Origin of the sequence: Haloferax prahovense DSM 18310 (genome assembly GCF_000336815.1) — an archaeon.
Classification (GTDB): domain Archaea; phylum Halobacteriota; class Halobacteria; order Halobacteriales; family Haloferacaceae; genus Haloferax; species Haloferax prahovense.
In genome coordinates this window covers 1-108,443 of record NZ_AOLG01000009.1, presented here as the reverse complement: position 1 = coordinate 108,443, position 108,443 = coordinate 1, and the positions used below count along the sequence as shown (strand labels likewise).

Genomic DNA, 108,443 nt, shown 5'->3' with positions numbered 1-108,443 from the left:
TTCGGCGTCCATCTCTCGAATCGACTCGACTTCGAATCTCAGCCCGTGTTCGGCCGCGAAGTCGTGTGTCCGCGCGAAGTCGTCGCGAGCCGGGTAGAGTACGCGGAACTGCCACTCGTCGCCCCAGCCGTACGCGTCGAGAATCGTCGCGTGAGAGTTCGTGATCATCTGCAGGAGCAGGTGAACGTGGTCGACCCACGCCATCCGGTAGAGGAACTCGTCGTCGAACTCCGAGAGACAGGTGACTTCGTCGACCGACGGGTCTTCTCGAAGGGCGTCGTCGATGTCCGAGCGGTCGGCGTGACGAATCCACACCAGAGGCATCACGGTTTGGTCACCGCTCTCGATGATACGCTCGCACTCGATTTCGACGTCCGGGAGCGCGGAGAGCGTGTGACCTAACGCGAATTCTTCGGACGGAATCGCGCCCCGTACGATAGTTGCCATAGCGGTGGGTAGGCGAGCGTGGTACATTTGTCTGCGGGCGGCCATCGCCCGCGGAGGTCCCGAGGCACACGCAAGCCGGCCGGTCACATTGCTTCGGATACTCGTTCAGAACGTGATTGGACGCCAACTGCTCGGCTCGAAGTGGACGAGAACGCTGAGCGCGGTACCCTCGGTCGTCGCGGGAGCCAGCGCGCTGGCGAAGGGGCGAACCAAACAGGGAGCTCTGTTGGTGGCTGGCGGTGTGTTCTCGCTCCGGTGGAGTAGCGCCGGATTCGCGGTGCAACTCGCCGCCGAAGCGGTGAACCGTCGCTAAGTCGGAGTCGGCGTCGGCGAAGCACGCCCCCGAGGTGGGCCGAACCTTGCCAATGCAGGGACCGGTCTCATTGTGTGCGGGAGGAAATCACGACCGCGATGAGAGACACAGTTCACGCCGATGAGACCGGAGCCGGAGACGCTCGCGCTCCGAAGCCGCCGAAACCCGTCGCACACGTACGGGAGGTGAAACGCGGGGGCGCGTGGCCCACCGCCGGACGATGACGCTCTCGGGGCTCGGAGTCGCCGTGCTCACGCCGCTGCAGGGTGGCGGCGGGTTCCTCCACTACGCGGTCGTGTTCCTCGTCTTGGCACTGGTCGCCGGGCTCGCCGGCTTCCGTGGAATCGCGGGGCTCTCGATGAAAGTCGCGCGTATCCTCGTCGTCATCTTCCTCGTGCTGGCTGTCGTCACGTTCCTCCTGTAGGACGACTGAACGCTTTTTCGGACGGCGCGCCCCCGTTAGCGTCGCTCGTCACCCGTCGCCTCGTCGCCGGGATACCAGTCAGCGTCGGCATCGACCCGGTTCGCCAGCACCGCGTTGACGACGACGCCGACGAGCAGGGCCAGCGAGCCGACGTACAGCCACGTCAGGATGAGCAAGACCCCGCCCGCGGCACCGTAGAGTTCGATGCTCTGAGAGACGCCGAAGTAGAGGCGAAGCGCCTGGAGCGACGCCGTCCACCCGAGCGCCGCGAGCGCCGCCCCCGGAACCGGTTCCAGCGGAGAGACGTCGACGCCCGGAAACAGCGCGTACATCGGAACGAACAGCACGGTGAGCAACGCCCATAGGACGACCGGCGCGACGACCGACCACAGCAGTTGTGTCACGCGGAAGGAGACGACGAGACCGGCGGCGGCGATGACGCCGACGCCGACCGCGACCGTCGCCATGACGAGGACGCTGTTGAGGAATCGCCTGAGCGCCGATACCGCTTTCCGCGTGCCGTACACCTCGCTGAAGACGCTGTCCATCCCGCGAAACAGCCGGAGCGAGCTCCAGAGAAAGATACCGAGGGCGAGCACCGCAGCGCGTAATCGCCCGGCAGAGTTCCCACTCACCGCCCTGAGCGTCGATTCGAACTGCGAGAGGTCGACGCCGACGAGCAGTTCGAACGTGGGGAGCAGGGCTTCGACCCGACCGGACGTCGTGACGAGGACGAAAAGCAGGAGCGTCAGCGGGACGAGCGAGTTGAACGCGTAGTACGCGAGACTCGCGGCCGTCACCGTGACGTTCTTCTCGCGGATGACGGCGAGCGTCCGCGCGGCGAGGCGGCGGGCTCCGTCGCGGTCCATGGGCGTCCAACGAGAGACCCACGTAATAGTTCGGTGGCGGGCCTGCGAACGTCCCACATGGCCGCCGATGTGGGCGGTCTCGGAAGAACAGGAACGGACTCGGGGAGGCTACTCGACCGCCGTGAACTCGACGGCGTCGGCCTCGAAGTCTTCGACGAACGCGCCCTGTCCGCCGATGCTGTAGGTCCCCTCGTCCGTCTCGACGACGAAGGCGTTCTCGACCGGGAAGGAGTTGTTCGCGGGTTCGAGGAGGCCCTGTCGGATATCGACCACGCGGCCGTGGAGTTCGGTCGGGCCGTCGGTGTGGACCATCCGCCCGCTGACGCTCACGTCGAGGTCGATGCCCGCGCGGTCGCAGAGCGCCGCTTGGAGGACGGCGTGACGGAAGTTGTGGTACATCGCCGGGAGCGGGTCGGGTTCGGTCGTGTACGCCTCGGCCGCCATCGGCCAGTAGTTCCCGAAGAAAGAGCCGACGATGACCGGGCCGAGGTGCGGTTGGGCGAAGACGATGGCCTGCGACTCGGAGTTCGACCGGGCGACCATCTCACCGGGGGAGATGAGCCCCGCTCGCGAGTCGACGGTGAGCATCGTGGGCATGAGTTCGTGCCAGACGCGCACCAGCGAGGCCACGCCGTCGAGCGCGAGGTCGTCGTGCGGTTCGACCCCGCTGACGACGAGCGAGACGAGCACGCCGCGCTCGCGGGCGGCCCGAAGTTCGTCTTCGACCTCGTCGAGCACGTCGTAGGGGAGCGACAGCGTGATTTCGGACTCGGCGCGGCCGACGAGTTCGCCGATGCGCTTGAGCACCGTCACGCGGGACTTGATGACCTCGAAGCGCTCTTGGTCGCGGGCGGTGGCCGTGTAGCGCTCCTCCAGCGCGGGGCGCATGGACTCGACGCTCTCGGAGAGCGACTCGATGACCTCCATCGGCGGCAGCGGCCGAATCGTGGTCGGCACGACGTGGTCGTTGACCTCCACGAACCCACGCGATTCCAGTTCCTTGCTCACGCTGTAGACGTAGCGCTTGGAGACGCCCGCCGCGTCGGCGATCTGGCTCGCCTTCGCCTCCCCGAGTTCGAGCAGCGTCAGGTACGTGTCGACGACCTTCTCTGAGAGCCCGAACTGCTCGAGGAGGTCGGCGAGTTCCCGGTCGTCCATGCTCGGACTGTCATCGACCATGATACTTAATGGCTCGAATCGCCGGCGGCGCGGAGGACGACTGCGTCGGCGACGGTGACGCGAGCGCCCCCGTCGCCCCCGGCCGCGCCGCCAGCGTCGACTCGCTCGCCCGTCAGGAGGTCGGTCCCCTCGACTTCCGCGCCGAGTTCGACGGTCGTCGGCGCTCCGGCGAAGTTCAGGACGACGACGAGTCGGTCGGTACCGTCGTCGCGGGCGAACGCGACCACGCGGTCGGACTCGACGCCGCCGTTTCCGGCGGGAGCAACGCTGGCGGGGACGGGTTCGACGTCGCCGACGCGGAGCACTTCGTGGGCGTCGCGGAGACGGGAGAGCCGCCGGTGGAACTCCACGAGGTCGGTGTCGGCGTCGTACCAGCGCATCGTCCCGCGCTGGGCTTCGACGCCGGTCTCCTGCCCGTAGTACATCATCGGCGCGCCGGGGAGTGTGAACGTCGCGGCCGCGGCCGCCCGGAGCGCGTCCTCACCGACTTCGCTCCGGTAGCGCTCCTCGTCGTGATTCTCGATGTACCGGAGTTGCACGGCGTCGTCGGGGAAGCCGTGCCAGCGGGCGTCGGCGACGGCGTCGAGGACGGCCGTCGCCGGCTTCTCGCCCGCGCCGACGTCGCGGAGCGCCCCGTACAACGTCGTGTCGTAGTGGGCGTCGAACTCGGTCTCGTGGTACGCGGGGTCCCGCGGGATGGTCTCGTCGAGGAGCAGGAAGTCGGGGTCGTCGGCTTTCACCCGGTCGCGGACCTCCTTCCAGAAGCCGTGGGGGACGCCCCACGCGACGTCGCAGCGGAAGCCGTCGACGACGGCGGCCCACTCGGAAACCACGTCGAGCATCCACGACCGGACCGCGGGCGAGTCGTAGTCGAGGTTCGGGATGCGCGTCCAGTTGAAGTAGTGTTCCGCCGCGCCGGGGCCGCCCCAGTCGACCTCGGAGGGGTCCTCGCGCTCGGGGACGCGGGCGTAGTGGTCCTCGTAGCCGGGGACGCCGGTCGAGTGGAACTGGAACGCCGGGTGGTCCCGCGACGTGTGGTTGATGACGAGGTCGAAGACGACGCGGATGCCGGCGTCGTGACAGCGGTCGACGAGCGCCTCGAAGTCGCCGCGCGTGCCGAGGTCCGAGGCGGTCTCGAAGTAGTCGGTGACGTGGTAGCCGTGGGTCGTGTGGCTCTCCAGTATCGGCGTGAGCCACAGGCAGTCGACGCCGAGCGATTCGAGGTAGGGAACTCGCCGGGCGAGCTCGTCGAACGTCGGGTCGGGCGTCTCGCCGACGAACGACCGGACGAACACCTCGTAGACGGTCGCGTGGTGCGCCCATTCGGGCGCGCCGCCGGGGCGCGAGACGGCGAGGCCAGCGAGGCCGGAACCGGTTTCGTCGCCCGCACCCCCGGGGTTCACGACCAGCGTGTCGAGAACCGAGTGCCGGACGGACGACTCTCCCGACTCGGTCGTCGTCTGAACCGCGACGGCGTGGACGCGGACCGGCTCCGACGAGTCGAACTCGCGGAGCGTTTCGACCGGGACGCGCAGGCTGTCGCCATCGACCTCGCAGTCGCCCGGTTCGAGCGGGTCGCGGCCGTCGAACAAGAACTCGACGGCGAGCGTCGCCGACCCGGCGTCGGGCGCGGGTTCCGCGTCCGCGACGACGACCAGTTCGTCGCTGCCCGCCTGTTCGGCCCGCGTGTCGAGTCGAACCCTCGGGCGGCCCGGTCCGGGGACTTCGACGTCGCCGCGGACCTGCTCCGCGAGGTTATCGTGCGGGGCGAATCCGAACGGGTGTGTGCCCGGCGGGAGCGCCACGTCGAGGGCGTAGTCGTCGCCGACGCGGCGCGGGCGGTCGCGGCCGACGAGGCGGTCGTTGAACGGGCCGATGACGGACACCTCGTCGGGTGACGCGGGTTCGAGGTCGGCCGCGGGGACCGCCATCGTCGCCGGGCGGCGGTCGTCGGGGAAGGCGCGAACGGTCTGTTCGTGGCGGCCGTCGGGCGCGTCGAGTTCGAGACGGTACGTGCCGGGAACGTCGGGGGCGAGGTGGACGACCGGCCCGGAGCCGACCGCGACGGCGCTCTCTTCGGGCGCGTCGAGAACGCGCCAGCGGTACGTTTCGCCGCCGTTCGGGGCTCTCGGGGCAAGTTCGACGGGGCGGCCGATCGTCGTGACTCGCGGCGGACCGGGGTGATGCATACCACCTCTCCGGGGAGGGGGGCCCTTACCGTTTCGAAACGGCATGAAAGTTTGAAGGAACATTACACCAAGATTATTATCTGCGGGGGTCCCACGACTCAGCAATGCAACTACGCGACGCGCTGGCCGACTACAAGCGGCACGCAGACCACCCGACTCGGTTCCCGGGCGAGCGACGGACGACGAGCGGCCTGTTTTCGGGTCTCGAAAGCCGATTAGTCCACGTCGAGACCGACGGCTCGCTCCGCGACTTCGGCTACCCGCTGTCCGGGCTCTGGGGCGTCGAGCGCTCCCGGTTCGGCGTCCGCCCCGTCGGCGACGAGACCGGCGTCCACTGGTTCGACGAGGGCGCGAGCCAGTCGTACGCGGGCGACGGCGCGCTCGTCGTCACCGAACACGAGACGCCCCACGGCGGCGTGACGCAGTACGACCTGGGGGTCGGCGACGGCCACGTCAGCCGGTTCGAGACCGACGCCGACGTGGAGCTCGTCGCCTTCGTCCACTTCCAGCCGGACGGTCGCGACACGCTCGTCGGGCAACTGACCCACGGCGACGCCGTCGAGGCCTACCACGCCGAGGAACACGACTTCCTCGCGTCGTCGCCGGGGTTCGAACACGTCGAGGGGCGCGTGCCCGAGGGCTTCGACGAACTGCTCTCGGAGGGCGAGGTCGAACTGCCGCGACCCCGCACCGACGACTGCTACGAGGAGGGCCAACTGAGCGGCGCGGTCGTCGGGACGGTCCCGTTCGAGGCGGGCGCGGCCGCCGTCGGCCACCTGCTCACCGACGACACCGAGACGGACCGCGAGAACGCGCTGGACCGCGTCCGCGACCTCGTCGCCCGCGACCTCGACGACCTCCGCGAGCGCACCGCAGGACAGGTCGAAGGCGCGGTCCCCGACCACCCCGAATCGGCGGCGATGCACGACGACATTCGCGTGCTCTCGCTGCTTTCGGGCGCACTCGGTCTCCGTATCGCCGGCCCCGACTTCGACCCCTACTACGCCTACTCGGGCGGCTACGGCTACACGTGGTTCCGCGACGACGCCGAAATCTCGACGTTCCTCTTCGAGTCCGACGAGCGGCTCGACCTCGGCCTCGGCGCGTGGCACGAGCGGAGCGCCCGCGCCTACTGCCGCACCCAGCGCGAGGACGGCTCGTGGCCCCACCGCGTCTGGCCCTTCGACGGCTCGCTCGCGCCCGGCTGGGCGAACGCGCGCCTCGAATCCGGCGACGACGCGGACTATCAGGCCGACCAGACCGGGAGCGTCATCGCCTTCCTCGCGGCCTACCACGACCGCTGTGCCGACGACGACCTCCGCGCCGACATCGAAGAGACGCTCGCGAGCGCCCTCGACAGCCTCGACGACACCCTCGGCGACGACGGCCTCCCGGTCGACTGCCAGAACGCGTGGGAGAACATGACCGGCCGGTTCAGCCACACCGCGGCGACGTTTCTCGAAGCCTACGCCGAACTCGCGCTGTCTGACCTCGACTCGGCGCTGACCGACCGCGCCGCAGCGCGCGCCCGGGAGGTGTACGAGGGCATCGACCACCTCTGGAGCGAGGGCCGCGGCTGTTACGCCCTCCGCGTCGCCGACGGCGAACTCGACGACCGCTACGACTCCGCCGCGCTCGCGCTCGCGTCGGCCCACCGGACCTACGACCGACTCGAAACTGTCGACGACGACCGGCTGGACCGGCTCGTCCGCCACGTCGAGTCCGTCTTCGACGGGCTCTGGCACGACCCCGACGACAGCGACGTGAAGGGACTCGTCCGCTTCGAGGGCGACGACTGGCGGATGCGCGAGCAGTCCTCCGAGAAGATTTGGACCGTCTCGACCGCGTGGGGCGCGAACGCCGGCGTCGAACTCGCCGCCCTGCTGGCCGAACACGGCGACGACCGGGCTGAGGAGTTCGCCGACGAGGGCCGGGCACTTCTCGCCCTCGTCCTCCCCGACGGCCCGCTGTGCACCGACGAGGGCTACCTCGCGGAGCAGTTCTTCGACGACGGCACGCCCGACAGCGCGACGCCGCTCGGCTGGCCGCACGCGCTCCGGCTGGCGACGCTGGCGACGCTCCGCGCCGACGACGCCTTCGACGGGGAGTAAGTCGGCGGCGACGCGGCTGTCGAACAGCGCGGGATCGCCGCGAGAAAACAGCGAACTACTTCTTCACGCCTGCTGCGTCGGGGCCGCGCGCCGCTTAGACTCGCGGTAGAGGAGCGACTCGCCGGTCCGCGGGTGGAAGACGTGGAGGTCCGACTCGTCGAAGGTGACGCCGACCGTCTCGCCCGTCTCGGGTTCGATGTCCGAGTCGACGCGGGCGATGAAGTCGGGGCCGATGTCAAGGTGGAGGTAGTTGTCCGAGCCGATGGGCTCGACGACGCCGACGGTCGAGTCGACGACGTTCTCGCCGGACGAGGCCGTCACCACGTCCTCCGGGCGGACGCCGACGCGGAGGTCGGCCGCGTCGGTGGCCTCGCGGAGCGTCGCCGAGAACGACTCGGACAGGCGGTAGGAGAAGGGACCGTCGCCGACGAGGACGAGGCGGTCGCCCTCGCGTTCGACCGACACGTCGAGAAAGTTCATCGAGGGCGAACCGACGAAGCCGCCGACGAACTCGTTGGCGGGGTTCTCGTACACGTCCTTCGGGCGGCCGACCTGCTGGAGCTTTCCGTCGTTGAGGATGACGATTTTGTCGCCCATCGTCATCGCCTCCTCCTGGTCGTGCGTGACGTACAGCGAGGTGATGCCGAGCTCGTTCTGGAGGCGCTGAATCTCGGTCCGCATCGTGGTGCGGAGCTTCGCGTCGAGGTTCGAAAGCGGCTCGTCGAAGAGGAACACGTCGGGTTCGCGGACGATGGCGCGGCCGAGCGCGACCCGCTGTTTCTGCCCGCCGGACAGCTCGTCGGGCTTGTCGTCGAGGAGGTTCTCGATGCCCATCATCGCCGCCGTCTCGCGGACGCGCTCGCGGCGCTCGTCCTTCGAGAGGTCGGTGCTCATCCGCAGGCCGAACGCCATGTTCTGCATGACGGTCTTGTGCGGGTACAGCGCGTAGTTCTGGAACACCATCGCCACGTCGCGCTTGCGGGCGTGCTGGTCCGTGACGTCCTCGCCGCCGATTCGAATCGTGCCGCCGGAGGGCGATTCCAGCCCCGCGACCATGCGGAGCGTCGTCGACTTCCCGCAGCCTGACGGGCCGACGACGGTGATGAACTCGCCGTCCTCGACGTCGAGCGAGAGGTCCTCGACGGCGACGACGCGACCCCGGTCGTACTCCTTGCGAAGCGCTTCGAGCGTGAGACGTGCCATTACTCTCTGTCTAGCCCCATCGTCCATAATCGTTTTCCTATTTTCTGAATTTGTGATGCAATAGTTCGTATTATATTTTATCACTTGTTTTTGGCATTCAGAGGGCCTCTCTACCCGATATGGTGAATCGCACCCGACCACTGGAGTGGCAATTTTCTCCGCGAATGCGGCCGTCATTCCGAACTATTAAATATATGAACACATAGTTCATCATAGATTCGTTATGCCAATGAACCGCCGCACAATCCTGAAGCAACTGGCAGGCACGACGGCCGTCGGCGCACTCGCAGGGTGCGTGGGCGTGTCGGAGACCGATTCGACGCAGACGCCCGAACAGAGCGGTGCGGAGGGCGACGACGGTGGCGAAGAGACCACCGCGGGAGCGGAGACCGAGTCTGCGGGCCCGAGCGGGACGTTCACGCTCTGGCACCAGCGCGCGGAAGCCGAGAAGAAGGCGCTCGAAGCCAACGCCGAGACGTTCACCTCGGAGACGGCCCACACGGCCAACCCCGCCGAAATCGCCGACCTCCGGAAGAAGACGACCTCCGCCATCCCCGCCGGGCAGGGCGCGGGCATGTTCGACTGGGCCCACGACTGGACCGGCGAGTACTACCAGAACGGCTTCCTCTCGGACCAGAGCGACCAGCTGGACGTTGACCTCTCGGTCTACACCCGCCCCGCACAGGAGGCGGTCCAGTTCGACGGCGCGACCGTCGCGCTCCCCTACGCGGCCGAGACCGTCGGCCTCATCTACAACAAGGAGATGGTGGACGAAGCGCCCGAGACCATCGCCGACATGAAAGCCATCATGGAGGAGTACCACGACCCCGAAAACGGGATGTACGGCGTCAGCTACCCGCTGAACGCCTACTTCATGAGCGCGTGGGCGCACGCCTTCGGCGGCTACTACTTCGACGAGTCGAACGTCGAACTCGGCCTGTCGAACGAGGCGACCCTCGACGGGTTCCAGTTCATCCTCGACAACTTCGTCCCGTACCAGCCGAAGGACACGGGCTACGACCCGCAGGCGGCCGTCTTCCTCGAGGGCAACGTGCCCTTCGCCATCAACGGGCCGTGGTTCCTCGGCGACGTTCGCTCCAACGACATCGACGCCGGCATCGCCCGGCTCCCCTCGCCCGAGGGCGACGCCGAGCCCAAGCCGTACACGACGGTCAAGCAGCTCTATTTCACCTCGACGCTGGAGGGCGACGAGGCGACGGCGGCGGCGTCCCGCGCGTTCGCCGAGTGGTACACGACGAACACCGACGTGCTCTCGGCGAACGCCGAGGAGTTCGGCTACATCCCGGTCCACAAGGAACTCGCCACGAGCAGCGACCTCCCCGAGGCCGTCCAGGGCTTCTCGGAGTCCGTCTCGCTCGGCACGCCCATCCCGACGCACCCGAACATGGGCGACGTGTGGGGGCCGCTCGAAGACGCCTTCAACAGCGTGAAAAACGGCGACGCGGAACTCGAACCCGCGTTCACGAAGGCCGAAGAAAACATCCGGTCTAACTGGGAGTAAGGACGATGAGCGTCGTCGACAGCGCCGTCGAGCGCGTCGCGGACAGCCCGGTCGTGAGCAAGGACGACCTGCCCTTGCTGTTGGTACTGCCGGGGCTGTTCGTCTTCCTCGCGTTCATGCTCTTTCCCGTCCTGTACCTGGTGTATCTCTCGTTCACCAACGCGGAGCCGGCCACGCTGTTCCAGGGCAAAGAGCAGTGGGTCGGCCTCGCCAACTACGTGACGGTCCTCTCGGACGGTCAGTTCTGGAATTCGATGGGCGTGACGTGGCTGTTCGTCGCCACGTCGGTCGCGCTCAAGGTGCTCGTCGGCCTCGGCATCGGTCTCGTGGTGACCGGCGAGCGCGTCCGCGGCAAGCGGTTCATGCGCGCGCTCATCATCATCCCCCTCGGCCTGCCGGGCATCTTCACCATCACCATCTGGCGCGGCATCTTCAGTTCGGCCGAGTTCGGCCTCGCCAACCAGTTCCTCCGGATGGCCGGCCTCGACTCCATCGCCTGGCTCTCCGAGCGCTGGATGGCTTTCCTCGCCTACAACGTCACCGAGGCGTGGCTGGCGTACCCATTCATGGTCATCATCACCGTGAGCGCCCTGCAGGACGTTTCCGAGGAGCTCCACGAGGCGGCGATGATAGACGGCGCGGGCTTCTTCGCCCGCTTCCTGCACGTGACGCTTCCCTCTATCAAGCGCCCCGTGCTGTTCGCCTCGATTCTCACGGCCGCGGCGTCGTTCCAGCAGTTCCTCATCCCGTACGTGTTCAATCAGGGCGGGCCGTCGCGGACGAACGAACTGCTCATCGTCTACGGCTACCGCGAGGCGTTCCGCTTCCAGAAGTACGGTGAGGGCGCGGCGATCATGCTCGTCGCCGTGGCCGTCATCGGCGTCTTCATGATGCTGAACGTCAAGAAGGGACAGCTCGCCGACGGGGTGGACGACGCATGAGCGTCATCTCCGACATCGCGGCCGAGCTCGCCGACGACGCGCGGACCGCCGCGATGGCTCCCGTCGAGTCGGTCAAGGACGCCAAGTACACCCTCGAAGGCATCCGCGAGGGGCGCGTCAGCCCCGCGACGGTGCTGAAGACCGCCGGCATCACCCTCGGTGCCGCGGTCGTCGTCGCGCTCCTGTTGTTCCCGCTGTACTGGGTCGCCGTCGGGGCCTTCTCGGGCACCGGCGCGTCGCTGTACTCGTCGAGCGGGATTCGCCTGTGGCCGGCCGACCCGACCATCGAGCCGTTCCTGTGGGTCATCGGCGACCTCATCGTCCCGAGCTACCGCATCAGCCTCGGCCTCGGCGGCTACGAGGTGTTCCTGCAGACGCCCGAACTGACGTTCCTCGACGTGTCGCAGTACGGGGTCACCGAGACCTCCGAGTTCAAACGGTTCTTCGCGAACAGCCTCACCGTGGCGATTCCGACGGTGATACTGGCGATGTGTCTCATCGTCCCCAGCGCGTACGCGCTGTCGCGCCGGCAGTTCATCGGGCGCTCGAAGGTGCTGTACGGCTACGTGCTGTTCACCCAAATCGGCGGCGGGCTTGGCGTCGCGCTCCTCATCGCGCTGTACGCCCTGTTCGTCCAGTTCGGGTTCAACGACAGCAAGCTCGCGCTGTCGGCGTACTACGCCGCCACCGCGGTCCCGTTCAACACGTGGCTGCTGAAGACGTACATGGACGGGATTCCCGTCTCCTACGAGGAGGCCGCGATGATGGACGGCGCGCCGTCGTGGAAAATCGTCACCGAAATCATCCTCCCCCTGTCGAAGGCGGGGCTGGCGACGGTGTTCATCTTCACCTTCCTCACCGGATGGACCGAGTTCGTCGTCGCCCAGACGCTGCTTTCGACGGACAACTACACCCTTCCCGTCGGACTGTACTCGCTCGTCGGCCGGTACTCCATCCCGTGGGCCCGGTTCTCGGCGTTCGCGCTGACGTTCGCCGCTCCGATTATGCTCATCTACCTATTCGCACAGCGCTACATCGAAGGTGGCCTGTCGTTCGGTGGGATGGAAGGCTAAACGCGGCGACTCGCTCGGATTTTTTTCACCGGTCGTCGATTCGGCTGGTACCAACGCGCCGTGAGAGCGACCGGTCTCACAGCCCGCCGCGGAGCTTTCCGGCGACGAGCCTCGGTACCTGTCGAATCACCGTGGGGAACGTCAGTCCGAGTTGTTCCGCCACTTCTCGCATGTCGAAGTACGCGCGGTGTTCGCTGATGTAGTCCCCGTCGAGACGGAGCACCGAGACGACCCGAATGTCAATCGTCCGGCCGGTCGGCGGGAGACCGTCGAGGGGGCCGTCGTGCGTTCCCGTCAACCGGGCTTCGTACATCACGACGCCGTCGCCGGCGAGCAGTTCGAGGACCGTAATCTCGAAATCTGGATAGCCGGTCGTCACTCCCTCGACGAACTGTCGGAGACCGTCGCGCCCGTGGACCTCGCGCTTCGGTCCGGGAATTCCCTCCGCCGGGGCGGCCGGGTCGTACATCACGAACGACTCCGAGACCAGCCGCGGAATTGCGGCGTAGTTCCGGGTGTTCCACAGTTCGACGTATGCGTCCGCGAACTCGGTGGCACTCCCGCCGGGGAGCATCGGTCCCGCGTCTATCGTCTCCATCCCCCGCGTATCTGCGTCGGTCATGACCCTTCTCCACCGCGAATATTGATGTGTGGTAGCATATGTGTTCCTGTGAGGGTCGCCACGACGCCTCGACGGTATGGAAGGGCAACAGCTGATTCCCCTTCAACAGCCACGAGAACCGCGTGTGTCACTACCGCATGCCAGTTCCCAATCCGAAGTCCTTAACCCTCCCCTGTTGGTAGTTCCGCCAACTCGCTGGCAATGCGGGCACGCCAGAGGGCACCCGTCACGAACGGGACGAAATGTGGTCTCAGGGGAGTTCCCCGACGGACTGAATCGCAAGCGCCCGCGGTGATATACAATGGCACGAAGCTTCTATTCCCACATCAAGGAAGCGTGGAAGACCCCGAAGGAAGGCAAGCTGGCCGAACTCCAGTGGCAGCGAAAACAGGAGTGGCGCGAGCAGGGCGCTATCGAGCGCATCGAGCGCCCCACCCGCCTCGACAAGGCCCGTGAGCTCGGCTACAAAGCCAAGCAGGGCATCGTCGTGGTCCGCGTCTCCGTCCGCAAGGGCGGCGCGCGCAAACAGCGCCACAAGGCCGGCCGCCGCACGAAGCGCCAGGGCGTCAACCGCATCGGCCGCCGCAAGTCCATCCCGCGCATCGCGGAGGAGCGTGCCTCTCGCAAGCACCCCAACCTGCGCGTGCTGAACTCCTACGGCGTCGGACAGGACGGCTCCCAGAAGTGGCAGGAAGTCATCCTCGTCGACCCCGAGCACCCGGCCATCCAGAACGACGACGACCTCAACTGGATCTGCGACAACACCCACGACGGCCGCGCCTTCCGCGGTCTCACCAACGCGGGCAAGAAGAACCGCGGTCTCCAGAACCGCGGCAAGGGCACGGAGCACATCCGTCCGTCCATCCGCGCCGGCAACGGCCGCGGCAAGTAACGCCCCGCGCACCGCGCCAATCTTCTCTCTTTATCCACCGCCGAGCAGCGGCTTCGTCTCCGTCGGAATCGACGGCCCGTACGCTTATTTCGGTCGGTCAGAACTACTGACGCGACTGCATGGTCAGTATCGAAATCAGCGGGCCGCTGCTCCTCGCCGCCGCGGTCCTCGGGGCGGCGTGGATATACCGGGACGCGAAGCGCCGCGCGATGGACACGGCGGACATGTGGGCCGTCGGGTTCTTCGTCGCGTTCGTCCTCCTGCCGGTGCTCGGCGGTCTCGCCGTCTTCGTCTTCTACCTCCAAAACCGGAACCGGCGGCGGGGGTCGCCCGTCACGGTTCCCGGGGCGTAGATTCGGGCGTCGCTCTGCGAGTCGAGATGAGCCGTCGTGAAAATCCGTCGGCGACTCAGAACGGCGACGTGGGTCCGAGGTCCGCCTCGCCCTCGGACCCGTCTTCGACCGCGCCGTCCCACGCGTCGAAGCCGCCGCGGAGGCTGGACACGTCGGCGTCGACGTTGTCGTCCAGCACCGAGGCGACCTGCTTCGAACTCTTGCCGACGTAACACGAGACGACGACCTCGGCGGGCCACTCGCGGTCGAACACCTCGGGCCCGAGCGTCGCCGCCGGGAGGTTCTCCGAATCGGGGATGTGTCCGGACGCGTACGACGAGGGGTCTCGGATGTCGACGACGGCGATGTCTTCGTCGTCGGCCAGTCTCTCGCGTAGTTCGTCGGGCGTCGTCTCGGCGACCATACCCGACGTGACGGGCGGAGCGTCAAAGGCGCGTCGCTTCCGGCGATGCCGTCGTCGGAGACGGCGGTCTGAGCGTCGAGGAACGGGGCGCGCCCGTGCCGCGGCTTTATTCGGGGTCGACGCCAACCTCGGGATATGACGCTCTCACTCGACGCCACCCAGTTGGACCGCTACTCGCGGCACATCATCATGGACGAGGTCGGCCCGGAGGGCCAAGAGCGACTGCTCTCGGCGCGGGTCGTCGTCGTCGGCGCGGGCGGGTTGGGCGCGCCGGCCATCGAGTACCTCGCGGCGGTCGGCGTCGGCGAACTCGTCGTCGTCGACGACGACGTGGTCGAGCGGAGCAACCTCCAGCGACAGGTCATCCACCGCGACGACGACGTAGGGGTGGCCAAAGCCGAGAGCGCCGCCGCGTTCGTCCGCGGGCTCAACCCCGACGTGTCGGTCGAGCCGGTCGAGGCCCGCGTGGACAAGTCGAACGTCCACGAGGTCGTCGCGAGCGCGGACGTGGTGGTCGACGCCTCGGACAACTTCCCGACGCGCTACCTCCTCAACGACGTCTGTCGCTTCGAGGGAATCCCGCTGGTCCACGGCGCGATATACAAGTTCGAGGGGCAGGCGACGACGCTCGTCCCCGAGGGGCCGTGTTACCGATGTCTGTTCGCCGAAGCGCCCGAACCGGGGACCGTCCCCGACTGCGCGACGACCGGCGTCCTCGGTGTTCTCCCCGGCACGGTCGGCTGTATTCAGGCGACGGAAGCGATGAAAATCCTCCTCGACGAGGGCGAGGTGCTCGACGGCCGGCTCCTGTTTTACGACGCCATGGATATGACGTTCGAGACGGTCCCGTACCGGAAGAACCCGGACTGCCCCGTCTGCGGCGAGGGCGGCGTCGACTCCATCGAGGACATCGATTACGTCGAGAGCTGCGCAATCAGTCTCGACTGAGAAGAGAACTCCAACGCGGCGTCGTCGAACGCCCCGAGTCGGTCGCGCTACCGGTCGAACTGGAACCCGCCGAACTCGTCCGCAGAGCCGCCGTCGGTCGCCGCGCGAATCGAGTCGGCGTCCGCGCCGTCGACCACTTCGTCGAAGTCCATCGCGTCCAGTTCCTCGACCGCCGCCGCGTCGCCGCCGACGAGGGCGTCCACCCGGTCGGCGAGCGCGTCGAGCGCGACCGTCTGGTCGGCCGTCGCGTCGGTGATGTCGGTCGTCGACGCCTCGGCGGCGGTCGCGTGCTCTTGGGCCACCTGAATCGTGGTCGTGACCTCCTCGATGTTCGTCGCCTGCGAGTCGGTCGCGCGGGCGACCTCGGTGACGCCGTTGGCAGCGGAGTCCGCGGCGTCCGCGATTTCGGAGAGCGAGGCGAGCACGTCCTCGATTTCGCCGGAGGCGACCTGAATCTGCTCGTGGGACTGCTCGGAGGCCAGCACCGTCTCGTCGGCCTGCTCTTGAATCTCGGCGATGCTGTCGGCGATTTCCTCCGTGTGCTCGTGGGTCTGGTTCGCGAGCTGTTTGACCTCGTCGGCGACGACCGAGAAGCCCTCGCCCGCTTCGCCCGCGCGGGCGGCCTCGATGTTCGCGTTGAGCGCGAGCAGGTTCGTCCGGTCTGCGACCTCCGCGATGACCTCGACGACCTCCTCGATGACGACCATGCGCTGTTGGAGTTCGGTCACGCTGTCGAGCAGTTCGTCGGAGATGTCGATGACCTGGTCGGTCGCGCTCCGGATGCTCTGGCCGGCCTCCTGCCCGTTTTCGGCGGCCGCGCGGGCCTGGTTCGCCGCCGACGCGACCTCGTCGGAGGTGGCCGCTATCTCCTCCATGCTGGCCGATAGCTCCTGCATCTCCTCGGACCCCGTCGAGAGGAGGTCCGCCTGCTCCGTGACCTGCGACTCGATGTCGGTCGCGGCGGTCGCGGCCCGCTGAATCGCGCCGCCGAGGTCGGCGGTCGTGGCGTCGACTTCGCTGGCGAGGCGGTCGAACCGGGTCGCCATCTCGTTGAGGTCCGAGACGACCGCCAGCGTCTCGTCGTTGAGGACGCCACGGTCGTCCGCGAAGGACGCGCGGGCCGAGAGGTCGCCTGCCGTGAGGCTCCCGATGGTGGTCGAGACCTCGTCGACGAGCGCCTCGGACGCCCGCTGTTTCTCCACGGCGTCGGTCCGGTCGTGGACCGCCTCGACGACGCCGACCAGTTCGTCGCCCTCGAACAGCGGTTGGGCGGTGAAAGCGATGTGGCGGTCCGCGCCGTGTCGGTCGGTCATGGTACTGGTGTCGCGGTAGAGCCGGCTACCCTCGTCGACCACGTCGAGCCCGTGGACCACGTCGGCGCTCCGCGGGTCGTCGAGCACCTTGTCGGCGAGCGTCTTCGCCCGCCGGCCGTCCGGGTAGAACAGTTCGCTCACGTGTTCCGACCCGAGCGCCTCCGCGGCGGGGACGCCCGTGAGCTTCGTAATCGGGTCGTTCCACGAGATGACGTGGCCGTCGGCGTCGAGGACGAACACCGGCATCCCCACGCCGTCGAGCAGAGCACCCGTGTCCAGTCGCTCCGCCGCCAGCGCGACCGTCCCTCGTTCGTCCGCCTGTGCGCCACCGTCGGTCCGCGTCCGAGCCCCGACCCCCGGGACCAGCGCCGCGAGTCGCGAAAGCAGGTCCATACGTCCACCTCACGCGGATTGCCGGTATAACGCTACGCTCTGAATTATCATATCTGAGATTCGACTGGTACAAAAGCGGTATCTCCTGGTGGACCCGGGTGTGGAAAACGGAACGGTCGAAGAAAGCGGTCGGTGCGTGGGAGAGCCGAACGGGGGAACCAAAGAGGGCCGAACGGGGAATCGGGAAGGGCCGAGTGGGGGACTGGAGAGGACCGAACGGGGACTAGCGGTTCAGACCGCCGCGAAACCGCGCTCCAGCGGGGCGGTCGTGGCGGTCACGTCGTCAGTCGAGGTCGCCGGGGCGGTCGCCGTCGAGGCCGCCGTCGGTCGCCGGGGCGTCGAGTTCGGCGGTCGACGCGGCGTCGGAGTCGGCGAACGCGCCGTCGCGGTCCGCAGCGTCGTAGTCGACGGTGAACTCGGAGACGAGCGACATCAGCTGCTCGGACTGGGTAGCGAGACGGTCCGCGCCGTCGGAGACCTCGCTGAGCGAGGCGGTCTGTTCTTCGGCCGCGGCCGCGACCGACTCGGCGCGCTCGGCGGTCTCGTCGCTGATATCGGAGACGCGGTCCATCATCGACGCGACCTCCTCGGTCGAGGCGGCCTGCTCGTCCGTGGTCCGGCTGATTTCGTCGACGCCGTCGGTCGTCTCGCGGACGTTCTCGACGATAGTGTCGAGCGAGTCGCGGGCGGTCTGGACCGCGTCGACGCCGGAGTCGACGGCGTCGCGCGTCTCGCGCATCTCGGAGACGGACGCCGCGGACTTCGCTTGGACCTCCTCGATGGTCGCCTCGATTTCCTCGGCCGAGGCCTTGGTCTCGCCGGCGAGTTCCTTGACCTCGTTTGCAACGACCGAGAAGCCCTCGCCGGCCTCGCCGGCGCGGGCGGCCTCGATGTTCGCGTTGAGCGCGAGGATGTTCGTCTGCTCCGCGATGTCGGTGATGAGTTCGACGATGTCGCCGATTTCGGCCATGTCGCCTTCGAGGTCCTCGATGCGGTCGACCGTCCGGCGGGTCTGCGTCTCGACGGTCTCGATGGTGTCGATGGCGTTGGCGGCCGCCTCGTGGCCGTCCTCGCTCGCTTCGAGGGTGTGCTGGGCGGTCCGTTCGAGCTCGCTCGCCGAGGAGGCGACCTCCTCGATGGTCGCAGAGAGGTTGCTCGTCTCGCTCGTCGTCTGCCGGAGGTTCTCGCGCTGTTCGTGCGCGCCCTCGGCCATGACCTGCGTGGACTCGCTGACCTGTCGGCTCGCGCGCTCTATCTCCTGGGAGCTCGCGGTGACCTCCTGGCTGGCCGCGGCGACGGTCTCGGCGAACGCGACGACCTCCGCGACGGTCGCTTCGAGCTCGTCGGCCATGTCGTTGAACGACCGCGCCATCTCGTTCATCGCGTCGTTGTCGGCGTCCTCCGACATCCGGCGCGTGAGATTGCCGTCGGCGGCGTCCGCCATCGTCTCGCTGAACTCGGCGGCCTTCGCTTCGAGTTCGGTGATGAGGGCTTCGAGTTCCGTGTGCGTCTGGCCCATCGACTCGCCGAACGACCCCGGGATGTCCTCGTCGAGGACGGGGTCGTCGAAGCGCTTGTCGGCGAGCGCCTCGGCCTGCCCGGCGACGGTCGTGAGGTACGACTGCATCGACTCGAAGGAGTCGTACAGCCGCCCCATCTCGTCGATTCGGACGGTGTTCGGGAGGTCGCCGTCGACCTCGCCGTTGGCGATGTCGTCGGCGTTGCGAGCGACGACCGAGAGGGACCGCGCGGTGCCGCGGCCCATGGTCGCGCCGACGAGGAACAGCGCGCCGACGCCGAACGCGACGAGGAGCATCACGTTCGTCGTCACCTGCGACTGGAGCGCGAACGCCCGGTCGGCCGGCACGTGGTAGGTGAGCACCCAGTCGGTTCCGGTGATGGGCGCGTACGCCATCGCGTACTCGCCGGACTCCATGCCCGTGCGGGCGGAGACGACCTCGTAGCCGGTCTGCCCGGACAGCGCCGCGTCGATGGCCTCGATGGACGAGCCGTCGGCGGCCGCGTACTGGTCGAGGATAGACGCCTTCCGGTTGTCGAAGAGGATGGTTCCCGACTCGGAGACGACCTTGGTGTCACCGGTCGCGTAGGGCGATTCGAACTGGTGGGGGCCCGCTTGGAGCGACGCCGTCAGGACGATTGCGCCGTTGGCCCCGGAGACGGGCGCGGCGAACGCGACGACCGGCTCGCCGCCGGACTCGTACGGCTCGGTGACGGTCACGGACTGGCCCGACGACAGCGACGCGGCGTCGTCGGCCCACGGCGCGGACAGCGAGTCGAGCGACTGCCCGGTCGCGCTGTCGGTCGTGCTCGCGACGACCGCGCCGGTGTCGGCGTCGACGTAGTGGAGCGAACGGACGTCACCGGAGAGTTGGATGAGCTTCCCTTCGAGCCACCGCTGGTGGTCGGCGGGCGGAGTACCAGCCGGTTGGTCCGCGAGCGACTCGGCGAGGAACGAGACGGTGGACTCCTTCGAGGTCACCCAGTCGGAGACCGACTTGGCCTCCGTCGCCGCCGCGCCGCGAATCTGCGACTCGGTCTGCGACTCGACGACCGACTTGGTGTCGAAGTGGATGTACGCGCCCGCGCCGCCCATGACGAGCGCGATGAGGAGGAGCACGACCCCGAACTTCGCCGCGTAGCGGCGGCGAATCACGTTCGGAAGCGCCCGTTCGAGGAGGCTCGTCAGCCGCGAAAACGGGTTCATTGGTCACCTCCGGACTCGAAGAACTGGCGCTGGAGGAGTTCGACCTGCTCGACCGAGCCGTTGTGGACCCGCTCGACGAGGTACGAACTCAGCGGTTCGAGCGCCTCCGTGAGGTCGACCCCGCTCGACGCGCCCTGATAGTTCAGTTCGCGGCCGGCGTCGACGAGCGTTCGAACCCGGTCGAACTCGCCGACCGAGACGGTGTGTCCGGTTCCGCCCGAGACGGTCTGCAGGGCGTCTGCGATGGCCGGACCCGACGCCTCGCCCGCGTACTCCGCCGCGGTCGCCATGAGGAACAGGGCGTCGTAGGCGTTCGCCGCGTAGGGTTGCAGCGGCGCGATGTCGGAGAGCCGCTGGGAGAGGTGAAAGTAGCCGTCAGTCCGAACCGACGACAGCGAGGCGCTGTAGAAGCCCTCGTAATAGGGCGGAATCTCGCCGTCGAACAGGCCCGCCGAGAAGACCCACGGGGCCTCGTAGTCGGACGCGCCGTAGGCGTCGAGGACGCCCCCCTCCTGCCCGGGGACGCTGACGAAGCCGACCGCGTCGGGCGAGTCGGCGAACACCTCGTCGACGACGCCGCCGAAGTCGTCCGCGGTCGGGTCGTAGCTGACCTCGGTGACGACCTCCGCGTCGAGTTGGTCGCCGAGTGCGGTGCCGAGGTCGGAACCGAAGGCCCCGTCGACGGTGAGTACGGCGACCCGGTCGGCGTCGGCGTACTGCGGCGCGTCGAGAATCTTCGCCATCGCGGTCGCCTGCAGGCTGTCGCTCGGGACGGTGCGGCCGAAGAACTTCCGACCGTCGGCGCGCCCGGCCTCCGAGAGCCGCGGGTTCGTGCTCGCCGGGCTCATCTCCATGACGGCGTCGTCGGCCGCCTCGGGGGCGAGCGCGAGCGACACGTCGCTGACGAGGCCGCCGACGAAGCCGACGACGCCCGCGTCGGCCAGCGAGGCGTAGCCGTCGGTTGCGACCGACGCGGACCCCTCCGTGTCCACGGTGGTCAGTTCGACCGGCCGCCCGAGCACGCCGCCCGCGCGGTTGATGTCTTCGACCGCCTGCTCGGCGGCGCGCTTGCCGTGCGTTCCCACCTGCTCCAGCGACCCGCTGACGGGCAACATCGCCCCGAATCGAACGGGCTCCCCGGACTCCGTTCCGAACGTCCCCACGCACCCGGACAGCGAGCCGAGCCCCACCGCGCCGGCGGCGGTGCGGAGAAACGTCCGTCTGTCGTACCTTGCTGTCACAGATTTTCCGAGACAACTCCCGTATATAATTTTGGGCCGCCGATTATCATACGCTGTATTTTTGGGACGGCTGTCCAACATCGAACACGAAATATGGATGTGCTACCACGCAACATCCGAGCGAGTCGTCGCGACGAGGGGTCAGTTTCGGGACGCTCGCACTCCCTCACGACTGGGGCATCGTAGCGTTTTATCCGCCGGCCCACCCACGTGCGGACATGACTACTCAGGGAATCGTCGGACAGTTCCTCTCGCTGAAAGAGGAGACCGACGCCGACCTGCTCGCCATGCAGTGCGGCGACTTCTACGAGTTCTTCGCCGACGACGCCGAGACGGTCGGCCGCGAACTCGACCTCAAGGTCTCCCAGAAGTCCTCGCACGGGTCGTCGTACCCGATGGCGGGCGTGCCGCTGAACGACCTGACGCCCTACCTCAAGGCGCTCGTCGAGCGCGGCTACCGGGTCGCCGTCGCCGACCAGTACGAGACCGAGTCCGGCGACCTTCGCCGAGAAATCAAGCGCGTTGTCACGCCGGGGACGCTTCTCGAAACCTCCCGCGCCGACGCGCAGTTCCTCGCGGCCGTCGTGACCGACGGCGACGGCGTCGGCCTCGCGTTCGCCGACATCACCACCGGCCAGTTCCTCGTCACCGAGGCCGCGACCGTCGACGACGCCGCGGCCGAACTCTACCGCTTCGCCCCCGTCGAAGTCCTCCCCGGCCCGGAACTGCGCGGCGACGACGAGACGCTCTCTCGCCTGCGCGAGGCCACGGACGCCTCCTTCTCGCTTTTCTCCACCGAGGCGTTCGCGCCGGGTCGCGCCCGCCACGCCGTCCGCGAGCAGTTCGGCGCGTCCACGGTCGACAGCGTCGGTCTCGACTCCGACCTCGCGACCCGCGCCGCCGGCGGCGTCCTCGCCTACGTCGAGGAGACGGGCGCGGGCGTCCTCCGGTCGATGACGCGCCTGCAGGTCTACCACCCTTCGGACCTACTCGAACTCGACGCGACCACCCAGCGCAACCTCGAACTCACCGAGACGATGCACGGCGACCGCTCGGGGTCGCTGTTCGACACGATAGACCACACCGTCACCTCTCCCGGCGGCCGCCTCCTCCGCGAGTGGCTGACCCGCCCGCGGCGCGACCGCGACGAACTCGCCCGCCGACTCGACGCCGTGCAGTCGCTCGCCTCGGCCGCCCTCGCCCGCGAGCGCGTTCGCGAGGTACTCGACGGGGCGTACGACCTCGAACGACTCGCCTCCCGGTCGGCGTCCGGGAGCGCCGGCGCGTCCGACTTGCTCTCGGTTCGGGACACCCTCTCTGTGCTTCCCGCGCTCGCCGACGCCATCGAGGGGACCGAACTCGCGGACTCCCCGCTCGCGGAAGTCGTCTCGCGGCCGGACCGGGACGCCGCGGCCGACCTCCGAGCCGACCTCGCCGACGCGCTCGCCGAGGACCCGCCGAAGACGGTCACGCAGGGCGGGCTGTTCCAGCAGGGCTACGACGACGAACTCGACGACCTCATCGAGCGCCACGAGTCGGCGAAGTCGTGGCTCGACACGCTCGCCGACCGCGAAAAGCGGGACCACGGCCTCTCGCACGTCACCGTCGACCGCAACAAGACCGACGGCTACTACATCCAGGTCGGCAAGTCGGTCGCCGACCAGGTCCCCGACCACTACCGGCAGATAAAGACGCTCAAGAACTCGAAGCGCTTCGTCACCGAGGAGTTAGAGGAGAAAGAACGCGAGATTCTCCGGCTCGAAGAGGCCCGCGGCGACCTCGAGTACGAACTGTTCGAAGAACTCCGCGAGCGCGTGGCCCGGCGCGCCGAACTCCTGCAGGACGTGGGTCGAACCATCGCCGAGGTGGACGCGCTGGCGTCGCTTGCGACCCACGCCGCCGGCAACGGGTGGACCCGACCCGAACTCACGGACGCCGGGGCGCTCGACATCGAGGCCGGTCGCCACCCGGTCGTGGAGACGACGACCGACTTCGTCCCGAACGACCTCCGCATGGACGACGAGCGCGGCTTCCTCATCGTCACCGGGCCGAACATGTCGGGCAAATCGACGTACATGCGGCAGGCGGCGCTCATCACGCTCCTCGCGCAGGTGGGGAGCTTCGTGCCCGCGCGCTCGGCGACCGTCGGCGTCGTCGACGGCATCTACACCCGCGTCGGCGCGCTGGACGAACTCGCGCAGGGTCGCTCGACGTTCATGGTCGAGATGCAGGAACTCTCGAACATCCTCCACTCGGCCACCGAGGACTCGCTCGTCATCCTCGACGAGGTGGGCCGCGGAACCGCCACCTACGACGGCATCTCCATCGCGTGGGCGGCCACCGAGTACCTGCATAATGAGATACGGGCCAAGACGCTCTTCGCCACGCACTACCACGAGCTGACGACCCTCGCGGACCACCTCGACCGCGTCGCCAACGTCCACGTCGCGGCCGACGAGCGCGACGGCGACGTGACCTTCCTCAGGACCGTCGTCGACGGCCCGACCGACCGGAGCTACGGGATTCACGTCGCCGATTTGGCGGGGGTTCCGCGCCCGGTCGTCGACCGCGCCGCCGACGTGCTCGACCGGCTCCGCGAGGAGAAGGCCATCGAGGCGAGGGGGTCCGGAACCTCGGAACCCGTACAGGCCGTCTTCGACGTGGGAAGCGGACAGATGAAAGTCGCGGAGGGCGGCGACTCCGCCGACGATTCGACGGGCTCCGGTGCGCCCGCGAACGGCGCAACGGGCAACGGGTCGGCCGGGGCGCTCGCCGGGGCGAGCGCCGAGGCGGCCGACGCCGAGACAGAGACCGAGTCCGGGGCCGCGCCGGACCCGGAAACCGAAGCCGTCCTCGACGAACTCCGGGCGACCGACGTGAACGACACGTCGCCGCTGGACCTGATGGCGAAGGTGCAGGCGTGGCAGTCGAAGCTGGACGGCGGTGACGGCGAATGAGCGACATCAAACAGCTCGACGAGAAGACCATCCAGCGCATCGCCGCCGGCGAGGTGGTCGAACGGCCCGCCTCGGTCGTCAAGGAGTTGTTCGAAAACAGCCTCGACGCGGACGCGACGCGCATCTCCGTGGCCGTCGACGCCGGCGGCGTGGAGGGCGTCCGCATCCGCGACGACGGCGTCGGCATGAGCGAGGAGGACCTCGAACTCGCCGTCCGCGAGCACACGACGAGCAAAATCGGCGATATCGAGGACCTCGAAGCCGGCGTCGGCACCCTCGGCTTCCGCGGCGAGGCGCTCCACACCATCGGCGCGGTGTCGCGGCTGACCATCCGGTCGAAGCCCCGCGGCGGCGACGTGGGCACGGAGCTGAAGTACGAGGGCGGCGAGGTCGAGTCGATTCGGCCGGCCGGCTGTCCCGAGGGGACGGTCGTCGAGGTCGACGACCTGTTTTACAACACGCCCGCGCGACGGAAGTTCCTCAAGACGACGGCGACCGAGTTCGACCACGTCAACGCGGTCGTCACCCACTACGCCCTCGCCAACCCCGACGTGGCCGTCTCGCTCGAACACGACGACCGCGAGGTGTTCGCCACCGAGGGCCGCGGCGACCTCCAGTCGACCGTGCTCTCGGTGTACGGCCGCGAGGTCGCGGAGTCGATGGTTCCGGTCGACCGCGACGCCCCCGGCGTCTCCGTCTCGGGGCTCGTGAGCCACCCCGAGACAACCCGAAGCACCCGCGACTACCTCTCGACGTTCGTCAACGACCGCTACGTCACCGACCGCGTGCTCCGCGAGGCCGTCCTCGACGCCTACGGCGGCCAACTCGACGCCGACCGCTACCCCTTCGCGGTGCTGTTCGTCGAGGTCGCGCCCGACGCCGTGGACGTGAACGTCCACCCGCGGAAGATGGAGGTCCGCTGGGACGACGAGGCCGGCGTCAAGCGCGACGTGACCGATGCGGTCGAAGACGCCCTGCTGAATCACGGCCTCGTCCGGTCGTCGGCCCCGCGAGGCCGGTCGAAAGCCGACGAGGCGGCCATCCAACCCGGTTCGACGGACGACGACGCGGCGTCGATGGACCCCCACGACGCCCGGGAATCGGAGACGGGCGGCGAAACAGACGACGACGCGGACCCCCCGTCCGCGCGGGACGTGCAGTCGGCGCGGGAGGCCCGCGAGTCGGATGCACAGTCGAACCCGGACGCGGTCGCGGCCGACGATGCCGGACCAGACACCACGACTGCAACTGAACGAGGGTCGGGCGTCGACGCCGAGAATCCGGCTGACGGCGACGCCGATGCGTCCGCCGAGACGCCCGAGGGTTCGGGGGGTTCGTCCGGTTCGACTTCGGCCTCGACGCCGGCGTCTGCGCCGCCGACGCCGCCCCGCGAATACGACCTCGCGCCGGGACCGGAGACGACCGAGCAGTCGTCGCTTTCGACCGACGAGACTGAACCGGAGGCGACACAGGCAACGAGGCCGTCCGACGACCCCGAATCGGAGTCCGAGTCGGACAGCGAAACCCCGCCACGTCGCCCCTCGCGAATCGCCGCGCCGACGACCCAGCGCGACCTCTCCGGGGAGGAGGCGGACCTCTCACCCGAGTTCGACTCGCTCCCGTCGATGCGAATCATCGGCCAACTCGCGGACACCTACATCGTCGCCGAGACCGACGAGGGGTTGGTGCTCGTCGACCAGCACGCCGCCGACGAGCGCGTGAACTACGAGCGCCTGAAGGGCGAGGTCGAAGGCGATACGCCGACGCAGGCGCTGGCCGAACCGGTCGAACTCGAACTCACGGCGCGCGAGGCGGCGCTGTTCGAGGAGTACCGCGAGGCGCTGGCGCAGGTGGGATTCCACGCCGGGCGGACCGGCGAGCGGACCGTCTCGGTCCGCACCGTGCCGGCGGTGTTCGACGCCGCGCTCGACCCCGGACTGCTCCGCGACGCGCTGACGGCGTTCGTCCGCGAGGAGGCCGACGGCGGCCGGAAGACCGTCGACGCCGTCGCCGACGAACTGCTGTCGGACCTCGCGTGTTACCCCTCGATTACGGGCAACACGTCGCTCCGGGAGGGCTCCGTGCTCGACCTGCTCGCCGCGCTCGACGACTGCGAGAACCCCTACGCCTGCCCCCACGGTCGCCCGGTCATCATCGAGTTCGACCGCGACGAAATCACCTCGCGCTTCGAGCGCGACTACCCCGGCCACGGCGGGCGACGACGCGAGGAGTAGCCGGCGCGGGTCGGTCGCGTTGCCCGCCGCTATCCGCGACCCGACCTCCGATTCTCGGAACCGATAGCATCGGCGAGGATTCAAGTCGGGGCACCGAGACGGTGGAGGCGATGAATCCGCTGGTCTTTCTGGGCATCTGCTTCGGGCCGCTGGCGCTCGTCGTCTCGTATCTCTTCACGGCGGCGACGGGGCCGAGCGTGCCGCCGTGGGCCGACGCGGCCGGGCAGGCGATTCGGCTCTACGGGACGGCGGCCGCCGTGGTCGTCGGCCCGCTGGCGCTCCACGTCGACCGGCTGGACCTCGCCCGCGAGAGCGACTGGGTTCCCTCCCCCGTGTACTACCTCGTGGCGATTCCGTTTCTGAGCATCCCCATCGCGTTCATCTACCTCGTCCGGCGATTGACCGCCGCGTGAGCCGGCACGCGGGGGCGAACGAATCGACCGCAGGCGTGTCATTCGACGGCAACGCCGGAGGTTTATATCGCGCCCGCGAACGGCCTTCCATGACAGCACTCGTGACCTTCGGCGAGACGATGCTTCGGCTGTCGCCGCCGCGTGGCGAGCGACTCGAGACCACCCGCGAACTCGAAGTGCAGGCGGGCGGCGCGGAGTCGAACGTCGCCGTCGCCGCCACCCGACTCGGAGGGGACGCAGCGTGGTTCTCGAAGCTCCCGGACTCGCCGCTCGGCCGGCGAATCGTCGGCGAACTCCGGAGCCACGGCGTCGACACCGACGGCGTCGTCTGGACCGACGACGCCCGACAGGGCGTCTACTACCTCGAACACGGGGCGTCGCCGCGCCCGACGAACGTCGTCTACGACCGCGCCGACGCGGCCGTGACGACGCTGGAGACGGGCGAAACCGACCTCGACGCCGTCCGCGACGCCGAGGTGTGCTACACGAGCGGCATCACCCCCGCGCTCTCCGAGACGCTCCGCGAGACCACGGCCGACGTGCTCGATGCGGCGCAGGACGCCGGGACGACGACCGCCTTCGACCTGAACTACCGGACGAAGCTCTGGTCGCCCGAGGAGGCGGCCGAGGGCTACCGAGACCTGCTCGGCTCCGTCGACCTGCTGTTCGCCGCCGAGCGCGACGCGGCGACCGTCCTCGGGCGCGACGGCGACGCCGAGTCCGTCGCCCGCGGGCTCGCCGAGGACTACGGTATCGAGACCGTCGTCGTCACTCGCGGCGAGAAGGGGTCGCTCGCCGTCTCCGGCGGAGCGGTGTCCGAACAGGGCGTCTACGAGGCTGAGACCCGCGACGCCATCGGGACCGGCGACGCCTTCGTCGGCGGCTATCTCGCCAAGCACCTCGACGGCGGGAGCGTGGCCGAGTCGCTGCGGTGGGCGTCGGCGACGGCGTCGCTCAAGCGGACCGTCGACGGCGACATCGCGGTCGTCAACCCCGAAGACGTCGAGCGCGTCGTCGCCGACGAGGGCGACGGCATCTCGCGGTAGGGTCGCCCGGCGACCGGCAGGCGTATTTCCGTCCGTCCAGTAGCCGCCGACATGGAGGTCACGACGACCGGCCGGTTCCGGGTCTATCGCAGTCCGCGCGACGGAGACGAACTCCTCTTGCTCGAACTCCCCGAGGAGCGCGTCGACTGGGCCGACCCGGCCGTCGAGACCGACGCCGACGACGCCTACTCACCGACCTACGTGCCACAGACCGGCTACAACGGCGACCTCGCAGAGCGCGTCTCGGCGCTCGAACCCGGAAACGAAATCGAGGCGACGCTGACGTGGGACGACGGCGACCCGCACTTTGCAGACGTGTCGGTCCGCGACCGGACCCGCTTTCGGTTCGTCGGTGCCGCGACGGGGCTGTTCGAGGCCGCCCGCGAGACGTGGCACGCGACCGGCGACGGCGAGGCCATCGGCTCGCGCGTCACCTACGGCACCGACGGCGACCCGAACGCCGTGCTCTACGTCTTCGCGAAACAGCCCGGCGCGCGTGACCTGTTCGACGAGTTCGGCGACGGGGTCGTCCCCGTAGACCCGCTTTTGGACCGCCTCGACGACGAGACCGACGTGCCCGACGCGCCCCGCGAGGTGTTCGTCTTGCGCCCCCTCGACGAGGAGTTCGTCCTCGTCGCCATCGCGCTCGACCGAGACGGACTGTTCGCGCGGACGATGCGCGACACCTACTGCTGACGCGCCGCGGGTCGTCGCCGGCCGCTCCCGAGTCGCACTCGGTCACTCGGGGTCGGCGTCGCTCGGCGCGCGGGAACCACACTCCGAACATCGGTAGACGGTTCGCCAGCCGCCGCCGGTGACGAACCGCCGCCGAAACGAGTGTCTCGCGCCGCACTCGTCGCAGACCGTCGGCGGTCCGTTCGGGTCGGACGGGTCGCGCATACGCCGAGTCGTGGCGGAACGGACTAAATGCCACCGTCGTCAGTCGTCGCCGACGCCGTCGTGTCCGGGCGGCGAGCGGCCGGCGTGCGGCCGGCGGCGAGTTCGACTGAACTGACTGACTCGACAGAAGAGCGGGGCGACGAAGCGTTAGTTCTCTTGGGTCCAGCGCTGGTAGACCGCGGAGCCGCCGAGAACGGCGAAGACGAGCGAGCCGAGACCGGGCGCGCCGACGCCCGAGATGACCGGGACGCCGACAGCAACGGCGATCATGAGGACGATGCCGAGCGCGGCGAGCGCGGCGTAGTACTCGCTCCACGAGAGTTCGCCCTCGGGGACGACCTCCATGTAAACCGTCACGTCGCCCGCCTCGGCCAGCGAGACGACCTTCGACTCGTCGTCGTAGTTCACGATGTCCAGTTCGGCGAGTTTGGGGATGTGAGTCTGTTGCAGCGAGACGTAGGCGCTCTGGCGGATGTTCCGCGGCGGCGGCGACTCCCCGGTCTCCGCTTCCGCGATGCGCTCCGAGAGTTCGCGGAGGGTCAGGTCACCGTCTTGGAGGAACTCGATGGCCATCCGACGGCGGTCGTTACTCAGTACCTCGTGAATTCGCGTCTCGGAGAGTCCGGGTTCGGATGTTGTCGCCATACGAGGATTCGATCGATTTGTGACTGGTCGCTTCTTCTATATTAACAGTTCGCCTCCGGAATCGCCGTCCGGAATAACGAGTATCGGCAGAAAGCAAGGCCGTTATCTCCCTCTAACGCCCGAATTGCGGCTCTATTTCGACTGCCAATCGGCCAAAAGGTACATCAGTGACATGTTCTGCGCCCGACGCGAATCGAGGAGTCGTGGGTCGGAGACACGAATTTCTCGCACGCATCACCGGGGATTACGATGCGGTCGCCGCCAACGGCCCCGCGCCTGCGGGTCGTCAGGAACCGCTCGGCTCGTTCGCCAGCGAAGAGGCGTCCGGCGAAGCGAGGCCTGTCAGAACGACGGTTCGGAGCCTCCTCGGCGAGTTCACGAGTCGTCGAGGGCGATTGCTCGGAACAGATGCATGCCACACAGAACGAGCCCGACGAGAAGACTCAACAGGCCGCGGCGACGACATCGGGCGATGAGCGACCCCGTTCCCGTCGTCATCTACACGCGCACGGAGTGTGACCTCTGCGACGAGGCCGAAGCGACCGTCCGCGAGGTCGCAGACGAGACGGACGTTCCGGTCGATATCGACCTCGTGAACGTCGATACCGACGACGAACTCAGCGAGAAGTACGGGGAGCGAGTGCCGTACGTCTACGTGGACGACCGACCGGCGTTCAAGTTCCGCGTCGACGCCGGCCGGCTCAGGGAGAAACTGACCGCGGCGCGGGAGTGAGCGCCGTCACTCGGCGTCGGCGGGGTGCACCCACTCGACGCCGCGGAACTCGAAGCGCGCGCCGCCGTCGGTGCCGTCGGTGAGCGTGACCGACCAGCCGTGGGCCTCGGCGATGTTTTCGACGATAGCCAACCCGAACCCCGTCCCGGTTCGGTCGGTCGTGTACCCGTGTTCGAACACCCGCTCGCGGAGCGACTCGGGGATGCCGTCGCCGTCGTCTTCGACGTAGAAGCCCGCATCGTCGTCGAGTCGGCCGACGGTCACGGTCGCGGCCGCGCCGCCGTGCTCGACGGCATCACCGGACGAACTCCGGTTGCCTGTAGAACCATGTTCTACAGCATTGCGAAACAGGTTCTCGAACAGTTGGAGGAGCCTGCCCGTGTCGGCGCGGACCACGCCGAGGTCGAGCGGTTCGAGACGGGCGTCCTCGGTGGCGACGAAGCTCCACGCGTGGGTGACCTTCGACCGGAGGTCGACCGCCTCGAACTCCGTGACCGGCGAGCCCTGTCGAGCGAGCGTAAGCAGGTCGCTGATGAGGGCGTTCATCCGTTCGAGCGCCGTCTCTATCTTTTCGAAGTGCTCCGGGTCGCCGGTGTCGGCCGCGATTTCGAGGTAGCCCTTGGCGACCGAAAGCGGGTTTCGGAGGTCGTGTGCGACCACGGAGACGAACTCGTCGAGGCGCTCGTTCGCCGCCGCGAGTTCGGCCTCGCGGTCGCGGAGCGTCTGTTCGCGCTTCGCCCGTTCGACGGCCGACGAGACGGTGGACGCGAGCAGTTGGAGGAGTTCGACGTCGACGTCGGTGAACGCCCCCTGACGGGTGTCGCCGGTGAGGAGGACGCCGTACTCGCCGAGCGGGACGTGGACCTCCGACTCGATGGACGAGTCGGGGTGCTGCACCTCCGACCCGCCGACGGTTCGCTCGTACACCCGCACCTCGTTGGCGTCGAACGCCTCCCAGATGAGCGTCTCCTCGCCGTCCCGGTGGAGAGTGGGCGACTCGCCGAACACCTGCCGGGCGGCGTCGGACTGCGCGACCGGGACGAGCGCGTCGTCGTCGGGGTCGTGGAACCACACGCCCGAGATGGGCCAGCCGACCACGTCGCGGACGGCGTCGACGGCGACGGCCGCGACCGCCTCGCTCGTCTCGACGCGGAGGAGTTCGCGGGCGACTGACTGAAGGTCGCGAAGCGCCCGTTCGAGCCGCTCGCGCTCGGCGGCGTCTCTCCCCGGGAGACGCGTCCTCGCGCTCGGTCCGGCTCCGGAGTCGCACTGGTCCGCGACTTCCCCGGCGTCGAGGCTCGCATCGTCGGTGCCGGCTCTGTCCGCCGCGGCTGCGGCATCGGAGGCGACCTCGCGGATGAAGACGCTCACCCCGCTGTCGTCGGGGTAGATTCGCGCCGAGACGCGAACGTCGAAGGCGTCGATTCGGGTGTCGAGTCGCGTCGTGGCTCCCGACGCCATCGCGGCTTCGAGCGCCCCGTGAATCTCGGAGCCGACCTCGGGGAAGAGCTCGCGGAAGTCTCGGTTGAGGGCCTCCGCGGCCGGAACGCCGGTTCGCTCGGCCATCGCGTCGTTCCAGTAGCTGACGGTCCAGTCGTCGTCTAACGCGAAGATGCCGTCGGTGACGCGGCCGTAGACGGTCGCGAGGTGCGCGTCGGACTCGGTGAGTCGCTCCTGGACGCGGTACTGCGACACCGCGTTGAACACGCGGCTCGCGAGGAGGTGGAAGTCCTCGTCGCCGGCGGTCCGCCGGACGTAGTCGCTAACGCCGAGCGAAATCGCGCGGCTCGCCACCGCCTCGTCGCCGTGGGCGGTGTAGAGGATGAACGGCAGGTCGGACGAGCGGGCGCGAACGGCGGTGAGGAGGTCGAGGCCGTCGCCGTCCCGGAGGTGGTACTCCGAGACGACGCAGTCGACGCCGTCGTCCTCGACGACGGAGATACCGTCGATGACGGCGGTCTCGCCCCGGACATCGAGCCGGTCGGACTCGCGTTCGAGCGCCGTCGCGACGAGGGCGACGAACTCCGGGTCCCGGCCGACGTAGAGGACGGAGATGGGGTCGTCACCGCCGTTCCCGGTGCTGTCGTCGGGGGTGGACATACTCGTTCGAGAGCCGTGAGTTCAATAGGTGTTTCGTCAGCAGCAGCGACCGACGGCCACGGGTTCAGCGACGAGGGCGAGCCGTACGGTTCGCGCTCCGGTCGCTCGGACGGGGCGGGCGTACGCCTATGGCCTCGGCGCCCCTTTGGAGACTCATGGAAGCTGACAGACGACTCCTCCGACAGGCGCGCGAGCGACTCGACGGGTGGACCTACACGGCCCGCGACCGGGCCTACCGCGAGCTGTTCGCCGGCGACGACGCTGCCGTCACCGCCGAGGAGCGGCAGCTTCTCGACGAGGTGGACGCGGAGCTCGCGGGCGACGGCGGCGACGGACTCTGGGGGACGGACGAGTACGCGGTCGTCATGGGACATCCGAAGAATCACCCGATTTCGGTCGTCTGCACCCGCCACCCGGAGATTCCCTCGTCGTGGTCGCGGGGCGGGGAGAGCCTGACCGAACCGGAGCGCGAGCAGTTCAACGACCTCCTGTGGGACTACTGCGAACGCGTCCGCCGGTACGTCCAAGACGAGGTCAACGAGTTCGTCGGGGTCGCCGGCGTCCCCGAGGAGTAATCCGAGGCCGATGCGCGTCATCCACCCGGCGGACCACCGGCCCTGTTATCGCTGCGGCGAGCGCGCCGACGTGGTCGTCGCCCGCGGCCACGACCTGCGGTACTGCTGCTGGGACTGTTCGTACTCGCTTCTCGAACACGGCGGCGTCATCGTCGCGGGCGAACTGGGGAAGTCGCGACCCAGACCCCCGTGAGCCGGTGGCAGGCCGCCAGAGCCCCGGATATCGCCGCTCTGGAGCTCCGTTCGCCTCGATTCCGACGCCGTGAGAACGAGTCCCGCATTCAAGCCCGCGGAGACCCTACCGGTCGACTATGAGCGACGCAGATACGCTGGACGCCGTCCGTGAGTTCGAACACGACGGAACCACGTACAAGATGGCGGACCTGACCGTTCTGGAAGAACAGGGGCTCTGCGAACTCGACCGACTGCCGGTGAGCATCCGCATCCTGCTTGAGTCCGTGCTGCGAAACGTCGACGGCGACATCGTCACCGAGGAGGACGTGCGGAACGCCGCCTCGTGGGAGCCGGACGTGCCGAACGTCGAAGTCCCGTTCACGCCGTCTCGCGTGGTGCTACAGGACCTGACGGGCGTGCCCGCGGTCGTCGATCTCGCGGCGCTCCGGTCGGCCGCCGACCGCGCCGGGAAGGACCCGAAACTCGTCGAACCCGAAGTCCCCTGTGACCTCGTCATCGACCACAGCGTGCAGGTGGACTTCTTCGGCTCGCCCGACGCCTACGAGAAGAACGTCGAACTGGAGTACGAGCGCAACGCCGAGCGCTACAAGGCGCTCAAGTGGGCGCAGAACGCCTTCGACAACTTCAGCGTCGTCCCGCCGGGGACGGGCATCGTCCACCAGGTGAACCTCGAACACCTCGGGCGCGTCGTCCACGACCGCGAGTGGCGCGGCGACCGCTGGCTCCTCCCCGACACGCTCGTCGGCACCGACAGCCACACGCCGATGATAGGCGGCATCGGCGTCGTCGGCTGGGGCGTCGGCGGCATCGAGGCCGAGGCGGCGATGCTCGGCCAGCCCATCACGATGAAGCTCCCCGAGGTCGTCGGAGTCAAACTCGAGGGCGAACTCCCCGAAGGCGCGACCGCGACCGACCTCGTGTTGCACGTCACCGAACAGCTCCGCGAGGTCGGCGTCGTCGACCGGTTCGTCGAGTTCTTCGGCCCCGGCGTGGGGAACCTCTCGGTCCCCGACCGGGCGACCATCTCCAACATGGCCCCCGAACAGGGGTCGACCATCAGCGTCTTCCCGGTCGACGAGGCGACGCTGGACTACCTCGAACTCACGGGCCGCGAGCCCGAACACATCGAACTCGTCCGCGAGTACCTCGACGCGCAGGGCCTCTTCGGCGAGCAACACCCCGAGTACACGGAGACGGTCGACGTGGACCTCTCCGCCGTCGAGCCGAGTCTCGCCGGGCCGAAGCGCCCGCAGGACCGCGTCGCCATGGGCGACATGAAGGCCCACTTCCGCGAACTCCTCTACGGCGAGTTCGAAGACACCGTCGACGACGTGGACGAGGAGGCCATCGTCCGCTGGCTCGGCGAGGGCGGGGGCGGGGGCGACCCCGACGGCGAACTCGCGGGCGACGGCGGGACGCTGACCGAGACGCCAGAGACGGCCCCCGAAGAGCCCGACCTCGGGGAACTGACCAAACGCGTCGAAGTCGACCTCGGCGGCGAGACGGTCGAAATCGGCCACGGGAGCGTCGTCGTCAGCGCCATCACGTCCTGTACGAACACCTCGAACCCGTCTGTCATGGTCGCCGCGGGCCTCCTCGCGCGCAACGCGCTGGAGAGGGGTCTCGACGTGCCCGAGTACGTCAAGACGAGCCTCGCGCCGGGGAGCCGCGTCGTCACGGAGTACCTGAAGAAAGCCGACCTGCTCCCGCACCTCGAAGCGCTCGGCTACGACGTGGTCGGCTACGGCTGTACGACCTGCATCGGCAACGCCGGCCCGCTTCCGGAACCCATCGAGAACGCCATCGACGAACACGGGCTGTGGACGACGAGCGTCCTCAGCGGCAACCGCAACTTCGAGGCGCGCATCCACCCGAAGATTCGCGCGAACTACCTCGCCAGCCCGCCGCTCGTCGTCGCCTACGGCCTCGCCGGCCGGATGGACATCGACCTCGAGACCGACCCGCTCGGTACCGACGACGAGGGCAACGCCGTCTACCTCGCCGACATCTGGCCGGACGCCGACGAGATTCGAGAGACCATCCACGACAGCGTCGACCCGTCGATGTTCCGCGAGAAGTACGCCGAGGTGTTCGAGGGCGACGAGCGCTGGGAGGCGCTCGAAGCGCCGACCGGGGACGTGTACGACTGGGACGACGAGTCGACCTACATCCGCGAGCCGCCGTTCTTCACGGACTTCCCGCTGGAGAAACCCGGCGTCTCCGACATCGAGGACGCCCGCTGTCTCCTGACGCTCGGCGACACGGTGACGACCGACCACATCAGCCCCGCCGGGCCGTTCGGGTCGAAGCTCCCGGCCGGCCAGTGGCTCATGGACCACGGCGTCGACCCCGTGGACTTCAACACCTACGGCTCCCGCCGCGGGAACCACGAGGTGATGATGCGCGGGACGTTCGCCAACGTCCGCATCGAGAACCAGATGCTCGACGACGTGGAGGGCGGCTACACGGTTCACCACCCGACGGGCGAGGAGACGACCGTCTTCGAGGCGAGCCAGCGCTACCGCGGGGAGGAAACCCCGCTCGTCGTCCTCTCGGGCGTCGAGTTCGGGACCGGTTCCAGCCGCGACTGGGCGGCGAAGGGCACGGACCTCCTCGGCGTGCGCGCGACCATCGCCGAGAGCTACGAGCGTATCTACCGGGACAACCTCGTCGGCATGGGCGTCCTCCCGCTCCAGTTCGAAGACGGCGACTCGTGGGAGTCGCTCGGCCTCGACGGCTCCGAACAGTTCGACATCCGCGGCCTCGACGACGGCCTCGAAGTCAACGACGAACTGACCGTGGTCGCCACGAAGAACGACGGAACCGAAATCGAGTTCGACGTGACCGCGCAGGTCGGCACGCCCGCCGCGGTGACGTACGTCGAAAACGGCGGTATCCTCCACTACGTACTCCGTCGGCTCCTGACCGAGAACTGAATCAGGACGCTGCGCCGGTGAACTGAGTCGGGGCGGCGACCGGCCGCCTTCGACCCACGCGTCGGACTCGCCGAGAATCACGAACCGCCGAAGACGCGTAGATTCATCAGCCGTGGAGTGCTATGTTGTGGCATGGCAACCGTGACACCGGCGGTCCGCCCGACGTGGACAGACCTCATGCGTCGCGGAGCGGCGACCGCGGCGGTCGCGACCGTCACGAACGCGCTCCTCTTGACGCTCGTCCTCGAAACGGGCCTCGTCGAACCGTTCGCGCCGCTTTCGTACCCGCCGGTCGTGTTCCTCTCGGCCGCCGGCGCGGTCGCGGCGACGCTCGTCTACGGGCTGCTCGCGGGCCGTGTCGCGGACACGGACCGGACGTTCTTCAGGGTCGCCGTAGCGGTGCTCGTGGTGTCTTTCGCACCCGACCTCGGACTCCTGTACGTCGACCCCGGAGCGACGGTACCGGGCGTTCTCGTGCTGATGCTGATGCACGTCGTGGTCGCGGCGGTCTGCGTGGCGTCGCTCACCGAACTCGGCTGGGGCGTTCCGGAGGGTAAACGGCCGGACGCGACCGACGAGTGACCGCCTGACGCTCGACGCGCGGGCGCTCCCGTGTTACCCTCATTTAGGACAGCCTAAAAACCGAAGACACTATGTTGTTTTAGGTTGCCCTAAATGATATGACCAGAGCGGATTCCGAGGCAACCGCGTCGACGGCGCCCTCGCAGGGAGACTGAGATGAACGCTGAGCGCACCGCGGGCGTCAGGGACGCGCTGGACCGCGTCGAACGCGAGCGCGAACAGGTGCTGGCGAAGCGGCGGGCAGTCGAGCGGTTCGAGCGGCGCGTTCGAAAGCTCGCCGCACGGCCGGAGCGTCCACCGAGCGGGACCGCCCGAGCGACCGCCTGCGGGACCACATCGATACCCGCGACGACGCGACGAGACGCCGGCGCTGGCCCGGGGCGACGGCGGGTCCGCGAGCTATTCGCGGAGACGATACGACCACACAGCGTCTCCGACGTGAACGGGTCCGAACCGCTCGCGGTGACGATTCGCGAGGAGTTCGGCCCGGAGGTCGCGACGGCGCTCTCCCCCGACGCCGGGGGGCGGTTCACACCGGCGGTCAAGGAGGCGGTCGTGTCGGCGGCGACGGACCGGCAACGGGGACTCGACGGGATGCGCCGGGCGCTCGACGCCGAGGAACGGTCACTCCGGGCTGCGCTCGCCGTGCTGGACGAGTGCGAGAACTGGCTGGGGCGGGCGGACGCGACGCCGCTTTCGGAACTGGGGTTCGAGGGACTCCAGCGGCGTCACGAGACGCTCGCCGACCACCGGGAAGCGTGTGACCGGCTCGTTCACGAGCGACAGCGGCATCTCGACGGGGCGACCCGCCACACCGCGTCGGTCGAAATCGACCACCGGTTTCTCGCTGAGTATCTCTACGAGGACCGCGCGACCGACTACCCGGTCTTGACGGCCGCGACCCGCGCGGCGGGCGTCTGCGTGGATTGCCAGCGGGCCGTTCGCGACCACCTCGTCCGGCGCGTATGATCGGCGCGCCGCAGTACCTCCTCACGCTGTACATCGCCGAGCGGGAGGACGACGAGGAGACGCCGATTTCGCCGGGCTACGTCGCCGACGCGCTCGACCGCTCGCCGCCCGCGGCGACGGAGCGCCTCCAGAACCTCGACGCGAAGGGGCTCGTTCGCTACGAGCCCTACGAGGGCGCGACGCTCACCGACGAGGGCCGCGACGCCGCCGGAGAGCTCTACGACACCTACCGAATCCTCTCGCGGTTCTGTCGGGACGTGCTCGGCGTCGACGACCACGAAGACGAGGCGATGCAACTGGTCGGAAACGTCAGTCCGACGGTTGCCGAACGGCTCGCAGCGACGCTGCTCCGCGGGGGCGACAACCGCGGCGAAGCGACCGAGGCGGGCGAGGCGGCCGAATCGGCGTCGCAACCCTCTCCCGACAGCCCCGCGAGCTGAACACGTCGCGGTAAAGTCGCCCGATACTGACAATTGACAACAAATGCCACGCAAATACCGCCGCAGAACCGCACCCTTTTTGTTTTAGGTTTCCCTAAACCCTCGTAATGGCCGCTGGTACGCAGTCGAACGCTGAATCCGCGTCGGAACCGGACCGACCCGACTCCCCCGAGATATCCGTCTGCAAGGGCGGGCCGGGGAAGTCGGTGTTCATGGAGTCGGGCAACAGCGATGGCTGGATTTCGAGCGACGTGACCGTCGACGTGACGCGGTAACTCCGTTCGACCTGGGTTGCGCGGAGTGTGGACCTGACGAGCGCAGTAGCTGAACAGCGCTGGCAGCTGTCGCAACAAAAAGCGTCGAACGTCGGAAACGTCGGAACGGGGGCGTCGTCCTCCGACGCGTCGGCGGCGGTGCCTACTGGACGAGCGTGTCGTCTTCGAGGTAGTGGTCGATGACGTGGGCGTGTTCTTCGATTTCGATGAGCTGCTCGCGGAGCATGTGCGCCGTCGCGTGGTCGCCGAGACCCGCGGCGAGTTCGATGTGTTCGCGGTAGCTCTCGATGATGTCGCCGTACATCTCGAGGTCGTTCGAGAGCGACGTGCGGATGTCGTAGACGTCCTCGTCTTCGGGTTCGACGGTCGCGGCCTCGCTCAGCGCGGGCATGCTGGCGTGGGGGACGCCGCCGATGGACTGGAGGCGCTCTGCGATTTCGTCCGCGGCCGCCTCGACTTCCTCGTAGGCCTCCTGGAGGAACTCGTGGATGCGGAGGTGCTCAGCTCCCTCGACGTTCCAGTGGTGCTTGTGGAGCTGGTGGTAGAGGACGTAGGCGTCCGCGAGGTCGGTGTTCAGCGCTTCGATTATCTGTTCGGCCTTTTCGGTGTCGAGCCGAACGGGGTTGTCGCCGACGCTGCCTGCTTCCTTGAGGACTGACTTCTGCGTGCTCATTACAATCAGTAGTTGGGGCTGAGGCCACTTAATACTTATCCGAGAACAAACAATTTTTCGTGTGGCCTAAAACATCGTTTTCCGGAATCGCCTGATTGCTTCTAAAACGACGAATGATGCGTGTGAGATGGACGCACGGGACGGGGCGTGGAGTCCGGTCGTTGGAGAGGACCGCCCACGAGCTATCATATTCGTTATGATTGTTCTGAGCGGTCGGCGCGGTGTCTCGTGGGGGTCGGAACGCGCGTTCCAACCGTCGGCGCTACCGACTGCGAGACTGCGGTAGAGTCCATCAAGAAACGTGTTCGAATCCAATCTGTCGGGTCGAACGCTCGCGTCTCGAATACCCGACTGAGCGCCGATATCGCACAGCAACGGAGGATACACTATGGGCTCGATTCCGTATGAAGAACGTATGGGCCCTATGGGGTTCGAACCCATGACCACCCGGTTATGAGCCGAGCGCTCTGACCAGACTGAGCTAAGGGCCCTCGGTCGATTCTTTCCCGTCGTCCCTCTTATGTCTTATCAGAAGCCGCCGCCGGCGAATCGGAGACGAACCGCTCACCGGCGCGAGAAACGGAGAAGCGCCACCGCCAGGACTCGAACCTGGGACAACCTCGTTAACAGCGAGGTGCTCTACCAACTGAGCTACGGCGGCTTTCGTCTGCACTCTCTCGTATTCGATGTTTCTTGATAGGGCTTTCGTTTTTACCCGACGGCTGGCGGATGCCACCGCCTGACGCGGTCGGGGGAGCACCGTCACGCTTTCGCCCGCCCGCGGGAAACCAGCGGGCATGACGAACTCGGACCTCGACGCGGTCGTCGCCGCGGTCCGCGAGCGCATCGACCCCGACGAGGCGGAGCGTCGGGCGCTCGCGGAGGCCGCGTCGGCCCTCGAATCCCGCGTCCACGACGCCCTCGCGGACCTGCCGGTGGACGCCGACGCGCTCCAAGTCGGCAGCACCGCCCGCGGCACGTGGCTCTCGGGCGACCGCGACATCGACCTGTTCGTGCGCTTCCCGGCCGACCTCGACCGCGAAGAGCTCGAAACGTACGGCCTCGAAGTCGGCCACGCCGTCCTCCCCGACGGCCACGAGGAGTACGCCGAACACCCCTACGTGAAAGGCGACTACGACGGCTTCGACGTGGACCTCGTCCCCTGTTACGACGTACCCACCGCCTCCGACATCCGCTCGGCGGTCGACCGGACACCCTTTCACAACGCCTACCTGACCGAACGCCTCGACGACGACCTCGCGGCCGACGTGCGCGTCTTCAAACGGTTCCTGAAGGGAATCGGCGCGTACGGGAGCGACCTCCGCACCGAGGGCTTCTCCGGCTATCTCGCCGAACTCCTCGTGGTCGAACACGGCGGCTTCGAGCCGCTGCTTCGGGCGGCCGCCGACTGGAGCCCGCAAGTCGATTTCGACCCGGAAAACCACGGAACGCGGCGTTTCTCGGACCCGCTCGTCGTCATCGACCCGACCGACCACGAGCGGAACGTCGCCGCGGTCTGCTCGGCTGAGAACGTCGCCCGGCTTCAGCACTACGCCCGCGACCTGCTCGCTGAGCCGCGCGAATCGCTGTTCTTCCGGCCCGACCCGCCGGCGCTCGACGCCGACGGCGTTCGGGGTCACCTCGACCGCCGCGGGACCACGGCCGTCGCCGTCGTCTTCGACTGCCCGGACCTCGTGGACGACCAGCTCTACCCGCAGCTGAGAAAGTCGCTGACCGGCGTCGCCGACGGCCTCGACAGGCGCGGCTTCGACGTGTTCCGGCGCGCGACGTTCGCCGCCGACGCCGACGAGGGCGACGCCGTCCTCTTCGCGGAACTCTCCGTGGCCGAGCGTCCCGCGGTCGAGCGCCACGAGGGGCCGCCGGTCCACGTCCGCCGCCACGCCGAGGGGTTTTACGGCGCGTACGAGGACGGCGACGACCACTACGGACCGTTCCTCGACGGCGACCGCTACGTGGTCGAGCGGGAGCGGGAGTTCACCTCGGCGACCGACTTCCTCGAAAGCGACGCGCTGTTCGACGTGGCGCTCGGAAAACACGTGAAATCGACGCTCGGGGAGGACGGCTACGACGTGCTCGTCGGCGACGACGTGGCCGCGCTCGCCGAGTCGTTCGGCGCCGAGTTGGGTCGTTACTTCGCGCCGAGACCGTGAGCGGCGCGCACGTCGTCGACTAGCTCGACGTTCTTCTCGTCGGGGTCTTCCTCGGGGTCCATCGCGATGCGACCGTCGAACGTCTCGTGGACGGTCGCGACGCCCTCGGAGAGCGTGTCGAGGCCGTAGCCGCCTTCGAGGACGAAGGCGATGGCGGCGTCGGTCGCCTCACAGAGGTCCTGGACGCACTCGGTGAGCATCGCGTAGCCCTCGGTCGAGACGCGCATCCGCGAGATGGGGTCGTGGCGGTGGGCGTCGAAGCCGGCGCTCACGATGAACAGGTCGGGGTCGAACCGCTCGACTGCGGGGGCGACCGCCTCGTCGAACGAGTAGACGTAGTCGGCGTCGCCCGCGCCGGCGTGGAGCGGCACGTTGAGAGTCGTCTCCTCGCCGTCACCCTCGCCGGTCTCTTCGACCTCGCCCGTGCCGGGGTAGAGGCCGTCCTCGTGGATGGACGTGTAGAACACGTCGCCGCGGTCGTAGAAGATGTCCTGCGTACCGTTGCCGTGGTGGACGTCCCAGTCGAAGATGGCGACGCGCTCGGCGAGGCCGTCGTCGATGACCGCCTGCGCGGCGACGGCGGCGTTGTTGAAGAAACAAAAGCCCATGGCGTCGTCCTCGACGGCGTGGTGGCCCGGGGGGCGGCCGAGCGAGAACGGCGTGTCGCGGCCGTCGTCGCCGTCGAGGGCGGCCCGGGCGGCCCACTCCGCGAGACCGGCGGAGGTGAGCGCGGCGTCCCACGACGCCTCGACGGCGACGGTGTCGGGGTCCCAGTTACCGCCGCCGTCGCGACAGAAGTCGTGGAACTCGTCGACGTAGCCGTCTTCGTGGACGGCCGCGACGGTCGATTTCTCGGCGGGGGGCGCATCGACGTACTCGACGCCGTGGCGCTTCGCCAGCCCGCGTCGTATCGCGCGGAGTCGGTCGGCCGTCTCGGGGTGCCGCGGCCCGGTGTCGTGGTCGAGACACGTTTCGCTGTAGCCGAATTGCATTATTCGAAGAGGGAGAAGTAGGTCTCGATGTCCTCGGATTGGACTGTCCGTCGGTCGGCGTGGTGGGCGAGTTTGACGGCGGCGCCCGCCACGTTGACGGCGTAGTCTTCGAGGATATCGGCCAGGGCGATTCGAGCGTCCATCGCGACGCGGTAGCGGTCGTCGATTCGGAGGCGGGCGATGCGGTCGATGGGGGCGATAGGGAGGAGGAGTTCGTCGCGGTTGACGACCTGCTGGACGCCGAAGTCCTCGGCCATCAACGTCTTGCGACCGTCCGCCGTCGCCCGGTCGGCGGCGTCTATCGCGAGTTCGGCGCCGTGGTCCTGAATCCGGCGGGCGAGCGCCTCGGCGGCGCCGGCGCTCACTCGCAACTCACCTGCGTTCTGCCGGATAATCGCGTCTACCGGGGCGAACGGTAGCTCGACACTCATACCCACATATCGGGTCCGTGCGGCGTATAATCCTTTCCGTCGCGGCCCCTTCTGTATTTTATCGCACGCAGCGCTCCCGAGCGGTGAAATTTCGCTGTGAGAACCCGCAAAACCGGACGAACGATGAGTGGGATTCGATGGCCCGCCGACGGCGGGGCGGTGTGCGACTGCCGTCGATTCGCCGCTTCGCAGCGCCGTCGTTTCGTCGCGTCCTCGTCGTTACCGCTGTGCGCCGGTGTGGACCTCGACCGTCTCGGCGCTGATGCGGCCGTCGGTCTCCGTGCCGGAGACCGTCACCTCGTCGCCGAGGCCGAGGTCGGCGTCGGTGTCGACGGTCTTGGTCTCCGTGCCGTCGTCGAGGATGACCGGCGTCCCGGCCTGCACGACCGTCCCGGTGAACTCGACCGACTCGCCGGCGGACCCCGTCGCAGCCGCGTCCGAGGAGGTCCCGCCGTCCGCGGCGGACGTGTCGTCGGACGACCCGGACGATCCACCGGACGAACCGTCACCGGAGAACGCGCCGAGGCCCTGATCGCTCGGCGGCGTCGGTGCCGAACCGCCGGCGTCGGTGCCGGCCGCACCCTCGGGGGCCTCGTCCATCACGGTGACGGACGACCGCCAGCCCGCGGAGGCTTCGAGGTCCTCCTGCCAGCCCTCTTTTATCTCCACGTCGGTGATGACGACGTAGTCCGCGAGGTCGACGTCGGCGTCGGCCTTCTCGCCCCAGAGGGCGACCCGGATGTCGCCGGTGCCGTCCTTGACGCGGATGTTGCGGACCTGTCCCTCGGAACCGTCGTCGCGGTCGAAGGTGCGCTTGCCGTCCGCCTCGATGACGCCGCCGGCGATGTCGACCGTCTGGCCGAGTTCGAGCGTGCCGATGTCGGTCGTCTCGGGGACGTACTCGATGTCCTCGTCGATGACTTCGACCGCGCCGCGGGAGCCGACGTGGAGTTCGAGCGAGCCGTCGCGCTCGCGGACGTAGCCGTCGACGACCTCGACCGACTGGCCGGTCTCGAGTTCCTCGGCGAGGTCCGCCCGCTCGTCCCAGAGCGTGACGCGGACGCGACCGGTCGGGTCGCCGACGGAGAGGTTCGAGACGCGGCCCTCGGTGCCGTCGTCGCGGTCGAACGTCCGGACGGTTCCGGTGTCGAGAATCTTGCCCTCGAGGTTCACGTCCGAGAGGCCGAGCGCGAGGTCTTCGACGCGGTAGGTGTCGAGCACCTGCACGTCGACCTCGGCGTCGAGGTCCTCTTCGACCTTGCTCGCGCTGACCTCGACGCCGTTGTAGCCGTCTTTCGGGCGACCGCCGATGCGGAGGACGGTTCCGACTTCGAGGTTCTCCTTCGCGCCGGCGGCCATCTCGTCCCACAGCGAGACGCGGATGCGGCCGGTCTCGTCGGCGACCTCGATGTTGACGACCCGCCCGTCTTCGTCCTCGCCGTCGCGTTCGAACGTCCGGACCTCGCCGATGCTGACGACCTTGGCGAGGAATTTCACGTCCTCCATGCCCGGTTCGATGTCGGCGATGCCGTTGACCTCCTCGTCGCGCAGTTCGTGGGCGATGAGCATCGCCGCCGTCTCCTCGTCGGCGAGGCCGCCCATCTGTTCGACCTTGTCGTTGACCGCCGCCTCGAACTTCTCGAACTCGACATCGGTGTCGAGGTCGTCGTAGACCTCCCGAATGACGCCCATCAGGCGTCACCTCCCGGAACGAAGCGCGCGCGTCGCGGCAGACCAAACGTCGTACTCATACTATGGACGAACAGGGAAGGGCGGCGCTTAAGCGTTGTTTTCCTCCGGATTGGACCGCCGAACCGGCCGCGCGAATCGAACGACATAGCGGGGGTGGCCGCGGCCTCGGATTTGAACCTTCGGACCGTCAGGCGTCCGCGTCGACGCGGGCGACCTCGCGGCGACCGTCGGCGTCGTCGTGGACGACGACCGCCCGACCGGGGAGGCCGCTTTCGAACCTGAGCGTCGCCTCGTAGCCGCGGGCGACCGGCGATTCGGCGCAGTTCTTCACGTCGGTCCGCTCGACGGCCTCGACGACGAGCGTGGCCGTGTCCGCGTCGGCGTCGTAGTCGGCCCGCGCGAGTCGGGCGATGGTACACTCGGTCGCCCCCGAGACACAGCCGACGACCGAGAACCCGGTCTCGGTCTCGGTCGCGAGCGCCCCGTCGGCCGGACAGGCGTCGGCGCGGACGGGCGTGAACGAGCGCCCGACGAGTCGCGGACGGCGGGGGGCCTCCGTCGGCGTCGGCGACGCGGTTCCGGTCTCGGTGCTCGCCGCCGACTGCTCCGCCGCGTCGTCGCCGCTCGCGCACCCCGCGAGCGAGGCACACAGTCCGGCGGTTCCGAGGAGGAGCGCGCGTCGATTCACACACGAGGCTAGGCTCGCCGGCGAAAAAGTCCTTTGCGTGCGGTACGCACGGTCGCCGCGGCGGCGGAAACGCGCCGGAGACGGCGTGAGAAACGGTCGTCGTTCACGCCGGAGACCGGGTTCCGTGCCCGGCGTTCGACGCCAGCCTCGTGCCGTGGTCCCGCGGTTCACTGGGAGTTCACATCGTAACCGTCTTAAGTAACCGTCGAGTACCGAAGAATGCAGCAAGACAGTCCTGATAGGGTAGTGGACTATCCTCCTGGCTTGCGGAGCCAGGGACCGGAGTTCAAATCTCCGTCAGGACGTTTCTCTCTGGGAACTAACCTTCGAGAGCCTTCTGTTCTCTCGGGTCAGTCCACGTTCTCCGTACGGAAACCTGAACGGGGAATGACTTCGCCGCGACCGGGTTCAGCGCACGTCAGAACTCGACGTGGGCGGCCAGTCCGAGGTCCACTTCTTCGACCCCGTCGAGCACTAGGTCGGCCATGCGGCGCGCTCCGTGTTCGCTGAAGTGCGTGTCGTCGGCGATTCCATCGGGATAGTTCGGGTGTTCGCCCGGCTCCAGATGGTTGTAGAGCGCCGTCGAATCCGCGGGGCCGAGTTCCTCTAAGAGCGACCGCGTTCGCTCGTCCATGTCGATAAACGGCACGTCGCGGTCGCGCGCGACGGCTCTCGTCAGGTCGGCGTACTCGTGGTGGGTGTCCTTCGGGACGCCGTCGTCGTCGAAGTGACGGCGCGCGATGGAGGTGAGCAACACGGGCGTCGCCCCCTGCTCGCGCGTCTCGCCGACGAACTTCCGGAGGTTGTCGACGAACGCCTCCTCGGTCGTGTGCTGTTCCTTCGACGGCACCTCGTCGTTGTGGCCGAACTGGACGAACACGTAGTCGGTCTCGGTCAACTGCCGGACGACGGGACGCCAGCGACCCTCCTCCAGAAACGTGCGGGTGCTCCGGCCGTTTCGGGCGTGATTCGCCACCGCGACGGCGTCGTCGAAGCGGTCGGCGAAGGGCATTCCCCAGCCGGTTTCGGGACGCTCGTTCACATCCTTATCGGCCATGGTAGAGTCCCCGACGAGATGGACGGTAATCGACTCGGACGACATTTCGATAGCGCTCGTCCGGGCGGCGTATAGAGTCACCGGTCGGGTCAATCCGCGGGGCGAACGCGTCCCCTAACCGTCGCTAACGGGAGCCTACCCGTCGCGGGTACGAACGTAGCGGTTGACGAAACCGAACCCGGACCCCCGAGCGCACTCGGCAGTCTGGCCGGAAAAACGAGCTTACGCCTCGTCGTAGGGCGGTTCGAGGCCGGGCGACCGCTCGTCGTCCTCGCGGCGGCGGACCGACGAGGTCGTGCGCGGCCGCTGTGGACGGGGGCGAGGCGTCTCCTCGGACCGGGGCTTGGTGGCCCACGACCCGTGGCAGTCCCGACAGTAGTTGCCTTTGTACGCCCGCGTGAACAGGTACTGCTCACCGCAGCGGATACAAACCGGGGACTGGGTCATCGTACGACACCTCGGACGAGGGTTTCGAGGGCATTCATATGCTATCATACCACATATGTTCTCGAGAGGCATAAGTATGCAAGGCCTGCGGCGGGAGAGCCCGCTCTTCGCGAAATCTTTACTCGTGGACGGCGAACGGTTCGCATGGACGATTCGCTTCGCGCAGGCGTCGCCATCTACAACGCGGGCGCGTACCGGGCGGCCCACGGCGCGTGGGAGGCGACGTGGCTCTCGCTCGACCGCGGGGGCGACGACGAGCGGTTCCTCCACGGCCTCATCCAGTTCACCGCGGCGGTCCATCACGCCCGCGACGGCAACGACTCGGGCGCGGTCGGCCTCGCCCGGAGCGCGCGGGAGTACCTCGACGGCCTCGGCGACGACTACCGCGGCGTCGACCTCGCCGGCGTTCGGACGTTTCTCGCACGACTCGAAGCCGACCCCGCCGTCGCCGCCGACCCGCTCGCGCTCCGACTCGACGGGGGAGTCGTCACCTACGACGACCTCGATTTCGACGCGGTCGCCGTCGCGGCCGAGACGCTCGCGGAAGAACTCGACGGCTACGACGAGGATGTCGTCGCCGACGCGGTCGCGTACGCCCGCGACGAGGTCGCCGACGGGACGCAGACGCAGTTCACCGCGATGGTGTTCGACTTCGTGCGAAACGAGGCCCAGCGCGGGTTGGTGTTTCAGCGATTGGGTGAGCACGTCCGCCGTCGGCGGCGGCGCGAAGACGACGTGAGCGGCCTGTTCGAGTGAGAAAAAGAGAGGTCTGTCGAACGTCGTTGGTGACGATATCGTTTCAGAAATACGCCTCTCGAATGACGAGCAGTAGCCAGACGACCGGGGCGAGGGCGATGAGCAAGCCGACGATACCTAGCAGATAGTCCCCTTCGACGAGTCCCCGCGCCCATCCCCTCCCGAGGTGAAAGACGAACAGGGAGCAGAGGAGTAAAACCGCGTTGCGGAGCGAAACTCCTGCTCCCTCCGCATTGGAACCGGGTGACGACATTACGCACACCATCGTGTCGAATTTCTATAAATATTCTCCCGTCACGTTCGCACGCCTCCTGACCGGCTGTTTCACACGACGACTCATCTGAAGAATCGGCGTTCAACGGGGCCGAAAATCGGGGTTCCGACGACGCAATCAGGCCTCGTCCAGCGGTTCGCCCTTGAAGGTGAACTCGGCGGAGTTGTCCTGCGGGTCGTAGCCGAGCACCGCGCGGGCGCGGTCGATGGAGTAGTACTTCCGGTCGTTGTCGGAGATACCGTAGACGATTTCGTAGTCGTAGTCGGCCTCGATACAGCACTCGAAGAGGTGCGCACAGTCGCGGTACGACAGCCACATCGCCTGGCCGCGCTCGTACTCCTTCGGCGGGTGGTGCTGGGTGAGGTTGCCGATGCGGACGTTCACGACCGAGATGTCGTGGTGGTCGTGGTAGTACCGGCCGAGCGTCTCGCCGGCCGCCTTGCTCACGCCGTAGAGGTTACTCGGACGCGGGAGTTCGGTCCCGTCGAGTCGGAACTCGTGGTGCGGACGGTACATGTCCGGGGTCCGGTCCATCGTCTCGTACGCGCCGACGGCGTGGTTCGAGGAGGCGAACGCGAACTTCTCGACGCCCGCGTCGACGGCGGCGTCGAACATCTGTTGGGTGCCGTCGATGTTGTTCCGCAGGACGCTGTCCCACGGCGCTTCGGGACGCGGGTCGCCCGCGAGGTGGATGACGGCCTCGGCGCCGTCCATGGCGTTTCGCACGGCGGTCTCGTCGGTGACGTCGGCGACGTACACCTCCGTGGGGTCGACCGAGTCGGGTATCTTCTCGTCGGAGAGTGGCTCGCGGTCCAGCAGCCGCCAGTCGTAGGCGTCGCCGATGTGCCCTAGTATCGCCTGGCCGACGCGCCCGCCAGCCCCCGTCAGCAAAACCGGCTGGTCCATTCGGTGTAAGTTCTAACAAGAGAGGCTAAGTAAGGACCGGTTCGCGCTCGCGCGACCCCTCAAACCGCCGAACTTTACCCGAGGGCGACGGAGTTCCGGGCATGGTCACAGACCCGCAGACGGCCTGCTTCGAGGCGGGCATCAAGTTCGGAACGCTCTACCACCAGTTCGCCGGGACGCCGGTCTCGCCCGACAGCGCCCGGAGCCTCGAACGGGCCATGGCCGAGGCCATCGAGAACCAACCGTACTGCGAGTCGGTCTCCGTGCACATCCTCGACGGGGCGCTGGAAGCCGAACTCGCCGAGTCGGCCGCCGACTACACGGAACTCACGGGCCGGTTCATGGAGGTCGAGATGGAAATCGACTACGAGGGCGTTCGCGTCCGGACGCGCATGGAGATGGAAGACGGCTACCCGCTGATGGAGCTCGTGTCGGTCGAATGAGCCGGCCGCGAAGCGCCGCCCGCGGACTCGTCGTCCGCGACGGCGAACTCCTCACGATTCGGTACCGTACCGACGGCGAGGACTGGTACGTCGCACCCGGCGGCGGCCAACAGCGCGGTGAGTCGCTCGCGGAGACGGTCCGCCGGGAAGTGTACGAGGAGACAGGCTACGAAGTCGCCGTCGGGTCGCTCGCGTTCGTCAGGGACTTCGTTCCCTCGACGCACTACGACGACAGAGGCGACGACGGCCACCAAGTGGACCACTTCTTCTGGTGCGAACGAGTGAGCGAGGACCCGGACGACCCGACAGAGCGAGATTCGGTTCAGGTGGGCGTGCGGTGGCTCCCCCTCGACGAACTCGGCGAGGTCCGGTTCTTCCCCGGCCCGCTCGGCGACCGACTTCGGGACGTCGGCCCCGACGAGATGGGCGACGGACACGACGCGGTCTACCTCGGCGACGTGGACTGAGAATCCACCCGCGACGAGCGCGGAGTCGTTCGATTTCACTTTCACTTTCGGGGTCGTTTTTAAACCCCCGCGCGCCGAACGTGTGGGCATGAGTCAAAGCACGCTCGACGACGACGACCTGTTCGGAGAGGCGGCGGCGGAGATGCGCACCGACGTCGAGGAACACCTCGGCGAGGCCCGGTCGGTGCTTCCCGACCCGGACGACGTGTGGGAGGCCGACGCCGACAACGTCCTCGGCGTCCTCAACGGCCTTCGCTCCTCGCTCAACGTCGAGGGTGCGGCCGAACACGTCCGACAGGCCAAGAAGTGGTACGTCATCGGCCAGCGCGCCGAGGCGTTCGACGACCCCGAGGACCTCGAAGAAGCCATCGAAGAGCTCGAAGAACTCATCGAGATGGTCGAGGAGGCCCACGAACTCGTCGGGGAACTCACCAACACGATGCCGCAGCTCCGCGGCGCGCTCACCGACGCGGCGGAGGCGGCAGCGGCCGACGACGAGGACGAAGAAGACGGGGAGTAACCCGCCAAACGTCAGCCGGTTCGCGGGCCGTTCAGTCGAGTTGCCGGCGCTCGACCGCGTCGAGGAGCGACGCGAGCGCCTCGGCCGCGAGCGATTCCAGTTCCGCGCCGCGTTCGGCGTCGCCCTCGGCTGGGTCGCCGACGACCCCGTTGTCGGTGAACTCGTCGGAGTCGTGGGCCAGGTTGACGCCCGAGACCCACTCGCCCCAGCGGTCGGCACCTCCATCGCGGGCCTCGTCGATTCGGTCCTCACGGACCAGTTCGGGGTGCGTGTGGCGGAGTAAGGCGGTTTCTAGCGGGCCGCCGTGGCCCATGTCCGAGGAGTGGTCGCCGACGGCGTCGAACCACGTGAAAGCGACCGCGTAGACGTCGCCCGTCCGCGAGACGCGCCGGCAGAGCTCCGCGAGCGCGTCGATGTTACCGCCGTGGCCGTTGACGACGACGACGCGGTCGAAGCCGTGGTGGGCGAGCGATTCGATAGTCTCGCGGACGTACGCGCGGAAGGTGTCCGGCGAGACCCAGAGCGTGCCGTCGAAGGCGCGGTGTTCCTCGGCGACGCCGACCGGGATAGTCGGGCCGACGACGACCTCGCCGTCGAACGCGTCGGCACCGACCTCGGCGACCGATTCGGCGTTGAGCGCGTCGGTGCCGAGCGGCGCGTGCGGGCCGTGCTGTTCCGTGCTTCCGACCGGGAGGAGCGCGAGGTCGCCGTCGAGGTCAGCGACCTCGGTCCAAGTAGCTTCGGAGAGTCGCATGCCGAAAGAAGTGTTTGCCCCCTCCTTAGTGGTACGCGAAGCCTCAGTCGTCGCCGGCGTCGACCTCGGCCTGCCGGCGGGCGGCGCGCTCGACGAACTCGTCGGGGAGTTGGTCGATTTCGCCCGCCTGAACCCCCCAGAGATGGGCGTAGAGACCGTCTTCGGATAGGAGGTCGTCGTGCGCCCCGCGCTCGACGATGCGCCCGTCTTCGAGGACGACGATTTGCTCCGCGTCCTTGATAGTCGACAGGCGGTGGGCGATACTGAACGTCGTCCGGTCGGCCGTGAGTTCGTCCAGCGAGCGCTGGATGAGCATCTCCGTCTCGGTGTCAACGTCCGAGGTCGCCTCGTCGAGGACGAGGATGTCCGGGTCCTTCAGGATGGCGCGGGCGATGGAGACGCGCTGGCGCTGGCCGCCGGAGAGCTTCACGCCGCGCTCGCCGACCTTGGTGTCGTACCCCTCGGGGAGGTTCGAGATGAACTCGTGAGCCTCGGCGGCTTTCGCGGCCGCGACGACCGCCTCGTCGTCGGCGTCGAACGTGCCGTAGGTGATGTTGTCGCGGACGGTCCCGTAGAACAGGAACGTCTCCTGGCTGACGTAGGCGATGGACTCCCGGAGACTGGAGATGGTCACGTCGCGCACGTCTTGGCCGTCGATGTTGACGTGCCCCTCGTCGGGGTCGTACATGCGCATCAGGAGCTTGAGAATCGTCGATTTCCCGGCGCCCGTGGGGCCGACGAGCGCGAGCGTCTCGCCGCCGTCGACCTCGAAGGATATGTCCTCGACGATGGTCTCGCCGTCGCCGTAGCCGAAGGTCACGTCGTCGTACTCGACGCGGCCTTCGGAGACGGCGAGGTCGGGCGCGTCGGGCTGTTCGGCCAGCCGCGCGGGCTCGTCCATCAGGCCGAAGATACGGGCGCTGGAGGCGTGGGCACGCTGGTACATGTTGATAATCTGCCCGAACTGGGCGAGCGGCCAGACGAACTGCTGGGTGAGCAGGATGAAAGTGACGAACTCGCCGACCGCGAGGTCGCCGGTGAAGGGACCGGGACCCTGTCCGTTGATGACCCACAGGCCGCCGACGACGAAGGTGAGGGTGAAGCCGATGCCCGCGAGGATTCGGAGCGCGGGGAAGAACTTGATGCGGGTGTTGATGGCGTCCCAGTTGGCGTCGAAGTAGTCCATCGAGACGCCGTCGACGCGGTCGGACTCGTGGGGTTCGGCGTTGAACGTCTTGATGACTTGGATGCCGCCGAGGTTGTTCTCCAACCGGGAGTTGAGTTTGCCGACCGACGAGCGCACGTCGGCGTACTTCGGCTGGATGATATCGACGAACTTCCACGTGAACAGCGCGATGAGCGGGACCGGCAACAGGGCGACGAGGGCGAGCTGCCAGTTGTACGACATGAGAACCACCGCGATGGCGACGACCATCACGGAGAGGCGGAAAAACGAGTTCATCCCGTCGTTGAGGAACCGTTCGAGCCGGTTCACGTCGTTCGAGAGGATGGACATCATCTCGCCGGTCTGCTTGTCGGCGAAGAAGTCCATGTTGAGCAGTTGCATCCGGTCGTAGGTGTCGGTCCGGACGTCGTGTTGAATCTGCTGGGCGTAGGCGTTCCAGCCCCAGTTTCGGAGCCAGTGGAACAGCGCGCCGGCGGTGAAACTGAACACGATGATGCCGACGGCAAAGAAGAACTGACCGTCTCTGGTCGCGGGGACGTACGGCGCTATCCACGCCTCGGGGAGGACGGGAAAACCGGCCGCGAAGGACTTGTCCTGCCGGATGATGGCGTCGATGGCGAGGCCGAGGATGACCGGCGGCATGAGGTCGAGCACGCGGGCGGCGACGCTCGCGAGGACGCCCACGACGAACTCGAAGGTGTTCTCGCGGCCGTACTCGGCGAACAGCCGCCGCATCGGGTTATCGACCCGCGCTCGTTGGTCCTCGAACGGGTCGTCGTCGTCGATATCAGGGGGCACGACAACGGTTCAGGGGGCGCTCGCAGTAAAGTACTCGGGTGGGGGAGCGGCCCGCCGGTAGATTAACACGAGGCGTTCTGGACCGTATTCCCGGTCGAGCCGCCGGATTCGACGACCGGTTGTTGGCTGACGCCGCAGAGGTCGTTCTGGACGAGTCGGTTGCGATGAGAGTCGTCCAGCGTGACGCCGTGGGCAAGGAGGCCGGTCGTCACGACGTTCTTACGAATTACGTTGCGGTCGCTTCCAGCGAGTTCGAACCCGGCGATGATGATGCGGACCTCGTTTTCGACGAAGCGGTTTCGATGGCTGTCGCGGAGTCGGAAGCCGGGGCCCTCTCCGTCGACGAGGTTTCGTTGGAAGCTGTTTTGCGTGCTCCCATACAGAGAGACCTGAAGCGTGTCGGTTCTGAACTCACAGTCGACGAACTCGTTTCGGTGCGAATCCGTGAGCGTGAGCACGACCGGACTGATGAGCGTACACGACTCGAACCGGGTTCGCACTACGCGGTCGAGAACCACGCCCCTGACGCTCGGCGTGAAGAAGCTCGTGTTCGTCACCGCACAGCGTGACGAGTCCGCGACGACGAACTGTGGCCTCCAATCGTCCGGATGGCCAACGACTTGCGAGTCCGCTATCGACACCCGGCTCGAATCGGTGATTCGACCGCCCTTCGTCAGCACGATGTCGGCTATCGAGACGCGACTGCCCGAAATCGTCGTCTCGCCGACGACGGCGTGTCCCCGGCCGTCGATTCGGACGTCGTCGGCGAGAACCTCCAGACAGTCGAGGTTGCCATCGAGGTAGTACCGACCCGGTTCGGTGACGCTCGCACATCCCGAAAGCACCTCCTCGCCGGTTCTCAGTTGCAACACACCCGGCGCGAGCGCCGGAAGCGCGGCGAGACCCAGTCCGCGAAGCGCCCCTCTCCTCGTGAGTCGAGTTGACATGACACCCTCTCAACTACAACACGTCGGGACAAATACAGATATTGTGAGATACATACCAACTACGTATCAGCATTCGTGACGTACTGCAACTCCGACCGGCGGGGCCGAGTCGGGTGCGTCCAGGGCGCTCAGACCACTCGGTCTTCGACGTCGGGGTCGATGCCCGCCTCGACGAGGTCCTGCCGGACGCGCTCGCGAAGCGGGTCTGGGACCGTGTCGCGACTGACGGGAACCGCGACCTCGCCGTCGCCTTTTACCTTCCAGTAGAGGACGCAGTCGGACGGTTCGTAGTACTCGATGCTGTAGGCGTCGTCCGCCCCGCGATAGTGGACTCGTGCGGCGAACCCCTCGGCGCGCCAGCCTTCGAGTTCCGAGAGCGCCGCGACGTGTGCTGTCATAGTGGGATCAACGGTCGCCGGCCCTTCGGGTGTTTCGCATCTACTCGGCTTCGACCCGGTCTCCCGCATCGATGCCGGTCTCGTTCGTGTACCCGTACGGGAGTTCGAGGACGTACTTCCCGGTTCCGCGGTAGCGGGTGAGGTCGGACTCGCTCGTTCCCTCGGGGTCGAGTTCGGCGTGGTGGATGCGCGTGATGGTGCCGTTTTCGGCGACAAAGACGATGTCCAGCGGGAAGTCCATGTCGCGCATCACGTAGGCGTAGGTGCCAGACGAGTCGTGGACGAACCACATCCCCTCGTTTTCGGCGAGCGACTCGGTGTCGCTCAGGCCGGTAAAGCGCTTGGCGCGGGTGTCGGCGACGCGGGCGTCCACGGTCGCCAGCGTCTCTCCGGTCTCGTCGTCGACGACGGTGAGCGTGGTCCGTTCGTAGTCGTCGGTCGAGCCGGGGACGACCGCGGGGTTGGTGAGGTACGCGACGCTCGCGACCGCGACGACGACGGCGACGACGAGCAGCGCGGTTCGCGCGCGGGAGGTCATTGCCGGACGTGACGGTCGCCGCGGGTCTAAGGGTTCCGGGGACCGGTCGAAACGAAAACCGTTATGAGCGCGAACCGGTTCGATTGAGATGCAGGGCTCGTGGTCTAGTTGGTTATGACGCGGCCTTTACAAGGCTGAGGTCGGTGGTTCGAATCCGCCCGAGCCCACTTCTGACGACACAGTACGACGAGCGTAGCGAGGAGTCTGTGTCGGCTGAGTGGGCGACAAGGATTCGAATCAGGGAGCAACTCGCAGAGTTGCGACCGAGGTTCGAATCCGCCCGAGCCCATGAAATCCGTGAGCGCAGCGAGCGTGATTTTCTGCCGCGAGGGCGGTTGAACCCTACGAGACGAGCGCAGCGAGTCTCGGTCCGGTTCGAATCCGCCCGAGCCGACTCACGCGCTCCGTTGCATCACCAAAAGCGACATCGGGACGCTGGCGGCGACGAGGCCGTACGCACCACCGAGGAGCGGTTCGACACCCAGCGACGGGGCGAGGAGGTAGCCGCCGACGAACCCGAGCGGGTCGAAGACTAACGCGAGGATGATGAGCTGTACTGCGAACGATTTGGAGGTGAACCAGCGGGGGAGCATCTGTGACACAGTCGTCCCGGAAGTGTTGATCTACGGACCATTTAGTTCTGTGTGATAGCGCTCAGAGCCACGAGGACGCGAACCCTTTTAGCCCAACACGAACCCACAACCGAGTAGTGAACACAGTCGCGCGGCTCCGTGAGACCCCTCGGCGGGCGGCCGTCGCGCTCGGCTACGCGCTCGTCGTCCTCGTGGCATCAATCGTTCCGACGCCGCCGGGGAGTCTCGCACCGATGGGTCCGCTCGGACTCGTCGGCCTCGATAAGTGGGTCCACGCGGCCGGGTACGCTGGTCTCGGGCTCGTCTTCGCGTCCGCGGTGCGCGCCAGGGAACGCAAAGAAGTCGTTGGAGCCGTCGTCGTCGCCGCCGCGTTCGGGACGGGTATCGAACTCGTGCAGGCGGTGCTGCCGTACCGGTCGTTCGGCGTCGCCGATGCGGGGGCGAACCTCCTCGGTGCGGTCGTGGGTGGGGCGCTCTGGGTCGCGGTCGCGTGGGTCGCGGAACCCCGGAGGTAGGGTTATCTCACCCCCTCACGAAGGGCGAACGAACGGTGAAGGCAATGGGCACGAGACGACTCATCCGGGCACTCGGTCTCGCGGGAATCGGCGTCGTCGGGACGTACCTCCTCGCGGTTCGACCGTGGCACAGGCGCTGGGGGACCACCGACGACGAGGCGACGGGCTGGCTCCCCGGCGACGACTTCGTCGGCGACGCGGACGTCACCTCGACGCGGGCGATTACGATTGCGGCCCCCGCGCGGGCGGTCTGGCCGTGGCTCGTCCAGTTAGGGCAGGACCGCGGCGGCTTCTACAGCTACGAGCGATTGGAGAACCTGTTCGGCCTGCAGATTCACAACGCGGACCAAATCCTCCCGCAACACCAGCGGCTCGACGTGGGCGACGAGATACGACTCGGCCCGCCGGGCTCGGGCGCGCCGTCGTTCCGGGTCGCGCTGGTCGAACCCGAGCGGACGCTCGTGTTGAGTGCGCCGGGCTGGGAGACCGGTGAGAGCGCGGCGGTATGGACGTTCGCGTTGCACGAGGTGGCTCCCGGCGCGACGCGGTTGATCATCAGATACCGCGGCCGGTCGGAGACGCTCCGCGGGCGCGCGATGAACCGCTTGGTCGTCGAGCCGGTCCAGTTCGCCATGGAGCGGAAGATGCTCAAGGGAATTCGGTCGCGGACGGAGCGGGCGCGGGCGAGCGCGACGGGCGGCCGGCACCGCTGACCCAGCGCCGACGGGCGATTCGAAAGTCTTTTTGATGCGGTCCGGCTTCGGAAGAGTGCGAGCCGCCTTAGCTCAGACTGGGAGAGCACTCGACTGAAGATCGAGCTGTCCCCGGTTCAAATCCGGGAGGCGGCATTTTCCTGCGAACTACCGAGAGAGCGTTGCAACCGAGTCGTGAGCAGTGAAAATGTCGCCTCCCGGATTCTGAACCAGCGAGCGACGCGAACAAAGTGAGCGAGCGAGTGAGGTTCAAATTCGGAAGGCGGCAGTCGAGTTCTCAACGACCAATCGGAACAACGCCCGAGTTCAGCGGCTCAGACCCGTAGACTCGAACACACAGCACCACAGAGACCTGCGGCGTTCTTCAGAAGACTTATACGCGTGAGGTCGCTGGATGCAAAGGCAATGGCGAAAGGTAAGGTCGACTTCTTCAACGACACTGGCGGCTACGGTTTCATCTCTACTGACGACGCGGACGACGACGTGTTCTTCCACATGGAAGATGTTGGCGGTCCGGACCTCGAAGAGGGTCAGGAAATCGAATTCGACATCGAGCAGGCCCCCAAGGGCCCGCGCGCGACGAACGTCACCCGCCTCTAAGCAGGCTTCCGTTCACCGCAGTACATTCACAAACTGACGAACTTTCCTCCGTTTTTCACGACCGCGAGCGACGGCGTTTCGGCGACCGGGTGACTGAGTCACAGACATGCGGAAGGGTTATCCGTCCGCAGGGTCGTTGTACAGTTGCAATGGCGAAAGGTAAGGTCGACTTCTTCAACGACACTGGCGGCTACGGTTTCATCTCTACTGACGACGCGGACGACGACGTGTTCTTCCACATGGAAGATGTTGGCGGTCCGGACCTCGAAGAGGGTCAGGAAGTGGAGTTCGACATCGAGCAGGCCCCCAAGGGCCCGCGCGCGACGAACGTCACGCGCCTGTAATTCGGTTTCCGAATTCAGCAGACAGACGAATCGATTTCTGAGAGTTTTTTTACGCACCCCTGAGCCGTGAGGCTGTGCTGTAGGACCCCCCGCCTCGAGTAGACGCAGTCCCGACCGGGCGTCACGAACCTGTCGAACCCAGAAGGCTCTTATCCTCTCGTAGTTGTGCATCAAACGAACAACAATGTCCGACGACGGGGAGCTGGAACCTCCCGCGGGAATAGACGACTCCCATATCGGCGCGGGCGTCTTCGACGAGACGATGGGCCCTGGCTCGTCGTTTGCACACCTTTACCGGGGCGAAATACACCGGATGAAGTCGTGGCGCGAGCGGCTCGACCGGACCAGTAACTGGGCGATTACGCTGATGGCCGGGATTCTGACGTGGTCGTTTTCCGCACAAACGCACCCGCACTACATCATCCTCCTCGGGGTAGTGACGCTGAGTATCTTCCTCTGTATCGAGGCGCGGCGCTTCCGCGCGTACGACATCTGGCGCTCTCGGGTCCGGATGATTCAGCAGAACGTCTGGGCGTACGCGCTCGACCCGGACGGCGGCGTCCTCGACGAGGACTGGCGGGAGAAACTCGGGGAGGACTACCGTACGCCGAACATGAAGATACCCTTCGAGGAGGCGCTTTCCCACCGGCTCCGACGGGTGTACCTCCCGCTGTTCGTCGTGATGCTCGTCGCGTGGGTCATCCAGCTCACGGCGTACACGGACGGGGCGACGCTCGTCGGGAGCGCCGGCGTCGGCGGCGTCCCCGGAAACATCGTCGTCGCCTTCGTCGCCGGGTTCTACGCGACCCTGCTCGGTATCTCGTTCCGCCCGCGCGAGTGGCACGTCAACGGCGAACTCATTCCGAGCGACGTGACGGGATGGGAGCAGTCGGAGTACGGCGACTCGTAGCGTCGCAATTCGAAATGGTTTTTTCGCTCCTGCGCGTCTGTCGAATCGCGCCGCCTTAGCTCAGACTGGGAGAGCACTCGACTGAAGATCGAGCTGTCCCCGGTTCAAATCCGGGAGGCGGCATATTCTGAGATTCTGAGCGGAGCGAAGAATCGAAGAAACGACGCCGGACTGATTTGAACCAGCGAGCAAATCTCCGATTTGCGAGTGAGGTTCAAATCCGGGAGAACCACCCATTTTCAGACCGAGAGTGAGAGTCAAAGCTCCGCTTACGCCCGCGCCTCGTCGAGCCACGCGGGTTCGTCGACGGTCGTCGAACCGACGCCCGTAAGCGAGTACTCCCACGAGCCGCGTACCTCGGTGCCGTCGTCCATCCGCCCCGAGAACGCCCACGATTCGTGGCGCGAGAGGCCGTCTTCGTCGACGAGGACGGCGTACTCGAAGTTCGTAACCTCCAGATTCCCGGGGTCGCCCTGCGCCGCGGCCGACCCGGCGAGAATCAGCGCCTCGCTCGCGGTCGATAGCTCGTAGCGCTCGACCGACACCCCGTCGAACGTCTCGGTGCCGGCGAACGTCAGGTCGTCGTCAGCGCCGTACGCGCGAGCCTGCGAGAGCGCGATGGCGGTGGCGAGAACCTCCATCGACCCCTCGTACGAGGTGTACGTGGCCTCGGCGCCGTCGCCAATCCGGACGTACGTCACGCCGTCGGCGACGTACTGCTCGACGGCTCCCGAGTCGGGCTGGCCGTCGGTCGCCGAGGTCGTTCGACTGTACGACCGCTCGGCTTCGAGGTCGGCGTAGAACTCGCGGGTGACTTCGGTCTCGACGCCGTTCGCGTCGACGCCGGTGTACGACCAACTGACGGTGAAACTCCCGGCGTCGCGGAGGACACGCTCGGGGTCGCTCAACTCGAAGTCGTCGGTTCCGCTCGCGTCGGAGTCCGCGCTGTCGCCGCCCCCATCGGGCTCGTCGATGTCGTCGGTCTGGGCGCCCGGCACAACGTCCGCGCCGCCGGTACAGCCGGCGAGGAGCACGAGAACCGCGACAATCAGGACGGGAATACGGTTGGAATACACGACAACCATACGACGAGTAGAATCTTAAGTAGGCGCAGTGACTCGCGGCCGATTCGACGCGGCCGGCGGCGAAGCCGGCGAACGAAAGCGCGAGTGCGCCGCTCAGACCGTCACCGACGCCGACGTCGCCACGTCGCGGTGCGAGACGCGGACCTCGACCCCCGACGGGGTGACGGAGACGGTCACGTCGTCGACGGTGCGTTCGTACTCGGCGGTGTGGCTGCCGGACCGGGAAACGCGCAGGCGCTTCGAGAGGAGGCCGGCGTCCACGAGCGGGTCGAGTTTTCGGTACGTCGTCGAGAGCGGGAGGTCGCACGCCTCCGAGAGTTCGCTCGCCGAGCGGGCGACGCCGTCGGTCGCGTCGAGGATGCATCGGCAGTCGTCGTCTTCGAGAAGCGAAAAGAGCGCGTCGACGGCGGCGTGGTCGTCGACGACGCGGGGTTCGGACGAGGCGGTCGGGGAGCGAACGGCGAAGGGGAGCGAAGCCTGACTCATACTTCTGTAGAGTCGGCGGACCGGGACCAACGGACAACCACGATAGCGTGGGACGTTTATATACCTCCATCCCCTCCCCCCGCCGCCGACCGCGGCGGCGAAATCGCTACCCCTCTTCGAGGACGTCGCCGAGCAGTTTCGTCAGGGCGGCGGCGAGGTGTTCCGAGAACGTCGATTGGTTGATGTCGAGTTCGGCCGCGACCTCGGTCGCATTGGCTCCGCGCGGGCGCTCGAAGTAGCCCATGTCGTAGGCCGTCTGGAGGACTTCGAGCTGACGGGCCGTGAGCTTCCCGCGGTCGACGAAGACGCTGTCGCCGGGGGCGTCGCCGGTGGGCGAGCGCACGAGGCGCTTGATGTCGAGTCCGGGAAAGCGGTCGCGAAGCTCGCCGATGACGGCCTGCAACTGTTCGTAGTCGGCGGCGTGGAAGACGAGCGTCAGACTGCCGCGCTGGGCGAAGTAGCGGTCGACCGGACAGCCGAACTCGCCGAGGCACTCGCACGGACAGCCGGCGCTCCCGTCGTGGGTGTAGCGGTAGAGGTGCTTCGAGCCGTAGGAGAAGATGGGTTCGAGCGCGGACGCCTCCGGAGGGTCGTCGGCCTCGACGACGAACTCGGAGACGCTGACGTCGCCCGGGGTAGAGACGACGCTGGTCGAGACGGAATCGACGACGGAGTCCGTCGAGTGAGCGACCGAGGCGACGGGACAGACCGACGGCGAGTCGAATTCGACCGTGGCGCGAATACCGGCGGGCATCGTGTTACGCGCGGGCGACTCGGTGTTCGCCGCGGGACGCGACGACCACGGACATTACTGGTCGGACTCCGCGACGTCCAGTTCGACCGCCCGGCCGCCCAGCGTCTCGGGGTCGAGTTCGAACAGTTGGATGTCGAGGTCGCGCTTCGTCTCGCCCCAGATTTCGAACAGCGGTCGCTTGGCCTTACCGTACTGGACGATGCGTTCGACGGTCAGCTCGTCGGGGTCGACGCGTTCGAGCGTCCCCTCGGCGATGATGCTCCGGTAGCTCCCGTCGTTCGACTCGTGGACGACGAGTCGGGCCCGCGGGGACGACGTGAGGAACTGCCGCTTTTCGCTTTCGGGCGTGGAGACGAGACGGAGATAGAAGCGACCGCTCTCGCCGTCGTAGCCGTAGGAGATTGGAATCGCGTATGGTTCGTCCGCCTTCGCGAGCGAGAGGACGCCCGTCTCGTGACGGGACAGGACCTCGCGTATCTCGTCGGGCGAGAGTTCGGTCTGTTGGTCCAGAGACATCGGTTCGTACCACCAGACTCGCGGCCGACGTAATTACTGTTACTTCTCGGCGGTGTCCGAGAGACACCAACCGGGCGATATCGGCGGGGTCGGTCGCAGGCGCGAGTCGCTCAGGCGGTCGAGAAGGCGTCCGGCGTGAGCGCGGCGCTGCAGATGACACAGCCGTTTTCGAGGAGGGCGTCGCGCATGGAGTCGTTGACCAGCATGGACTCCGCACACTCCGGGCAGACGAATGTGTAGTCCGCGCTGTCGCTCATGTGGTTCGTAGTACGCGTGGCACACGTATATGTAGCCTACTGTTTTTCGAACGCCCGGGGCGCGGTGGAGCGAACGTCCCAACCGGGCACAGAGAAGAATGGAACCTCACGCGGAACATGGAGCGAACGCCTCGGTCGAGGTCGGACTCCCGCAGATGGGACAGCCGCGTTCGAGGACCGCCGCACGCATCCCGTCGTTGACGGCGAACCGCTCACCGCACTGCGAGCACGTGAACTCGTAGTCGTCCGTCGGCGACGTGGCGCTCATCAGTCCACCTCCGGCGATGCGAGCGTCGCCGTCATCGCGACCGCCCCTCCTCGCCGTCTTCGCCGCCGTCGGTGGCGACCTGCCGGAACGCGAGCGACACGCCGGCGTCGTCGAACGAAACCGAGAGCGTGTCGAAGGTGGTCGCGAACTCCCGCGGGTGGTGCGTCGCGGTCTGAATCCGCAGTCGCTCGTCGAGGAGCGACGCCTCGGTGAGCAGGTCGAGTTTCCGGTAGACCGTCGACAGCGGCACGTCGCAGAGTTCGGCGCACTCCTGCGCGGTCCGCGGGGCCCCGTCGCAGGCGGCGAGGATTCGCCGGCTGTCGCCGTCGCTGAGCGCAGAGAGGACGGCCGACGGCTCCGCGGCGACCTGCTGGGGCCGGGTCAGGTCGAGCGTCGATGCACCACGGGCGGCGAAAGCGGAAGAGGAGTTCATACTTCGATAGACGACGGACAACGGGAGGTATCTCCGCCCGCGCTATCCGGGGTGGTTTAAGTACTCGACCCGTCTCCGGCTTCGAGTTGAGCCAGTCTGCGGCGCACCGCGGGGTTCGAACTCGGCGCGAGGATGAAGTGGCCCGCGCCCATCGTGAGGCTCCGCAGGTACCAGTAGACAGCGCGCTCGACCGGGCGGAACCGGCCGTCGGTCAGCGCGACCGCGCCGCGCCACGCGTTCCGCCGCCCCTCGCGGAGCGTGAAAAACGACAGCGCCTCGTCCAGCCGACCCAGCGACTCGTCGATGTCGGCGACGCCGTCGGCGTACCGCTCGGCGATGAGGTCCTGTTCCTCGTCGACGAGGCGGCGGAGGACCCGGTTGATGCGGCGGTGGTCGTCGTACTTCGCGGGGCGGTCGGGGTCGATGCCGACCTCGTGGAGCGCCAGCGCGAGGTCGTAGTTCACGTGCGCGTTGACGCCGAGCAACACGTCCTGCACCACGAGCGACTCCCCGGCGAGCGCCGTCTCGAAGGAGAGTTGCCACGGGTCGGGCACGTCGTCGTGGTCGCCGCGCTCGAAGGCGCGGAACGCCCGGCGGTAGTGGTCCGCGAAGGTAACGAGGTAGTCGGCGACCCACTCGGGGTCGGTGAACTCGCCGCCGCCGAGTCCGCGGTCGACCTCGGCGGTGACGCGGACGTAGATGGTCAGGAAGGCGGCGCGGCGGTCGCCGCGCTCGTACAGGAGCGATTCGAGCGCCGACAGCCGCTCGTGGGCGTCGGCCACGTCCCGGAACGGCGCGTCGACGAGTTCGAGAACCTCCTCGGTCGCGTCGCGGGCGACACCGGAGAGCGACGGATTCGGCGTCCGCACCGCGGCCGCGAGCTTTCTTCCCTCCTCGAACGTCGTCCGTCGCATGGGTTGGCCGTCCAGACGGTCCCGCCTTCGATAACGATACCGGCGCGCACGCGCTCGCGACCGAGAATCAGCGGGTGGGACGCTCACGCCCGGCGCTGGAGACCGGACCGGGAGTCGATACGAAGCTCCCACCCGAGGATGTCCTGCATCGGCTCCGTCTCCGAAAACAGAGTCGGATACCACGCGTTGTCTTCGAGCACGTCGTGGACGCGGTCCCAGTCGCCGTCGTCGACCCGGCGGAGTTCGCCGTCGACGACGACGCTCTCCCACTCGTCCCGCGAGGGGGCGTTCCAGACGGCGAAGCTCGCGCGGGCGGTCCGCTCGGCGAAGTCGGCCTTCTTCGAGGACTCGCCGGGGCGGAGGAAGACGAAGTAGAGTCGTCCCCGGTCGGCGTCGTAGCCGAACGAGAGGGGAATCCCGTAGGCGACGCCGTCGTCGGCGAGCGAGAGGACGCCGACGCCCTCCTCGCGGAGCAGGCGGTCTATCTCCTCCGACGGCATCTCGATTCGGTTGTGTTCGGCGAAGTCAGGGGCCATGGGAGATATACGCACGGAGATGACATAAGCCTGCCAGCGACCCGGAGACCGGCGACCAGCGACCGACGAGTGGCCGCCGCGGCGCTCGCTCGCTCGACCCCGACGCGCGACGCGGGGCTTATCCCCGGCGACGACGAACCGCGGGACGACACCCGGATGACGGTGAACACACTCCACCGGCCGACGCACCGCGACGCCCTCGTCCACCTCGAAGCCGCCTTCGAGCGCGGCGACATGGTGACCGTGTTCGGTCGGTGCACGGTCGACTACGACGGCCGCGCGACGAGCGAACTCGGCCCCGGCGACCGGCTCGTCGTCCTGAAGCCGGACGGCTCGATTCTGGTCCACACGGACGAGAAACGGACGCCCGTCAACTGGCAACCGCCGGGGTGTACCCACTCCGCGAGCGTCCGCGACGGCCGGCTTCGGGTCCGGAGCACGCGCACGAGCCCCGACGAGCGACTCGACGTGCACTTCGAGCGCGTCGAGCAGTGTTCGGCCTACGCCGTGAACGACCGCAGCGACCTCGAACTGGTCGGCAGCGAGGAGGACCTGCGGCAGCACATCCTCTCGGACCCCGACATCCTCGAACCGGGCTTCGAGCCGCTCGAGACCGAGCGGCAGAGCGACGCGGGCGCAATCGACATCTTCGGCGAGGACGCCGACGGCGTCCCGGTCGTCGTGGAGTTGAAGCGCCGGCGCGTCGGCCCCTCGGCGGCGAGTCAGCTCCGACGGTACGTGGACGCGCTCCACCGGGAGTTCGGCGACGACGAGCCGGTTCGCGGCGTCCTTGTCGCTCCCTCGGTGACCGAGCGAGCGGCGGACATGCTCGACCGCGAGGGGCTGGAGTTCGTCGCGCTCGACCCCGAGACGGGCGAACCTCCGGTCGAGGAGGACGACGGCGAAAACAGCGGTTCAGACGGGGCCGAAGCGGAAGAAGACGGCGCGGCCGGCGACGAGGCCTAAATCAGTCCAGACCGGCGGCGGCGACGAAGTTCTCGACGGTCCGAGCGGCCGTCACGTCGTCGAAGTCGCGGTCGGCGCCACCGTCGGGCCAGCCGAAGTCGTCGGCGATGCGGTCGAGGAGGTCGGCCGTGAACTCGGGGTGGTACTGGACCGTCCAGACGGGCGCGTCCTCGTGGCGCGTCGCGAGGTGGTCGTAGTAGTCCGCGGAGGCGACGGTCTCCATGCGGTCGCCGGGGGCGACGACGTAGTCGCCGTGGACCATCGGAATGCGCCCGGAGACGCCATCGAATAGGGGGTCGTCGCCGAGGTCAACGTCGGCGATGCCGCGGCGCTGGTCGCCGGCCTCGACGGTGCCGCCGAGCGCGTCGTTGACGAGTTGGTGGCCGAAACAGACACCGAGCGTGGGCAGTTCGCGGGCGACGAGGTCGCGGGCGAGCAGGCGAGCGTCGGCGAGCCACGGGCGCTCGTCGGCCTCGTAGACGCCCGCGGTGCTCCCGGTGAGCACGACGGCGTCGACGTTCGAGAGCGTCGGGAGGCCGTCGTTGGGGAGCGAGTGAACGGTCCCCTCGCGGCCGTCGAGGGCGAGGTCGGCGAGCGCGTCGGTGAAGTACGCGGGGCCGTCCGCAGCCATGCAGTCGCAGACGAGCAACATGGTCCGAACCGTAGCGACGGCGGCGCATAAGCGTGTCTCCCGGTCGAGGGGTCGACTCGCCCGCCGCCGGGGACCGGTGGGACTCGAATGCGGTTCGGTGGCCCATCGCGGCGAACCGACGTGCGAGCCCCTGACACGACCGCGGCGGGCGAATGAAGCTTCGAAGCGTTTTTAGCCCGCCTGACCCTTCGGTTTCACAAGTAACCATGTCAGACAAACCCGCCTCTATGTACCGGGAGATTACGAACCCGGCGTACACCCGACGCGAGTACATCACGGGTATCCCCGGTTCGAAGATCGCACAGCACAACATGGGCGACCTGCAGGCCGACCCCGAGGACTACCCCGTCCAGATCAGCCTGAAGGTCGAAGAGGAAGTGCAGATTCGCCACGGTTCGCTCGAATCCGCGCGTCTGTCTGCCAACCGCCTCATGCTCAAGCACGCGGGCGAAAAGCAGTACAAGATGATTCTGCGCAAGTTCCCGCACCACGTCATCCGCGAGAACAAGCAGGCGACCGGTGCGGGTGCGGACCGTGTCTCCGACGGGATGCGCCAGTCGTTCGGGAAGGTCGTCGGGACCGCCGCTCGCATCCCCAAGGGCGAGACGGTGTTCACCATCTACTGCGACGTCGAGGACGCCGCGACCGCGAAGGACGCCTTCCGCCGCGCGTACAACAAGATGTCGCCGCCGTGCCGCATCGTCGTCGAGCGCGGCGAAGAGCTGCTCGTCGCGTAAGTTCGCGACCTCGCGCCGGCGCGTGTTCGGAACGCGCCTCGCCTCGAACCCATCATTTTTCCCCCGGGACGTCACCTCGTAGCGTATGCTTCGGTTGGCGGTCACCACCTCCAGCGAGACGTTCGAGCGAATGCGCGGCCCGCTCGGCGACCGCGGCATCGACGTGGGTCACCTCCCCGCCGAGGGGTTCGCACTCGACCTCTCGACGCCGCCGGCCGGGTCGTTCGACGCCGGCTTCGTCTACCCCTCGCGTCCGATGGAAGGCGGCGTCGTCACCGCCAGACACGACATCCCGTGGGTGAACACGCGCGAAGACGTGCTCACCTCGCGGAACAAGGCGGGCGTTATCGCGACGCTCGAACGCGCCGGGGTGCCGGTTCCGCGGAGCGTCTACGTCTCCAACCCGGCCGACGAGTCCGACCTGCTCGACGCCGTCGAGTCCGCGGGTCTCGACTATCCGGTCGTCGTCAAGCCGAACTCCACGACGCGGGGCGTCGGCATCGCCAAGGCCCACGACCCGGACTCGCTTTCGGGGCACGCGGACGTGCTGAGCCTCGTCCACGACTTCCGGGCGACCGGCGACAAGTCGTTCCTGATTCAGGAGTGGCTGCCGGACGCCCGCGATTACCGAGCGATGGTGCTCGACGGCGAGGTGGTCGGCGCGGTGGAGCGCCGACTGACGGAGGGCGCGCGCGACGGCGGGCGCTGGAAGCACAACGTCCACCGGGGCGCGGAGGCGGTCGGGGCGGACCTCCCGAAGCGACACCGCGACCTCGCCGAAGCGGTCGCCGACGAGTTGGGCATCCGCTATCTCGGGGTTGACCTGCTGGAATCCGACGGCCGGGTCGTCGTCTCGGAGACGAACGCCCGGCCGACCATCGACGACGACGCGAAGTACGACGACGGCTTTTTCGACCGACTGGCGGCGCTCGTCGAGCGGGTCGCAAAGAAGTCCTGAGCGGGCCGCGCGAAGTCGAGTCGCTACTCGACGTCGATTGCGGCGGAGTCCTCGGCGCGGTCGAACGTGACCTGCAGGACGCCGTTGTTGAAGGTGGCCGATGCGGAGTGCTCGTCGACGCGGGCCGGGAGGCGGATGCGTTCGTCGTACTCGCGGCGGTCACCGGCGGCGCTGATAGTCAGCGTCTCACCGTCGCACTTGAGGTCGATAGCGTCTTTGTCGACGCCCGGGAGGTCCGCGACGAGTCGGAGTGTAGAGCCCTCATCGTACACGTCGATGTGGGTCTCGGAGGCGAATCCGGCGTCGCCTCCGGTCATGTCGTTCATCATCCGTTCGATTTCGTCGAAGATGTTGTCGAACGGGTCGTCGCGGTCGTCTCTGACCATGGGGGCCGCTATGAAATCGGAGGATAAAACGTTTCTGCCTGTGACAGTCACCTGGCAGCGAATCGCCAGTATTCGGCCGCGAGCGACCGTCTACGGACAGACAGTGCGTCCCCGTTCGGGCGTGTCAATTCTCGTCCGTGTCTGATTGGTTGTGTTTGTTTCTGTGTCAATATTGATTGCTGATGAAAGGTAACGTTCGATTCAGTCGGATTTACCGAAACAGATATACTCTTGCGCCCGGCATATCAATACGGATACTACTCGAACATGAGTGAAAAATCCTACCTCAGCGCGGGCGAGAACGTGGATGAATCGGACGTGGTGCGGGTGGCACTCAACGGCTTCGGCCGCATCGGCCGAAACATCTTCCGTGCCGTCCTCGACAACCCGAAGGTCGAACTGGTCGCCATCAACGACGTCATGGACTTCGACGACATGGCGTACCTCGCGAAGTACGACTCCGTCATGGGCCGACTCGACGGCGTCGAGCGCGACGGCGATTCGCTGTCCATCGGCGGCACCTCGGTGAGCCTCTACAACGTCCAGTCCCCCGCGGAGCTTCCGTGGGGCGAACTCGACGTGGACGTGGCGCTCGAATGTACGGGCATCTTCCGCACGAAGGAAGACGCCTCCGCACACCTCGAAGCGGGCGCGGACAAGGTCGTCATCTCCGCGCCGCCGAAGGGCGACGAGCCGGTCAAGCAGATCGTCTACGGCGTCAACCACGACGAGTACGACGGCGAGGACATCGTCTCGAACGCCTCCTGTACGACCAACTCCGTCACGCCAGTCGCGAAGGTGCTCGACGAGAAGTTCGGCATCGAGAACGGTCTCCTGACGACCGTCCACGCCTATACGGGCAGCCAGAACCTCATCGACAGCCCCCACGCGAAGCAGCGCCGCGGGCGCGCCGCCGCCGAGAACATCGTCCCGACGACGACCGGCGCGGCGCAGGCGGCCACCGAGATTCTGCCCCAGCTCGACGGCAAGCTCGACGGCATGGCGATTCGCGTCCCCGTGCCGAACGGCTCGCTCACCGAGCTCGTCGTCCGCCTCGAAGACAAGCCCTCCGTCGAGGAGATCAACGACGCCTTCCGCGCCGCGGCCGACTCCGGCCCGCTCGCGGGCGTCCTCGGCTACACGGACGACGAAGTCACCTCGCGTGACATCCTCGGCCTGCCGTTCTCCAGCACCGTCGACCTCAACACGACCAACCAGGTCAACGACGGCGGCCTCTACAAGATACTGACGTGGTACGACAACGAGTACGGCTTCTCCAACCGGATGCTCGACGTCGCCCACTTCGTCACCCACCAGTAGACGCCCCCACGAATCGCCCGCCCTTTCAGCGCGACTTACCCACCACTAAGTAATTCCTCTACGTTCTTCCACCCGATGTTCAAGACCCTCGATGACCTCGACCCGGAGCAGCGCGTACTCGTCCGACTCGACCTCAATTCGCCGGTCGAAGACGGCGAGGTCCAAGACAACCGACGGTTCGACCGCCACGCGGAGACCGTCCGCGAACTCGCCGAGGCCGGCCACCGCGTCGTCCTCATGGCCCACCAGGGCCGTCCCGGCGACGACGACTTCGTCTCGCTCGAACAGCACGCCGACATCCTCGCGAGCCACATCGACCGCGACGTGGGATTCGTCCCCGACACGTACGGCGACGCGGCCATCGCCGCCATCGACGCGCTCGAAGCCGGCGAGGTGCTTCTCCTCGAAAACACGCGGATGTGCGACGAGGAACTCCCCGAGGAGGACCCCGAGGTCAAGGCCGACACCGAGTTCGTCCGAACCCTCGCCGAGCACGTCGACGCCTACGTCAACGACGCCTACTCGGCGGCCCACCGCTCGCACGCTTCGCTGGTCGGCTTCCCGCTCGTGCTCCCCGCCTACGCGGGCCGCGTGATGCAGACCGAGTACGAGGCGAACTCCTCCATCGCCACCCGCGAGTTCGACGGACAGGTGACGATGGTCGTCGGCGGGACGAAGGCCACTGACGTCATCGACGTCATGAACAACCTCGGCGACAAGGTCGACCAGTTCCTCTTAGGCGGCATCGCCGGCGAACTGTTCCTCCGCGCCGCCGGCAACGACGTTGGCTTCGACCTCGAGGGCATGGACTTCTTCGACGACCAGTGGGAGGCCAATCGCGAGACCATCGAGTCGCTGCTCGACGAGCGCGGCGACCAGATTAAGCTCGCCGTCGACCTCGCCTACGAGGACGAGACCGACGACCGCGGCGAAATCGCGGTCGCCAACATCACGGAGAAGGACCGCGCCTACCTCGACGTTGGCTCGATGACGGTCGACGAGTACGACCCCATCATCCGCGACTCCGAGGCCGTCTTCGTGAAGGGCGCGCTCGGCCTGTTCGAAGACGAGCGCTTCGCGGTCGGCACGACCGGCGTCCTCCGCGCCATCGCCGAGACCGACTGCTTCTCCGTCGTCGGCGGCGGCGACACCTCCCGCGCCATCGAGATGTACGGCATGGACGAGGACGACTTCGGCCACGTCTCCATCGCCGGCGGCGCGTACATCCGCGCGCTGACCGGCGCGCCGCTCGCCGGCGTCGAGGCGCTGACGCAGGACTGAAGCCGCGTAGCGTCACCCGTCTCTCTTCTCGGCGAACACGCCAGCCGCGCCATCGACGAGAATCGCGACGCCGCCCGCGAAGACCAACAGCGTGAGGAGTCCGCCGACGGCGTTGTCGTCGGGGAAACTTCCCGAGGCGCGAACCGCCAGCGTCCACCCGGCGCTGAACGCCGCGTAGCCCGCCATCGCCGCGCCGACGGCGACGTTCGTTCCGCCACCGAGCGTCACGCTGAGCGCCGGCAACCCGACTGCCCCGGCGTCGTCGGCGGTCTCGGCGGAGCCGTCAGTCTCGCTCGCGTCGCCGTCGGTGCCGTCTCGTTCTGACACGCCCCGAACGGGGACCGCGCGGGCCATAAGTGTCACCCAACGTTGATAGCCGACGCCGCCGAACCGACGCGCATGAAACTCGGCGTCGTCTCCGACACGCACGACAACCTCGATTACGTCGAAGCCGCGGTCTCGCACTTCGAATCTGAGGGCGTGGACGCGGTCGTCCACTGCGGCGACATCGTCGCGCCCTTCTCGGCCGCGCCGTTCGACGCGGACTTCGACTTCCACGCCGTCCGCGGCAACAACGACGGCGAGTGGGCGCTCCGCGAGGCGGTGGAATCGTTCGGCACCTACCACGGTGACTTCGCACACCTGACGCTCGGCGGCCAAGAGATAGCGGTCTACCACGGCACCGAGGCCGGACTGGTCGACGCGCTCGTCGAGTCCGAAACGTACGATTTCGTCCTGCGCGGCCACACCCACGAGAGCGTGGTCGAACACCGCGGGGCGACGACGCACATCAACCCCGGCGGCCTGCCGATTCCCGGCGCGGACGACGAGTTCCACGTCGCCGTCGTGGACCTCGACACCGGGAACGTGGCGTCGCGGTCGCTCTGAGCGTCAAGCGAGTGGGCGGCCCGTTCAACGCCTATTATTAGCGGTTTGTTGTGTGAAACAGCCGCTCAGTAGAGAGCGCGTAGTGACCGTCACGCAGCGGGGTAGTATCGGCGGGGGAGCGAGTAGTTATGAGTATCCAAGAACTGTGCCAATACATAGAACTCGTTAGTGGATTAAAACGCTGGAAAGAGGCAATCTCTCTCGTTGCATTATGTATTGTCTGGATTCTTCTGTGGTCCATGAATGAGGGATTGTCCACACCAGATACACTTTACGAGGTTTCTCTCCTCGTAATGTTTCTCCTCACGGTCGGGATGCTAATCCACAATATACGGCAGACAACATCAACCTGAACAATACGGACTCTGTACTGACCGGACAGAGTCAGAATACACCACCCGCTAAGGATTCCAAGGAGCCGAGTGGGTGGAAAAGCCGCGACCGCACCGAGCCGTACCAAACCGAACCGCACCCCACCGAACTGAGCAGTCGATCCGCGACTAGTCGTCGGCGAACTCCGCGCGCGCCTGCTCAGCGAATCCGGACGGACTACCGGAGATACCGATACCGAGCGTCTGGTCCGTGAGTTCCATGCTCGTCTGCTGGTCTTCGGTGTCGAACATCGCGCGGATAGCGTCGACGTTCTCGGGAATCACGTCGGACTGCTGGTGGATGGCCTGGAACAGATAGAGGTCGCGGCCGTTGACGCCGATGGACTCGCCCCACACGCAGTTCTCCCACATGTCGCCGCGCGGGCGGCCCGCGTCGAGCGCGAAGTCCATGAGCTTGCCCGCGCCGTCGATGCCCATCCCCTCCGGGATGACGTAGACGCGGTTCTCGCCTTCGAGCAGTTGTCGGACGTGCGCGCCGGTCACGTCGTCTTCGAGCGTGACGTTGAGCGCGTGGACGTGCATCAGCGTCGCCGGGACCTTCAGCCCGAGCGTGTCGATTTCGAGGTCCGGGAAGATGGTCTTCACGTCGGGGCCGTGGTGCGAGGGAATCTTGATGGGGTTCGGGAGAATGTCGTTTATCGGCCCGCGGGAGTTCTGACCGGGGTCGCCGCCGCGGCGGACGAGCGTCGCCCGGACCTTCTCGACGCCGTACTCGGCTTCGAGCGGCGCGATGATGCGCGAGAGACCGGTCGTGTTACAGGAGACGACGCGGACGTAGTCGGCGTCGCGGGCGGCGTCGAAGTTGGCCCGCGCGTTGAAGCTCACGTCGGCCACGTCGGCGTCTTCGCCGCCCTGGAAGATGGCGGGCGTGTGGTGCGTCTCGTACAGTTCGCGGTTCTCTGCGCCGATGCCCGACGGCGTGCAGTCGACGATGATGTCCGCCTTGGCAACCAGTTCGTCCACCTCGCCGGCGAGGTCGACGCCGGCCTCGGAGAACAGCGGCGAGCGTTCGGGAATCGCGGCGTACATCGGGTAGCCGCGTTCGCCCGCGGTGTGCGCTTCGAAGTTGGGCTGGGTCTTGGCCACGCCGATGAGTTCCATGTCGGGCTGCGCATCGACCGCGTCGGCGACGCGCTTTCCGATTGTGCCGTAGCCGTTGACACCCACTCGTATCATGGGTGACAAACGACCGGGCCCGACTATAGTTATTTCGATGGTTAATACTTAGAAATTAACTCTCGGGCGAGTGAGTCCCTCGATTACCTCCGAGGCGAGTGAAACCGCCGATTCGGGGCGGCGGGGCGGGAACCGAACGCGAGGGGGCAGATGGGAACGCCTAACAGCGCCGCCGGCGCAGGTTCCCCCATGCCCGAATCCGACGCAGACCTCCGCGCCGCCAGCGAGACGGCGGTCCGCCAGTGTCTCGACCTCCAGCCCGACGAGTCGCTCGTCGTCGTCACCGACGACAAACGCGAGCGCATCGGCGAGGCGCTCTACGAGGTCGCCAGCGAGGTGACCGACGACGCCACAATCGTCCGCTACCCGCCGGGCAACCAACACGGCGAGGAGCCGCCCGCGCCGGTCGCCGCCGCGATGCGGTCCTGTGACGCCTTCCTCGCGCCGACGACGAAGAGCCTGAGCCACACCCGCGCCCGCGGCGACGCCTGCGACGCCGGCGCTCGCGGCGCGACGCTTCCGGGTATCACCGAGGAAGTGTTCGTCACCGGCCTCGACGCCGACTACGACGCCATCTACGACCACAGCGCGGCGATGCTCGACGCCGTCGGCGACGCCGACGAACTCCGCGTCACGACCGAGAAGGGCACGGACATCACGTTCGTCCGCGGCGACCGCGAGTGGCTCGCCGACACCGGCGCAATCGCAGACGCCGGCTCGTTTTCGAACCTCCCCGCGGGCGAAATCTTCCTCAGCCCCGCGTCCGCGACGGGCACCTACGTCGTCGACGGGACGATGATGCCCCACGGCCTCCTCGACGAGGGACAGGAACTCCGCTTCGAGGTCGAAGACGGCTACGTCACCGAGATTTCCGACGACGACATTCGCGAGCAGGTCGAGGCCGCCGCAGAGGAAGTCGGTCGGGACGCCTACAACCTCGCCGAAATCGGCATCGGAACCAACGTCGGCGTGACCGACCTCGTCGGCTCCGTCCTGCTCGACGAGAAGGCCGCGGGCACGGTCCACATCGCCATCGGCGACGACGCCGGCATCGGCGGCGACACCGACGCGCCGCTCCACCTCGACGGCATCATCCGCGAGCCGACGGTGTACGCCGACGGCGAGGAAGTCGACCTGCCGCAGCCCTGAGCGGGTTCGCGCCGCGACCGCGGCCGGCCGTTCGGTTCGCCGAACGGGCGTCCTGCCACCGACTCTCACGCCGAAACGGAGAAAGGCGGCTTTTTACGGCCTGATGGGCTAGCGACCCGTATGAGCCTACCCGACGCCGGCGAGCGCGTCCCCCTCTCCTGTCCGACGTGTTCGCCCGACGAACCCACCGTTCACGAGGTGCTGAAGCCCGGCGGTCACTCGACCGTCCGGTGTACCGAATGCAGCCACGTCCACAAGGAGAAAGTCGAGATTCCCGACGAAACCGAGATGAACGTCGTGGTCTCGCAGGACGGCGACTCCGTCTCGACCGAAGTGCCCGTGCCGGTCGGCACGACCATCGAGGTCGGCGACGAGTTCATCGTCGACACGCCCGAGGCGATTCAGCTCGTGCGCATCACGGGCATCGAAGTCGGCCCCGAACAGCGTGCCGACGAGGCCGAAGTCGCGGACGTGAAGACCGTCTGGACCCGCGTCGTCGACAACGTCGCGGTCAACGTCACCATCCACCCGAAGGACGGCAAGCGCGAGGACACCCGCAGCGTCACCGTCAACGTCCCCGGCGACTACGAGTTCGTCGTCGGCGAGACGGAGGCGTTCGGCGACGAGGAGGTCGAAATCGAAGGCCTCGTCGTCCGCTCGGACGCCCCGGAGTACCGCCACGGCAAGCTCGACCACCCCGGCGACATGGTGTACGCGAAGGACGCGAAACGCGTCTACGCCCGCGACCAGACCTCGACCGCGTGGTCGGTCTGGTAAGACGGAACCGAGTCACTCCGACCCGCCGACGAGCCGTTCCGCCCGCCCAACACACGACCTTTTGTCTCCCGACCCGTCGGTGCGACCATGCCTACCCGCGACCGGTCGCAGTCGTCGGTCGAATCGCTCGCGCTCCTATGGGCCGCCCGCGAGAGCGGGGTCATCGACGCGCTCACGACGAGCGCCGGCACCGCCGAGGCCGTGGCCGAGACCGCCGGTATCGACCCCCGAGCCGCCCGCATCACCGTCGAGGCGCTGGCCGCGATGGGCTTCATCAAACGCGTCGGCGACGAGTACGAGATAACCAACCGCGCGCTCGGCTTCCTCGCCAAGCGCGACGTTCGCTCCATCGGTCGCCTCCCGCACGCGCTCGACCGCTTTTCGCTCTCCGCCGACCTCCCGGAGACGATGGCGTGCGGGGAGTCGCCCGCGTTCCCGGACGACTGGCTTCGGAACCGGCTCGGCGCGCACGACGCCGCCGAGGAGTCGGTCGTCCGCGCCTGCGTGACCGCCGCGGTCCGCGAGGCCCCCGACGCGACGCGCGTCCTCGACCTCGGCGGCGCGTCGGGCGTCTTCGCCCGCGAGTTCGTCGCCCGCGGCCGCGACGTGACGCTCGTCGACGACGCGGACACCGTTGAGGTCGTCCGACCGCTCCTCTCGCGCGCCGGCGTGGACCTCGTCGCGGGCGACCCGACCGACCCGCCGGCGTCGGGATTCGGCCTCGTCTTCGCCGGCGACGCCTTCGCCGGGCGCGACCCGGACGGCGCACGAGCGCTCGTCGCTGGCGCGCACGACGCCCTCGAACCCGGCGGTGCGGCGGTGTTCGTCGATAGTCTCCACGGGCGCTGTCCGACCGAGGCGACCGCGGGGCGGGCGGTGGACGCGCTCGCCACCGGTCGCGGCGACCTCCACGACGAGCCGACGGTTCGCTCGTGGGTCGAATCGGCCGGATTCGGCGGCTGTACGGTCCGAGACGTGCCGGGGACCGACATGCAGGCGGTCGTCGGCGAGCGTGCGGTTGATTAGGACCGACCTCCGAGTTCGGCTATGGACAACTCGGTGCTGCGCGACGACATGGTCGACGGCCTGGAGCACTCGCTGGAGTCGCTCCCGGAGGCCGTCTCCATCGCCATGCGCAGCGTCCCGCGACACGAGTTCGTCACCGACTCGCCGTATCAGAACCGCCCGACCGAGCACCGCGACACGAACACGACCATCCTCGCGCCGACGACGGTCGCGCGCCTCCTCTCCGCGCTCGACCCCCAGCCGGACGACGAGGTGCTCGTCGTCGGCGCGGGCGTCGGCTACACCGCCGCGGTCCTCGCCGAAATCGTCGGCGACGCTCACGTCCACGCGGTCGACATCACGCGCTCGCTCGTCTACGAGGCGCGCGAGAATCTCCAGCGCGCCGGCTACGGCGGCGTCCTCGTGGACTGCCGCGACGGCGCGGAGGGGCTGGCCGACTACGCGCCCTTCGACCGCATCCTCGTCGAGGCCTCGGCGGTCCGCCCGCCCGCGCGACTCCTCGCGCAACTCGCCGACGACGGCCGACTCGTCATGCCGAAAGGCGTCGGCGAGCAGACGCTCGTCGCCGTCGAGGACGGCGAGGTGGCCGAATCGTTCGGCCCGCTGTCGTTCAAACCGCTGCTCGTGGACGGCGAGCAGACGGGGAGCATCGTCAGAAACCGGACGCGACGCGAGGACCCCGAGTACGAGGGCCGGGGCTGGCACGCCGGCCACGGCTGGGAACAAGACTGGATAGACTGGGGCGGTCGCGGGTAGAGTGAGGCGAAAGCGGGACGCTCCGACGCGTCGGCCGGCGCGACAGTCACGCTTCTCCGGACGCGGGAATCACCAACCTACGATTTAGCTACGGAGCGCGTAGTTAGAGCCGGTGAATTAACCATGGAAAAGAACGTCGGCGGCTACGACCGTATCGCGCGCGCCGTCCTCGGACCGGTGCTCATCGTCGTCGGGGCGGGGAGCCTCGCGGGCTTCCTGACCATCGCGGCCGGAACCCTCGGACTCGTCGTCGCGGTTGCGGCGCTCCTCGTCGGGGCTGTCCTCGCGACCACGGCGGTCACCCAGAAGTGCCCGCTGAACGACCTGCTGGGCTTCAACACCTACGAGGGCGCGAAGACGACCGAGACCGAATCCGCGGGCAAGCCCCGCGCGCAATAATCATTTTCGAGTGGGCCGCGAGTGTCGCCCCGTGTTTCGATGTGTGAACCACGCAAGCGGACGCCTCGCAGCCAGACCTAATTATCAAAACAGATATCCCGCGGGAAACACCTTTCTCGCCCCTCCCGAGACCAGGAGTAGCGATGACGCCACCACTCCCGACGCGGGAACAGCTCCCGGACGACCTCCTCGAACGGGCCAACTGGGTCGGGTGGCGAACACAGACGCGCAGTGGAGCGGAAACGACGGTTCTGAAGGACGCGACCGGCGGGCCCGCGTCGGTGACCGACCCGTCGACGTGGACGACGTTCGACGAAGCGCTCGCGTCCGCGCGGGACGGCCCCACCGACGGGGTCGGGTACGTTTTCACCGACGACGACCCGTTCGTCGTCGTCGACATCGGCGAGTGCCGCGACAGCGAGACCGGCGCGACCGAGCGCTGGGCGTGGGAACTCGTCGACCGCCTCGACTCCCGCACGGAGGTAACGCCCTCGGGGACGGGGTATCGCGTCCTCGTCCGCGGGACGCTTCCGTCGGGGGGCGGCCGAACCGGGAACCTCGAACTCTCGGACGGTGCGGGCTTTTTCCCCGTGACCGGCGACCGTCTCGAGGGCACGTCCGCGGCGATTGCCGAGCGGAGCGACGTGCTCGCGGCGATTCACGGCGCGTACTTCGAAGCCGACCCGGAACCCTCGCCGACCCCGGCGGTCGAGTCGGTCGCTCCGGATTCGCCCGAAACGCCCGTCGACGCACGTCTCGACGAGGTGAGCGGCCCGAGCAACGACCTCGCGGACGACGAGGTTATCGACCGCGCTTCGACCGCCGTGAACGGCGTGAAGTTCACCCATCTGTGGCGGGGAGACACGAGCGGCTACGACGACCGCGACGAGGCTGACGCGGCGCTGTGTTCGATTCTCGCGTTCTGGACGGCCGGCGACGCGCGCCAGATGTGCCGCCTGTTTCGGGACTGCGGGCTCTTTCGGCCGAAGTGGGACGAGGTGGCGCACGCGGACGGGTCGACCTACGGCGCGAAGACGGTCCACCGCGCGATTCGAGAGACGAGCGAGTTCTACGACCCGTCCGGCTGGTCGAGCGCGGTTCGGCCCGCGGCGACGCCCACGGACGAGGACCGACGGGGTGACAGCCGGTCCGACAGCGCGCTCGACGGACAGTCCGACGACCCGGGGAGTGAACCGCGGGGATTGCCGCCGACCACCGCGTCGCCGGTCGGCGAGCGCGAAGCGTTCGACCGCTTCAGCGAGCTCCGGGCGCGGCTCGACGAGGCTGTCGACGAGAACCAGCGACTCCGCGACGAGCTCGACGCGGAGCGCGAGCGACGACGCGACCTCGAAGCCCGGAGACGCGGCGGCGGGGACGGAGAGAGAGACGAAAAAGCGGGGCGCGGGTGGTCGCTGTTCGACTGGCTTCGGTCGTGAGCGACGCTACGTTAGCTGTGTTCTGAGCGGATTCACGATTTGAGTCCGCTTCCGGTGAGCGGTACGACCACGTCGGCGTCGCGGTCGAGGACGCCCGAGAGCCGCAGTTCGCGGAGCGCCGCAGGCGCGACGGCGCAGGTCGGTTCCGTGTAGAAGCCGTGGCGATGGAGCCTGTCGAGTTCGTCTTCGACCGCGTCGGACGAGAGCGCGATGGCGTCACCGCCGGTGTCGTCGAGCGCCTCGTGAATCTCGGCCTCGCGGACGGGGTCGAGAATCTGGATGCCGTCGGCCACGTCGTTCGTCTCGTCGGGCGTGTGGTGGCGGGCGTCGGCGATGGGCGAGTAGCCGGCGGCCTGCGCGCCGTACAGTTCGGGCATCCGGTCGGTCCAGCCCGCCTCGTAGAGCGCACGGAAGCCGCGGTACGCGCCGAGGAAGAGCGTCCCGTGGCCGAGCGGCGTGACGACCGCGTCGGGAACCGACCAGTCGCGCTGGGCGGCGATTTCGTAGGCGACGGTGGCCGTCCCCGAGAAGAAGGCGGGGTTCCACGCGTGGCTCGCGTACCACGCGTCGTCGGCCTCGACGGCCTCGACGCAGGCGTCGGTCACGTCCTGTCGAGTGCCTTCGATGCGGACCGGTTTGGCGCCGGCGCGCTCGATGGCGCGGACCTTCGAGGGCTTGACCGACGCGGGCACGTAGATTTCGGCGTCGATGCCGGCGCGGGCGGCGTAGGTCGCGACGGCGGCCCCCGCGTTGCCCGACGAGTCCTCGACGACGCGCTCGACGCCGAGTTCGGCGGCGAGAGAGAGCATCGTCGTCGCGCCGCGGTCCTTGAACGAGCCGGAGGGAAAGACGTACTCCAGTTTGAACGAGGCCTCCCACTCGGCGGCGTCGACGAGGGGCGTCATCCCCTCGCCGAGGGTCGCGTGCGGCTCGGTCGGAAGGAACTCGTCGAACGCCCAGAGCCCGTCGCGGTAGTCGAGGTCGGCGTCGCCGGGGGCGGCCGCCGACGGCGTCGGGTCGGACGCGAAGTCCAGCGGCTCGCCGCAGGTGCAGCGCCAGCGCCACGCGTCGTACGTCTCGCCGCAGGCGTCGCACGCGAGCCGGAGCCGAGCGGGGAGGTCGTGTGATGTCGTCATGGGAAGTGAGGTGGGTGTGGGGTGGGTGTAGGGTGGGTGTGAGGTGGTTCGGGTGAAGTAAGCCAGCAGTCAGTACGTGTCGAGGTCGATGCCGACCGAGCAGACGTACTCGCCGGAGGCGACCTGCGGGAGGCGGCGCGCCCGCCAGAAGATGCCGTCGTGGTCGGCGGTGACGCGGGCTTTGAGCTTCCCGAACACGTCCGTCACTTCGAACACCACGTCGCCGGCGGAGACCCGCTCGCCGAGGTCGCGCTTGAACCGGACGAGGCCGCCGACCGGCGAACCGTACTGGTCGAAGCCGCGGGCGCGGGTCTGGGCTTCGAGCTCCACGTCGCCGTCGAGGAAGTCGTAGCCGCGGAGGACGTTGTAGACGCCGCGGACGCCCTTCTCGATGCTCTCTTCGTCCCAGCCGACACAGCCGCCGAGTTCGGGGTCGATAGTCGGGATGCCGGCGTCCGGGCCGGCGCGGGCGAGCTGGCCGTCGGGGCCCTTCTGGTCGAGGACGTAGCCGCAGCCGAACGTCTTGGCGAGTCGGAGGCACTTGGCGTGCATCCGGTGGTGACGGCCGCAGCGGACGCGGACCTCGTCTATCATCTGGCTCGTCGAGCCTTGGTGGAGGTCGACGATGAGGTCGGCGTCGCGGGCGGCGGCGAACGTCGCGGCCGCGGTGCGCTCCGAGGAGGTGCCGCGCTCGTCGCCGGGGTACGCCCGGTTCATCTTCGTGTCGTCTATCGGGTTGCGGTGCTGTGCGACCTGAAAGGCGTGGTAGTTGACGATGCCGACGACGAGAATCGTGCCGGAAATCTCCGCGGGGTCGAGCTGCGGGACGACCCGCTGGATGACGCCGACGCCGTTGAGTTCGTCTCCGTCCGAGGCCGCCTGCATGTAGAGCGTCTTGCCCGACGACGCGCCGTTGATGACGGCGACGGGTAGGCCGACGCTCCCGCCGTCGCGGGACTCGCCGACTTCGAGACGGCCCACGTCCATCTCCCCGGGGGCCGCACTCGCCGTTCCCAAGGTAATCATATCGCCAACCTCGGACCCGCCTCCCTTTAGGGGTTCGGTCCGCTGACCCCCCGAGGAAAGCGTTGCCGCTATGGTCTCGCGGCCGCTACCGGCGACCGTGACAGACGACGTTCCCGAACGGCCGCCGACGGGGGGACTGGTACAGGCGCTGGACGTGCCACGAAACGCCGCTATCGGGGCGGCCGTCGGCCTCGCGTTGGCCGTCGTCGCCTACCTCTTTCGGGTCCTCGAACTGTTCGGCCCGTTCGCCGGCACCCGCGAGTATCCGATACTCGGCCCCGAGGGCTGGTTCCTCATCCTCGCGTTCGTCCTCGCCTCCGCGACGGCGCTGCTCGTCGCGACAGTGCTCACGCTCGTCTCGGCGTATCGACTGAGTAAAACGCTCTGAGCCGTCAGTTCGGTCGGTTCCGACAGTTCGTCCTCGGCCTACTCGTCGAACTCGCGCTCGTCGCCGACGAGTTCGCCCAGTCGCTCCGCGCCGGCTCTGGTCCCTTTCGCGATGATGAGGTCGCCGCCGTGGAGCCGCGTTTCCGACCCCGGCGAGACGACCCACTCGCGGCCGCCGGCCCGGCGGACCGCGATGACGCGCATCCCCGTCTCGGTCTTGACGCGCCGGTCGCCGAGGGTCGCCTCCGCGAGGTCGCTCCGGGGGGCGACCCGCAGGCGGATGATGACCTCGTCGGACTCCTTGACCGCGGCGGCGACGACCGGGTGGGCGTCGATGCCGCGGAGGACGCCCTCGGCGATTTCGAGCGCGGCGTCGGAAATCATCTCGGTCGCGCCCGCGAGTTGGACGAGTCCGCGGAGCGAGACGGGGTCTTCGACGCGGCTCGCCGCGCGGAGCGTCCACGCCTCGAACCGGGACTTGAGCGCGTCCACCTCGGCTTCGAGCTCCTCGACCTCCTCGGCGACGCCCTCGCTGTCGAACAGCACCGCGCCGTAGGCGAGGTCGACCGCGAGTTCGCTCATGTCTTTCATCAGGACGATGGAGTCGACGGCGCGTTCGAGGTCCTCGATGGTCGACTCCGGCACGTCCGGCGGGTCGTATCGGAGGCCCGTGGCGGCCTCGTGGACGGTCTGAAGGCCGTCGTCGCGGCCGCGGAGGAGGAGCACGTCGTCGGCGCGGAGCGCGGTCTCGTGGTCGGGGTTCGTCACCCACTCGCCGGCGCGGTGGATGGCGACGACGCGGACGCCCGTCTCGGTCTCCATGTTGATGTCGCCGAGCGTGCGACCCGCGTACGGCGACTCGTCGGTGAGTTCGCACCGAATCGTCGTCTCGACCGCCTCCGGAAGCGCCGCGCGGATGGCGTCCGGGAGGCCGATGTCCTCGATGACGACCTTGGCGATGTCGCCCGCGGCGTCCGAAATCTTCTCCGCCGCGCCGACGACGCCGAGGACGGGAGCGAGTTCCTCCGCGTCTTCGGGGCTGCGGGCGGCCATCATCAGGCTCATGCGCGCCTGTAGTTGGAGGATGTCCATCCGCTCTTCGAGGTCGAGAACCTCGGCCGCGAGGTCCTCGTTGCCGTGGAGGACGGCGGAGTACGAGAGGTCGATGAGTAACTCCGCGGTGTCTTTCATCTCGGCGAGGACGGCCTTGACGCTGACAGGCTCGTACTCGATGTCCTCCGGATTCATGCGCCCGCCTTCACGACGGGACGGCAAAAGGCTTGCCAGGAGTAGTGGTGCCACCGTAGTTCGAGAGAACTACGTCGCCGGCGCATATGACTTCGTGGGTCGCCAGAACGGCGCGCGCGGCGCTCTCGGGAGCCCCCGTATAAGGGGACCGAAAATAACGACAATTGTCGAACACTATTTTAGACACCGACTTCCCACGAAATCGGCAGACGGGGCTGCCGTTGTATGTGTATGGCGGTCGATAACATATGAGTGAAAACGATAACGCTTTTTTGATATGGTAGGCAACGTTCTGGGTATGTCAGGCGAACTGAAGCGGGGGCTGGAAGGTGTGCTGGTCACCGAATCGAAACTCAGCTTCATCGACGGCGACGCGGGACAACTCGTTTACTGCGGTTACGACATCGAAGACCTCGCACGGGACGCAAGTTACGAGGAAGTACTCTATCTCCTGTGGCACGGAGCGCTTCCGACGGGCGAGGAACTCGACGCGTTCTCCGACGAGCTCGCGGCCCACCGCGACCTCGACGACGGCGTCCTCGACGTGGCACGCGAACTCGCCGAACAGGACGAGTCGCCGATGGCGGCGCTCCGAACGCTCGTCTCGGCGATGTCGGCGTACGACGAAAACGCCGACTTCGAGGACGTGACCGACCGCGAGGTCAACCTCGAGAAGGCAAAGCGCATCACGGCGAAGATGCCGTCGGTGCTCGCGGCCTACGCCCGCTTCCGTCGCGGCGACGACTACGTCGAACCCGACGAGAGCCTGAATCACGCGGCGAACTTCCTCTACATGCTCAACGGCGAGGAGCCGAACGAGGTGCTCGCCGAGACGTTCGACATGGCGCTCGTGCTCCACGCCGACCACGGACTGAACGCCTCGACCTTCTCCGCGATGGTCACGTCCTCGACGCTCTCTGACCTCTACAGCGCAGTCACGTCCGCAATCGGCACGCTCTCGGGGTCGCTCCACGGCGGCGCGAACGCGAACGTCATGCGGATGCTGAAGGACGTCGACGACAGCGACATGGACCCGACCGAGTGGGTCAAAGACGCCCTCGACCGCGGCGAGCGCGTCGCCGGGTTCGGCCACCGCGTCTACGACGTCAAGGACCCCCGCGCGAAGATTCTCGGCGCGAAGTCCGAGGCGCTCGGCGAGGCCGCCGGCGACATGAAGTGGTACGAGATGTCGGTCGCCATCGAGGAGTACATCGGCGAGGAGAAGGGCCTCGCGCCGAACGTGGACTTCTACTCCGCGTCGACGTACTACCAGATGGGCATCCCCATCGACCTCTACACTCCCATCTTCGCCGTCTCGCGCGCCGGCGGCTGGATTGCGCACGTCCTCGAACAGTACGAGGACAACCGCCTCATCCGGCCCCGCGCCCGCTACACTGGCGAGAAGGGTCTCGACTTCCCGTCGGTCGACGAGCGATAGGCAGCGAGTCAACGAGTCGCACGCGACTTTTTCCCGTTCCCCGTCTCCCGGAGCGACGCGTCGTCCCCCGCGGTCGCCCCGTTCCTCGCTTCCGCGTTCTCCGCGCCGTTCCGCGTCGCCGGCTCCGTCTCACGGTCAGTCGTCTTCGCCCACGTCGTCGACGCCGACGCTTCCGCGTTCGACCATGAGCGAGTCGGCGTGGCCCGCCCAGTCGGCGTAGTAGAACGCGACGAGCGCGAACAGCCCCATCCACGTGAACGACAGGACGATGCCGATGCGTGCGCCGAGCGGGCCGTAGTCGAACACCTCGACGAGCAGGTAGGACGCGCCGACGAAGAAGCCGAACACCCCGGTCAGTCGAGCGACGAAGGGGATTCGCGTCGCGCCCGCGCCCTGCAGCGACCCGGAGAGACCGACGAAGAGCGCCAGTCCCGGCGCGGCGAGGCCGTAGGCGACGGCGAACTTCACGGCCCACTCGAGGTCCGCGCCGCCGCCGGAGCCGACGAGGCCGACGATGGGCTCCGTGAACGCCGCGAGGAAGAGCCCGATACCGCCGACCGTGACGACCGACAGGAGCGCCACCGCCCCGCCTTGATACCGCGCGGTCTCGCTGTCGCCCGCTCCGAGCGCCTGCCCGACGAGGACGCTGGCGGCGACGTTGTAGCCGCGCGCCAGCGGGCTGGCGACCTGCTGGTAGACCCGGCGGCCGATTTGGAAGCCGGCGTTGACGGCGTCGCCGAAGCCGAGGAGCAGGGCGTTGAACGGGAACTCGGCGAGTTCGGCGGCGAGGCCCTCGCCGACCCGCGGGGTGGCGATACGCACGAGTTGGCTGGCGACCGTCCGGTCGCGGGGCCGAACCAGCGAGGTCGGCGACGCGGGCCGGGCGAGCGCGGCGAGGAGCAGTCCCGCCGAGAGGACGTTGGCGGTCGAGGTCGCGAGTCCGACACCCAGCACGCCGAGCGCGGGCAGGCCGACGAGGCCGAAGCCGAGACCGACCGACAGACCGATGTTGACGACGTTGGCGAAGACGTTGACCAGCATCGGCGTCCGGGTGTCGCCGACGCCCTGAAGCGACCGCGAGCCGACGAGCGAGACCAACCGGGCGGGCGAGGTGGCGAAGATGACCGCGAGATACGTCGTGCCCAAGGCGACCGCCCTGTCGCTCGCAGGGAACGCGCCGATGGCGGCCTCACCCAGCGTGAACCCGAAAATCAGGAACGGGATGCCAGCGAGGAACGCGAGGAGGAGCGCCGTCGAGATGGCCTCACTCCGGTTGGCGTCCGCGCCGCTCCCCGTGTCCTGACTGGAGAGCGCGATTGCGCCGCCGCCGAGTCCGAGACCGATTCGGAGGGGAAACCGAGCGTAGAGGTCGGCGAGGCCGATAGCGACGACCGCGGCGGGAGAGAGCGCGGCGGTGACGGCCACGTCCACGGTCCGCATCGCCGTCTGGGCGGTCTGCTCGGCCATCACCGGCCAGGCGAGCGAGAAGATGCGCTTCCAGACCCGCCGGAGGCGGCCGAGGTTCATGCCGAGGCCACGGACCTCGCGCAGTTGACAGTATCGGAAGCGGCGGTCCCGTCGGGCACTCTCGATGCGACGCCCGAATGACGAGTGTCATACGCGAGCGATGGGTCGCCGCTGTCGTGCGTTTTCACTTTCACTCCGGGTGGGGGACGTTTATATGCACGGGGACCAGAAAGACAGTTGCACGTCACACGCGTGCATTCCCCCTTTCCCCTTTCCCGACCGACGAGCGACGGCGACGGCGCGCGTTGACGGAGCCGAATCCGAGTCCTCAACCGACGACCATGAGGGTTGACATCACGGCCCTGGTACGGACGAGTTCCCGAACGATTAAACACAGACACGGGCGATTTCTGACCATGCTCACGCTTGACGACGTACGCGCCGCCCGCGAGCGCGTCGAAGCGGTCGCCCGATGGACACCGCTGGAGTACTCGCACACCTTCTCGGAGATGACGGGTGCAGAGGTGTACCTGAAACTGGAGAACTCCCAGCGCACGGGGTCGTTCAAGATTCGCGGGGCGACGAACCGCATCACCACGCTCTCCGACGAGGAGAAAGACGCGGGCGTCGTGACCGCGAGCGCCGGCAACCACGCGCAGGGCGTCGCGCTCGCGGCGTCGCGAGCGGGCGTGAACTCGAAAATCGTCATGCCGGAGTACGCGCCGATTTCGAAGGTGAAAGCCACCGAGCGCTACGGGGGCGACGTGGTCCTCTACGGCAACGACTACGACGAGGCGCAGGCCAAGGCCCACGAAATCGAGGCGGACGAGGGCCGAACCTACGTCCACGCCTTCGACGACGAGTACGTCATGGCCGGACAGGGAACTATCGGTCTCGAAATCGCGGAGGACTGCCCCGACCTCGACACCGTGGTCGTCCCCATCGGCGGCGGCGGCCTCATCTCCGGCATCTCGACGGCCATCAAAGCGCAGTTCCCCGACGTCCGCGTCATCGGCGTGCAGGCCGAGCAGGCCTCCAGCGCCGCGGACTCGTTGAACAAGGGGTCGATTCAGACCATCGACGAGGTGGACACCATCGCCGACGGCATCGCCGTCCGCAGAATCGGCGACAAGCCCTTCGAGGTCATCCGCGAGCGCGTCGACGAGGTCGTCACCGTCTCCGACGAGGAAATCGCCGTGGCGCTGACCTACCTGCTCGAACGCTCGAAGACGCTGGTCGAGGGCGCGGGGGCCGTCGCGCTCGCGGCGCTCGTCTTCCAGAAGTTCGACTACGAGGAGGGCGAGGTCGTCGTCCCCGCGCTGTGCGGCGGCAACATCGACATGAACACGCTGACGACCGTGGTGATGCGCGGCCTCGTCGAGACGGGTCGGTACCTCAAGATTCGGACCGAACTGAAGGACCGCCCCGGCTCGCTCGAACAGCTCATCGAAATCATCGCCGCGGAGAAGGCGAACATCTACGCCGTCAGGCACGACCGCACCTCCCGGAAAATCGCGCTGAACGCGACGGAAGTGGAAATCGACCTCGAAATGCGCGGGCCCGACCACGTCGATTCGCTCCTCGGAGAGCTCCGCGACGCGGGCTACGACGTGGAAGTCCTCGACTGACCGCGTCGCCGAGAGCGGTCGGGAACCGGGTTCGAGGCCGGCCGCTCAGACGAGTCCAGTGACACCGATAAACACGAGGAGCGCACCGATGCCGCGGGAGAGCCAGACGGGAGCGTCGGACTCGCGGGACTCCTCCGAGGGCGAGCGGCGGAGGAACTCGAACCCGAACGCGTGGACTCGCGCGGGGAAAACGAGGTACGCGACGCCGAGAACCACGGCTCCGGCGTACCCGGCCTGCCACAGGAGGTTCATGTTCTAAATCCGAACTGTCCGGACATATCTTCGTCGATTCGTGGAATCCGACGAACGCCACTTTTTTACCCGGACGATTATGTCGAATTCGGGCGGGAGACCCCGCCTACGATGATTTTCAGTTCGTGGGAAGCATGCGGGGATTGACTCTCCCCCAATACGAAGGCCTTTAACAAGGAAGTCCCCGCTTCCCGGTTCGCCTCGGCGCCAGCGACCCCGCACCCAACCATGCTCGACCCAGTCATCGCCAGTCGGCTGCAGTTCGCGCTTACGACCATCGTCCACATCATCTTCCCGGTGATGAGCATGGGCCTCGCGCCCTTCCTCATCTACTTCACGTGGAAGGATATCCGAACCGACGACCCCGTGTACGAACAGCTCAGGCGGTTCTGGACGAAGATTTTCGCCGTCTCGTTCGTCGTCGGCACCGTGACCGGCATCGTCCTCGAGTTCGAGTTCGGGACGAACTTCGCGGCGTTCTCGACGGCGGCCGGCGAGCTGTTCGGCGGCCCGCTCGCCACCGAGGGGATGATGGCGTTCATGCTCGAAGCGACGTTCCTCGGGGTGTTCGTCTTCGGCCGCGAGAAGGTCTCGGACGCCCTGTACATGGTTTCGGCCGTCGCCGTCGGCCTCGGTACGTGGCTCTCGGCGGTGTGGATTCTCGTCGCCAACTCCTGGATGCAGACGCCGCGAGGATACGAACTCGCGCGCGAAAGCGGCCAGCTCGTCGTCTCGCTCGTCGACCCCATCGCGGCGTACGCCAACCCGCGGTTCCCGTGGATGTTCGTCCACATGCAGAACGCCGCGGTGCTGTCGGTCGCGCTGTTCATGGCCGGCGTCGCGGCGTACCACGTCTGGCAGCGCGGCATCGACGCCGACGACGACCGCGAGGGCGCGCGCTTCTGGCGGAAGACGCTCAAAATCGCGCTCGTCGTCCTGCTCGTGACCGCACCGTTTCAGGCGATTCACGGCGACGCCTACGGCCGACACGTCTACGAGACCCAGCCGCAGAAGTTCGCCGCCATGGAGGCCGTCTGGGAGACCGACAGCTACGTCCCGGAGTACATCTTCGCCATCCCGACGAGCCTCGAACACATCACCGACCCGCGCGCCAAGGAACTGCTCGGCATCGGGATTCCCGGCGGGGCGTCGTGGCTGGCGAGCGGGGGTGACCCCCAAGCCGAAATCACCGGCTTGAACGAGTTCGACACGGAGGCCCCGCCGGTCGCAATCGTCTTCTGGTCGTTCCGGCTCATGGTCGCCGCCGGCTTCTGGTTCATCCTGTTGGCCTTCTGGGCGGCCTACCGCTGGTGGACCGACGACCTGTACGACGACGACCTGTTGCACAAGGCGTTCGTCGGGTCGTCGCTCCTCGGCATCTTCGCCGTCGAGGTCGGCTGGATAGTCACCGAGGTGGGCCGACAGCCGTGGGTCATCCAGGGCGTCCTCAAGACGGCAGACGGCGTCTCACCGGGGCTCACCGGCTTCGAGGCGACGCTCACGCTCGTTGGCTTCGCGGTCGTGTACTCCGGCCTGCTCGCGCTCTACACCTACGTGATTCGCCGCATCATCCGCGAGGGACCGCCGAGCGTCGACGAGACGGCGGCGGGCGCGGAGACCGCTTCCCCCGCGGGGGTGACCGGCGATGACTGACTACGGCGCGTTCGCCACCGACCCGCTCTTCGGCCTGCCGCTGCAGGAGCTGTGGTTCGGGCTCGTCTTCTTCATCCTCGGGATGTTCCTGTTCCTCGACGGTTTCGACTTCGGCGTCGGGGCCATCTTCGCGACCCGCGACGACGACGAGGAGCGCGAGACGCTGCTCGCCGCCATCGGCCCCTTCTGGGACGGCAACGAGGTGTGGCTCGTCGTCTTCGGTGGCGCGCTGTTCGCCGCGTTCCCGGCGGTGTACGCGAACCTCTTCAGCCGCCACTACCTGCTCATGTTCGCCATCCTCGGGGCGCTCATCCTCCGCGGGCTCGCCCCCGAGATGTACGAACAGCGCCACGACGAGGCGTGGCAGACGTGGTGGGGTCGGGCATTCGTCGTCGGCAGCGTGAGCGCGCCGTTCCTCCTCGGCGTGTTCGCCGCCCACTGGCTCCTCGGCGTCGAGTCGCTCCTGTCGCTGCCCGGCGTCGTCGTCGGCCTCGCCGTCGTCGCGCTCACCGTCGTCGCCGGCGTCGGCTTCCTCGCCATGAAGACCCGCGGGAGCCTCCAGCGCGACGTGGCCGACTACGGCCCGCGCGCGATGGCCGCCTACCTCGCGCTCGTCGTCGTCACGCTCGGCTACCTCGTCGCCGTCCGCCCCGACCTCGGCGTCCTCGCGCCGATTCCGCTGGCGCTCGTCGTCGTCAGCCTCGCTGCCGCGGCGGGCTACCTGCTCGCGCTCCGCGACGGGCGCTACACGCTCGCGTTCGCGACCGTGCCGGTCCTCGTGTTCGCGTTCGTCGCGCTCGTGGCGACGCTCATGTTCCCCTTGGCCGACCCCGCGACCGGATTGACCGTCGCGGACGCCATCGTCTCGGTGCTCCCGCTGAACATTATGAGCGTCGCGTCGGCGCTGTTGTTGCCGCTCGTGTTCGCCTACTTCGGCATCCTCTACTCGACGTTCAGCGGGCCAATCGAAACCGGCGAATCGTACTCCTGACCGACTGCAATCGACCCTTCCCCCACAACCAATCCACCCATGGCTACGCTCCCCAACACAACCCCAACCACCGAATCGCTCACGAAACCGCTGACCCTCCTCGGCCTCGGACTGGTCGCCGTCAGCGTCGCCGTCGCGGGGTTCGCACTCCAAGACGGCGACGTGGTCACCGCCCTCGGGATGGGACTGTTGTTCGCTTCGGGCGTCCTCACGACCGGCATCAGCCTCTCCGGGAAGTCGGTCTAACTGACGGGCTGCGACCGGCTCGCCCCGCCGCGGACCCGGTCGTTCCACCCTATTTTATCACGTCGTGGCGAAATCCACCGCGTATGAAGCGCGTCATCGAGACCGACGAAGCGCCGGCCGCGGTCGGTGCGTACAGTCAGGCGACGACCAACGGCTCGCTGCTCTACACGGCGGGGCAGATTCCGCTGACGCCGGACGGTGAACTCCTCGACGACGAGGACATCGCGACGCAGACGACGCAGTCGCTCGACAACGTGATGGCCATCCTCGCGGAGGCCGGCGCGGACGCGAGCGACGTGCTGAAGACGACGGTGTTCCTCGCCGACATCGACGACTTCGAGGAGATGAACGAGACGTACGCGACCTACTTCGACGAGGAGCCGCCGGCCCGCTCGGCGGTCGAGGTCGGCAACCTGCCGAAGGGCGTCGGCGTCGAAATCGAGGCCGTCGCCGTCGTCGACGAGGAGTAACGTGGCCCGCCGCGTCCGGTCCGCGCTCGCGTGGGGCGCAGCGAGCCTCCTCCTCGTGGGCGTCCTCGCGCAGGGCGCGGTCCTCCTCGGACTCGGCATCGACGTGTCGTTCGGGGCGGTCGCCGCGGTGGCGGTCGCGTCCGGCGTCGCCGTTGGGTCCGTGACATACGTCATCGAACCGCGACTCGAACGGAAAGGAAGGGCTTAAATTATCCAGGCGGGAACGTTGCGTTGTAAGCCAGGATGGCCGAGCGGTAAGGCGCACGCCTGGAAAGCGTGTTCCCTCTGGGATCGGGGGGTCAAATCCCTCTCCTGGCGCTTCTTCCGAACTCAACTCACGTAGCAGCGCGTCTCGTCGCGCTGCGGACTGCGAGTTCGGGAGAACGCCTCTGAGGATTTGAACCGGGGAGCGAAGCGAACAGAGTGAGCGGAGTGACTGAGATTTAAATCCCTCTTCTGGCGCTTCTCTGCAAAGCCACATCTGCGACCCAAACCCCCGCCGAAAACACCAACCCAAACCCCCGCCGTTCGCGCCCGAAGCACATAGCTTCTCTCTCAATCGCCGGCCGACGAGAACCGTCGCCGAAGTCTATCGCCCCGCCCGCCAAGGACCACTTACGTCGAAACTGGCAGGGCACCCCCAGTTCGACGCGACCCGAGGCACTACCACAGACCCAACCTACGGCACCGCCACAGAAGCGACCGTATCAACTGTTCGGACAAAACATTCATCCCCATGGGATACGTTACCACGATTGACAATGCCTGACACCAAGACCGGCCGCGAGAAGAAGGGCCTCAACAAGCGGACCCAGCTCACCGAGCGGCTGTACGAACGAGAGTTATCGGTGTTAGACGGAGACGACGACGAGCCCCCGCTCGACGCCGCGAACGACGACACCGACGGCGAGTTCCTCGCGGACGAACTCCCCGACGACGACTGACGGCGCGACCGCCGACCACGCGAATTTTTATCCGGCGCAGCAGAATGTGTGAGCGTGCACCACCGCGCGAACTACGCGACCGTGTTTATCGGGTCGCACCTCCACCCCGAAGGAGAGACGCTGGACCTCGACTGGGCGGACGACGCCGGAAACGAGACGGCGACGTTCGAGTTCGACGTCCCGACCGACGACCCGCGAGAGCCGTACCTCGGTATCCAGGCGTTCGACGTGGGCGAGTACGGCCACGAGATTCGAATCAACGGCGACTCGCTTTCGGGGTTCGACATCCCGCCGAGCGACGGCTGGCAGTACTGGGTCGACACCGTGACCGGCGCGAGCCTCGTCGAGGGCTCGAACACCATCCGAGTCGTCCGCGACGACGGCGGCGACGACGCGTTCGCCGTCGGAACGGTGACGGTCCACTGGAAAGAGCCGGTCGAAGAATAGCGTATAAAGAGGCTCGGCCGGGACAGAATTGTGGTGTGAAATGACGTACCACAGTAAATCCCCGAACACCCGAGAGGACGCATCTGTCGCACGGTAACCGGGATAACGCGGCGAACGCGCGGAGTTCAGTGCTCGATTCGTCGGCGAAGCCTTTTTATAGAATCACAAACAATCAAGGCCTGTCTATGAGCCAGCGAATGCAGCAGGGTCAGCCGATGATCATCATGGGCGAGGATGCACAGCGCGTCAAGGACCGCGACGCGCAGGCGTACAACATCCGCGCCGCACGAGCAGTCGCCGAGGCGGTACGTTCCACACTCGGCCCGAAGGGGATGGACAAGATGCTCGTCGACTCGATGGGCGACGTCACCATCACGAACGACGGTGTCACCATCCTCAAGGAGATGGACATCGACAACCCGACGGCCGAGATGATCGTCGAGGTCGCCGAGACGCAGGAGGACGAAGCCGGCGACGGAACGACGACGGCGGTCGCCATCGCGGGTGAACTTCTGAAGAACGCCGAGGACCTCCTCGAACAGGACATCCACCCGACGGCCATCATCCGCGGCTTCAACCTCGCCTCCGAGAAGGCGCGCGAGGAGATCGACGACATCGCAGAGCGCGTCGACCCCGACGACGAGGAACTCCTGAAGAAGGTCGCTGAGACCTCCATGACGGGCAAGAGCTCCGAGCTCAACAAGGAGCTTCTCGCGGACCTCATCGTCCGCGCCGTCCGACAGGTCACCGTCGAAGCCAACGATGGCTCCCACGTCGTCGACCTCGAGAACATCTCCATCGAGACGCAGACCGGTCGCTCGGCGTCCGAGTCCGAGCTCCTCACCGGTGCCGTCATCGACAAGGACCCCGTCCACGACGACATGCCGGTCCAGTTCGACGAGGCCGACGTGCTGCTGCTCAACGAGCCCGTCGAGGTCGAGGAGACCGACATCGACACGAACGTCTCCATCGAGAGCCCCGACCAGCTCCAGAAGTTCCTCGACCAGGAGGAGGCTCAGCTGAAGGCGAAGGTCGACCAGATCGTCGACTCCGGCGCTGACGTGGTCTTCTGCCAGAAGGGCATCGACGACCTCGCACAGCACTACCTCGCAAAGCAGGGCATCCTCGCGGTCCGCCGGACGAAGAAGTCCGACATCCGCTTCCTCAAGAACATCACCGGTGCGGCGGTCGTCTCCGACCTCGACTCCATCGAGGCCGCCGACCTCGGTCGCGCCTCCATCCGCCGCGACGAGGCCGACGAGCTGTTCTACGTCGAGGGCATCGGCGACGACGTCCACGGCGTCACGCTCCTGCTCCGCGGCTCCACCGACCACGTCGTCGACGAACTCGAACGCGGCGTTCAGGACGCCCTCGACGTCGTCGCGTCGACGGTCGCCGACGGTCGGGTGCTCGCCGGCGGCGGCGCTATCGAGGTCGAACTCGCCTCGCGCCTCCGCAACTACGCCGATTCCGTCTCCGGCCGCGAGCAGCTCGCGGTCGAGGCGTTCGCCGACGCGCTCGAACTCGTCCCGCGCGTCCTCGCGGAGAACGCCGGTCTCGACTCCATCGACACGCTCGTCGACCTCCGCGCGGCCCACGAAGAAGGTCAGGTCCGCGCCGGTCTGAACGTCTTCACCGGCGAGGTCGAAGACGCGTTCGACGCGGGCGTCGTCGAGACGGCTCACGCGAAAGAGCAGGCCGTCGCCTCCGCCTCCGAAGCCGCGAACCTCGTCCTCAAGATAGACGACATCATCGCGGCCGGTGACCTCTCCACCGGCGGCGACGACGACGAAGAGGGCGGCGCACCCGGCGGCATGGGTGGCATGGGCGGCATGGGCGGTATGGGCGGCGCGATGTGAAGATCGGCTAACGACTTCACACCCCCATCACCCGACGCCTGAACCGCGCGACGAATCTCTCACTTTTTGACGAAGACGGCTGTCGAACCTCCGATGAGCCGCGGCTGGACCGTTCGAACGACGGCACGCGGCGGAGACCAACCGACGAGCGTCATTGCACCGCTCCCCAACGGGCGGACGAGCGCCGACCACGTGGCGCCACCGACTGCTTAGAAGTTGGATAATTATCTCACTTTCCAAGTTACACTTGCAGTTGTGTTCAGAAATGGAACGAACTAAGTAGCAGGTACGGCAACGTGTCTCTATGCGCAAGACGCTGCTGTTGAACAAGGACGACGTTCACGAGAACGTCCAGATGCCGGAGCTCATCTCGGCCATCGAGGACGCCTTCGCCGCCTACGAGTCCGGCGACGCCCAGATGCCGCCGAAGTCCTACATCGACCTGCCGCAGTACAACGGCGACTTCCGGTCGATGCCCGCCTACCTGGACGCGGGCGACTGGGACGCCGCGGGCATCAAGTGGGTCAACGTCCACCCCGACAACGGCGACAAGTACGACCTGCCCACGGTCATGGGCACGATGATTTACTCCGACCCCGAGAACGCCTTCCCGCTGGCGCTCCTCGACGGGACGGAGCTCACGATGCTCCGCACCGGCGCGGCCGCGGCCGTCGCCACCGACTACCTCGCCGTCGAGGACGCCTCCTCGATGGGCATCATCGGCGCGGGCGTCCAGTCGTACACGCAGCTTCGCGCCATCAGCGAGGTCCGCGACATCGAGGAAGTCGTCGTCTCCGACCTCGACGAGGAGCGCGTCGCCGACTTCATCGACGCCTTCGAAGACCAGTTCGACATCCGCGCGGGCTCCATCGAGGAGGCCGCCGGCTGTGACGTGCTGTCGACCGTGACGCCCGTCGAGTCGCCCATCGTCCCGCGCGACGCGGTCGGCGACCACACCCACATCAACGCGATGGGTGCCGACGCCGAGGGCAAACACGAACTCGCAGACGAGGTGCTCTTGGACGCCAAGCTCGTCATCGACGACCACGCCCAGACCACCCACTCCGGCGAAATCAACGTCCCGTACAATCAGGGCGTCCTCACCGACGACGACATCTACGGCGCAATCGGCGACATCGTCCTCGGGAACCTCGACGGCCGCACCGACGCCGACGGCATCAGCGTCTTCGACTCGACGGGGCTCGCGATTCAGGACGTCGCGGCGGCCCACGTCGCCTACGAGCACGCGTTCGAGAACGACAACGGCTACGCGTTCGACCTCCTCGGTCTCGCCGAGTAAGGTCGCCCGACCCGACGCTGCTGGCATTCACCGTTCTCTTTTGCGGTCCGACGCCCCGTGCTACGGGCTCGGCCCTCGCTGTGCGTTGAGGTAGCCGAACACCTTCGAGAGCACGTAGACGATGGCGATGAAGGGCAAGAACGGAACCATCAGGACGACGAGGATGAGAAACATCGTCCACCCGATGGAGTCCATCTCGCTGTTCGCCCGCGGTCGAGTCCCCGGCGTAACGGTGTGGTAGGCCTTCTGTGCGAGGCTCAGCGAGTCGTCTTCGCTCATGAAATAGTGTTAGTTCGGCGAGACGATAAACCGAACGCCGGACCGCGGGGTCGACCTCACCAATGTCGGTACTTCGCCCGCTCTTCGGTCGCGCCGCAGTCGGGGCACTCGTAGGTCCGCCTGTCTTCGAGGTCGGTCCGCTTTTCGTCGTCCACGCGATACATCTCGACTTCGCATGCCTCGCACAGCATGTGTTAATTATCGTATGTGATACCGTAAATCTAGGGGAGCGCCCAGATACTCGGCTCAGTGGGCGTTTTTAGCAGTGCTCGTAGCTGCATATCAGCGCTGAAAAATAGAATTCGGTCGTGCCGCGGCGCGCCCGGCTATTCGAGGTGGACCGCGGGGCGGAACGGAATCGCTTTCGAGGCGCGGTCGGCGGGGTCGACGATGTCGGGGTCGTCCTCGGCGAACACCTCGACGTCGGCGTCGAACTCGCGAGCGAGGAAGTCGGCGGCGCGCTCGTAGGTGCCGGCCTCGTCCAGTTCGAGCTGCGCGCGGAGCGTCGATTTGTCGCGCCCGCGGGTCTGGTCGACGAGGTCCTGCACGAGGTCATTCACGTCGTTGCCCTTCTCGCGGAGGTCGGGGTCCTGCATGACCTGTCCCATGATTGCGCCGACGTTGTCGCCGTTGTCGACGACCGTCTCGAACACGTCGCGCTTCCAGTCGGCGGCGACGTAGACCCGGATGGTGTCGGGGTCGGAGTCGGTCACGTCGATGATGTCGCGCACGTCCTCGGTCAGGCGTTCGACCTGTCGCTCTTCGAGTTCGACCGACTCGTCTTCGAACTCGGCGTCCGGTTCGGGCCACGGCGCGTCCTCGGCGGGCGTGCCGGTCAACTGCTCGTGCAGCTCGTTCGTCATGAACGGGATGAACGGCGCGAGCAGGCGCAGGCGGGTTTCGAGGACCGTCCGGAGCGTCCACTTCGCCGCGGGGCGGTCGAGGTCGGTCCGGCGGCGGTACCACCGCAGCGACTCCTCGAAGTTGTAGAACGCCGCCTGACTGGCCGAGCGCGTCTCGGACTCGTCCATCCCGGTCGTCACGTCGCGGACGGTGTCCTGCAGCTTCGACAGGAGCCAGCGGTCGACCGTCTCCAGTTCGGGCCGCTCGTCCGGTCCGGGGTCGGCGATAATCTCCTGCGCGCGGTTCCAGAACCGTTCGAGCTGGTCGTGAACCGAGCCGACGAGGTCGTCGCGCCAGTCGTAGTCCTGCCACGGCTCCGCGGAGTTGAGCAGGAAGAAGCGGACGGTGTCCGCGCCGTACTCGCCGATGGCCTCGCCGGGGAGGACGACGTGACCCTTCGAGGACGACATCTTCTGGCCTTCGAGCAGGCCCATGCCCATGATGACGATTCCCTGGGGCCACTGCGGCTCGTCGAACAGTTCGCCGTGGTGGAACTGGTAGAACGTCAGGTGGTTCGTGATGAGGTCGTTACCGGAGAACCGGTAGTCGACGGGGTACCAGTAGTCCCACTCCTCGCGCAGTTCGAGCGCTTTCTCGGGGGCGTCGTCGACCGCGTCGGCCCCGTAGAACAGCGCGTCGAAGAAGTCCTGCGTGAGTTCCTCGGTCGGAATCTCCTGCAGGCGGTGGGCGATAGTGTAGTACGCCATGTAGATGGTCGAGTCCGAGAGGGGCTCGATGACGAACTGGTCGTCCCACGGCAGGCGGGTGCCGAGGCCGTAGTTGCGGATACACGGCCACCCGTTGAGCCAGTCGATGGTGTGGTGGTACTCGTCACGGGTGTTCTCGGGGATGGCGTCCAGCCCGTCGGCCACGTCGTGGGCGAGTCGCTTCCAGTCCTCGTCGTCGTACGAGAGGAACCACGTGTCCTGTTCGGCGACGACGACGTCGCCGCCACAGCGGCAGACGACCTCCTCGGAGAACTCCTGCATCACGTCGAACTGGCCGGCCTCGATGCCGTCGGCCTTGTAGTCGTCGCGGACCTCTTCGACGAGGCCGCCGGCGTAGTCGCCGTAGAACTCCTTGAGGCGACCCGCGTGGAACTCCTTGTTGTAGAGGTCCTTCGTCGCCTTTTCGAGGGCCGGGTCGTCAGAGGATTCGATTCCGCGGTTCTCGACGGCCGACTTCGCGGGAATCTCGCCGTACGTGTCGTCCTCGGAGTCGATGTCGAGAATCGGAATCGGTTCGATGTCGGCCACGTCGGCGGGGTCGATGCCGAACGATTCGAGGTAGTCGGCGTCGGCCTTGGCCTCCTGCAGCGCCACGTAGTCGTCGGGGCTGTGGGCCGGGACGGACATGACGACGCCCGTCGCGTTGTCGGCGTCGACGAAGTCGGCCGGCAGGACGAGCACGTCGTCGCCGGTGACGGGGTTTTCGACCGTCTGGCCGACGAGTTCGGCACCCTCGACGGTTTCGAGAATCTCCACGTCGCGGGCCTGATATTCGAGTTTGTCGGCCGCGTACTCGGAGACGAACCACGTCTCGCCGTCGACCTCGGCGACCACGTAGGTCGCCTCGGGGTCGATGTAGGCGTTCGTCACGCCGCGGACCGTCTCTGGGCGCAGGGTCGCCATCGGGACGACCACGTCGCCGCCGGCTCGCTCCCAGCCGAAGCGGACCAGCGTGTATTCCTGGAACTCCGCGTTCTCGCCTTCGAGCAGGTCGTGGGTCGTGACCGGCTGTTCCTCGTTCGTACAGAACTTGACGGGGTGAAGGCCCTTCTCCAGTCGCCCGCGCTCGCGGAGCGTCCGGTACTGCCACTCGACGAACTTCGAGTAGCGCTCGTTGTTCGTGGTGAACTCGCGCCGCCAGTCAACCGACAGACCGAGCGACTGCATCCCCTTCTTGTAGTGTTCCTCGATGAAGTACCGCGCCCAGCCCATGGGCGATTCGAGGTCCGAAAGCGTGTCCTCGGGGACGTTGTAGGTGTCGGTCAGAACCGAGAGCTGTTTCTCCTCGCGGTTTTTCAGGCGCTCGACCGCGCCGATGATGGGGGTTCCGGTGACGTGCCACGCGATGGGAAACAGGACGTTGTCGCCCTGCTGTCGTCGGTAGCGAGCGTACACGTCGGGAACGGTGTACGTCCGCGCGTGCCCGATGTGCATCCCGCCGCTGGGGTACGGATAGGGCACCGTCACGAACGTCGCGTCGTCGGCGTCTGCGTCCGGGTCGGCCTCGTATCGGCCGGTCTCGGACCAGCGCTCCCGCCAACGCGCTTCGAGTTCCTGCGGGTCGTAGTCCATATCCGTGGTAGTGGTACCCCGGCCTAAAATAACTCCTATACTCGACTTGTGTGGCTGTCTGATTGCGGCAGATGTTGCCACACGATGGCACGAGACGAACGGGAGAGACTGGCCGAGAAACGGCGTCGGGACCTCGTTTCGCCAGAATCGAGACCAGTACAGAACTGACGACGCAAATCGCGACCGCAACGCGCCGACGGGCGGGCGGGCAAAGAAGCGAAAGCGGCGAACGACCGCCAAGAGAGAGCCTGTCGCGGGCAGCGCGTCGGGGACTATCGCGGGCGGCGACGCCGGCTCAGTCGATGTCGATGCGGCGGGAGTCGTCGGGTTCGACGTCGCGCTTGGGGAGGGTGACCGTCAGGACGCCGTTGTGGTAGCCGGCGGACGCGCCGTCCTCGTCGACCGACTCGGGGAGGCGAATCGTGCGACGGGCGGACTCGTGGCGGCGCTCGCGGCGGAGATACTCGCCGTCGGCGCGTTCCTCGTCGAGTTCGCGCGTCGCGTCGACCGTCAGCGTGCGGTTGGCGACCGACAGGGAGATGTCTTCTTTCTCGTAGCCCGGGAGGTCGATGGTGACGACGATTTCGCCGTCGTGGTCGGTGACGTCGATGGCCATCTCGTGGCGGACCTGCGCCATCATGCCCGAGCGGTCGAACTGCCGTCCCATCTCGTCGAACTGGCGGGACATTCGTTCGAACAGTTCCTCGAAGTCGTCGAAGGGGTTGGTACGTCGCATCATGTGTGTTTTCACCGAGGCATATGGACGCCGTCTGAGGAGATAATCGTTTCCGGAACGTGGATAGCAGTTCGCACGCTACAGCCCCCGAAACATCCGCATTCAAAAGATGAGCCGCATCACTCGATGTCGATCTGCGTGGAGTCGTCGCCCGCGGGTTCGGCCTTCGGGAGCGCCACGGTCAGGACGCCGTTTTTGTACGACGCCGTCACCTCGTCGCGGACGACCTTGGCTGGGAGCGTAATCGTCCGGGAGACGGACCGCTGGCTCCGCTCGCGGCGGACGTACTGGTCGTCGTCGACCTCCGACGATTCCTCGTGGTCGGCCGCGATGGTGAGTCGCCGCCCGCTGACGCTCACGTCGAGGTCGTCCTTCTCGAAGCCGGGGAGGTCGGCGACGACCTCGATGGCCTCGTCGTCGTCGACGACGTCGAGGGAGATATCTTGGAACCGACCGATACCAGACTCCTCGAACGACCGGCCCATCCGGTCGAACAGGTCTTCTATCTCGTCGAACGGGTTTCGCTGCATACGCGTCCGAGTACGTCGCCGACGGCAAAGAAAGATGTGCTCAGACCCACATATCGAGAGCGTCCGGCCGGACCGCGGAACGCGGGCCGCGGGTGTTCAGTACAGCACGTGCCGCGTGTCGTACGACCCGAGGACGCGAACCCAGCCGTTGCGGGCGATGCCCTCGACCTCTTCGAGCGCCTCCTGCATCCGTTCTTCGTAGAGGCCGGCGTCGGCGTCGATGTGGAACAGGTAGTCGCCGAGGCGGTTGCCGCTCGGGCGCGACTCGATGCGCGAGAGGTTGATGTCGCGTTCGGCGAACGCTTCGAGCAGTTCCAAGAGGAGACCGGGGTAGTTGGCGTTGGGGTAGACGACGAGCGAACTCTTGCCGCCGGCGTCCGAGCGGGCGGACTCGGGCGCGATGACGAGGAACCGCGTCGCGTTCGACGACTGGTCCTGGATGTCCTCGGCGATGATTTCGAGGTCGTCACCCACGTTGTCGGGGTGACCGATGCCCGCGACCGACGGGTCCGCGCGGGCGCGTTCGACGCCGCGGGCCGTGCTGGCGACGGCTTCGAGCTTCGCGTCGGGGTAGTTCTCTTCGAGGTAGGACCGACACTGCGCGAGCGCCTGCGAGTGGCTGGCGACGACGTCGAAGTTCGCGCTCTGGGCCAACAGCGCGTGGCGGATGGGCGTGACGATCTCCTGGACGACGCTCACATCCGAGTTCGCCACGGCGTCGAGGCTCTCGGTGACGCTCCCTTCGATGCTGTTTTCGATGGGAACGACGCCGCGCTCGAACGACCCGTCGGCGACCGCTTGGACGATAGAAGTGACCGATTCTCGGAAGGCGACGTCGTCGGCGACCGCGCGGGCGGCGCGATGGGAGTACGTGCCCGCCGGGCCGAGCGTGACTGCCTGCATGCCACCCCCTTCACGAAGCGGCGACAAAAGACCGTCGGGGCAGGCAGATTCGGCCTATCGCTCCGCGCAGAACTCGACGAAGTTTCGGAGGATGGTCAGCCCGGTCTCGCCGGACTTCTCGGGGTGGAACTGCGTGCCGAAGACGGTTCCCTCCTCGTTGGCGACGACCGCGGGGAACTCCACGCCGTAGTCGGTCGAGGCGACGACCGCGTCCTCGTCGTCGGGGTCGGCGTAGTACGAGTGGACGAAGTAGGCGTACTCGCCGTCGACGCCCTCGACGAGCGGGTGGTCGCGCCGGACGTTGAGTTCGTTCCAGCCCATGTGCGGGACCTTCTGTCCCTCGTCGAAGCGGACGTTGCGACCGGGGATGAAGTCAAGCCCCTCGACTTCGCCCTCGCCCGCGTGGTCGGCCTCCTCGGAGGAGGTAAGCAGCATCTGCATCCCGAGACAGATACCGAAGATGGGCGTCCCGTCGGCGGCGGCCTCGGCGAGCGGTTCGCGGAAGGGGCCGGCGTTCTCCATCCCCTCGGAGAACGCGCCGACGCCGGGGAGGACGATGCCGTCGGCGTCGTCGAAGTCGGCCGGGTCGTCGGAGACGACGACGTTCGCCCCCGCGCGTTCGAGCCCGCGCATGGCGCTCCGGAGGTTTCCGAGCCCGTAGTCGACCATCACCACGTCGGCGAGGGTCTCTTCGGGCGACTGTGTCGTGCTCATGCGTACACGTGCGAGACCGGGAGGCAAGTGAGTTTCCGTCGCGGCGACGGTCGCCCGATGACCGCGGGACCGACCCGGCATCACAAAATCGCCCGACTGTTCTATGTTTACTCACAGAGTACGCAATATGACTTTATATCTATGTATCTATACGGAGAAAGAATAGGAAGATTTAACCTCAGTGTGTCTGAGTGTTCTGACGAATCACATGTCTTCCCGACGGAGTTTCCTCAAGCAGACCGGCGCGCTCGGTGCGCTCGGTGTTTCGGGGTTGAGCGGGTGTATCGGCAGCGTCACGGGTGGGTCGGACTCGGTCAACTTCCTCCTCACGCCGTCCGAATCGGACGTCGACATCCAACAGCAGTATCAACCGCTGTTCGAGTACCTCGAGTCCGAGACGGGCGTGACCGTCGAGTCGTCGGTCGCCGCGGACTACGCCGCGGTGTACCAGGCGTTCAAATCCGGGCAGGCCGACCTCGCCGACTCCTCGCCGACCATCGCCATTCAGGGCGGCAACGAGGACGTCACCGAGGTCATGGGTATCCGCGTGGCCTACGGCGCGGCGAAGTACTTCTCCATCATGACGACGACGCCCGACAGCGGTATCGAGGAACTCACCGACCTCGAAGGCGAGACCATCGCGTTCGCCGACCGCCTCTCGACGAGCGGGTCGCTGTTTCCGCTGTACATGTTGAATCAGGCCGGCCTCGACACGGGCAACGCCCCCGACGGCGAGCCCGCCGACTTCACCGGACAGTGGTCCGACCACGCGACCGCCCGCGAGACGCTCGTCAACCGCGACGAGGTCGTCGCCGCCGGCACGGGTGCGTTCTCGACCGCGCCGCACGTCCCGGAAGACCAATTCCCCCAGCAGTTCCTCGACACCTCCGCCGAGAACGACGGCGACCTCGGAACCGCGGACCCCGAACTCCAACTGCTCGCGGTCTCTGACCCCATCCCCCGCGCGCCGATAATCGTGCGTTCCGAACTGGAGTCGGAGATGAAGTCGTCGATGACGGACGCGCTCACGAGCGTCACGCAGGACGACCTCATCAACGAGGACCTCGGCGAGGACCAACAGCTCTGGTTCACCGGCGTCGAGCCGGGGACCGTCGAGGACTACCAGCCGATTCAGAACGTCATCGACACGCTCGGAATCTCTCTCGGACAGTAATCAGCTCACGAACAATTCCATTGCAGTATCATTTTGGCGGTGCCGCGCCCACGAACCGTAGACGCGGGAAGTCCGCCCACACACTATGAGTACCATCGAAGTACGTAACCTCACGAAAGCGTTCGGCGACGTCCGGGCGTTGGACGACGTCTCTTTCACCATCGAGGACGGCGAGTTCGCCGTGCTCCTCGGGCAGTCGGGGGCGGGAAAGTCCACGCTCCTTCGCTGTCTGAACGGCCTGACGAACCCGACGTCCGGCGAGATTCGAATCGACGGCGAGCCGGTCAAAGGCCCGCGCGACGACGTGGCCATGATCTTCCAGCAACACTACGTGCTGGGACAACTCAGCGCCTACGGCAACGCGCTGACCGGCGCGCTCAACCGCACCTCGTTCTTCCGTAGTCTCGTCGGCTGGCACGCGGAGGAAGACAAGTTCGAGGCGCTCCGCGCGCTGGAGACGGTCGGACTGCTCGACCAAGCGAACCAGCGGACCCGGAGCATGAGCGGCGGCCAGCAACAGCGCGTCGGCATCGCCCGCGCGCTCGTCCAGGGGCCGAACCTGCTTTTGGCCGACGAACCCGTCGCCAGCCTCGACCCCGCCAGCGCCGAGACGGTGATGGGGTACATCCGGAGCGCGGCTGCGGAGCGCGACCTCTCGACGCTCGCGAGCCTCCACCAAGTGAACCTCGCCCGCGAGTTCGGCGAGCGGTTCCTCGCGCTCCGCGACGGAGAACTCGTCTTCGACGGCTACCGCGAGGACCTGACCGTCGACGTCATCGACCGCATCTACGGCGACGTCCAGACCGCGGACATCCGCGAGGGGACCGAGGTGAGCGCATGAACGGCGGCGACGCGGCCTCAGACGGGGGCTCGCGAAACGGCGAGGACCGACCCCGCGACGCGCGAACCGACGGCGGCACCGAAGCCCGGTCGGGGACGCTCGACCGCGCGCTCCGAGACCTCACCCTCACGAAGCGCATCAAGTGGGGAATGGCGTTCGCCATCTCGGTCGTCTTCGGCTTCTTCTTCTTCGAGGCGCTCTCGGAGGTCGGCTTCTCGGTCGCGGAAATCCTCTACTACTGGCCCGAGTTCCAGGAGGCGCTCGGGGACTTCTTCCCGCGGACGACGCTGTTCGGTCTCCCGTTCGTCGACTTCGGCTCCTACTGGCAGTTCATCCAGGAGCGGGACCTGTTCGGCGCGGCCATCGTCACGCTGGCGATGGGCTTCGCCGGAACCGTCCTCGGCATCCCCGGCGCGCTCCTCCTCGGCGTCCTCGGCTCCGAGCGCGTGACGCCCTACCCGTTCAACTTCATCTTCCGCGGCACGATGAGCGTCATCCGCGCCATCCCGGCGCTCGTCTGGGCGCTCATCTACATCCCGCTCGGCGGCGTCTCGCCGTTCACGGCGACGCTCGCCATCGGGACCGACACGATGGGCAACCTCGGCCGCCTGTTTACCGACGCGCTCGAAGAGGTCGAAGACGGACCGATAGAGGCCATCGAGTCGACCGGCGCGAACCGCCGGCAGACCGTCGTCTTCGGGATGCTCTCGCAGGTCTTTACGCCCTTCATCGCGTGGACGATGTACATCCTCGAAATCAACACGCGCATCGCCGTCACGATGGGGCTCATCGGCGGCGGCGGTATCGGCTACGTCCTGCAGACCCAGCGGAGCCTGTTCAAGTACACGAACATGATGGCGACGATTCTCGTCATCTTCGTACTCGTCGTCTCCGTCGAGTTCGTGAGCCAGCGCGTTCGCTCGTACATCCGCGGCGAAGAAGAAGAGGGTATGAGCGTCCTCAAACTCGTCATCGAGTTCCCCCAGCGGATGGCCCGCTCCATCTGGGAGTAGGCATCCGCGGCCTGCCGCTTCGGTCTTAAAGTAGGATAGAGAATCAACACCCGAAGTATTATCTTATACACTACAAATAGTGTAGCCATGGATCTCTCAGAAGAGAGGAGAAAGGAGGCCGAACAGATCACGGAGAGGACTAACCTCTCTAAGCGGGAAGCTGAGGTACTACTCTTGAAACAAGCAGGGACTAGTTCACATGCAGATATCGCTGACAGATTGGATCTCAAGAGGTCCACGGTAGACGAATACGCGAAGCGAATCAGAGAAAAACGAGACCAGTCAGAGAATACGACGAGAGTGCTAAGGGACTTCTCATCATCTAACGACAGCCTCAGAAGTTTAATAGATCGATTGCAGGTCGATGATAAAGTCGTATTTACGTCAACTGGTCGCAAATCGATGAAACAGCCGTTTACAGTCGTGGGGTTCAACCAAATGTCAACCACCGAAGGGACAAAAACACGCGTTGAGATGGATGGTCCCCGAGGCGGCAAGATGAGGTTGCTAGTGGAACCAAACCAGGACAAATTATGGCAAGTCTACGACGACGGAAAACACAAAGATAATCCGGTTCGATGGGAACTGACGAGTCTGTCAATCGTAGCTGGGGAGAGTACTATTGGGCTACATTCAGAGTAGTGCTATAGATATTTGAGAAATGTGAATTTGTTTTGTAGTGTGATAGTCCCACCATTTGAGAGTTGGTGCCACAGACATGATGTTCCGAGCTCGATTGAGTTCTGGTCCGCTCCGCGGTACGGTTTTTATCGGTTCCCCGCGTCTCACAGCGTAGCCCATGCCGTCGTCGCCGCGTTCCGTTCCCTCGCCGCCGCACTCCGCCGCTTCGGGGTCGCGTCTCGCCGCCTCGCCCGTCGCCCTCGCCGCGCTCGTGGCCGCGAACCTCGTCCCCCTCGTCGGCGTCGTCTGGTTCGACTGGAGCCTGAAGGCGCTGCTCGTCGCTTACTGGCTCGAAAGCGGCGTCGTCGGTCTCCTGAACGTCCCCAAGATTCTCGCCGCCAGCGGCCGCGGCGACGGCGGGTCGAGCATCAACGCCACCATCAACGGTCGGCGGGTGGACCTCTCGCCGCCCGAATCGCCCCGCGACGGCTTTCACTTCTACCCCACGAACGTCCCCATCGCGGGCTTTTTCGCCATGCACTACGGGATTTTCTGGGTCGTCCACGGCGTGTTCGTCTGGTCGTTCGACGCCTTCGCGGGCGGGGCGGCCGGCGCGGTCGGCGGCGTCCCGCTCGGCGCGGTCCTTCTCGCGGCGGGTGCGACGGTCCTCAGCCACGGCGGGTCGTTCGCCGCCAACTTCGTCGGCCGCGAGGAGTACCGGAGCGTCTCGCCCGGCACGCAGATGTCCGAACCCTACCGCCGGGTCATCGTCCTCCACCTGACCATCATCCTCGGCGCGTTCCTCGTCGCCGCCTCGGGCGCGCCCGCCGCGGCGCTCGTCGTCATGGTCGTCGTCAAAACCGCGCTCGACGCGGGCGCGCACCTCAGAGAACACGCCCGCGCCGAAAAGCGGGCGGAACGGCCCGAAGAACCGGCGGGCGAGCGAATCGAAGTCAACGACGCCTCGGCCTGAACGTCGGGGTGGACGGGCGCTCTCGCGGGCTCAGAAGTCGCCGAGGCTGGCCTGTCCGTCCGAGGAGTCGGAGAGTCCCGAGAGGTCGGCGGCGCGCGCGATGGTCTCGAAGAAGCCCTCACGCTGGCTCCGGTCGTAGAGCGTCGCCGCCGGATGGACAGAGAGGAGGACGCGGTAAGAGGCGTCGCCGACGCGGGCGTCCACGACCGACCCGGACTCGCTCGTGATGGCGACGCCGCGGTCGAGCAGGTGCTGCGATGGCACTTTCCCGAGCGTGACGATTAGCTCGGGGTCGACGAGTTCGAGTTCGCGGGCGAGATAGCCCCGACAGTTCGACAGTTCGTCGCTCGTCGGGTCGCGGTTGTCCGGCGGGCGGCACCGCACGCAGTTGGTGATGCGAACGTCGGCGCGGGCGAGGCCGGCCTCGCGGAGCGCGTCGTCAAGCACGGAGCCGGAGCGACCCACGAACGGCTCGCCGCCCTCGTCTTCCTTCGCGCCCGGCGCTTCGCCGAGGAAGAGCAGGTCGGCGTCGTCGGGGCCGACCCCGTTGACGATGCGACTCCGCGAGTCGACGAGTTCGGGGCACTGCTCGCAACCCGTCACGCAGAGGCCCTCCATGTGTTCCATACTCGGTTCGAGGGCGGGGACGGCTTAATCCCCGGCGAAGCGTCGCGCCGCTCGGGCGGCCATCCGGGCCACGCGAATCGGTTCGGGACGGCCGCCGGTCGGGGTGAACCCGCGGACGACCCGCGCGGCCTCGTCGTCGTCGCAGCCGGCGGCCCGGACGAACACCGTCTCCCCGTTCACATCGAGCGGGCGGCGGGGCGGGGCCGCGCGGTACGTGGCGAGTCGTCGGTCGAGCGCCGCGCCCGAGAACTGCTCGGCGAGCGCGGGTTCGAGCCCCTCGCTCTCCTCGAAGGAGACCGAGACCACCGGGCGGTCGAGGTCCGCGGCGAGGCGCTCGACGTCGACGAGGTTGAACCACGCCGGGGCGATGCCGGAGACGAGCAGGTAGCGCACGTCTTCGCGGCCGAGCGAGGCGTACAGCGAGGCGATGGCGTCGGTCGCGTCGTCGCCGCCGACGGTGCACGTCTCGAAGGCGAGACCGTCGACGACCCGGTCGGCGCGGACGACCGCGCCGCAGAGGACGCTCTCCGGAGACGGGTCTGTCGAAAAATGAGCGTCGTCAACGTCGTCTGTGGGTGCGCGCGCCGCCCCGGGGAAAGATTCCGCGACCCCGAGGGCGCGAGACCCAGGCTTCACTCGTCTTTAATCTCCTGGAGCCGGTCGAGGAGTTCGTCGTTGGACGCGCCGATTTCGAAATCGACCTCGCCCTCGTGTTTCTCCTCGCTCGTCGTGACGCCGTCTTCCTCGTCGAAGTCGACGTTCTGGTCTCCTTGTTCGGACTCGTCGTAGCTCCCAAATCCCATACAGTCATACGTACACGACCGACCCCCAAAAAGGATTTGTCGCGCGAGTTCGACGTTTGAGGGCGAGTTGCGGTGTCGCGGGGAACGTCTCACCCGTCCGACTTTTTCCGTTCGGGCGCGTACGCGGAGGTATGGAAGTCATCCCAGTCACCGCCGACGCCGAGACCTTCACCTGCAACGCCTACCTCGTCCTCGGCGCGCGAACCGTCCTCGTCGACGCCGGAACGATGCCCGGCGTCGAGGAGGTCGTCGCCGAGCACACCGACGACCTCGACGCAGTGGTCGTCACCCACCAGCACTCGGACCACGTGGGCGAACTCGACGCGGTGGTCGAGCGGTTCGCCCCGGACGTGTACGCCTACGCCGACCACCCGCTTCGAACGCACGAACTCGAAGACGGCGACCACGTCGAGATGGGTGACGAGACGTTCGAGGTCATCTACACGCCGGGTCACGCCGACGACCACGTCTCGCTCGTGAGCGGGCGGTCGCTGTTTTCCGGCGACGTGTTCGTCTACAACGACGGTGCGTTCGACGACGGCAGTTTCGGTCGCACCGACATGCCGGGACAGTCCCGCGAGCGCCTCATCAGCAGCCTGCACACGCTCCTCGACCGCCTCCCGTCGACCGTCGAGGCGCTGTACGCCGGCCACGGCGACCCCTTCGAGAACGAGATCGGGGGCGACACCGTCCGCGACGCGCTCGAACGCGCGCTCGAACGCGCGGAGCGCCGCAAACCGAAATACCCGGAGGCCTGAGATGGCGACCGACACGACCGGGGGCGCGGGCGGCGACCTGACGCGACTGCACTACGTCGGCGTCGGCCTCGCGGCCGTGACCGGCGTGATTCACCTCGTCCTCGGGGCGGGCGCGCTGGCCGCGAACCTCGCCGATCCGCTCGGCATCGCGTTCATCGGGGCCGCGGCGGGCTTCGCCGCCGGCATCGTCGGCGTCCTGCGCGGCGACGAGCGCCTCCGCTCGCGGGTGGTGTTGCTCGGCATCCCCTTCACCGTCGGACAGGTGGTCCTCTACGTCGCACTGAACTGGCCGAATATCTTCGGAATCGGCGGCATCGTGGACAAGCTCGTCCAGCTCGCACTGCTCGCGGTGCTGGTCGAACTGTATCGGCGAGACGCCTGAGAGAGAAGCGTGCGGGCTTACGCGGCGCGGCGTTCCTTCGACTTGGGTCGAAGGTGCTTGTAGCCGCACTTGCGGCACTGCTTTGCCTTCTGGGGGTTGCGCGCGTTGCACCGCATGCAGATCTGCTTCTCGAGCGTCCGCTTCGTCGCAGCGTCACTAGCCATGCATACGAGTCCCCCCGCCGGTCGTATAACGCTTGCGAGACACACCGCCGGCGCTCGCGGGGCTCTCGGCGGCCATCTGGATAGGTCGGAAAACGCGGCGGTCCGCGGCGCGCTTACGCGCCGGCCTGGCTCAGCGCCGATTCGATGTCGTCCCGCTGGGTGACGCCGACGAAGCGGTCGACGATGCCGTCGTCGTTCTCGACGATGAGCGTCGGGAGCGAGCGAACCTGATACTGGTTGGCAACGTCCTGTTCCTCGTCGACGTCGACCTTGACGAACTCGACGTTCTCGTAGTCGCCCTCGAGGTCGTCGAGAATCGGGTCCTGCGTCTTACAAGGGCCGCACCAGTCCGCGTAGAAGTCCAAGAGTCGAACAGTCATCGTATCCCGACGCAACTTGCCTGCCCCCGCGCATAAGGATTACTCATGGGCCCGCACCTCTCCGGTTGTGCTTCCGGTCATCCAAAACGGATTCCGACCCGTCGACCCCCAAGACGGCCGCGAGCGGACTCGTCCGATGAGCGCGATTTTTCGGCCGCGTCGAGACGCGTTCCGAGCGCGAGCCGAAACGTTTACGCGGCGGACGCACGGACGGTGGAACATGAGCAAGGGCCAGAACAGCGGCGGTCTGATGTCGAGCGCGGGCCTCGTCCGCTACTTCGACGCGGAGGACCGCAACGCGATTCCTGTCTCTTATACACATCTCTGA

Annotated in this window: 119 protein-coding genes, 7 tRNA genes and 1 pseudogene (1 of these 127 running past the window's edge); 68 read left to right on the top strand and 59 right to left on the bottom strand. The window is 67.2% G+C overall.

What is annotated here, in order from left to right:
• Positions 1–447, bottom strand: partial view of a helix-turn-helix domain-containing protein gene (locus C457_RS02950; RefSeq protein WP_008091846.1) — the 5' portion only. The gene continues 222 nt to the left of window position 1, outside the view; only the first 447 of its 669 coding nucleotides appear in the window; its start codon is at positions 445–447; the stop codon falls past the left edge of the window.
• 533 nt (positions 448–980) lie between these two features.
• Here C457_RS02950 and C457_RS02945 point away from each other — a divergent pair.
• Positions 981–1,184, top strand: coding sequence for a DUF1328 domain-containing protein (locus C457_RS02945; RefSeq protein WP_008091844.1), 204 nt, complete (start codon positions 981–983; stop codon positions 1,182–1,184).
• A gap of 35 nt (positions 1,185–1,219) precedes the next feature.
• Here C457_RS02945 and C457_RS02940 read toward each other — a convergent pair whose 3' ends face one another.
• The 3 genes from C457_RS02940 to C457_RS02930 form a co-directional block, all read right to left on the bottom strand.
• On the bottom strand, positions 1,220–2,053 hold the full coding sequence (locus C457_RS02940; protein ID WP_008091842.1) for a YihY/virulence factor BrkB family protein: 834 nt from the start codon (positions 2,051–2,053) through the stop codon (positions 1,220–1,222).
• Between the two features lie 108 nt (positions 2,054–2,161).
• Positions 2,162–3,232, bottom strand: coding sequence for a TrmB family transcriptional regulator (locus C457_RS02935; protein WP_008091840.1), 1,071 nt, complete (start codon positions 3,230–3,232; stop codon positions 2,162–2,164).
• A 5-nt stretch (positions 3,233–3,237) separates the two neighbouring features.
• Positions 3,238–5,421 carry an alpha-amylase family glycosyl hydrolase gene (locus C457_RS02930; RefSeq protein ID WP_008091839.1) on the bottom strand — a complete coding sequence of 728 codons (2,184 nt, stop codon included), beginning with the start codon at positions 5,419–5,421 and terminating at the stop codon, positions 3,238–3,240.
• Positions 5,422–5,525: 104 nt separating this feature from the next.
• On the opposite strand from C457_RS02930, the gene C457_RS02925 reads away from it, so the two are divergent.
• Complete coding sequence (locus tag C457_RS02925; RefSeq protein ID WP_008091837.1) at positions 5,526–7,532, top strand: hypothetical protein; 2,007 nt, start codon at positions 5,526–5,528, stop codon at positions 7,530–7,532.
• A 63-nt stretch (positions 7,533–7,595) separates the two neighbouring features.
• Here the strand turns inward: C457_RS02925 and C457_RS02920 are convergent, their stop codons facing one another.
• Positions 7,596–8,735 carry an ABC transporter ATP-binding protein gene (locus tag C457_RS02920; protein ID WP_008091835.1) on the bottom strand — a complete coding sequence of 380 codons (1,140 nt, stop codon included), beginning with the start codon at positions 8,733–8,735 and terminating at the stop codon, positions 7,596–7,598.
• Positions 8,736–8,964: 229 nt separating this feature from the next.
• On the opposite strand from C457_RS02920, the gene C457_RS02915 reads away from it, so the two are divergent.
• From C457_RS02915 to C457_RS02905, 3 genes are read left to right on the top strand one after another with little or no spacing between them, the layout of a single operon-like run.
• Positions 8,965–10,257 (top strand): substrate-binding domain-containing protein, encoded by a 1,293-nt coding sequence (locus C457_RS02915; RefSeq protein WP_008091833.1) that lies wholly within the window; start codon positions 8,965–8,967, stop codon positions 10,255–10,257.
• A 5-nt stretch (positions 10,258–10,262) separates the two neighbouring features.
• Positions 10,263–11,198, top strand: a complete 936-nt coding sequence (locus C457_RS02910; RefSeq protein ID WP_004044370.1) for a carbohydrate ABC transporter permease — start codon at positions 10,263–10,265, stop codon at positions 11,196–11,198.
• Entirely contained in the window at positions 11,195–12,271 is a 1,077-nt protein-coding gene (locus tag C457_RS02905) for a sugar ABC transporter permease (protein ID WP_008091825.1), read from the top strand. Before C457_RS02910 ends, C457_RS02905 begins: the two co-directional genes overlap by 4 nt.
• Before the next feature lie 76 nt (positions 12,272–12,347).
• On the opposite strand, the gene C457_RS02900 is transcribed toward C457_RS02905, so the two are convergent.
• Complete coding sequence (locus tag C457_RS02900) at positions 12,348–12,893, bottom strand: ester cyclase (RefSeq protein WP_239640732.1); 546 nt, start codon at positions 12,891–12,893, stop codon at positions 12,348–12,350.
• Between the two features lie 301 nt (positions 12,894–13,194).
• Between C457_RS02900 and C457_RS02895 the strand changes: the two genes are divergently transcribed.
• Complete coding sequence (locus tag C457_RS02895; RefSeq protein WP_004973253.1) at positions 13,195–13,785, top strand: 50S ribosomal protein L15e; 591 nt, start codon at positions 13,195–13,197, stop codon at positions 13,783–13,785.
• Positions 13,786–13,904: 119 nt separating this feature from the next.
• Complete coding sequence (locus tag C457_RS02890) at positions 13,905–14,138, top strand: hypothetical protein (RefSeq protein WP_008091821.1); 234 nt, start codon at positions 13,905–13,907, stop codon at positions 14,136–14,138.
• Between the two features lie 55 nt (positions 14,139–14,193).
• Here C457_RS02890 and C457_RS02885 read toward each other — a convergent pair whose 3' ends face one another.
• Positions 14,194–14,541, bottom strand: coding sequence for a rhodanese-like domain-containing protein (locus tag C457_RS02885; protein WP_008091819.1), 348 nt, complete (start codon positions 14,539–14,541; stop codon positions 14,194–14,196).
• 135 nt (positions 14,542–14,676) lie between these two features.
• On the opposite strand from C457_RS02885, the gene ubaA reads away from it, so the two are divergent.
• Entirely contained in the window at positions 14,677–15,489 is an 813-nt protein-coding gene (gene ubaA / locus C457_RS02880; RefSeq protein ID WP_008091818.1) for an SAMP-activating enzyme E1, read from the top strand.
• A 47-nt stretch (positions 15,490–15,536) separates the two neighbouring features.
• Here the strand turns inward: ubaA and C457_RS02875 are convergent, their stop codons facing one another.
• From C457_RS02875 to C457_RS02865, 3 genes are all read right to left on the bottom strand, one after another.
• Positions 15,537–17,195 carry a methyl-accepting chemotaxis protein gene (locus tag C457_RS02875; protein ID WP_008091816.1) on the bottom strand — a complete coding sequence of 553 codons (1,659 nt, stop codon included), beginning with the start codon at positions 17,193–17,195 and terminating at the stop codon, positions 15,537–15,539.
• A 283-nt stretch (positions 17,196–17,478) separates the two neighbouring features.
• Positions 17,479–19,920: a methyl-accepting chemotaxis protein gene (locus C457_RS02870; protein WP_008091814.1), complete on the bottom strand. Its 2,442-nt coding sequence runs from the start codon at positions 19,918–19,920 to the stop codon at positions 17,479–17,481.
• Positions 19,917–21,095, bottom strand: a complete 1,179-nt coding sequence (locus C457_RS02865) for an ABC transporter substrate-binding protein (RefSeq protein ID WP_394295173.1) — start codon at positions 21,093–21,095, stop codon at positions 19,917–19,919. The genes C457_RS02870 and C457_RS02865 overlap by 4 nt, the downstream gene beginning before the upstream one ends.
• A gap of 284 nt (positions 21,096–21,379) precedes the next feature.
• On the opposite strand from C457_RS02865, the gene mutS reads away from it, so the two are divergent.
• From mutS to C457_RS02840, 5 genes are all read left to right on the top strand, one after another.
• The gene (gene mutS / locus C457_RS02860) at positions 21,380–24,118 is read left to right on the top strand and encodes a DNA mismatch repair protein MutS (RefSeq protein ID WP_008091811.1); all 2,739 of its coding nucleotides are present in this window, start codon (positions 21,380–21,382) and stop codon (positions 24,116–24,118) included.
• A complete protein-coding gene (mutL, locus tag C457_RS02855; RefSeq protein ID WP_008091810.1) occupies positions 24,115–26,352 on the top strand; it encodes a DNA mismatch repair endonuclease MutL in 2,238 nt (745 codons plus the stop codon). Before mutS ends, mutL begins: the two co-directional genes overlap by 4 nt.
• A gap of 110 nt (positions 26,353–26,462) precedes the next feature.
• Entirely contained in the window at positions 26,463–26,765 is a 303-nt protein-coding gene (locus C457_RS02850) for a hypothetical protein (RefSeq protein WP_049913353.1), read from the top strand.
• Positions 26,766–26,854: 89 nt separating this feature from the next.
• Positions 26,855–27,811, top strand: a complete 957-nt coding sequence (kdgK1, locus tag C457_RS02845; protein WP_008091808.1) for a bifunctional 2-dehydro-3-deoxygluconokinase/2-dehydro-3-deoxygalactonokinase — start codon at positions 26,855–26,857, stop codon at positions 27,809–27,811.
• Positions 27,812–27,862: 51 nt separating this feature from the next.
• Positions 27,863–28,507, top strand: coding sequence for a DUF6663 family protein (locus C457_RS02840; protein ID WP_008091807.1), 645 nt, complete (start codon positions 27,863–27,865; stop codon positions 28,505–28,507).
• Between the two features lie 42 nt (positions 28,508–28,549).
• Here the strand turns inward: C457_RS02840 and C457_RS20520 are convergent, their stop codons facing one another.
• Together C457_RS20520 and C457_RS02835 are read right to left on the bottom strand one after the other, a co-directional pair.
• Positions 28,550–28,711 (bottom strand): hypothetical protein, encoded by a 162-nt coding sequence (locus C457_RS20520; RefSeq protein WP_008091806.1) that lies wholly within the window; start codon positions 28,709–28,711, stop codon positions 28,550–28,552.
• Positions 28,712–28,858: 147 nt separating this feature from the next.
• The gene (locus tag C457_RS02835; protein WP_008091805.1) at positions 28,859–29,356 is read right to left on the bottom strand and encodes a DUF7344 domain-containing protein; all 498 of its coding nucleotides are present in this window, start codon (positions 29,354–29,356) and stop codon (positions 28,859–28,861) included.
• Positions 29,357–29,828: 472 nt separating this feature from the next.
• On the opposite strand from C457_RS02835, the gene C457_RS02830 reads away from it, so the two are divergent.
• Entirely contained in the window at positions 29,829–30,089 is a 261-nt protein-coding gene (locus C457_RS02830; RefSeq protein ID WP_008091804.1) for a glutaredoxin family protein, read from the top strand.
• 6 nt (positions 30,090–30,095) lie between these two features.
• Here C457_RS02830 and C457_RS02825 read toward each other — a convergent pair whose 3' ends face one another.
• Positions 30,096–32,189: a receiver/sensor box histidine kinase gene (locus C457_RS02825; RefSeq protein ID WP_008091802.1), complete on the bottom strand. Its 2,094-nt coding sequence runs from the start codon at positions 32,187–32,189 to the stop codon at positions 30,096–30,098.
• Positions 32,190–32,344: 155 nt separating this feature from the next.
• Between C457_RS02825 and C457_RS02820 the strand changes: the two genes are divergently transcribed.
• The 7 genes from C457_RS02820 (at position 32,345) to C457_RS20515 (ending at position 38,161) form a co-directional block, all read left to right on the top strand.
• A complete protein-coding gene (locus C457_RS02820) occupies positions 32,345–32,764 on the top strand; it encodes a DUF7539 family protein (protein WP_008091801.1) in 420 nt (139 codons plus the stop codon).
• 10 nt (positions 32,765–32,774) lie between these two features.
• A complete protein-coding gene (locus tag C457_RS02815) occupies positions 32,775–32,957 on the top strand; it encodes a hypothetical protein (protein ID WP_004973290.1) in 183 nt (60 codons plus the stop codon).
• A 118-nt stretch (positions 32,958–33,075) separates the two neighbouring features.
• Complete coding sequence (locus C457_RS02810; protein ID WP_008091797.1) at positions 33,076–35,895, top strand: aconitate hydratase; 2,820 nt, start codon at positions 33,076–33,078, stop codon at positions 35,893–35,895.
• Positions 35,896–36,027: 132 nt separating this feature from the next.
• On the top strand, positions 36,028–36,477 hold the full coding sequence (locus C457_RS02805) for a DUF6069 family protein (RefSeq protein WP_049913352.1): 450 nt from the start codon (positions 36,028–36,030) through the stop codon (positions 36,475–36,477).
• A gap of 156 nt (positions 36,478–36,633) precedes the next feature.
• On the top strand, positions 36,634–37,446 hold the full coding sequence (locus C457_RS02800; RefSeq protein ID WP_008091793.1) for a DUF7260 family protein: 813 nt from the start codon (positions 36,634–36,636) through the stop codon (positions 37,444–37,446).
• The gene (locus C457_RS02795; protein WP_008091791.1) at positions 37,443–37,886 is read left to right on the top strand and encodes a metal-dependent transcriptional regulator; all 444 of its coding nucleotides are present in this window, start codon (positions 37,443–37,445) and stop codon (positions 37,884–37,886) included. Before C457_RS02800 ends, C457_RS02795 begins: the two co-directional genes overlap by 4 nt.
• A gap of 107 nt (positions 37,887–37,993) precedes the next feature.
• A complete protein-coding gene (locus C457_RS20515; protein ID WP_004973301.1) occupies positions 37,994–38,161 on the top strand; it encodes a hypothetical protein in 168 nt (55 codons plus the stop codon).
• Positions 38,162–38,303: 142 nt separating this feature from the next.
• Here C457_RS20515 and dpsA read toward each other — a convergent pair whose 3' ends face one another.
• From dpsA to C457_RS02780, 3 genes are all read right to left on the bottom strand, one after another.
• Entirely contained in the window at positions 38,304–38,834 is a 531-nt protein-coding gene (gene dpsA / locus C457_RS02790; RefSeq protein ID WP_008091787.1) for a DNA starvation/stationary phase protection protein DpsA, read from the bottom strand.
• A 416-nt stretch (positions 38,835–39,250) separates the two neighbouring features.
• Positions 39,251–39,325: transfer RNA gene (locus tag C457_RS02785), tRNA-Ile, on the bottom strand.
• A 97-nt stretch (positions 39,326–39,422) separates the two neighbouring features.
• A tRNA-Asn gene (locus tag C457_RS02780) sits at positions 39,423–39,495 on the bottom strand.
• A 136-nt stretch (positions 39,496–39,631) separates the two neighbouring features.
• Here C457_RS02780 and cca point away from each other — a divergent pair.
• Complete coding sequence (cca, locus tag C457_RS02775) at positions 39,632–41,005, top strand: CCA tRNA nucleotidyltransferase (protein WP_008091786.1); 1,374 nt, start codon at positions 39,632–39,634, stop codon at positions 41,003–41,005.
• On the opposite strand, the gene C457_RS02770 is transcribed toward cca, so the two are convergent.
• From C457_RS02770 to C457_RS02755, 4 genes are all read right to left on the bottom strand, one after another.
• On the bottom strand, positions 40,984–41,997 hold the full coding sequence (locus C457_RS02770; RefSeq protein WP_008091784.1) for a histone deacetylase family protein: 1,014 nt from the start codon (positions 41,995–41,997) through the stop codon (positions 40,984–40,986). The genes cca and C457_RS02770 overlap by 22 nt on opposite strands.
• On the bottom strand, positions 41,997–42,428 hold the full coding sequence (locus tag C457_RS02765) for a histone (protein WP_008091782.1): 432 nt from the start codon (positions 42,426–42,428) through the stop codon (positions 41,997–41,999). Before C457_RS02765 ends, C457_RS02770 begins: the two co-directional genes overlap by 1 nt.
• A gap of 219 nt (positions 42,429–42,647) precedes the next feature.
• Positions 42,648–44,120, bottom strand: a complete 1,473-nt coding sequence (locus C457_RS02760; RefSeq protein WP_008091781.1) for a single-stranded DNA binding protein — start codon at positions 44,118–44,120, stop codon at positions 42,648–42,650.
• A 187-nt stretch (positions 44,121–44,307) separates the two neighbouring features.
• Complete coding sequence (locus C457_RS02755) at positions 44,308–44,808, bottom strand: hypothetical protein (protein ID WP_008091779.1); 501 nt, start codon at positions 44,806–44,808, stop codon at positions 44,308–44,310.
• A 232-nt stretch (positions 44,809–45,040) separates the two neighbouring features.
• Here C457_RS02755 and C457_RS02750 point away from each other — a divergent pair.
• Positions 45,041–45,113 (top strand) — tRNA-Arg (locus C457_RS02750).
• 113 nt (positions 45,114–45,226) lie between these two features.
• Here C457_RS02750 and C457_RS02745 read toward each other — a convergent pair.
• On the bottom strand, positions 45,227–45,910 hold the full coding sequence (locus C457_RS02745) for a rhamnogalacturonan acetylesterase (protein WP_008091777.1): 684 nt from the start codon (positions 45,908–45,910) through the stop codon (positions 45,227–45,229).
• A gap of 177 nt (positions 45,911–46,087) precedes the next feature.
• The gene (locus C457_RS02740; protein WP_008091774.1) at positions 46,088–46,312 is read right to left on the bottom strand and encodes a DUF7564 family protein; all 225 of its coding nucleotides are present in this window, start codon (positions 46,310–46,312) and stop codon (positions 46,088–46,090) included.
• A gap of 144 nt (positions 46,313–46,456) precedes the next feature.
• Here C457_RS02740 and C457_RS02735 point away from each other — a divergent pair, with 144 nt between their 5' ends.
• On the top strand, positions 46,457–47,068 hold the full coding sequence (locus C457_RS02735) for a DUF309 domain-containing protein (protein WP_008091772.1): 612 nt from the start codon (positions 46,457–46,459) through the stop codon (positions 47,066–47,068).
• A gap of 43 nt (positions 47,069–47,111) precedes the next feature.
• Here C457_RS02735 and C457_RS02730 read toward each other — a convergent pair whose 3' ends face one another.
• Entirely contained in the window at positions 47,112–47,321 is a 210-nt protein-coding gene (locus C457_RS02730; protein ID WP_008091770.1) for a hypothetical protein, read from the bottom strand.
• A gap of 138 nt (positions 47,322–47,459) precedes the next feature.
• Complete coding sequence (azf, locus tag C457_RS02725) at positions 47,460–48,248, bottom strand: NAD-dependent glucose-6-phosphate dehydrogenase (RefSeq protein WP_004973324.1); 789 nt, start codon at positions 48,246–48,248, stop codon at positions 47,460–47,462.
• Positions 48,249–48,349: 101 nt separating this feature from the next.
• On the opposite strand from azf, the gene C457_RS02720 reads away from it, so the two are divergent.
• The 3 genes from C457_RS02720 (at position 48,350) to C457_RS02710 (ending at position 49,678) form a co-directional block, all read left to right on the top strand.
• Positions 48,350–48,691, top strand: coding sequence for a dihydroneopterin aldolase family protein (locus C457_RS02720; protein WP_008091767.1), 342 nt, complete (start codon positions 48,350–48,352; stop codon positions 48,689–48,691).
• Entirely contained in the window at positions 48,688–49,158 is a 471-nt protein-coding gene (locus C457_RS02715; RefSeq protein ID WP_008091766.1) for an NUDIX domain-containing protein, read from the top strand. Before C457_RS02720 ends, C457_RS02715 begins: the two co-directional genes overlap by 4 nt.
• 88 nt (positions 49,159–49,246) lie before the next feature.
• Positions 49,247–49,678 carry a DUF5790 family protein gene (locus C457_RS02710; protein WP_008091764.1) on the top strand — a complete coding sequence of 144 codons (432 nt, stop codon included), beginning with the start codon at positions 49,247–49,249 and terminating at the stop codon, positions 49,676–49,678.
• Between the two features lie 31 nt (positions 49,679–49,709).
• Here C457_RS02710 and C457_RS02705 read toward each other — a convergent pair whose 3' ends face one another.
• From C457_RS02705 to C457_RS02685, 5 genes are all read right to left on the bottom strand, one after another.
• On the bottom strand, positions 49,710–50,432 hold the full coding sequence (locus tag C457_RS02705) for a creatininase family protein (RefSeq protein ID WP_008091763.1): 723 nt from the start codon (positions 50,430–50,432) through the stop codon (positions 49,710–49,712).
• 43 nt (positions 50,433–50,475) lie between these two features.
• Entirely contained in the window at positions 50,476–52,353 is a 1,878-nt protein-coding gene (locus tag C457_RS02700; protein ID WP_394295172.1) for an ABC transporter ATP-binding protein, read from the bottom strand.
• Between the two features lie 125 nt (positions 52,354–52,478).
• Complete coding sequence (locus C457_RS02695; RefSeq protein WP_049913351.1) at positions 52,479–53,363, bottom strand: NosD domain-containing protein; 885 nt, start codon at positions 53,361–53,363, stop codon at positions 52,479–52,481.
• 128 nt (positions 53,364–53,491) lie between these two features.
• Positions 53,492–53,761 carry a DUF7538 family protein gene (locus C457_RS02690; RefSeq protein WP_008091757.1) on the bottom strand — a complete coding sequence of 90 codons (270 nt, stop codon included), beginning with the start codon at positions 53,759–53,761 and terminating at the stop codon, positions 53,492–53,494.
• A gap of 40 nt (positions 53,762–53,801) precedes the next feature.
• On the bottom strand, positions 53,802–54,299 hold the full coding sequence (locus C457_RS02685; protein ID WP_008091755.1) for a DUF192 domain-containing protein: 498 nt from the start codon (positions 54,297–54,299) through the stop codon (positions 53,802–53,804).
• A 93-nt stretch (positions 54,300–54,392) separates the two neighbouring features.
• Here C457_RS02685 and C457_RS02680 point away from each other — a divergent pair.
• Positions 54,393–54,466: transfer RNA gene (locus C457_RS02680), tRNA-Val, on the top strand.
• A gap of 228 nt (positions 54,467–54,694) precedes the next feature.
• Here the strand turns inward: C457_RS02680 and C457_RS02675 are convergent.
• The gene (locus C457_RS02675) at positions 54,695–54,892 is read right to left on the bottom strand and encodes a hypothetical protein (protein WP_008091754.1); all 198 of its coding nucleotides are present in this window, start codon (positions 54,890–54,892) and stop codon (positions 54,695–54,697) included.
• A gap of 116 nt (positions 54,893–55,008) precedes the next feature.
• Here C457_RS02675 and C457_RS02670 point away from each other — a divergent pair, with 116 nt between their 5' ends.
• The 7 genes from C457_RS02670 to C457_RS02640 all read left to right on the top strand — a co-directional run bounded on the left by C457_RS02670 (position 55,009) and on the right by C457_RS02640 (position 58,097).
• A complete protein-coding gene (locus tag C457_RS02670) occupies positions 55,009–55,407 on the top strand; it encodes a VanZ family protein (RefSeq protein WP_008091752.1) in 399 nt (132 codons plus the stop codon).
• Between the two features lie 44 nt (positions 55,408–55,451).
• The gene (locus tag C457_RS02665; RefSeq protein ID WP_008091750.1) at positions 55,452–56,120 is read left to right on the top strand and encodes a hypothetical protein; all 669 of its coding nucleotides are present in this window, start codon (positions 55,452–55,454) and stop codon (positions 56,118–56,120) included.
• Positions 56,121–56,181: 61 nt separating this feature from the next.
• A tRNA-Phe gene (locus C457_RS02660) sits at positions 56,182–56,255 on the top strand.
• 270 nt (positions 56,256–56,525) lie between these two features.
• Positions 56,526–56,720, top strand: coding sequence for a cold-shock protein (locus C457_RS02655; RefSeq protein ID WP_004057907.1), 195 nt, complete (start codon positions 56,526–56,528; stop codon positions 56,718–56,720).
• 149 nt (positions 56,721–56,869) lie between these two features.
• On the top strand, positions 56,870–57,064 hold the full coding sequence (locus C457_RS02650; RefSeq protein WP_004057909.1) for a cold-shock protein: 195 nt from the start codon (positions 56,870–56,872) through the stop codon (positions 57,062–57,064).
• A gap of 184 nt (positions 57,065–57,248) precedes the next feature.
• Positions 57,249–57,974, top strand: coding sequence for a DUF2270 domain-containing protein (locus C457_RS02645; RefSeq protein ID WP_008091735.1), 726 nt, complete (start codon positions 57,249–57,251; stop codon positions 57,972–57,974).
• Between the two features lie 49 nt (positions 57,975–58,023).
• Positions 58,024–58,097 (top strand) — tRNA-Phe (locus tag C457_RS02640).
• Between the two features lie 146 nt (positions 58,098–58,243).
• On the opposite strand, the gene C457_RS02635 is transcribed toward C457_RS02640, so the two are convergent.
• The 9 genes from C457_RS02635 to C457_RS02600 form a co-directional block, all read right to left on the bottom strand.
• Positions 58,244–59,059 carry a DUF7537 family lipoprotein gene (locus tag C457_RS02635; protein ID WP_008091734.1) on the bottom strand — a complete coding sequence of 272 codons (816 nt, stop codon included), beginning with the start codon at positions 59,057–59,059 and terminating at the stop codon, positions 58,244–58,246.
• Positions 59,060–59,152: 93 nt separating this feature from the next.
• Positions 59,153–59,545, bottom strand: a complete 393-nt coding sequence (locus C457_RS02630) for a winged helix-turn-helix domain-containing protein (RefSeq protein WP_008091733.1) — start codon at positions 59,543–59,545, stop codon at positions 59,153–59,155.
• A 106-nt stretch (positions 59,546–59,651) separates the two neighbouring features.
• Positions 59,652–60,299, bottom strand: coding sequence for a DNA-binding protein (locus C457_RS02625; protein WP_008091732.1), 648 nt, complete (start codon positions 60,297–60,299; stop codon positions 59,652–59,654).
• A gap of 54 nt (positions 60,300–60,353) precedes the next feature.
• A complete protein-coding gene (locus C457_RS02620; protein WP_008091731.1) occupies positions 60,354–60,815 on the bottom strand; it encodes a pyridoxamine 5'-phosphate oxidase family protein in 462 nt (153 codons plus the stop codon).
• 110 nt (positions 60,816–60,925) lie between these two features.
• Positions 60,926–61,072 (bottom strand): DUF7560 family zinc ribbon protein, encoded by a 147-nt coding sequence (locus tag C457_RS20510; protein ID WP_008091730.1) that lies wholly within the window; start codon positions 61,070–61,072, stop codon positions 60,926–60,928.
• Positions 61,073–61,178: 106 nt separating this feature from the next.
• Positions 61,179–61,340, bottom strand: coding sequence for a DUF7560 family zinc ribbon protein (locus tag C457_RS02615; RefSeq protein WP_008091728.1), 162 nt, complete (start codon positions 61,338–61,340; stop codon positions 61,179–61,181).
• 31 nt (positions 61,341–61,371) lie between these two features.
• The gene (locus C457_RS02610) at positions 61,372–61,773 is read right to left on the bottom strand and encodes a winged helix-turn-helix domain-containing protein (protein WP_008091726.1); all 402 of its coding nucleotides are present in this window, start codon (positions 61,771–61,773) and stop codon (positions 61,372–61,374) included.
• Between the two features lie 56 nt (positions 61,774–61,829).
• On the bottom strand, positions 61,830–62,687 hold the full coding sequence (locus tag C457_RS02605; protein WP_008091724.1) for a DUF5995 family protein: 858 nt from the start codon (positions 62,685–62,687) through the stop codon (positions 61,830–61,832).
• 83 nt (positions 62,688–62,770) lie between these two features.
• Positions 62,771–63,223, bottom strand: coding sequence for a pyridoxamine 5'-phosphate oxidase family protein (locus tag C457_RS02600; RefSeq protein ID WP_008091723.1), 453 nt, complete (start codon positions 63,221–63,223; stop codon positions 62,771–62,773).
• 156 nt (positions 63,224–63,379) lie between these two features.
• On the opposite strand from C457_RS02600, the gene nucS reads away from it, so the two are divergent.
• The gene (gene nucS, locus C457_RS02595; protein WP_049913389.1) at positions 63,380–64,189 is read left to right on the top strand and encodes an endonuclease NucS; all 810 of its coding nucleotides are present in this window, start codon (positions 63,380–63,382) and stop codon (positions 64,187–64,189) included.
• Between the two features lies 1 nt (position 64,190).
• Here nucS and C457_RS02590 read toward each other — a convergent pair whose 3' ends face one another.
• Positions 64,191–64,841: a type 1 glutamine amidotransferase gene (locus tag C457_RS02590; protein WP_008091719.1), complete on the bottom strand. Its 651-nt coding sequence runs from the start codon at positions 64,839–64,841 to the stop codon at positions 64,191–64,193.
• 206 nt (positions 64,842–65,047) lie between these two features.
• On the opposite strand from C457_RS02590, the gene C457_RS02585 reads away from it, so the two are divergent.
• Entirely contained in the window at positions 65,048–65,578 is a 531-nt protein-coding gene (locus C457_RS02585; protein ID WP_008091717.1) for a 50S ribosomal protein L16, read from the top strand.
• Positions 65,579–65,663: 85 nt separating this feature from the next.
• On the top strand, positions 65,664–66,536 hold the full coding sequence (locus C457_RS02580; RefSeq protein ID WP_008091716.1) for an ATP-grasp domain-containing protein: 873 nt from the start codon (positions 65,664–65,666) through the stop codon (positions 66,534–66,536).
• A 23-nt stretch (positions 66,537–66,559) separates the two neighbouring features.
• On the opposite strand, the gene C457_RS02575 is transcribed toward C457_RS02580, so the two are convergent.
• Complete coding sequence (locus C457_RS02575; RefSeq protein ID WP_004970480.1) at positions 66,560–66,922, bottom strand: Hsp20/alpha crystallin family protein; 363 nt, start codon at positions 66,920–66,922, stop codon at positions 66,560–66,562.
• Positions 66,923–67,189: 267 nt separating this feature from the next.
• On the opposite strand from C457_RS02575, the gene gap reads away from it, so the two are divergent.
• Positions 67,190–68,242 (top strand): type I glyceraldehyde-3-phosphate dehydrogenase, encoded by a 1,053-nt coding sequence (gene gap, locus C457_RS02570; protein WP_008091711.1) that lies wholly within the window; start codon positions 67,190–67,192, stop codon positions 68,240–68,242.
• A gap of 75 nt (positions 68,243–68,317) precedes the next feature.
• Positions 68,318–69,523, top strand: a complete 1,206-nt coding sequence (locus C457_RS02565; protein WP_008091709.1) for a phosphoglycerate kinase — start codon at positions 68,318–68,320, stop codon at positions 69,521–69,523.
• A 12-nt stretch (positions 69,524–69,535) separates the two neighbouring features.
• On the opposite strand, the gene C457_RS02560 is transcribed toward C457_RS02565, so the two are convergent.
• On the bottom strand, positions 69,536–69,850 hold the full coding sequence (locus tag C457_RS02560) for a hypothetical protein (RefSeq protein WP_233514178.1): 315 nt from the start codon (positions 69,848–69,850) through the stop codon (positions 69,536–69,538).
• Between the two features lie 72 nt (positions 69,851–69,922).
• Between C457_RS02560 and C457_RS02555 the strand changes: the two genes are divergently transcribed.
• Positions 69,923–70,411: a metallophosphoesterase gene (locus C457_RS02555; protein ID WP_008091706.1), complete on the top strand. Its 489-nt coding sequence runs from the start codon at positions 69,923–69,925 to the stop codon at positions 70,409–70,411.
• 500 nt (positions 70,412–70,911) lie between these two features.
• Here C457_RS02555 and C457_RS02550 read toward each other — a convergent pair whose 3' ends face one another.
• Complete coding sequence (locus tag C457_RS02550; RefSeq protein WP_049913350.1) at positions 70,912–71,979, bottom strand: type II glyceraldehyde-3-phosphate dehydrogenase; 1,068 nt, start codon at positions 71,977–71,979, stop codon at positions 70,912–70,914.
• Between the two features lie 189 nt (positions 71,980–72,168).
• On the opposite strand from C457_RS02550, the gene C457_RS02545 reads away from it, so the two are divergent.
• From C457_RS02545 to C457_RS02520, 6 genes are all read left to right on the top strand, one after another.
• Positions 72,169–73,128, top strand: a complete 960-nt coding sequence (locus C457_RS02545) for an aminopeptidase (RefSeq protein WP_008091704.1) — start codon at positions 72,169–72,171, stop codon at positions 73,126–73,128.
• 120 nt (positions 73,129–73,248) lie between these two features.
• Positions 73,249–73,905: an HVO_0476 family zinc finger protein gene (locus tag C457_RS02540; RefSeq protein ID WP_008091703.1), complete on the top strand. Its 657-nt coding sequence runs from the start codon at positions 73,249–73,251 to the stop codon at positions 73,903–73,905.
• An 87-nt stretch (positions 73,906–73,992) separates the two neighbouring features.
• The gene (locus C457_RS02535) at positions 73,993–74,931 is read left to right on the top strand and encodes a class I SAM-dependent methyltransferase (RefSeq protein ID WP_008091701.1); all 939 of its coding nucleotides are present in this window, start codon (positions 73,993–73,995) and stop codon (positions 74,929–74,931) included.
• A 21-nt stretch (positions 74,932–74,952) separates the two neighbouring features.
• Positions 74,953–75,687, top strand: coding sequence for a protein-L-isoaspartate O-methyltransferase family protein (locus C457_RS02530; RefSeq protein WP_004973396.1), 735 nt, complete (start codon positions 74,953–74,955; stop codon positions 75,685–75,687).
• 123 nt (positions 75,688–75,810) lie between these two features.
• Positions 75,811–76,086 carry a YgaP family membrane protein gene (locus tag C457_RS02525; protein WP_008091699.1) on the top strand — a complete coding sequence of 92 codons (276 nt, stop codon included), beginning with the start codon at positions 75,811–75,813 and terminating at the stop codon, positions 76,084–76,086.
• A gap of 143 nt (positions 76,087–76,229) precedes the next feature.
• Positions 76,230–77,522, top strand: coding sequence for a phage NrS-1 polymerase family protein (locus C457_RS02520; RefSeq protein ID WP_008091697.1), 1,293 nt, complete (start codon positions 76,230–76,232; stop codon positions 77,520–77,522).
• A gap of 32 nt (positions 77,523–77,554) precedes the next feature.
• Here C457_RS02520 and C457_RS02515 read toward each other — a convergent pair whose 3' ends face one another.
• Together C457_RS02515 and C457_RS02510 are read right to left on the bottom strand one after the other, a co-directional pair.
• Entirely contained in the window at positions 77,555–78,658 is a 1,104-nt protein-coding gene (locus tag C457_RS02515) for a pyridoxal-phosphate dependent enzyme (protein WP_008091695.1), read from the bottom strand.
• 69 nt (positions 78,659–78,727) lie between these two features.
• Positions 78,728–79,684, bottom strand: coding sequence for a succinylglutamate desuccinylase/aspartoacylase family protein (locus C457_RS02510; protein WP_008091694.1), 957 nt, complete (start codon positions 79,682–79,684; stop codon positions 78,728–78,730).
• 70 nt (positions 79,685–79,754) lie between these two features.
• Here C457_RS02510 and C457_RS02505 point away from each other — a divergent pair, with 70 nt between their 5' ends.
• A complete protein-coding gene (locus C457_RS02505) occupies positions 79,755–80,072 on the top strand; it encodes a DUF7536 family protein (protein WP_004973404.1) in 318 nt (105 codons plus the stop codon).
• A gap of 38 nt (positions 80,073–80,110) precedes the next feature.
• On the opposite strand, the gene C457_RS02500 is transcribed toward C457_RS02505, so the two are convergent.
• Positions 80,111–81,319, bottom strand: coding sequence for a potassium channel family protein (locus tag C457_RS02500; protein WP_004973407.1), 1,209 nt, complete (start codon positions 81,317–81,319; stop codon positions 80,111–80,113).
• Positions 81,320–81,617: 298 nt separating this feature from the next.
• Between C457_RS02500 and citZ the strand changes: the two genes are divergently transcribed.
• Positions 81,618–82,757 (top strand): citrate synthase, encoded by a 1,140-nt coding sequence (gene citZ, locus C457_RS02495; protein WP_008091691.1) that lies wholly within the window; start codon positions 81,618–81,620, stop codon positions 82,755–82,757.
• Between the two features lie 135 nt (positions 82,758–82,892).
• Here citZ and C457_RS02490 read toward each other — a convergent pair whose 3' ends face one another.
• Positions 82,893–84,284 carry an MATE family efflux transporter gene (locus C457_RS02490; RefSeq protein ID WP_008091689.1) on the bottom strand — a complete coding sequence of 464 codons (1,392 nt, stop codon included), beginning with the start codon at positions 84,282–84,284 and terminating at the stop codon, positions 82,893–82,895.
• Positions 84,285–84,640: 356 nt separating this feature from the next.
• Here C457_RS02490 and ilvA point away from each other — a divergent pair, with 356 nt between their 5' ends.
• Positions 84,641–85,852: a threonine ammonia-lyase gene (gene ilvA / locus C457_RS02485; RefSeq protein WP_008091686.1), complete on the top strand. Its 1,212-nt coding sequence runs from the start codon at positions 84,641–84,643 to the stop codon at positions 85,850–85,852.
• Between the two features lie 45 nt (positions 85,853–85,897).
• Here the strand turns inward: ilvA and C457_RS02480 are convergent, their stop codons facing one another.
• Positions 85,898–86,104, bottom strand: coding sequence for a hypothetical protein (locus C457_RS02480; protein WP_008091685.1), 207 nt, complete (start codon positions 86,102–86,104; stop codon positions 85,898–85,900).
• 228 nt (positions 86,105–86,332) lie between these two features.
• On the opposite strand from C457_RS02480, the gene C457_RS02475 reads away from it, so the two are divergent.
• The 10 genes from C457_RS02475 (at position 86,333) to C457_RS02430 (ending at position 94,014) form a co-directional block, all read left to right on the top strand.
• Positions 86,333–87,757: a cytochrome ubiquinol oxidase subunit I gene (locus C457_RS02475; RefSeq protein WP_008091682.1), complete on the top strand. Its 1,425-nt coding sequence runs from the start codon at positions 86,333–86,335 to the stop codon at positions 87,755–87,757.
• Positions 87,750–88,748, top strand: coding sequence for a cytochrome d ubiquinol oxidase subunit II (locus C457_RS02470; protein ID WP_008091681.1), 999 nt, complete (start codon positions 87,750–87,752; stop codon positions 88,746–88,748). Before C457_RS02475 ends, C457_RS02470 begins: the two co-directional genes overlap by 8 nt.
• A gap of 39 nt (positions 88,749–88,787) precedes the next feature.
• A complete protein-coding gene (locus tag C457_RS02465) occupies positions 88,788–88,994 on the top strand; it encodes a hypothetical protein (RefSeq protein ID WP_008091679.1) in 207 nt (68 codons plus the stop codon).
• An 83-nt stretch (positions 88,995–89,077) separates the two neighbouring features.
• Complete coding sequence (locus C457_RS02460) at positions 89,078–89,464, top strand: RidA family protein (protein ID WP_008091676.1); 387 nt, start codon at positions 89,078–89,080, stop codon at positions 89,462–89,464.
• 1 nt (position 89,465) lies between these two features.
• Entirely contained in the window at positions 89,466–89,672 is a 207-nt protein-coding gene (locus tag C457_RS02455) for a hypothetical protein (RefSeq protein WP_004973426.1), read from the top strand.
• A 29-nt stretch (positions 89,673–89,701) separates the two neighbouring features.
• A tRNA-Ser gene (locus C457_RS02450) sits at positions 89,702–89,782 on the top strand.
• A 443-nt stretch (positions 89,783–90,225) separates the two neighbouring features.
• Positions 90,226–90,408: a hypothetical protein gene (locus C457_RS02445; protein WP_008091674.1), complete on the top strand. Its 183-nt coding sequence runs from the start codon at positions 90,226–90,228 to the stop codon at positions 90,406–90,408.
• Positions 90,409–90,462: 54 nt separating this feature from the next.
• Complete coding sequence (locus tag C457_RS02440; protein WP_008091672.1) at positions 90,463–90,855, top strand: DUF7383 domain-containing protein; 393 nt, start codon at positions 90,463–90,465, stop codon at positions 90,853–90,855.
• Between the two features lie 215 nt (positions 90,856–91,070).
• Positions 91,071–92,714, top strand: coding sequence for a thermosome subunit beta (gene thsB, locus C457_RS02435; RefSeq protein ID WP_008091670.1), 1,644 nt, complete (start codon positions 91,071–91,073; stop codon positions 92,712–92,714).
• 304 nt (positions 92,715–93,018) lie between these two features.
• Positions 93,019–94,014 (top strand): alanine dehydrogenase, encoded by a 996-nt coding sequence (locus C457_RS02430; protein ID WP_008091668.1) that lies wholly within the window; start codon positions 93,019–93,021, stop codon positions 94,012–94,014.
• Between the two features lie 60 nt (positions 94,015–94,074).
• On the opposite strand, the gene C457_RS02425 is transcribed toward C457_RS02430, so the two are convergent.
• From C457_RS02425 to hisH, 6 genes are all read right to left on the bottom strand, one after another.
• Positions 94,075–94,293 (bottom strand): DUF7535 family protein, encoded by a 219-nt coding sequence (locus C457_RS02425; RefSeq protein ID WP_008091667.1) that lies wholly within the window; start codon positions 94,291–94,293, stop codon positions 94,075–94,077.
• Between the two features lie 326 nt (positions 94,294–94,619).
• Complete coding sequence (leuS, locus tag C457_RS02420; RefSeq protein WP_008091665.1) at positions 94,620–97,496, bottom strand: leucine--tRNA ligase; 2,877 nt, start codon at positions 97,494–97,496, stop codon at positions 94,620–94,622.
• Between the two features lie 295 nt (positions 97,497–97,791).
• Complete coding sequence (hsp14, locus tag C457_RS02415) at positions 97,792–98,235, bottom strand: archaeal heat shock protein Hsp14 (RefSeq protein ID WP_008091664.1); 444 nt, start codon at positions 98,233–98,235, stop codon at positions 97,792–97,794.
• A 116-nt stretch (positions 98,236–98,351) separates the two neighbouring features.
• Entirely contained in the window at positions 98,352–98,762 is a 411-nt protein-coding gene (hsp14, locus tag C457_RS02410) for an archaeal heat shock protein Hsp14 (protein ID WP_008091663.1), read from the bottom strand.
• A 96-nt stretch (positions 98,763–98,858) separates the two neighbouring features.
• Positions 98,859–99,665, bottom strand: a complete 807-nt coding sequence (gene pheA, locus C457_RS02405; RefSeq protein ID WP_004973442.1) for a prephenate dehydratase — start codon at positions 99,663–99,665, stop codon at positions 98,859–98,861.
• 54 nt (positions 99,666–99,719) lie between these two features.
• Positions 99,720–100,379, bottom strand: coding sequence for an imidazole glycerol phosphate synthase subunit HisH (gene hisH / locus C457_RS02400; RefSeq protein WP_004973446.1), 660 nt, complete (start codon positions 100,377–100,379; stop codon positions 99,720–99,722).
• Between the two features lie 208 nt (positions 100,380–100,587).
• On the opposite strand from hisH, the gene C457_RS02395 reads away from it, so the two are divergent.
• The 5 genes from C457_RS02395 (at position 100,588) to C457_RS02380 (ending at position 105,001) form a co-directional block, all read left to right on the top strand.
• Positions 100,588–101,553, top strand: coding sequence for a phosphate/phosphite/phosphonate ABC transporter substrate-binding protein (locus C457_RS02395; RefSeq protein WP_008091662.1), 966 nt, complete (start codon positions 100,588–100,590; stop codon positions 101,551–101,553).
• An 85-nt stretch (positions 101,554–101,638) separates the two neighbouring features.
• Entirely contained in the window at positions 101,639–102,394 is a 756-nt protein-coding gene (locus C457_RS02390) for a phosphonate ABC transporter ATP-binding protein (protein ID WP_008091661.1), read from the top strand.
• The gene (phnE, locus tag C457_RS02385; RefSeq protein ID WP_008091660.1) at positions 102,391–103,407 is read left to right on the top strand and encodes a phosphonate ABC transporter, permease protein PhnE; all 1,017 of its coding nucleotides are present in this window, start codon (positions 102,391–102,393) and stop codon (positions 103,405–103,407) included. Before C457_RS02390 ends, phnE begins: the two co-directional genes overlap by 4 nt.
• A gap of 87 nt (positions 103,408–103,494) precedes the next feature.
• Positions 103,495–104,049, top strand: a complete 555-nt coding sequence (locus C457_RS19400; RefSeq protein WP_083864263.1) for a helix-turn-helix transcriptional regulator — start codon at positions 103,495–103,497, stop codon at positions 104,047–104,049.
• Positions 104,050–104,206: 157 nt separating this feature from the next.
• A complete protein-coding gene (locus C457_RS02380) occupies positions 104,207–105,001 on the top strand; it encodes a DUF6498-containing protein (protein ID WP_008091659.1) in 795 nt (264 codons plus the stop codon).
• Positions 105,002–105,031: 30 nt separating this feature from the next.
• On the opposite strand, the gene C457_RS02375 is transcribed toward C457_RS02380, so the two are convergent.
• The 3 genes from C457_RS02375 to C457_RS02365 are packed head-to-tail and all read right to left on the bottom strand — an operon-like array spanning position 105,032 to position 106,431.
• The gene (locus C457_RS02375; protein WP_008091657.1) at positions 105,032–105,628 is read right to left on the bottom strand and encodes a uracil-DNA glycosylase; all 597 of its coding nucleotides are present in this window, start codon (positions 105,626–105,628) and stop codon (positions 105,032–105,034) included.
• A 24-nt stretch (positions 105,629–105,652) separates the two neighbouring features.
• Complete coding sequence (locus tag C457_RS02370) at positions 105,653–106,264, bottom strand: endonuclease dU (RefSeq protein ID WP_008091655.1); 612 nt, start codon at positions 106,262–106,264, stop codon at positions 105,653–105,655.
• A complete protein-coding gene (locus C457_RS02365) occupies positions 106,261–106,431 on the bottom strand; it encodes a DUF5786 family protein (protein ID WP_004044482.1) in 171 nt (56 codons plus the stop codon). The genes C457_RS02370 and C457_RS02365 overlap by 4 nt, the downstream gene beginning before the upstream one ends.
• A gap of 131 nt (positions 106,432–106,562) precedes the next feature.
• Between C457_RS02365 and C457_RS02360 the strand changes: the two genes are divergently transcribed.
• Both C457_RS02360 and C457_RS02355 read left to right on the top strand, forming a co-directional pair.
• On the top strand, positions 106,563–107,189 hold the full coding sequence (locus C457_RS02360; protein WP_008091652.1) for an MBL fold metallo-hydrolase: 627 nt from the start codon (positions 106,563–106,565) through the stop codon (positions 107,187–107,189).
• 1 nt (position 107,190) lies between these two features.
• Entirely contained in the window at positions 107,191–107,571 is a 381-nt protein-coding gene (locus C457_RS02355; protein WP_004973454.1) for a hypothetical protein, read from the top strand.
• A gap of 17 nt (positions 107,572–107,588) precedes the next feature.
• Here the strand turns inward: C457_RS02355 and C457_RS02350 are convergent, their stop codons facing one another.
• Together C457_RS02350 and trxA are read right to left on the bottom strand one after the other, a co-directional pair.
• Entirely contained in the window at positions 107,589–107,735 is a 147-nt protein-coding gene (locus C457_RS02350; protein WP_004044485.1) for a 50S ribosomal protein L40e, read from the bottom strand.
• A gap of 113 nt (positions 107,736–107,848) precedes the next feature.
• Positions 107,849–108,130, bottom strand: coding sequence for a thioredoxin (gene trxA, locus C457_RS02345; RefSeq protein WP_394295171.1), 282 nt, complete (start codon positions 108,128–108,130; stop codon positions 107,849–107,851).
• A gap of 205 nt (positions 108,131–108,335) precedes the next feature.
• On the opposite strand from trxA, the pseudogene C457_RS19945 reads away from it, so the two are divergent.
• Positions 108,336–108,425, top strand: a pseudogene (locus C457_RS19945) (preprotein translocase subunit Sec61beta); the annotation flags it as partial.
• Positions 108,426–108,443 lie beyond the last annotated feature (18 nt).

Bases quoted from the DNA above. Each gene is read 5' to 3' on its own strand.
- gap (WP_008091711.1), top strand. From the start codon at position 67,190: ATGAGTGAAAAATCCTACCTCAGCGCGGGCGAGAACGTGGATGAATCG.
- C457_RS02890 (WP_008091821.1), top strand. From the start codon at position 13,905: ATGGTCAGTATCGAAATCAGCGGGCCGCTGCTCCTCGCCGCCGCGGTC.
- C457_RS02935 (WP_008091840.1), bottom strand. From the start codon at position 3,232: ATGGTCGATGACAGTCCGAGCATGGACGACCGGGAACTCGCCGACCTC.
- C457_RS02740 (WP_008091774.1), bottom strand. From the start codon at position 46,312: ATGACCCAGTCCCCGGTTTGTATCCGCTGCGGTGAGCAGTACCTGTTC.
- C457_RS02770 (WP_008091784.1), bottom strand. From the start codon at position 41,997: ATGCAATTCGGCTACAGCGAAACGTGTCTCGACCACGACACCGGGCCG.
- ilvA (WP_008091686.1), top strand. From the start codon at position 84,641: ATGCTCACGCTTGACGACGTACGCGCCGCCCGCGAGCGCGTCGAAGCG.
- C457_RS02895 (WP_004973253.1), top strand. From the start codon at position 13,195: ATGGCACGAAGCTTCTATTCCCACATCAAGGAAGCGTGGAAGACCCCG.
- C457_RS02765 (WP_008091782.1), bottom strand. From the start codon at position 42,428: ATGAGTGTCGAGCTACCGTTCGCCCCGGTAGACGCGATTATCCGGCAG.
- C457_RS20510 (WP_008091730.1), bottom strand. From the start codon at position 61,072: ATGAGCGACAGCGCGGACTACACATTCGTCTGCCCGGAGTGTGCGGAG.
- C457_RS02465 (WP_008091679.1), top strand. From the start codon at position 88,788: ATGGCTACGCTCCCCAACACAACCCCAACCACCGAATCGCTCACGAAA.
- C457_RS02915 (WP_008091833.1), top strand. From the start codon at position 8,965: ATGAACCGCCGCACAATCCTGAAGCAACTGGCAGGCACGACGGCCGTC.
- C457_RS02840 (WP_008091807.1), top strand. From the start codon at position 27,863: ATGGAGGTCACGACGACCGGCCGGTTCCGGGTCTATCGCAGTCCGCGC.
- C457_RS02360 (WP_008091652.1), top strand. From the start codon at position 106,563: ATGGAAGTCATCCCAGTCACCGCCGACGCCGAGACCTTCACCTGCAAC.
- dpsA (WP_008091787.1), bottom strand. From the start codon at position 38,834: ATGAGCACGCAGAAGTCAGTCCTCAAGGAAGCAGGCAGCGTCGGCGAC.
- C457_RS02815 (WP_004973290.1), top strand. From the start codon at position 32,775: ATGCGCGTCATCCACCCGGCGGACCACCGGCCCTGTTATCGCTGCGGC.
- C457_RS02870 (WP_008091814.1), bottom strand. From the start codon at position 19,920: ATGAACCCGTTTTCGCGGCTGACGAGCCTCCTCGAACGGGCGCTTCCG.
- C457_RS02945 (WP_008091844.1), top strand. From the start codon at position 981: ATGACGCTCTCGGGGCTCGGAGTCGCCGTGCTCACGCCGCTGCAGGGT.
- C457_RS02835 (WP_008091805.1), bottom strand. From the start codon at position 29,356: ATGGCGACAACATCCGAACCCGGACTCTCCGAGACGCGAATTCACGAG.
- C457_RS02720 (WP_008091767.1), top strand. From the start codon at position 48,350: ATGGTCACAGACCCGCAGACGGCCTGCTTCGAGGCGGGCATCAAGTTC.
- thsB (WP_008091670.1), top strand. From the start codon at position 91,071: ATGATCATCATGGGCGAGGATGCACAGCGCGTCAAGGACCGCGACGCG.
- C457_RS02810 (WP_008091797.1), top strand. From the start codon at position 33,076: ATGAGCGACGCAGATACGCTGGACGCCGTCCGTGAGTTCGAACACGAC.
- C457_RS02925 (WP_008091837.1), top strand. From the start codon at position 5,526: ATGCAACTACGCGACGCGCTGGCCGACTACAAGCGGCACGCAGACCAC.
- C457_RS02695 (WP_049913351.1), bottom strand. From the start codon at position 53,363: ATGTCAACTCGACTCACGAGGAGAGGGGCGCTTCGCGGACTGGGTCTC.
- C457_RS02350 (WP_004044485.1), bottom strand. From the start codon at position 107,735: ATGGCTAGTGACGCTGCGACGAAGCGGACGCTCGAGAAGCAGATCTGC.
- C457_RS02940 (WP_008091842.1), bottom strand. From the start codon at position 2,053: ATGGACCGCGACGGAGCCCGCCGCCTCGCCGCGCGGACGCTCGCCGTC.
- C457_RS02920 (WP_008091835.1), bottom strand. From the start codon at position 8,735: ATGGCACGTCTCACGCTCGAAGCGCTTCGCAAGGAGTACGACCGGGGT.
- C457_RS02800 (WP_008091793.1), top strand. From the start codon at position 36,634: ATGAACGCTGAGCGCACCGCGGGCGTCAGGGACGCGCTGGACCGCGTC.
- C457_RS02650 (WP_004057909.1), top strand. From the start codon at position 56,870: ATGGCGAAAGGTAAGGTCGACTTCTTCAACGACACTGGCGGCTACGGT.
- kdgK1 (WP_008091808.1), top strand. From the start codon at position 26,855: ATGACAGCACTCGTGACCTTCGGCGAGACGATGCTTCGGCTGTCGCCG.
- C457_RS02900 (WP_239640732.1), bottom strand. From the start codon at position 12,893: ATGACCGACGCAGATACGCGGGGGATGGAGACGATAGACGCGGGACCG.
- C457_RS02910 (WP_004044370.1), top strand. From the start codon at position 10,263: ATGAGCGTCGTCGACAGCGCCGTCGAGCGCGTCGCGGACAGCCCGGTC.
- C457_RS02620 (WP_008091731.1), bottom strand. From the start codon at position 60,815: ATGTCTCTGGACCAACAGACCGAACTCTCGCCCGACGAGATACGCGAG.
- C457_RS02580 (WP_008091716.1), top strand. From the start codon at position 65,664: ATGCTTCGGTTGGCGGTCACCACCTCCAGCGAGACGTTCGAGCGAATG.
- C457_RS02585 (WP_008091717.1), top strand. From the start codon at position 65,048: ATGTCAGACAAACCCGCCTCTATGTACCGGGAGATTACGAACCCGGCG.
- C457_RS02525 (WP_008091699.1), top strand. From the start codon at position 75,811: ATGGAAAAGAACGTCGGCGGCTACGACCGTATCGCGCGCGCCGTCCTC.
- C457_RS02355 (WP_004973454.1), top strand. From the start codon at position 107,191: ATGGCGACCGACACGACCGGGGGCGCGGGCGGCGACCTGACGCGACTG.
- C457_RS02630 (WP_008091733.1), bottom strand. From the start codon at position 59,545: ATGAGTCAGGCTTCGCTCCCCTTCGCCGTTCGCTCCCCGACCGCCTCG.
- C457_RS02715 (WP_008091766.1), top strand. From the start codon at position 48,688: ATGAGCCGGCCGCGAAGCGCCGCCCGCGGACTCGTCGTCCGCGACGGC.
- C457_RS02555 (WP_008091706.1), top strand. From the start codon at position 69,923: ATGAAACTCGGCGTCGTCTCCGACACGCACGACAACCTCGATTACGTC.
- azf (WP_004973324.1), bottom strand. From the start codon at position 48,248: ATGGACCAGCCGGTTTTGCTGACGGGGGCTGGCGGGCGCGTCGGCCAG.
- C457_RS02705 (WP_008091763.1), bottom strand. From the start codon at position 50,432: ATGCGACTCTCCGAAGCTACTTGGACCGAGGTCGCTGACCTCGACGGC.
- C457_RS02565 (WP_008091709.1), top strand. From the start codon at position 68,318: ATGTTCAAGACCCTCGATGACCTCGACCCGGAGCAGCGCGTACTCGTC.
- C457_RS02885 (WP_008091819.1), bottom strand. From the start codon at position 14,541: ATGGTCGCCGAGACGACGCCCGACGAACTACGCGAGAGACTGGCCGAC.
- C457_RS02675 (WP_008091754.1), bottom strand. From the start codon at position 54,892: ATGCTCCCCCGCTGGTTCACCTCCAAATCGTTCGCAGTACAGCTCATC.
- C457_RS02390 (WP_008091661.1), top strand. From the start codon at position 101,639: ATGAGTACCATCGAAGTACGTAACCTCACGAAAGCGTTCGGCGACGTC.
- C457_RS02545 (WP_008091704.1), top strand. From the start codon at position 72,169: ATGCCCGAATCCGACGCAGACCTCCGCGCCGCCAGCGAGACGGCGGTC.
- C457_RS02645 (WP_008091735.1), top strand. From the start codon at position 57,249: ATGTCCGACGACGGGGAGCTGGAACCTCCCGCGGGAATAGACGACTCC.
- C457_RS02610 (WP_008091726.1), bottom strand. From the start codon at position 61,773: ATGAACTCCTCTTCCGCTTTCGCCGCCCGTGGTGCATCGACGCTCGAC.
- C457_RS02575 (WP_004970480.1), bottom strand. From the start codon at position 66,922: ATGGTCAGAGACGACCGCGACGACCCGTTCGACAACATCTTCGACGAA.
- C457_RS02510 (WP_008091694.1), bottom strand. From the start codon at position 79,684: ATGATTACCTTGGGAACGGCGAGTGCGGCCCCCGGGGAGATGGACGTG.
- C457_RS02700 (WP_394295172.1), bottom strand. From the start codon at position 52,353: ATGCGGCGGCTGTTCGCCGAGTACGGCCGCGAGAACACCTTCGAGTTC.
- C457_RS02625 (WP_008091732.1), bottom strand. From the start codon at position 60,299: ATGCCCGCCGGTATTCGCGCCACGGTCGAATTCGACTCGCCGTCGGTC.
- C457_RS02690 (WP_008091757.1), bottom strand. From the start codon at position 53,761: ATGACAGCACACGTCGCGGCGCTCTCGGAACTCGAAGGCTGGCGCGCC.
- C457_RS02520 (WP_008091697.1), top strand. From the start codon at position 76,230: ATGACGCCACCACTCCCGACGCGGGAACAGCTCCCGGACGACCTCCTC.
- C457_RS02540 (WP_008091703.1), top strand. From the start codon at position 73,249: ATGAGCCTACCCGACGCCGGCGAGCGCGTCCCCCTCTCCTGTCCGACG.
- C457_RS02820 (WP_008091801.1), top strand. From the start codon at position 32,345: ATGGAAGCTGACAGACGACTCCTCCGACAGGCGCGCGAGCGACTCGAC.
- C457_RS02395 (WP_008091662.1), top strand. From the start codon at position 100,588: ATGTCTTCCCGACGGAGTTTCCTCAAGCAGACCGGCGCGCTCGGTGCG.
- C457_RS02505 (WP_004973404.1), top strand. From the start codon at position 79,755: ATGGTCTCGCGGCCGCTACCGGCGACCGTGACAGACGACGTTCCCGAA.
- C457_RS02460 (WP_008091676.1), top strand. From the start codon at position 89,078: ATGAAGCGCGTCATCGAGACCGACGAAGCGCCGGCCGCGGTCGGTGCG.
- C457_RS19400 (WP_083864263.1), top strand. From the start codon at position 103,495: ATGGATCTCTCAGAAGAGAGGAGAAAGGAGGCCGAACAGATCACGGAG.
- mutL (WP_008091810.1), top strand. From the start codon at position 24,115: ATGAGCGACATCAAACAGCTCGACGAGAAGACCATCCAGCGCATCGCC.
- C457_RS02830 (WP_008091804.1), top strand. From the start codon at position 29,829: ATGAGCGACCCCGTTCCCGTCGTCATCTACACGCGCACGGAGTGTGAC.
- C457_RS02635 (WP_008091734.1), bottom strand. From the start codon at position 59,059: ATGGTTGTCGTGTATTCCAACCGTATTCCCGTCCTGATTGTCGCGGTT.
- C457_RS02425 (WP_008091667.1), bottom strand. From the start codon at position 94,293: ATGAGCGAAGACGACTCGCTGAGCCTCGCACAGAAGGCCTACCACACC.
- phnE (WP_008091660.1), top strand. From the start codon at position 102,391: ATGAACGGCGGCGACGCGGCCTCAGACGGGGGCTCGCGAAACGGCGAG.
- ubaA (WP_008091818.1), top strand. From the start codon at position 14,677: ATGACGCTCTCACTCGACGCCACCCAGTTGGACCGCTACTCGCGGCAC.
- C457_RS02905 (WP_008091825.1), top strand. From the start codon at position 11,195: ATGAGCGTCATCTCCGACATCGCGGCCGAGCTCGCCGACGACGCGCGG.
- C457_RS02805 (WP_049913352.1), top strand. From the start codon at position 36,028: ATGGCAACCGTGACACCGGCGGTCCGCCCGACGTGGACAGACCTCATG.
- C457_RS02875 (WP_008091816.1), bottom strand. From the start codon at position 17,195: ATGGACCTGCTTTCGCGACTCGCGGCGCTGGTCCCGGGGGTCGGGGCT.
- C457_RS02655 (WP_004057907.1), top strand. From the start codon at position 56,526: ATGGCGAAAGGTAAGGTCGACTTCTTCAACGACACTGGCGGCTACGGT.
- C457_RS02685 (WP_008091755.1), bottom strand. From the start codon at position 54,299: ATGACCTCCCGCGCGCGAACCGCGCTGCTCGTCGTCGCCGTCGTCGTC.
- C457_RS02535 (WP_008091701.1), top strand. From the start codon at position 73,993: ATGCCTACCCGCGACCGGTCGCAGTCGTCGGTCGAATCGCTCGCGCTC.
- mutS (WP_008091811.1), top strand. From the start codon at position 21,380: ATGACTACTCAGGGAATCGTCGGACAGTTCCTCTCGCTGAAAGAGGAG.
- C457_RS02615 (WP_008091728.1), bottom strand. From the start codon at position 61,340: ATGAGCGCCACGTCGCCGACGGACGACTACGAGTTCACGTGCTCGCAG.
- C457_RS20520 (WP_008091806.1), bottom strand. From the start codon at position 28,711: ATGCGCGACCCGTCCGACCCGAACGGACCGCCGACGGTCTGCGACGAG.
- hsp14 (WP_008091663.1), bottom strand. From the start codon at position 98,762: ATGCAGCGAAACCCGTTCGACGAGATAGAAGACCTGTTCGACCGGATG.
- C457_RS02365 (WP_004044482.1), bottom strand. From the start codon at position 106,431: ATGGGATTTGGGAGCTACGACGAGTCCGAACAAGGAGACCAGAACGTC.
- citZ (WP_008091691.1), top strand. From the start codon at position 81,618: ATGTCAGGCGAACTGAAGCGGGGGCTGGAAGGTGTGCTGGTCACCGAA.
- C457_RS02930 (WP_008091839.1), bottom strand. From the start codon at position 5,421: ATGCATCACCCCGGTCCGCCGCGAGTCACGACGATCGGCCGCCCCGTC.
- leuS (WP_008091665.1), bottom strand. From the start codon at position 97,496: ATGGACTACGACCCGCAGGAACTCGAAGCGCGTTGGCGGGAGCGCTGG.
- C457_RS02590 (WP_008091719.1), bottom strand. From the start codon at position 64,841: ATGTTGCTCGTCTGCGACTGCATGGCTGCGGACGGCCCCGCGTACTTC.
- C457_RS02380 (WP_008091659.1), top strand. From the start codon at position 104,207: ATGCCGTCGTCGCCGCGTTCCGTTCCCTCGCCGCCGCACTCCGCCGCT.
- cca (WP_008091786.1), top strand. From the start codon at position 39,632: ATGACGAACTCGGACCTCGACGCGGTCGTCGCCGCGGTCCGCGAGCGC.
- C457_RS02470 (WP_008091681.1), top strand. From the start codon at position 87,750: ATGACTGACTACGGCGCGTTCGCCACCGACCCGCTCTTCGGCCTGCCG.
- C457_RS02825 (WP_008091802.1), bottom strand. From the start codon at position 32,189: ATGTCCACCCCCGACGACAGCACCGGGAACGGCGGTGACGACCCCATC.
- C457_RS02445 (WP_008091674.1), top strand. From the start codon at position 90,226: ATGCCTGACACCAAGACCGGCCGCGAGAAGAAGGGCCTCAACAAGCGG.
- C457_RS02500 (WP_004973407.1), bottom strand. From the start codon at position 81,319: ATGAATCCGGAGGACATCGAGTACGAGCCTGTCAGCGTCAAGGCCGTC.
- C457_RS02710 (WP_008091764.1), top strand. From the start codon at position 49,247: ATGAGTCAAAGCACGCTCGACGACGACGACCTGTTCGGAGAGGCGGCG.
- C457_RS02745 (WP_008091777.1), bottom strand. From the start codon at position 45,910: ATGTCGTCCGAGTCGATTACCGTCCATCTCGTCGGGGACTCTACCATG.
- C457_RS02430 (WP_008091668.1), top strand. From the start codon at position 93,019: ATGCGCAAGACGCTGCTGTTGAACAAGGACGACGTTCACGAGAACGTC.
- C457_RS02730 (WP_008091770.1), bottom strand. From the start codon at position 47,321: ATGTCGTCACCCGGTTCCAATGCGGAGGGAGCAGGAGTTTCGCTCCGC.
- hsp14 (WP_008091664.1), bottom strand. From the start codon at position 98,235: ATGATGCGACGTACCAACCCCTTCGACGACTTCGAGGAACTGTTCGAA.
- C457_RS02760 (WP_008091781.1), bottom strand. From the start codon at position 44,120: ATGGGCGTCATTCGGGAGGTCTACGACGACCTCGACACCGATGTCGAG.
- C457_RS02605 (WP_008091724.1), bottom strand. From the start codon at position 62,687: ATGCGACGGACGACGTTCGAGGAGGGAAGAAAGCTCGCGGCCGCGGTG.
- C457_RS02475 (WP_008091682.1), top strand. From the start codon at position 86,333: ATGCTCGACCCAGTCATCGCCAGTCGGCTGCAGTTCGCGCTTACGACC.
- C457_RS02490 (WP_008091689.1), bottom strand. From the start codon at position 84,284: ATGAACCTCGGCCGCCTCCGGCGGGTCTGGAAGCGCATCTTCTCGCTC.
- C457_RS02600 (WP_008091723.1), bottom strand. From the start codon at position 63,223: ATGGCCCCTGACTTCGCCGAACACAACCGAATCGAGATGCCGTCGGAG.
- C457_RS02850 (WP_049913353.1), top strand. From the start codon at position 26,463: ATGAATCCGCTGGTCTTTCTGGGCATCTGCTTCGGGCCGCTGGCGCTC.
- C457_RS02515 (WP_008091695.1), bottom strand. From the start codon at position 78,658: ATGACGACATCACACGACCTCCCCGCTCGGCTCCGGCTCGCGTGCGAC.
- C457_RS20515 (WP_004973301.1), top strand. From the start codon at position 37,994: ATGGCCGCTGGTACGCAGTCGAACGCTGAATCCGCGTCGGAACCGGAC.
- C457_RS02735 (WP_008091772.1), top strand. From the start codon at position 46,457: ATGGACGATTCGCTTCGCGCAGGCGTCGCCATCTACAACGCGGGCGCG.
- C457_RS02375 (WP_008091657.1), bottom strand. From the start codon at position 105,628: ATGGAACACATGGAGGGCCTCTGCGTGACGGGTTGCGAGCAGTGCCCC.
- hisH (WP_004973446.1), bottom strand. From the start codon at position 100,379: ATGAGCACGACACAGTCGCCCGAAGAGACCCTCGCCGACGTGGTGATG.
- C457_RS02795 (WP_008091791.1), top strand. From the start codon at position 37,443: ATGATCGGCGCGCCGCAGTACCTCCTCACGCTGTACATCGCCGAGCGG.
- C457_RS02480 (WP_008091685.1), bottom strand. From the start codon at position 86,104: ATGAACCTCCTGTGGCAGGCCGGGTACGCCGGAGCCGTGGTTCTCGGC.
- C457_RS02530 (WP_004973396.1), top strand. From the start codon at position 74,953: ATGGACAACTCGGTGCTGCGCGACGACATGGTCGACGGCCTGGAGCAC.
- pheA (WP_004973442.1), bottom strand. From the start codon at position 99,665: ATGCAGGCAGTCACGCTCGGCCCGGCGGGCACGTACTCCCATCGCGCC.
- C457_RS02665 (WP_008091750.1), top strand. From the start codon at position 55,452: ATGGGCACGAGACGACTCATCCGGGCACTCGGTCTCGCGGGAATCGGC.
- C457_RS02550 (WP_049913350.1), bottom strand. From the start codon at position 71,979: ATGATACGAGTGGGTGTCAACGGCTACGGCACAATCGGAAAGCGCGTC.
- nucS (WP_049913389.1), top strand. From the start codon at position 63,380: ATGACGGTGAACACACTCCACCGGCCGACGCACCGCGACGCCCTCGTC.